At 60.4% G+C, this 111,745-nt stretch carries 120 protein-coding genes, 1 other RNA gene and 1 riboswitch (2 of these 122 cut by a window edge); of the genes, 41 read left to right on the plus strand and 80 right to left on the minus strand.

Annotation, left to right across the window (positions count from 1 at the left end; translation table 11 throughout):
• A protein-coding gene (locus M1D89_RS09720; protein WP_498650930.1) for an LpqB family beta-propeller domain-containing protein crosses the window boundary here: on the plus strand, nt 1–1,626 show its 3' portion. 84 nt of this gene lie to the left of the window's left edge; only the last 1,626 of its 1,710 coding nucleotides appear in the window; the start codon falls outside the window, past its left edge; it ends in the stop codon at nt 1,624–1,626.
• 111 nt (nt 1,627–1,737) lie between these two features.
• On the opposite strand, the gene M1D89_RS09725 is transcribed toward M1D89_RS09720, so the two are convergent.
• Together M1D89_RS09725 and M1D89_RS09730 are read right to left on the minus strand one after the other, a co-directional pair.
• On the minus strand, nt 1,738–2,106 hold the full coding sequence (locus M1D89_RS09725; protein WP_498650120.1) for a hypothetical protein: 369 nt from the start codon (nt 2,104–2,106) through the stop codon (nt 1,738–1,740).
• Nucleotides 2,107–2,244: 138 nt separating this feature from the next.
• On the minus strand, nt 2,245–2,673 hold the full coding sequence (locus tag M1D89_RS09730) for a hypothetical protein (RefSeq protein ID WP_498650122.1): 429 nt from the start codon (nt 2,671–2,673) through the stop codon (nt 2,245–2,247).
• Nucleotides 2,674–2,868: 195 nt separating this feature from the next.
• Between M1D89_RS09730 and hpf the strand changes: the two genes are divergently transcribed.
• From hpf to secA, 3 genes are read left to right on the plus strand one after another with little or no spacing between them, the layout of a single operon-like run.
• Complete coding sequence (hpf, locus tag M1D89_RS09735; protein WP_498650931.1) at nt 2,869–3,597, plus strand: ribosome hibernation-promoting factor, HPF/YfiA family; 729 nt, start codon at nt 2,869–2,871, stop codon at nt 3,595–3,597.
• A gap of 29 nt (nt 3,598–3,626) precedes the next feature.
• Nucleotides 3,627–4,919: a winged helix-turn-helix domain-containing protein gene (locus M1D89_RS09740; protein ID WP_498650124.1), complete on the plus strand. Its 1,293-nt coding sequence runs from the start codon at nt 3,627–3,629 to the stop codon at nt 4,917–4,919.
• A 42-nt stretch (nt 4,920–4,961) separates the two neighbouring features.
• Nucleotides 4,962–7,703, plus strand: a complete 2,742-nt coding sequence (gene secA / locus M1D89_RS09745; RefSeq protein ID WP_498650126.1) for a preprotein translocase subunit SecA — start codon at nt 4,962–4,964, stop codon at nt 7,701–7,703.
• Between the two features lie 97 nt (nt 7,704–7,800).
• Here the strand turns inward: secA and M1D89_RS09750 are convergent, their stop codons facing one another.
• Nucleotides 7,801–8,223 (minus strand): Rv3235 family protein, encoded by a 423-nt coding sequence (locus tag M1D89_RS09750; protein ID WP_498650127.1) that lies wholly within the window; start codon nt 8,221–8,223, stop codon nt 7,801–7,803.
• A 155-nt stretch (nt 8,224–8,378) separates the two neighbouring features.
• On the minus strand, nt 8,379–9,155 hold the full coding sequence (locus M1D89_RS09755; protein ID WP_498650129.1) for a LysM peptidoglycan-binding domain-containing protein: 777 nt from the start codon (nt 9,153–9,155) through the stop codon (nt 8,379–8,381).
• A 150-nt stretch (nt 9,156–9,305) separates the two neighbouring features.
• On the opposite strand from M1D89_RS09755, the gene M1D89_RS09760 reads away from it, so the two are divergent.
• Nucleotides 9,306–9,884 (plus strand): hypothetical protein, encoded by a 579-nt coding sequence (locus M1D89_RS09760; RefSeq protein ID WP_498650130.1) that lies wholly within the window; start codon nt 9,306–9,308, stop codon nt 9,882–9,884.
• Between the two features lie 6 nt (nt 9,885–9,890).
• Here M1D89_RS09760 and M1D89_RS09765 read toward each other — a convergent pair whose 3' ends face one another.
• Entirely contained in the window at nt 9,891–10,112 is a 222-nt protein-coding gene (locus tag M1D89_RS09765) for a helix-turn-helix domain-containing protein (RefSeq protein WP_498650932.1), read from the minus strand.
• Nucleotides 10,113–10,267: 155 nt separating this feature from the next.
• Between M1D89_RS09765 and M1D89_RS09770 the strand changes: the two genes are divergently transcribed.
• The 4 genes from M1D89_RS09770 to M1D89_RS09785 are packed head-to-tail and all read left to right on the plus strand — an operon-like array spanning nt 10,268 to nt 18,634.
• Entirely contained in the window at nt 10,268–10,912 is a 645-nt protein-coding gene (locus M1D89_RS09770; RefSeq protein ID WP_498650132.1) for an SAF domain-containing protein, read from the plus strand.
• A complete protein-coding gene (locus M1D89_RS09775; protein ID WP_498650134.1) occupies nt 10,909–12,219 on the plus strand; it encodes a CpaE/TadZ family protein in 1,311 nt (436 codons plus the stop codon). The genes M1D89_RS09770 and M1D89_RS09775 overlap by 4 nt, the downstream gene beginning before the upstream one ends.
• A 57-nt stretch (nt 12,220–12,276) precedes the next feature.
• Nucleotides 12,277–17,133: an NAD-glutamate dehydrogenase gene (locus M1D89_RS09780; protein ID WP_498650136.1), complete on the plus strand. Its 4,857-nt coding sequence runs from the start codon at nt 12,277–12,279 to the stop codon at nt 17,131–17,133.
• Between the two features lie 31 nt (nt 17,134–17,164).
• Nucleotides 17,165–18,634 (plus strand): sensor histidine kinase, encoded by a 1,470-nt coding sequence (locus tag M1D89_RS09785; RefSeq protein WP_498650138.1) that lies wholly within the window; start codon nt 17,165–17,167, stop codon nt 18,632–18,634.
• A gap of 89 nt (nt 18,635–18,723) precedes the next feature.
• Here M1D89_RS09785 and M1D89_RS09790 read toward each other — a convergent pair whose 3' ends face one another.
• Nucleotides 18,724–18,972, minus strand: a complete 249-nt coding sequence (locus M1D89_RS09790) for a WhiB family transcriptional regulator (protein ID WP_015937605.1) — start codon at nt 18,970–18,972, stop codon at nt 18,724–18,726.
• Nucleotides 18,973–19,210: 238 nt separating this feature from the next.
• Between M1D89_RS09790 and M1D89_RS09795 the strand changes: the two genes are divergently transcribed.
• Entirely contained in the window at nt 19,211–19,711 is a 501-nt protein-coding gene (locus M1D89_RS09795; protein ID WP_498650140.1) for a hypothetical protein, read from the plus strand.
• 51 nt (nt 19,712–19,762) lie between these two features.
• On the opposite strand, the gene M1D89_RS09800 is transcribed toward M1D89_RS09795, so the two are convergent.
• Nucleotides 19,763–23,923, minus strand: coding sequence for a type VII secretion EssC family protein (locus M1D89_RS09800; RefSeq protein WP_498650142.1), 4,161 nt, complete (start codon nt 23,921–23,923; stop codon nt 19,763–19,765).
• A 183-nt stretch (nt 23,924–24,106) separates the two neighbouring features.
• Between M1D89_RS09800 and M1D89_RS09805 the strand changes: the two genes are divergently transcribed.
• From M1D89_RS09805 to M1D89_RS09835, 7 genes are all read left to right on the plus strand, one after another.
• Entirely contained in the window at nt 24,107–24,724 is a 618-nt protein-coding gene (locus tag M1D89_RS09805; protein ID WP_498650144.1) for an acyltransferase, read from the plus strand.
• Nucleotides 24,721–25,812: a DegT/DnrJ/EryC1/StrS family aminotransferase gene (locus M1D89_RS09810; RefSeq protein ID WP_498650146.1), complete on the plus strand. Its 1,092-nt coding sequence runs from the start codon at nt 24,721–24,723 to the stop codon at nt 25,810–25,812. The genes M1D89_RS09805 and M1D89_RS09810 overlap by 4 nt, the downstream gene beginning before the upstream one ends.
• Nucleotides 25,812–26,798 (plus strand): Gfo/Idh/MocA family protein, encoded by a 987-nt coding sequence (locus M1D89_RS09815; RefSeq protein WP_017198519.1) that lies wholly within the window; start codon nt 25,812–25,814, stop codon nt 26,796–26,798. The genes M1D89_RS09810 and M1D89_RS09815 overlap by 1 nt, the downstream gene beginning before the upstream one ends.
• A gap of 187 nt (nt 26,799–26,985) precedes the next feature.
• Nucleotides 26,986–28,170 carry a UDP-galactopyranose mutase gene (glf, locus tag M1D89_RS09820; RefSeq protein ID WP_498650149.1) on the plus strand — a complete coding sequence of 395 codons (1,185 nt, stop codon included), beginning with the start codon at nt 26,986–26,988 and terminating at the stop codon, nt 28,168–28,170.
• The gene (locus M1D89_RS09825) at nt 28,167–30,173 is read left to right on the plus strand and encodes a glycosyltransferase (RefSeq protein ID WP_498650151.1); all 2,007 of its coding nucleotides are present in this window, start codon (nt 28,167–28,169) and stop codon (nt 30,171–30,173) included. The genes glf and M1D89_RS09825 overlap by 4 nt, the downstream gene beginning before the upstream one ends.
• 2 nt (nt 30,174–30,175) lie before the next feature.
• Entirely contained in the window at nt 30,176–31,033 is an 858-nt protein-coding gene (locus M1D89_RS09830) for an ABC transporter permease (RefSeq protein ID WP_201296529.1), read from the plus strand.
• Nucleotides 31,034–31,765 (plus strand): ABC transporter ATP-binding protein, encoded by a 732-nt coding sequence (locus M1D89_RS09835; RefSeq protein ID WP_498650152.1) that lies wholly within the window; start codon nt 31,034–31,036, stop codon nt 31,763–31,765. It abuts the gene before it with no gap.
• Between the two features lie 347 nt (nt 31,766–32,112).
• Here the strand turns inward: M1D89_RS09835 and M1D89_RS09840 are convergent, their stop codons facing one another.
• From M1D89_RS09840 to M1D89_RS09875, 8 genes are all read right to left on the minus strand, one after another.
• A complete protein-coding gene (locus M1D89_RS09840) occupies nt 32,113–34,356 on the minus strand; it encodes a hypothetical protein (protein WP_498650154.1) in 2,244 nt (747 codons plus the stop codon).
• Between the two features lie 97 nt (nt 34,357–34,453).
• Entirely contained in the window at nt 34,454–35,482 is a 1,029-nt protein-coding gene (locus tag M1D89_RS09845) for a lysylphosphatidylglycerol synthase domain-containing protein (protein ID WP_498650156.1), read from the minus strand.
• Nucleotides 35,479–36,234: a glycosyltransferase gene (locus M1D89_RS09850; protein WP_243836811.1), complete on the minus strand. Its 756-nt coding sequence runs from the start codon at nt 36,232–36,234 to the stop codon at nt 35,479–35,481. The genes M1D89_RS09845 and M1D89_RS09850 overlap by 4 nt, the downstream gene beginning before the upstream one ends.
• 213 nt (nt 36,235–36,447) lie before the next feature.
• The gene (locus M1D89_RS09855) at nt 36,448–39,531 is read right to left on the minus strand and encodes a chitobiase/beta-hexosaminidase C-terminal domain-containing protein (protein ID WP_498650158.1); all 3,084 of its coding nucleotides are present in this window, start codon (nt 39,529–39,531) and stop codon (nt 36,448–36,450) included.
• Nucleotides 39,531–40,058, minus strand: a complete 528-nt coding sequence (locus M1D89_RS09860; protein WP_498650933.1) for a hypothetical protein — start codon at nt 40,056–40,058, stop codon at nt 39,531–39,533. The genes M1D89_RS09855 and M1D89_RS09860 overlap by 1 nt, the downstream gene beginning before the upstream one ends.
• An 84-nt stretch (nt 40,059–40,142) precedes the next feature.
• Entirely contained in the window at nt 40,143–40,979 is an 837-nt protein-coding gene (locus tag M1D89_RS09865; RefSeq protein WP_498650160.1) for a hypothetical protein, read from the minus strand.
• 122 nt (nt 40,980–41,101) lie between these two features.
• A complete protein-coding gene (locus M1D89_RS09870; protein WP_498650162.1) occupies nt 41,102–42,448 on the minus strand; it encodes a hypothetical protein in 1,347 nt (448 codons plus the stop codon).
• A gap of 263 nt (nt 42,449–42,711) precedes the next feature.
• On the minus strand, nt 42,712–45,435 hold the full coding sequence (locus M1D89_RS09875; protein ID WP_498650164.1) for a GH25 family lysozyme: 2,724 nt from the start codon (nt 45,433–45,435) through the stop codon (nt 42,712–42,714).
• 284 nt (nt 45,436–45,719) lie between these two features.
• On the opposite strand from M1D89_RS09875, the gene M1D89_RS09880 reads away from it, so the two are divergent.
• From M1D89_RS09880 to M1D89_RS09900, 5 genes are all read left to right on the plus strand, one after another.
• Entirely contained in the window at nt 45,720–46,943 is a 1,224-nt protein-coding gene (locus tag M1D89_RS09880) for a TadA family conjugal transfer-associated ATPase (RefSeq protein ID WP_498650166.1), read from the plus strand.
• Nucleotides 46,943–47,797 (plus strand): type II secretion system F family protein, encoded by an 855-nt coding sequence (locus M1D89_RS09885; RefSeq protein WP_498650168.1) that lies wholly within the window; start codon nt 46,943–46,945, stop codon nt 47,795–47,797. The genes M1D89_RS09880 and M1D89_RS09885 overlap by 1 nt, the downstream gene beginning before the upstream one ends.
• Nucleotides 47,794–48,735, plus strand: coding sequence for a type II secretion system F family protein (locus tag M1D89_RS09890; RefSeq protein WP_498650170.1), 942 nt, complete (start codon nt 47,794–47,796; stop codon nt 48,733–48,735). Before M1D89_RS09885 ends, M1D89_RS09890 begins: the two co-directional genes overlap by 4 nt.
• Nucleotides 48,736–48,823: 88 nt before the next feature.
• Nucleotides 48,824–48,985: a hypothetical protein gene (locus M1D89_RS09895; RefSeq protein ID WP_498650172.1), complete on the plus strand. Its 162-nt coding sequence runs from the start codon at nt 48,824–48,826 to the stop codon at nt 48,983–48,985.
• A 199-nt stretch (nt 48,986–49,184) separates the two neighbouring features.
• A complete protein-coding gene (locus M1D89_RS09900) occupies nt 49,185–49,421 on the plus strand; it encodes a DUF3263 domain-containing protein (RefSeq protein ID WP_498650174.1) in 237 nt (78 codons plus the stop codon).
• Here the strand turns inward: M1D89_RS09900 and M1D89_RS09905 are convergent.
• Nucleotides 49,410–49,781 carry a hypothetical protein gene (locus M1D89_RS09905; RefSeq protein WP_498650176.1) on the minus strand — a complete coding sequence of 124 codons (372 nt, stop codon included), beginning with the start codon at nt 49,779–49,781 and terminating at the stop codon, nt 49,410–49,412. The two genes, M1D89_RS09900 and M1D89_RS09905, sit on opposite strands and share 12 nt — an antisense overlap.
• 117 nt (nt 49,782–49,898) lie before the next feature.
• Between M1D89_RS09905 and M1D89_RS09910 the strand changes: the two genes are divergently transcribed.
• Nucleotides 49,899–50,150: a hypothetical protein gene (locus tag M1D89_RS09910; protein ID WP_498650177.1), complete on the plus strand. Its 252-nt coding sequence runs from the start codon at nt 49,899–49,901 to the stop codon at nt 50,148–50,150.
• A complete protein-coding gene (locus tag M1D89_RS09915) occupies nt 50,147–51,433 on the plus strand; it encodes an O-antigen ligase family protein (protein ID WP_498650178.1) in 1,287 nt (428 codons plus the stop codon). Before M1D89_RS09910 ends, M1D89_RS09915 begins: the two co-directional genes overlap by 4 nt.
• Here M1D89_RS09915 and M1D89_RS09920 read toward each other — a convergent pair.
• From M1D89_RS09920 to M1D89_RS10160, 49 genes are all read right to left on the minus strand, one after another.
• Nucleotides 51,363–52,343 carry a hypothetical protein gene (locus M1D89_RS09920; RefSeq protein ID WP_498650181.1) on the minus strand — a complete coding sequence of 327 codons (981 nt, stop codon included), beginning with the start codon at nt 52,341–52,343 and terminating at the stop codon, nt 51,363–51,365. The genes M1D89_RS09915 and M1D89_RS09920 overlap by 71 nt on opposite strands.
• Before the next feature lie 83 nt (nt 52,344–52,426).
• The gene (locus M1D89_RS09925; protein WP_498650183.1) at nt 52,427–53,851 is read right to left on the minus strand and encodes a hypothetical protein; all 1,425 of its coding nucleotides are present in this window, start codon (nt 53,849–53,851) and stop codon (nt 52,427–52,429) included.
• An 11-nt stretch (nt 53,852–53,862) separates the two neighbouring features.
• Complete coding sequence (locus M1D89_RS09930) at nt 53,863–54,480, minus strand: hypothetical protein (protein WP_498650184.1); 618 nt, start codon at nt 54,478–54,480, stop codon at nt 53,863–53,865.
• Nucleotides 54,481–54,483: 3 nt separating this feature from the next.
• Entirely contained in the window at nt 54,484–54,849 is a 366-nt protein-coding gene (locus M1D89_RS09935; protein ID WP_498650186.1) for a hypothetical protein, read from the minus strand.
• Nucleotides 54,849–55,829, minus strand: a complete 981-nt coding sequence (locus M1D89_RS09940; RefSeq protein WP_498650187.1) for a tail fiber domain-containing protein — start codon at nt 55,827–55,829, stop codon at nt 54,849–54,851. The genes M1D89_RS09935 and M1D89_RS09940 overlap by 1 nt, the downstream gene beginning before the upstream one ends.
• Nucleotides 55,830–56,846, minus strand: coding sequence for a hypothetical protein (locus M1D89_RS09945; RefSeq protein ID WP_498650189.1), 1,017 nt, complete (start codon nt 56,844–56,846; stop codon nt 55,830–55,832).
• A gap of 120 nt (nt 56,847–56,966) precedes the next feature.
• Nucleotides 56,967–57,317: a hypothetical protein gene (locus M1D89_RS09950; protein WP_179017484.1), complete on the minus strand. Its 351-nt coding sequence runs from the start codon at nt 57,315–57,317 to the stop codon at nt 56,967–56,969.
• A 2-nt stretch (nt 57,318–57,319) separates the two neighbouring features.
• Nucleotides 57,320–57,736: a hypothetical protein gene (locus M1D89_RS09955; protein ID WP_498650191.1), complete on the minus strand. Its 417-nt coding sequence runs from the start codon at nt 57,734–57,736 to the stop codon at nt 57,320–57,322.
• A gap of 11 nt (nt 57,737–57,747) precedes the next feature.
• The gene (locus M1D89_RS09960) at nt 57,748–58,314 is read right to left on the minus strand and encodes a hypothetical protein (RefSeq protein WP_498650193.1); all 567 of its coding nucleotides are present in this window, start codon (nt 58,312–58,314) and stop codon (nt 57,748–57,750) included.
• An 8-nt stretch (nt 58,315–58,322) separates the two neighbouring features.
• The gene (locus M1D89_RS09965) at nt 58,323–59,204 is read right to left on the minus strand and encodes a hypothetical protein (RefSeq protein WP_498650194.1); all 882 of its coding nucleotides are present in this window, start codon (nt 59,202–59,204) and stop codon (nt 58,323–58,325) included.
• Nucleotides 59,188–59,535, minus strand: a complete 348-nt coding sequence (locus tag M1D89_RS09970) for a hypothetical protein (RefSeq protein ID WP_498650196.1) — start codon at nt 59,533–59,535, stop codon at nt 59,188–59,190. The genes M1D89_RS09965 and M1D89_RS09970 overlap by 17 nt, the downstream gene beginning before the upstream one ends.
• Before the next feature lie 23 nt (nt 59,536–59,558).
• Nucleotides 59,559–60,581, minus strand: coding sequence for a hypothetical protein (locus M1D89_RS09975; protein WP_498650198.1), 1,023 nt, complete (start codon nt 60,579–60,581; stop codon nt 59,559–59,561).
• Nucleotide 60,582: 1 nt separating this feature from the next.
• On the minus strand, nt 60,583–61,500 hold the full coding sequence (locus M1D89_RS09980; protein ID WP_498650200.1) for a phage distal tail protein: 918 nt from the start codon (nt 61,498–61,500) through the stop codon (nt 60,583–60,585).
• Nucleotides 61,501–61,512: 12 nt separating this feature from the next.
• Complete coding sequence (locus M1D89_RS09985; RefSeq protein WP_498650202.1) at nt 61,513–64,341, minus strand: phage tail protein; 2,829 nt, start codon at nt 64,339–64,341, stop codon at nt 61,513–61,515.
• An 11-nt stretch (nt 64,342–64,352) separates the two neighbouring features.
• On the minus strand, nt 64,353–64,646 hold the full coding sequence (locus M1D89_RS09990) for a hypothetical protein (protein WP_498650203.1): 294 nt from the start codon (nt 64,644–64,646) through the stop codon (nt 64,353–64,355).
• A 29-nt stretch (nt 64,647–64,675) separates the two neighbouring features.
• On the minus strand, nt 64,676–65,038 hold the full coding sequence (locus tag M1D89_RS09995) for a hypothetical protein (protein ID WP_498650205.1): 363 nt from the start codon (nt 65,036–65,038) through the stop codon (nt 64,676–64,678).
• A gap of 100 nt (nt 65,039–65,138) precedes the next feature.
• A complete protein-coding gene (locus M1D89_RS10000) occupies nt 65,139–65,717 on the minus strand; it encodes a phage tail tube protein (protein ID WP_476113677.1) in 579 nt (192 codons plus the stop codon).
• Nucleotides 65,718–65,784: 67 nt separating this feature from the next.
• The gene (locus M1D89_RS10005) at nt 65,785–66,210 is read right to left on the minus strand and encodes a hypothetical protein (RefSeq protein WP_498650206.1); all 426 of its coding nucleotides are present in this window, start codon (nt 66,208–66,210) and stop codon (nt 65,785–65,787) included.
• On the minus strand, nt 66,203–66,484 hold the full coding sequence (locus tag M1D89_RS10010; protein WP_498650207.1) for a hypothetical protein: 282 nt from the start codon (nt 66,482–66,484) through the stop codon (nt 66,203–66,205). The genes M1D89_RS10005 and M1D89_RS10010 overlap by 8 nt, the downstream gene beginning before the upstream one ends.
• Complete coding sequence (locus tag M1D89_RS10015; protein ID WP_498650208.1) at nt 66,484–66,834, minus strand: hypothetical protein; 351 nt, start codon at nt 66,832–66,834, stop codon at nt 66,484–66,486. Before M1D89_RS10015 ends, M1D89_RS10010 begins: the two co-directional genes overlap by 1 nt.
• Nucleotides 66,834–67,265, minus strand: a complete 432-nt coding sequence (locus M1D89_RS10020) for a Gp19/Gp15/Gp42 family protein (protein ID WP_498650209.1) — start codon at nt 67,263–67,265, stop codon at nt 66,834–66,836. The genes M1D89_RS10015 and M1D89_RS10020 overlap by 1 nt, the downstream gene beginning before the upstream one ends.
• 15 nt (nt 67,266–67,280) lie before the next feature.
• Entirely contained in the window at nt 67,281–67,655 is a 375-nt protein-coding gene (locus M1D89_RS10025) for a hypothetical protein (protein ID WP_498650210.1), read from the minus strand.
• 2 nt (nt 67,656–67,657) lie between these two features.
• Nucleotides 67,658–68,566: a phage major capsid protein gene (locus M1D89_RS10030; protein ID WP_498650211.1), complete on the minus strand. Its 909-nt coding sequence runs from the start codon at nt 68,564–68,566 to the stop codon at nt 67,658–67,660.
• 16 nt (nt 68,567–68,582) lie between these two features.
• The gene (locus M1D89_RS10035; protein ID WP_498650212.1) at nt 68,583–68,942 is read right to left on the minus strand and encodes a capsid cement protein; all 360 of its coding nucleotides are present in this window, start codon (nt 68,940–68,942) and stop codon (nt 68,583–68,585) included.
• A gap of 2 nt (nt 68,943–68,944) precedes the next feature.
• A complete protein-coding gene (locus M1D89_RS10040) occupies nt 68,945–70,219 on the minus strand; it encodes a head maturation protease, ClpP-related (RefSeq protein WP_498650213.1) in 1,275 nt (424 codons plus the stop codon).
• A complete protein-coding gene (locus M1D89_RS10045; RefSeq protein WP_498650214.1) occupies nt 70,216–71,535 on the minus strand; it encodes a phage portal protein family protein in 1,320 nt (439 codons plus the stop codon). The genes M1D89_RS10040 and M1D89_RS10045 overlap by 4 nt, the downstream gene beginning before the upstream one ends.
• Nucleotides 71,536–71,550: 15 nt before the next feature.
• Entirely contained in the window at nt 71,551–73,341 is a 1,791-nt protein-coding gene (locus tag M1D89_RS10050) for a terminase large subunit domain-containing protein (protein WP_498650215.1), read from the minus strand.
• Complete coding sequence (locus M1D89_RS10055; RefSeq protein WP_498650217.1) at nt 73,295–73,948, minus strand: terminase small subunit; 654 nt, start codon at nt 73,946–73,948, stop codon at nt 73,295–73,297. Before M1D89_RS10055 ends, M1D89_RS10050 begins: the two co-directional genes overlap by 47 nt.
• Entirely contained in the window at nt 73,945–74,343 is a 399-nt protein-coding gene (locus M1D89_RS10060; protein WP_498650219.1) for a hypothetical protein, read from the minus strand. The genes M1D89_RS10055 and M1D89_RS10060 overlap by 4 nt, the downstream gene beginning before the upstream one ends.
• Nucleotide 74,344: 1 nt before the next feature.
• Nucleotides 74,345–75,031, minus strand: coding sequence for a hypothetical protein (locus M1D89_RS10065; protein WP_498650221.1), 687 nt, complete (start codon nt 75,029–75,031; stop codon nt 74,345–74,347).
• A gap of 165 nt (nt 75,032–75,196) precedes the next feature.
• Nucleotides 75,197–75,412, minus strand: a complete 216-nt coding sequence (locus M1D89_RS10070) for a hypothetical protein (RefSeq protein ID WP_179017460.1) — start codon at nt 75,410–75,412, stop codon at nt 75,197–75,199.
• A gap of 51 nt (nt 75,413–75,463) precedes the next feature.
• Nucleotides 75,464–75,787 (minus strand): hypothetical protein, encoded by a 324-nt coding sequence (locus tag M1D89_RS10075; protein WP_498650223.1) that lies wholly within the window; start codon nt 75,785–75,787, stop codon nt 75,464–75,466.
• Nucleotides 75,788–75,872: 85 nt separating this feature from the next.
• A complete protein-coding gene (locus M1D89_RS10080) occupies nt 75,873–76,625 on the minus strand; it encodes a hypothetical protein (RefSeq protein WP_498650224.1) in 753 nt (250 codons plus the stop codon).
• Nucleotides 76,622–76,954: a VRR-NUC domain-containing protein gene (locus tag M1D89_RS10085; RefSeq protein WP_498650225.1), complete on the minus strand. Its 333-nt coding sequence runs from the start codon at nt 76,952–76,954 to the stop codon at nt 76,622–76,624. Before M1D89_RS10085 ends, M1D89_RS10080 begins: the two co-directional genes overlap by 4 nt.
• Nucleotides 76,955–76,956: 2 nt before the next feature.
• Nucleotides 76,957–78,012 (minus strand): HNH endonuclease, encoded by a 1,056-nt coding sequence (locus tag M1D89_RS10090; protein ID WP_498650227.1) that lies wholly within the window; start codon nt 78,010–78,012, stop codon nt 76,957–76,959.
• Nucleotides 78,013–78,174: 162 nt separating this feature from the next.
• Nucleotides 78,175–78,384 carry a hypothetical protein gene (locus M1D89_RS10095; protein WP_498650228.1) on the minus strand — a complete coding sequence of 70 codons (210 nt, stop codon included), beginning with the start codon at nt 78,382–78,384 and terminating at the stop codon, nt 78,175–78,177.
• 148 nt (nt 78,385–78,532) lie between these two features.
• Nucleotides 78,533–78,976 carry a hypothetical protein gene (locus M1D89_RS10100; protein WP_498650229.1) on the minus strand — a complete coding sequence of 148 codons (444 nt, stop codon included), beginning with the start codon at nt 78,974–78,976 and terminating at the stop codon, nt 78,533–78,535.
• A 409-nt stretch (nt 78,977–79,385) separates the two neighbouring features.
• The gene (locus tag M1D89_RS10105; RefSeq protein ID WP_498650231.1) at nt 79,386–79,832 is read right to left on the minus strand and encodes a hypothetical protein; all 447 of its coding nucleotides are present in this window, start codon (nt 79,830–79,832) and stop codon (nt 79,386–79,388) included.
• A gap of 118 nt (nt 79,833–79,950) precedes the next feature.
• Complete coding sequence (locus tag M1D89_RS10110; RefSeq protein ID WP_498650232.1) at nt 79,951–80,286, minus strand: hypothetical protein; 336 nt, start codon at nt 80,284–80,286, stop codon at nt 79,951–79,953.
• A gap of 8 nt (nt 80,287–80,294) precedes the next feature.
• Nucleotides 80,295–80,720, minus strand: a complete 426-nt coding sequence (locus tag M1D89_RS10115; protein ID WP_498650234.1) for an ASCH domain-containing protein — start codon at nt 80,718–80,720, stop codon at nt 80,295–80,297.
• Nucleotides 80,721–80,839: 119 nt separating this feature from the next.
• Nucleotides 80,840–82,096 (minus strand): DNA polymerase III subunit beta family protein, encoded by a 1,257-nt coding sequence (locus M1D89_RS10120; protein ID WP_498650236.1) that lies wholly within the window; start codon nt 82,094–82,096, stop codon nt 80,840–80,842.
• Nucleotides 82,093–82,392 (minus strand): hypothetical protein, encoded by a 300-nt coding sequence (locus M1D89_RS10125; RefSeq protein ID WP_498650237.1) that lies wholly within the window; start codon nt 82,390–82,392, stop codon nt 82,093–82,095. The genes M1D89_RS10120 and M1D89_RS10125 overlap by 4 nt, the downstream gene beginning before the upstream one ends.
• On the minus strand, nt 82,392–82,787 hold the full coding sequence (locus M1D89_RS10130) for a hypothetical protein (RefSeq protein ID WP_498650238.1): 396 nt from the start codon (nt 82,785–82,787) through the stop codon (nt 82,392–82,394). The genes M1D89_RS10125 and M1D89_RS10130 overlap by 1 nt, the downstream gene beginning before the upstream one ends.
• Nucleotides 82,771–84,162 carry a ParB/RepB/Spo0J family partition protein gene (locus M1D89_RS10135; RefSeq protein WP_498650239.1) on the minus strand — a complete coding sequence of 464 codons (1,392 nt, stop codon included), beginning with the start codon at nt 84,160–84,162 and terminating at the stop codon, nt 82,771–82,773. Before M1D89_RS10135 ends, M1D89_RS10130 begins: the two co-directional genes overlap by 17 nt.
• Nucleotides 84,159–84,482 carry a hypothetical protein gene (locus M1D89_RS10140; RefSeq protein WP_179017446.1) on the minus strand — a complete coding sequence of 108 codons (324 nt, stop codon included), beginning with the start codon at nt 84,480–84,482 and terminating at the stop codon, nt 84,159–84,161. Before M1D89_RS10140 ends, M1D89_RS10135 begins: the two co-directional genes overlap by 4 nt.
• A gap of 22 nt (nt 84,483–84,504) precedes the next feature.
• Nucleotides 84,505–84,702, minus strand: coding sequence for a hypothetical protein (locus M1D89_RS10145; protein ID WP_498650240.1), 198 nt, complete (start codon nt 84,700–84,702; stop codon nt 84,505–84,507).
• Nucleotides 84,702–84,971 carry a hypothetical protein gene (locus M1D89_RS10150; RefSeq protein WP_420179658.1) on the minus strand — a complete coding sequence of 90 codons (270 nt, stop codon included), beginning with the start codon at nt 84,969–84,971 and terminating at the stop codon, nt 84,702–84,704. The genes M1D89_RS10145 and M1D89_RS10150 overlap by 1 nt, the downstream gene beginning before the upstream one ends.
• Nucleotides 84,968–85,555 carry a hypothetical protein gene (locus M1D89_RS10155; RefSeq protein ID WP_498650241.1) on the minus strand — a complete coding sequence of 196 codons (588 nt, stop codon included), beginning with the start codon at nt 85,553–85,555 and terminating at the stop codon, nt 84,968–84,970. Before M1D89_RS10155 ends, M1D89_RS10150 begins: the two co-directional genes overlap by 4 nt.
• Nucleotides 85,555–85,788, minus strand: coding sequence for a hypothetical protein (locus tag M1D89_RS10160; RefSeq protein ID WP_498650242.1), 234 nt, complete (start codon nt 85,786–85,788; stop codon nt 85,555–85,557). Before M1D89_RS10160 ends, M1D89_RS10155 begins: the two co-directional genes overlap by 1 nt.
• Nucleotides 85,789–86,045: 257 nt before the next feature.
• Between M1D89_RS10160 and M1D89_RS10165 the strand changes: the two genes are divergently transcribed.
• On the plus strand, nt 86,046–86,510 hold the full coding sequence (locus M1D89_RS10165) for a hypothetical protein (RefSeq protein ID WP_498650244.1): 465 nt from the start codon (nt 86,046–86,048) through the stop codon (nt 86,508–86,510).
• Between the two features lie 145 nt (nt 86,511–86,655).
• Here the strand turns inward: M1D89_RS10165 and M1D89_RS10170 are convergent, their stop codons facing one another.
• Both M1D89_RS10170 and M1D89_RS10175 read right to left on the minus strand, forming a co-directional pair.
• Nucleotides 86,656–86,970, minus strand: a complete 315-nt coding sequence (locus M1D89_RS10170) for a hypothetical protein (RefSeq protein WP_498650245.1) — start codon at nt 86,968–86,970, stop codon at nt 86,656–86,658.
• Entirely contained in the window at nt 86,967–87,248 is a 282-nt protein-coding gene (locus M1D89_RS10175; protein WP_420179656.1) for a helix-turn-helix transcriptional regulator, read from the minus strand. The genes M1D89_RS10170 and M1D89_RS10175 overlap by 4 nt, the downstream gene beginning before the upstream one ends.
• A gap of 226 nt (nt 87,249–87,474) precedes the next feature.
• On the opposite strand from M1D89_RS10175, the gene M1D89_RS10180 reads away from it, so the two are divergent.
• From M1D89_RS10180 to M1D89_RS10240, 13 genes are all read left to right on the plus strand, one after another.
• Nucleotides 87,475–88,056 (plus strand): helix-turn-helix domain-containing protein, encoded by a 582-nt coding sequence (locus M1D89_RS10180; protein WP_498650247.1) that lies wholly within the window; start codon nt 87,475–87,477, stop codon nt 88,054–88,056.
• The gene (locus tag M1D89_RS10185) at nt 88,031–88,450 is read left to right on the plus strand and encodes an ImmA/IrrE family metallo-endopeptidase (RefSeq protein WP_498650248.1); all 420 of its coding nucleotides are present in this window, start codon (nt 88,031–88,033) and stop codon (nt 88,448–88,450) included. Before M1D89_RS10180 ends, M1D89_RS10185 begins: the two co-directional genes overlap by 26 nt.
• A 31-nt stretch (nt 88,451–88,481) precedes the next feature.
• Entirely contained in the window at nt 88,482–89,924 is a 1,443-nt protein-coding gene (locus M1D89_RS10190) for a recombinase family protein (protein ID WP_498650250.1), read from the plus strand.
• A gap of 122 nt (nt 89,925–90,046) precedes the next feature.
• Nucleotides 90,047–90,469, plus strand: coding sequence for a TadE family protein (locus M1D89_RS10195; RefSeq protein WP_498650252.1), 423 nt, complete (start codon nt 90,047–90,049; stop codon nt 90,467–90,469).
• Nucleotides 90,450–90,986, plus strand: a complete 537-nt coding sequence (locus tag M1D89_RS10200) for a hypothetical protein (protein ID WP_498650253.1) — start codon at nt 90,450–90,452, stop codon at nt 90,984–90,986. Before M1D89_RS10195 ends, M1D89_RS10200 begins: the two co-directional genes overlap by 20 nt.
• Nucleotides 90,983–91,438, plus strand: coding sequence for a pilus assembly protein TadG-related protein (locus tag M1D89_RS10205; protein WP_498650255.1), 456 nt, complete (start codon nt 90,983–90,985; stop codon nt 91,436–91,438). The genes M1D89_RS10200 and M1D89_RS10205 overlap by 4 nt, the downstream gene beginning before the upstream one ends.
• A gap of 69 nt (nt 91,439–91,507) precedes the next feature.
• The gene (gene prfB, locus M1D89_RS10210) at nt 91,508–92,626 is read left to right on the plus strand and encodes a peptide chain release factor 2 (RefSeq protein WP_309073003.1); all 1,119 of its coding nucleotides are present in this window, start codon (nt 91,508–91,510) and stop codon (nt 92,624–92,626) included.
• Between the two features lie 187 nt (nt 92,627–92,813).
• The gene (gene ftsE, locus M1D89_RS10215) at nt 92,814–93,578 is read left to right on the plus strand and encodes a cell division ATP-binding protein FtsE (RefSeq protein ID WP_498650256.1); all 765 of its coding nucleotides are present in this window, start codon (nt 92,814–92,816) and stop codon (nt 93,576–93,578) included.
• Nucleotides 93,575–94,489: a permease-like cell division protein FtsX gene (gene ftsX, locus M1D89_RS10220; RefSeq protein ID WP_017198500.1), complete on the plus strand. Its 915-nt coding sequence runs from the start codon at nt 93,575–93,577 to the stop codon at nt 94,487–94,489. Before ftsE ends, ftsX begins: the two co-directional genes overlap by 4 nt.
• A gap of 55 nt (nt 94,490–94,544) precedes the next feature.
• A complete protein-coding gene (locus M1D89_RS10225) occupies nt 94,545–95,960 on the plus strand; it encodes a peptidoglycan DD-metalloendopeptidase family protein (protein ID WP_498650257.1) in 1,416 nt (471 codons plus the stop codon).
• Nucleotides 95,961–96,036: 76 nt separating this feature from the next.
• Nucleotides 96,037–96,507: an SsrA-binding protein SmpB gene (smpB, locus tag M1D89_RS10230; protein ID WP_017198498.1), complete on the plus strand. Its 471-nt coding sequence runs from the start codon at nt 96,037–96,039 to the stop codon at nt 96,505–96,507.
• Between the two features lie 98 nt (nt 96,508–96,605).
• Nucleotides 96,606–96,974, plus strand: a transfer-messenger RNA (tmRNA) gene (gene ssrA / locus M1D89_RS10235).
• Between the two features lie 173 nt (nt 96,975–97,147).
• Complete coding sequence (locus M1D89_RS10240; RefSeq protein ID WP_498650259.1) at nt 97,148–98,131, plus strand: S1C family serine protease; 984 nt, start codon at nt 97,148–97,150, stop codon at nt 98,129–98,131.
• On the opposite strand, the gene M1D89_RS10245 is transcribed toward M1D89_RS10240, so the two are convergent.
• Nucleotides 98,128–98,496 (minus strand): hypothetical protein, encoded by a 369-nt coding sequence (locus tag M1D89_RS10245; protein ID WP_237715751.1) that lies wholly within the window; start codon nt 98,494–98,496, stop codon nt 98,128–98,130. The genes M1D89_RS10240 and M1D89_RS10245 overlap by 4 nt on opposite strands.
• Nucleotides 98,497–98,527: 31 nt before the next feature.
• Here M1D89_RS10245 and M1D89_RS10250 point away from each other — a divergent pair, with 31 nt between their 5' ends.
• Nucleotides 98,528–99,982, plus strand: coding sequence for an MFS transporter (locus M1D89_RS10250; protein WP_498650261.1), 1,455 nt, complete (start codon nt 98,528–98,530; stop codon nt 99,980–99,982).
• A 48-nt stretch (nt 99,983–100,030) separates the two neighbouring features.
• On the opposite strand, the gene M1D89_RS10255 is transcribed toward M1D89_RS10250, so the two are convergent.
• From M1D89_RS10255 to M1D89_RS10285, 7 genes are all read right to left on the minus strand, one after another.
• Nucleotides 100,031–100,744 carry a metal-dependent transcriptional regulator gene (locus M1D89_RS10255; RefSeq protein WP_498650264.1) on the minus strand — a complete coding sequence of 238 codons (714 nt, stop codon included), beginning with the start codon at nt 100,742–100,744 and terminating at the stop codon, nt 100,031–100,033.
• Between the two features lie 9 nt (nt 100,745–100,753).
• A complete protein-coding gene (locus M1D89_RS10260; RefSeq protein WP_498650934.1) occupies nt 100,754–101,578 on the minus strand; it encodes a class I SAM-dependent methyltransferase in 825 nt (274 codons plus the stop codon).
• Nucleotides 101,579–101,672: 94 nt separating this feature from the next.
• Nucleotides 101,673–103,082, minus strand: a complete 1,410-nt coding sequence (locus tag M1D89_RS10265) for an aminotransferase class V-fold PLP-dependent enzyme (RefSeq protein WP_498650266.1) — start codon at nt 103,080–103,082, stop codon at nt 101,673–101,675.
• 32 nt (nt 103,083–103,114) lie between these two features.
• A riboswitch (SAM riboswitch) is annotated at nt 103,115–103,228 on the minus strand.
• A 180-nt stretch (nt 103,229–103,408) separates the two neighbouring features.
• A complete protein-coding gene (gene hisN / locus M1D89_RS10270; RefSeq protein WP_091468486.1) occupies nt 103,409–104,221 on the minus strand; it encodes a histidinol-phosphatase in 813 nt (270 codons plus the stop codon).
• A 56-nt stretch (nt 104,222–104,277) separates the two neighbouring features.
• Nucleotides 104,278–105,393: a ribosome small subunit-dependent GTPase A gene (rsgA, locus tag M1D89_RS10275; protein ID WP_011775304.1), complete on the minus strand. Its 1,116-nt coding sequence runs from the start codon at nt 105,391–105,393 to the stop codon at nt 104,278–104,280.
• Nucleotides 105,394–105,395: 2 nt separating this feature from the next.
• Nucleotides 105,396–106,778: a 3-phosphoshikimate 1-carboxyvinyltransferase gene (gene aroA / locus M1D89_RS10280; RefSeq protein WP_498650269.1), complete on the minus strand. Its 1,383-nt coding sequence runs from the start codon at nt 106,776–106,778 to the stop codon at nt 105,396–105,398.
• Nucleotides 106,779–106,784: 6 nt separating this feature from the next.
• The gene (locus M1D89_RS10285; protein ID WP_017198488.1) at nt 106,785–107,300 is read right to left on the minus strand and encodes a DoxX family membrane protein; all 516 of its coding nucleotides are present in this window, start codon (nt 107,298–107,300) and stop codon (nt 106,785–106,787) included.
• Nucleotides 107,301–107,481: 181 nt separating this feature from the next.
• Between M1D89_RS10285 and M1D89_RS10290 the strand changes: the two genes are divergently transcribed.
• Nucleotides 107,482–108,276: a sigma-70 family RNA polymerase sigma factor gene (locus M1D89_RS10290; RefSeq protein WP_498650271.1), complete on the plus strand. Its 795-nt coding sequence runs from the start codon at nt 107,482–107,484 to the stop codon at nt 108,274–108,276.
• Nucleotides 108,273–108,533: a mycothiol system anti-sigma-R factor gene (gene rsrA, locus M1D89_RS10295; RefSeq protein ID WP_498650273.1), complete on the plus strand. Its 261-nt coding sequence runs from the start codon at nt 108,273–108,275 to the stop codon at nt 108,531–108,533. The genes M1D89_RS10290 and rsrA overlap by 4 nt, the downstream gene beginning before the upstream one ends.
• Before the next feature lie 101 nt (nt 108,534–108,634).
• On the opposite strand, the gene M1D89_RS10300 is transcribed toward rsrA, so the two are convergent.
• From M1D89_RS10300 to M1D89_RS10320, 5 genes are all read right to left on the minus strand, one after another.
• Nucleotides 108,635–108,709 (minus strand): 50S ribosomal protein bL37, encoded by a 75-nt coding sequence (locus tag M1D89_RS10300; RefSeq protein ID WP_369299106.1) that lies wholly within the window; start codon nt 108,707–108,709, stop codon nt 108,635–108,637.
• A gap of 127 nt (nt 108,710–108,836) precedes the next feature.
• Nucleotides 108,837–109,451 carry a PadR family transcriptional regulator gene (locus M1D89_RS10305; protein WP_498650274.1) on the minus strand — a complete coding sequence of 205 codons (615 nt, stop codon included), beginning with the start codon at nt 109,449–109,451 and terminating at the stop codon, nt 108,837–108,839.
• Nucleotides 109,451–110,299 (minus strand): DUF4097 family beta strand repeat-containing protein, encoded by an 849-nt coding sequence (locus M1D89_RS10310; protein WP_498650275.1) that lies wholly within the window; start codon nt 110,297–110,299, stop codon nt 109,451–109,453. Before M1D89_RS10310 ends, M1D89_RS10305 begins: the two co-directional genes overlap by 1 nt.
• An 81-nt stretch (nt 110,300–110,380) precedes the next feature.
• On the minus strand, nt 110,381–111,676 hold the full coding sequence (locus M1D89_RS10315) for a serine hydrolase domain-containing protein (protein WP_498650276.1): 1,296 nt from the start codon (nt 111,674–111,676) through the stop codon (nt 110,381–110,383).
• A gap of 2 nt (nt 111,677–111,678) precedes the next feature.
• Nucleotides 111,679–111,745, minus strand: partial view of a GDSL-type esterase/lipase family protein gene (locus M1D89_RS10320; RefSeq protein ID WP_026005442.1) — the 3' end only. The gene runs 533 nt beyond the window's last position; only the last 67 of its 600 coding nucleotides appear in the window; its start codon lies beyond the right edge, outside the window — the gene reads right to left on this strand; it ends in the stop codon at nt 111,679–111,681.

Consider the following 111,745-nt stretch of genomic DNA (forward strand, 5'->3'; position numbering starts at 1 on the left):
TCCGGGCCTGTCGGTAAGAGCAAGGATGAAGGCGCCGGCAACCCCAACGCACCGGTGTTTTTCCCTGCTGCACCGCGCGCCGGTTCCAGTCCGGAGACTGTGATCGAGGATTTCTACATGGCTGGCAGCGGCTACGAGGATGACTATCCTGTGGCTCGTCAGTACCTGACGCAAGCTCAGTCTGTGACGTGGAAGCCGGACAAGCGTGCGATCGTTTTTCGCGAGGCACAGGTAGTCAAAGCAGCGGGCGAGAACGAATACCTGTACGAACTCGATCTCGCCTATTCGGTGGATGCCGACGGCGTTGCGACCCAGTTCCCGCCGGGTACCAAGGAAACCATTCCACTAACGCTCGAGCAGGTGGAAGGAGAATGGCGGATCTCCAAGGTGCCCGATGGCACCGCCATCCCGGAGGAGACATTCAAGGTTATCTACGGGGCAAACCCCATCTACTTCTACGACCCGACGTTCACCTACGCAGTACCGGACTACCGTTGGTTCATTAAAAAGAACACAGTCAAGTCCATGACCAGTGCCCTGCTTGCCGGCCCCGCCCCGTATCTGAGAGGGGCAGTGGTCAGTGCTTTCCCCTCGGGAATGAAGCTCGCCCGCGAATCTGTTCCGGTTGTCTCCGGTGCAGCGCAGGTAGACCTCTCGGCCAAGGAGCTTTTCGACGCCTCTGCCGAGGACCGCCAGAGGATGCAAAACCAGTTGGCACTGACCTTCCGTAGCCAGCCCGATGTCATCAACGTTCAACTTCGCGCCGATCAGGACCTGGTACGCGTGGAAGACAACGGTACTGTATTGCCTCCAGTGCTGGACAAGAGCGTTCCTGCCCGCCAGATCGCCGTAAACAACGGCGATCTGGTGCGGTACGAGAACAACAGGATTACTCCTTTGCCGGACATTCAGTCGGTGGCCGGTCTGGGACCGCACTCGCCTGCTGAGTCGCCGGTGTCCCAAACAGCGGCTTTCCTCAATGGCGATAGAACCACTCTCTACTCCATCGAACCGGGACAACCTGCGCGGCAACTCACCACCAGGAGTACCCTCACTGGTCCTTCCTTCAGCCCGAACGACTGGGTGTGGACAGCAGGTCCGGGTGCCAACGGGGCTGCCGAGGTCGTGGCTTACAAGCCCACAGGCACAGCTCCAGGTACCGGAGTTCCCAGCGTCACCATGACACCGGCGTGGCTCACCGGACGAACAGTCAAGGACTTCAGGGTTTCCCGTGAGGGGACCAGGGCGCTGGTCATTTCCGAGGCAAACGGTAAGTCCGCTGTGCAGATCACGGGCATAGTCCGGAATCCCGACGGCGTGCCCAAGGACCTCACGCTTCCCATCACACTGCTGAGCAATACCGCCGCTGACCAAGGTGCCTGGGTCAATGGCTCCACAGTGGCAGTGATGTCCGGGTCGGCCACTTCAACCGTGGTTCCGGAGTTGCTATCGCTGGCATCGGGTGAACCGCAGCAGTTGGCACCGTGGGACGGTTTGACCAGCCTCAGCGTCGGAAACGGGGCTGAGCAAATCTACGGACAGTCGGCTGCCGGCATCTTCCAACGCGTCGGAAACGGCTGGGAGCTTCAGCTAAAGGGGCCTACAGAACCGGCTTTTCCAGGCTGAATTTTGTGCCAAGGGTCCGGTCTTCGATTGTTTATGCACATAGCGTGCTGTGTGCCTTCTGCGGGAAAGACCAGACGGTAAAGCTGAAGAGTGACCTTTATCGTCCGTAGCTCATGGTTCCGTCCACGGCAGACCCTGCAATATGTCGACCCTGACCTTAATCCGTTTGAACCTAACCGGGCTCGACGCCTTGCCCCTAATAAACGAAGAACCGGCCGTGTCGTCGCCGCAGTGCAAGTGGCCTTGGTCGACCTTCTGGCTGTGCTGGTTCCCGTCGAGTGTGTCTGCTGTGAAATGGAAGACGCGGTACTTTGCGGCAGCTGTGCAAGGAAGGTCCGTCAGCTGTGCAACCAGCCGTTCCGGGCCGAGCAGGAGTCGCCGGCTTTGGTAGAAGTAGACGGCACGGCAAAGATCGAAGTCGTAGCAGCGGGGGCATACCGGGATGAGCTGGCACGGTGCCTGCTCTCTTTCAAGCACCATGGTCAGTGGCGGCTTGCGGCTGTTCTGGCTCCTTGCCTTGGCAAAGCCGTGATGACTGCCATCGGTGGACGATCCGGTTATTGCCTTGTCCCCGTTCCCAGCAGCGGGAAGGCATACCGCAGGCGCGGATTCAGCCCTCTACATCTTCTGCTCTTTTTCATACGCATGCGCCAGATGCTGCCCTTTTGTCCAATCCTTGACGTGTTGGAGCGGCGCGGGGAGGCGCCGGTGATCAAGGCGGACCCCCAAGCCGTCCGGGACGTGGCGGCCCGGCTTTTTGAGGAAGTGTCGGGACGTAGCCCTGTGGAACGTGGAGGCGGTGGTCAAAAGGGGCTGGGAAGAGGCGAACGTGCCCGCCGGGTCCGGGGATCCATGAGGATACGCAGAGGAAGGGGCAAAGAACTGATGGGCAGGAGATGCATCCTCGTTGACGATGTCCTCACCACCGGGGCAACCCTTGCTGAGGCAGCGCGGGCGGTCACTCTTGCCGGTGGCGTAGTCTCCGGCGCTGTTGTGCTTGCGGCCACGAGGCCACCAGCCTACGCCGCCGTCGCTGCAGAGGACCACCCCATGCAGTCATTAAGACTCAATCAAAAATTAAGTGGCTAAAGGATGAATAACGGGTGCCGATGAACTAACGTCGGTTGTGGGTACCAAGAACAGATGTACCTGTCGATAGCGGCTCGGAAAGGGGCTCGACTGTCCGTCAGACAAGCCCCCAACAGCGTCGTTGTCGTGTCACCTGAGTTATTGGAGGGCACCATGGAGTTCATGATCAGCGGACGAAATCTGACAGTTTCTGACCGCTTTCGCGAATATGCCGGCGAAAAAATCTCAAAGATTGAATCGCTGGGGGATAAGGTCCAGCGGGTTGACGCCAAGGTTTCCAAGGAAACCAATCCCAGGCAGACGCCTGGCGAACTCACCGTTGAAGTGACCGTCCTGGGCCGAGGCCCCGTTATCCGTGCCGAGGCCACAGCCGCTGACAAGTTTGCTGCCTTCGATCTCGCGTACAACAAGCTGCTTGAGAGGCTTCGTCGTGCGAAGGACCGCAAGAAGGTGCACCACGGCCGCCACACGCCTAAGGCTGTGCGGGAAGCTACGGCAACACTTGAGCCAGCTAGTGCGAGTGAGCCGCTTTATGTAGAGGCAAGCAACCACCAGGAGACCGCGCCACAAGCAGACGAGCGGTCACCCTATGACATTGAGAACGATATCCCGGCCGGTGACTCTCCCGTCCTGATCCGCCGGAAAGTTTTCCCCGCAGCATCGCTGACCCTTGATGACGCTGTGGACAACATGGAGCTCGTCGGACACAACTTCTACCTGTTCCTTGACAAGGAAACCAATGCGCCGTCGGTTGTTTATCGGCGCAGTGGCTGGACCTACGGTGTCATCACCCTCGACTCCACATGCGAGCCCGGCGAGGAAGCCGTGGAAGAAAAGATCCACGCCTACCGCTCTGATGATCAGGCCGCCACGGCCAAGTAAGGCCTCACCTTAATCACGAAGGGACTTCAATGACCGCTTCGCTGAGCCTGACACAGGCACGGCGGATCGCATTGGCAGCTCAAGGATTGGCAAAGGTCCGGCCCGCCGGCCCCGTGACTTCACGGGCGGTGGGCCGGACCTTTGCCCAATTACAGCTTGTCCAGATCGATTCAGTTAACGTGGTGGCACGAAGCCACTACCTTCCGTTCTTTTCCCGATTAGGTAACTACGATCCCCTCATCCTCCAATCGATGGCTAGCCGCAATCCTCGCAAAATGATGGAGTACTGGGCACACGAGGCAAGCTTCATCCGGCCGGAGCACTTTCATGACTTGCTTGTATGGCAAAAGCGGGCCTGGGTGGGAGCCCATGGCCTGGATCCGGCCGTACGTCAGGATATGGAGGATCGAATCCTGGACGCCCTCACCGTAGGACGCCCCATGACAGCATCCGAACTTACTGTGAAGCTTGGACACGATGAAGACCCGGAACGTGAGAATTGGGGCTGGAATTGGAACATCGTCAAGCGCGTGCTGGAGCACCTCTTCGAAGAAGGCCGGATATCCGCTGCTTCGCGAACATCGCAGTTTGAACGCAAATACACCCTGACCTCCCGGGTGATTCCACCACACGTCACTCCGTCCGGGGTCGACGCCGAAGCGTCCCTGGATCGTCTGATGGAAGCAGCCGCCCAAGCCCACGGCATTGGCACGGTGAGGTGCTTCTCCGACTACTTCCGGACACCCCTGAAAGCCGGTGCAGACTCTGTACAACGCTTGGTCCGGGCAGGCCGGCTTGAGCCTGTTGTGGTTCGGGGATGGGACCGGGAAACCTACAAGCACGTTGACGCCAAGCTGCCTCGAAAGGCCGTGGCCCGGGCGCTGCTGAGTCCCTTCGATTCCTTGGTCTTCGAAAGACGGCGACTCGAGGAGCTGTTCGGATTCCACTACCGGATTGAGATCTACACCCCTGCCGCCAAGCGACGGTTTGGCTACTATGTTCTTCCGTTCCTGCTCAGGGACGCCATCGTCGCCAGAGTGGACCTTAAAGCGGACCGCGCATCCGGTCAGCTCCTGGTGCGCTCCGCTTTTGGTGAGTTGAACGCGCCGGTGGACACCGCCGTCGAGCTTGCCCAAGAACTCAGGCTCATGGCCACCTGGCTCGGCCTTCGGGGAGTGGTGGTCTGGCCAGTTGGGGACCTGGCCGGAGCGCTTTCCGAGGCGGTGGCAAAAGGTCTGGTTGCGTCGGAAGAACGCGTCCAACCGGGCAATCCGCTCAGAGGGGAACGCGGCAACGTGGCGCTGGTCTCTCCCGTAGACTGAAACAGCCAGAATTCGGCAGCATGAGACTGGGAGCAATTTCACGTGGCATCACTAATCGAAAAACTTCTCCGCACGGGTGACAAAAAGACACTCAAGACACTGCGGAACTATGCCGATTCCATCAATGCCCTGGAAGACACCTTCAAGTCCTTCTCGGACGCTGAAATCCGCGAGGAAACGGACCGGCTAAGGTCCCGCCACCAAGATGGCGAATCCTTGGAAGCCCTCCTCCCGGAAGCCTTCGCCGCTGTGCGCGAAGCCTCCTCCAGGACCTTGGGGATGCGGCACTTCGACGTGCAGTTGATGGGTGGCGCTGCGCTGCACCTGGGCAACATCGCGGAAATGAAAACGGGTGAAGGCAAGACCCTCGTTGCTACAGCGCCTGCCTACCTTAATGCGCTTTCGGGCAAGGGTGTCCACGTTGTCACGGTGAACGACTACCTTGCCGAGTACCAGTCAGAACTCATGGGCCGCGTCTACAGGTTCCTTGGTCTTTCCAGCGGTTGCATCCTGTCCAACCAGGACCCCACCGTACGCCGGGAACAGTACGCCGCTGACATTACGTACGGTACCAATAACGAATTTGGCTTCGATTACCTGCGCGACAACATGGCTTGGGACGCGAGCGAGCTCGTCCAGCGCGGCCATAATTTCGCGATCGTGGATGAGGTCGACTCCATCCTGATCGACGAAGCGCGTACTCCGCTGATCATTTCCGGTCCCGCGCAAGGTGACACCAACCGGTGGTACAGCGAGTTTGCTAAAGTCGTCCTCCGTTTGCAGCCTGACGTTGACTATGAGGTCGACGAGAAGAAGCGAACCGTGGGTGTGCTGGAAGCCGGTATTGAAAAGGTAGAAGACTACCTTGGAATACAAAACCTCTACGAATCTGCCAACACCCCGCTGATTGGCTTCCTCAACAATGCCATCAAGGCCAAAGAACTGTTCAAGCGGGACAAGGACTACGTCATCCTCGATGGCGAGGTCCTGATCGTTGACGAGCACACCGGCCGCATCCTTGCCGGGCGGCGCTACAACGAAGGCATGCACCAGGCTATTGAAGCCAAGGAAAACGTCGAGATCAAGGCGGAGAACCAGACTCTCGCCACAGTGACGCTGCAGAACTACTTCCGCATGTATTCGAAGCTGGCCGGCATGACGGGTACGGCCGAGACCGAAGCCGCTGAGTTCATGAGCACCTACAAGCTCGGTGTCGTTCCCATCCCCACTAATCGCGACATGCAGCGCATCGACCAACCTGACCTCGTGTACAAGAACGAGGTGGTTAAGTTTGATGCTGTTGTCCAGGACATCGCGGAACGTCACGAGAACGGCCAGCCTGTGCTGGTCGGTACCACTAGTGTCGAAAAGAGTGAGTACCTCTCCAAGCTCTTGGCCAAAGAAGGCATCCGGCATGAAGTACTGAACGCGAAGAACCACGCAAGGGAGGCGTCCATCGTGGCGCAGGCCGGGCGAAAGGGCGCGGTGACAGTAGCAACCAACATGGCTGGCCGCGGTACTGACATCATGCTCGGCGGCAATGCCGAATTTACTGCCATTGCCGAACTTGCCAAGCGCGGCCTTGATCCTGAGGAAAACTCCGAAGAGTACGAGGCCGCATGGCCGGCGGCGCTTGCCGCAGCCAAACAAGCGGTCAAGGACGAGCATGAAGAAGTTCTGGACCTTGGCGGACTCTACGTGCTTGGAACCGAGCGCCACGAATCCCGCCGGATCGACAACCAGCTGCGTGGACGTTCCGGAAGGCAAGGCGACCCCGGCGAATCCCGGTTCTACCTCTCTCTGACAGATGACCTCATGAGGTTGTTCAACTCAGGTGCGGCCGAACGTTTGATGAACAGTTCGGTGCCTGACGATGTTGCCCTTGAGTCGAAGCTGGTTTCCCGCGCGATCGCATCAGCGCAAGGCCAAGTTGAGGGCCGCAACGCCGAGCAGCGTAAGAACGTCCTCAAGTACGATGACGTCCTCAATCGTCAGCGTGAAGCCATTTATGGCGACCGTCGCCGGATCCTTGAGGGCGATGACCTGCACGAAAAAGTCCAGTACTTCCTGGAAGACACCATCAACGCACTCATTGACGCCGCCACTGCCGAGGGATCGGGCGACGACTGGGACTACAACCAGCTGTGGGCGAACCTGAAGACGTTGTACCCGGCAACAGTGACTGCCCAGGAAATTATTGACGAAGCGGGCGGTAAGTCCAGGGTCACAGCGGAATTCCTGAAAGAGGAGATCCTCTCTGATGCCCGCCTCGTTTACCAGGCACGGGAAGAGGCTATCGGCTCTGAGAGCATGCGTGAGCTCGAGCGCCGGGTTGTGCTTTCGGTCCTTGGACGCAAGTGGCAGGAACACCTCTACGAGATGGACTATCTCAAGGAGGGCATAGGGCTTCGTGCCATGGCCCAACGCGATCCCCTGGTGGAATACCAGCGCGAGGGCTTCGTGATGTTCCAAAGCATGATGGAAGCTATCCGTGAGGAGAGCATCGGTTTCCTGTACAACCTCGAAGTTGAGGTAACACCCGCCGAAGACGTGGTGGTGGCGGACGATTCCGCCGCTGGTGCACACACCGAGCATCACGACCCGCAAATCCGTGCGGCCGGCCTTCAGGCGCCGGAAAAACCGGCGCAGCTGCAGTACACAGCGCCAGGTGAAGACGGAGCAACCCAGACGCGCATTGAGGGCCGGACTTCAGGCCGCTCCGGCAATCCTGCGAAAGCGGCTAGCCAAGACCAGCGCAAGCAGGCCAAAAAGAAGCGTCGCTAAACCGGTCTTATGAAGCGTTAATGAAAAGGGTGAATCCTGGCTGATGGTCCAGGGTTCACCCTTTTTGTTTGCCTCGAAGCAGTTTCTTCCGTTGAATTTATCCGATTTCCAGTGCGGTAACCTGCCAGACTCCGTCCAACCTTTCCAGCCTCATGGCTACGGCACGGCAACGTTGCTCTTCGGCTACTACGATGCTTGCCTCGCAAATGGATTCGGATATTGAACAGACCCGAACAGAGCGGACCATGGGGCTCAGGTGCGGCTGCGGGTTACCCCTGGTCCGGGCTGCGTGCTTTCGCGTGAGGGCTGCTCGATGCTGGAGGGACAGGTAGCACTCCGAATCCAAGGAGCGGGAGAGTTGCTGCAGTGGACGGGTGCCGGCCAGAACCTCCAAAGCTGCCTGCGCGATGCTCCGGGCCACAAGCCGGACATCAATATCCGGGCCTCCGGGGCCGTATGTGGGGGTTGTGCGATTGGTGCTCCGACGGCTTGCTGGTCGGCTTGCTGTTGCAACGGTCATGGTCATACCTCAGGCATTCACTACATGAGCTTCAGCGCGGGGACGCTTTGCTCGGTGGCTTCTGCTGGGATGACGCTAGGAATCGGCTTTGATTAGTAGAGGCTGCCCCTGAGCGGGCGGGCCTTTGGAACTGGCGGGCACGAGCCCCTTGACTGCTAGCCCGGTGAGGGCGGCTGCAGAACCTGCCCCGGAAGCAGCACGGCTGGGTCTCGTCCGATGGTTTCGCGGTTGGCGGCGTACCACTTGGGCCAGATCAGGGCGACGTCCACGTCAGTTGCGAAGGGTCCGAGCCTGGAGGCCGCAATTGACCACAACGAGTCACCATCCTTGACTACTACGCTGGCGTCGCCCGCTGGTGTCGATGAACGTGAGGACTGGCGGCTGAGAAGTCCTGGATCAATCACGGGAGGTTGAGGCTGCCAGCGCGGATCATTGGCCCGACTGTCGGACGTGTCGTTGTCATCTACAGATGTCGGGGTGGAGAAGGCGCGTTCCACGGAAGCGGGCTTCCACGCTGGTTGCGCGTGGGCCGTGTTGGCGGGGGAAGCACTATGCCAACCTGGTTCAGGTGGGCTGGTGTCTGCTTGAGCGACCCCTGCGCTAAGAACGTTCAGGCTCACGACCGCCACTGCGATTCGCAACATGAAGCCAGGGCTGAACTTTGAAAGCGAGTCGGCACGCTTCCTGTGCCCTGCCTGGCGCAGTAGTGACACCAGGAAGGCGATGAACAAGGAGAGTGCCCACCAAATCACTATCGCGATCCCGGCAGCGCAGGCAACAAAACCGAGAAGGTGTTCAAACGTGGATCTTTGATTAAGTCGCTCAGCAGCTTCCCACTGTACAAGGAGCAGGTTTCCCACAAGAACCAGGAGCAGGCCCAGACCAAGAACAGACGCTGCGAGGGTAGAGTCACTACGCAAAGTTCGTGCCATTCAAAAGCCCCCAAGCTTCATTTTGATGCGATTTGACGCAGTTTGACCTGCATGTCCTATTTTGAACATACTTGCCCCTTCTTGTCCAATCGCATGTTTCTTATCCCAAGGGGATTAGCCTTACTTCTGCCTGCAGCCTAGTCTGACTACATGAGATGGGACTCTCTTTTCGACGATCTGGAAGCACAATTCTCTGCAGAGCGTGCCTTGGAGAAGGAATCTGAGATAACAGATAGGGCCAGGGTTGAGCTTGCGGGAATCGATCTGAGTGATCGCCTGCGCGGGGCCGCTGCTGCCGAAATCAAAATCGTCCTGGTTGACGGCAACGTTATCCGAGGAGTGCTCAGTCATGCCGGTAGCGAGTGGCTGGTCCTGACGGAGGGAGTGCGACAGTGGCTGGTGCCTTACGCATCGGTGCTCTCATACCAAGGATTGGGGAGAGTGGCACTGAAGCCCTCGTCGCGGATGCAGCACTCATTGGGAATCGCCTCAGCACTGAGGGCGCTGTCAAGGGACCGCTCTGAACTGGTAGTTCATCTGATGGTGCGGACGGGGGATGGGTACAAACTGCATGGAGTCATAGACAGGGTGGGGCGTGACCACTTTGACCTCGCAGTTGTTCCGCACGGTGAAGTACGCCGGCCCGGCAATATAGCCGCTGTCCTGACCATCCCATTTAGTTCATTGACGGCGCTTTGCTCTGGAGGGGGCCAGGACTTCAGAGGGTAGTGGCAACTAAGGTTGGCTAACCTTGTTCTTGGTCTCTTCGATCGTGCGGTTGGCCTCTGTGTAGCGATCCTCGATGTACTGCTCAAGCATCTTTTCCTCGATGCGCCATTGCCCCCGCCCTCCTACCTGTATGGCCTTCAGTTCGCCGCTTCTAACCAGTGCATAGGCCTGAGGCGAATTGATTTGGAGTTGTTCGGCGACATCCGCAAGAGTCAGGAATCGGGGCATGGCTTCATTTTGCCACCGTTGCTGGCTTTTGGTGTAGTTATCCACAGTTTTGGCCTGTATGAGGCTCATGGCTTTGGACCTGTGGAAGGCGCCGGTAACAATAAGGAGGCAGGTGCCATCGGCCATGCTGTAACTCAAAGTGGGGGAGCAGGAAAATGGGACAGAGTGCGGTCATTGCAGCGCCAAGGCTACAGAAGCCATCGTGGAAGGATCCCCGGCTGCTCATAGGCGTATTGCTGGTTCTGGGGTCTGTAGCCGGCGTCATTGCGTTGCTTGGTTCAGCCGACAGGACTACGCAGGTCTACACGGCCAGGGAAGACATAGCCGTAGGTCAGGTGGTCACGGAAGCTGACTTATCCATTGTCAAGGTCCGTCTGGATGACGTCGAGCCCAGCTACGTCACAGTCGCATACGGCTTTGCTGAGGGCCAGGTCGCGCTGCAGCGCGTGGCAAAGAATCAGCTGGTCCCGCAGGCAAGCCTGGGAGTTGCCGATGCCATCGACCGTAAACCGGTGGCCATTGCCATGGAGGAAGAGCTGCCGTCGCAGGCCGTTCCGGGCGCCAGGGTTGATGTCTGGATTGCCGTGCCGGGTTCGAACGATGCTTTTGAGGAACCGCGGCTACTTCTGCCCAGTGCAGAAATTGCCGGAATAACCAGAGGCTCGTCTACGTTGGGCGCTGCGAAAACAACCGTGGTGATGGTGCTGGTAACTGACGAGCAAATGCCAAAATTGCTGGGTGCCCAAGCAAATAAGGCTAAGGTGTCGGTCGTTTGGAATCCTGCGGGCGTGGTTCGGTGAGCATTCCTGTCGTTACCGTTGGTTCCGCACAGGAAGCTGTAGTCGGCGGGTTGGAACGCCTGCACGGCCCCGTAACAGTGGTGCGCCGTTGTTCGGAGCTTGCTGAACTGATTGCTGCTTGCCAAAGCGGCCTCGCAGTGGCGGCTGTAGTAGCGGAAGGTTGCGAGGAACTCACCACCACGCTGGTTGATCGCCTCGGAGCAGTCGGCGTCTCCATCGTTGCCTTGACTGATGATCCCGCTGAGGCCAAACGCCTGCAATCCATTGGCGCCATGCCAGCTTCGACTGGCATTGATGCCGCAGACCTCGCGGCCAAAATATCGGAGGCCGTGGGTCGCGAAGGTCCCCGGAGCCAGCCTTTGGCTGGACGGGACGCAGGATTCGCAGATCCCGGGGCGGGTGTGCTTTTGGAGCCTGCGATGGAATACGTCGACGACATACCAGAGGGGTCAGGTCAGATAACTGCCGTGTGGGGACCGGTTGGCGCACCTGGCAGGACTCTTCTTGCTGTCAACATCGCGGCGGAGCTGGCCGCGGCCGGCGAGTCCGTCATTCTTGTGGATGCTGATAGTTATGGGGCCAGTGTGTCGGCGGTGCTCGGGCTGCTGGATGAGTCCGCGGGCTTGGCCCAGGCCTGCAGGCTGGCGGACCAGGGCTTGCTCGATATTGAGGCACTCAAGTCGACGGCCATTCCTGTTTACACGAAAGCCGGGACTTTTCGGGTACTCACGGGAACTACCAGGGCCGACCGGTGGACGGAGTTGAGGGCGGGAGCCATCTCGGTAGTCCTCGAGAGGGCAAGGCAAGTGGCTGACCATGTGGTGGTGGATACGGGTTTTTGCCTTGAAGCCGATGAAGAGCTCAGTTTTGACACCATGGCTCCGCGGCGGAACGCCGCCACGCTTCGCAGTTTGGAAATGGCTGATGTTGTGTTCGCCATAGGAGCGGCAGATGCCATTGGAGTGCCGCGATTAGTTAGGGGACTGGCGGAGCTTGAGTCCGCGGTACCGGAGGTATCTCCCCGTGTCGTGCTGAACAAGGTGAAGCGTTCGGCAGTGGGCCATTCGCCCAGACAGCAACTGGGCGACGCATGGGACCGCTACGGTCCGGGAGCGGGCGTGGACGCCTATCTTCCGGCAGACTCCGTGGCATGTGATGCCGCTTTGCTGGCAGGTGCAGTCCTCCTGGAAGTAGCGCCTGACTCGCCGCTGCGGATGGCGATAGCCGGGTTGGTCTGTGCACCCGTCCAGCGAAATCGTAATTCGTTTGGTCGAACTATCAGAGCTTTGCGCCCCCTTAAGCGCTAGGCTCGCCATGTGGGCTGCAGAGTCGCAGCAATGAACATGTGATGGAGGCGTTTGTAGATGTCGTCAGGATCCAGCGTGGAGGATCGGTCCGATGCAGCAGTTGTCCGTGAAGGGTTTTTCGGTGACTACTATGAACACCTTGCAGAGGAAGACTCGCGTGCGTATTCACCTGAACTTCTGATTGCGCGGGCAACAAAGCACAGGAACGTTGCGCAGTCCCGGCGGCCCGGAAATGCCGTCGTCCAGATCGCCGTCGAACCTGAGCGAAACGTTGTATATATCGTCACGGACGATATGCCGTTCCTCGTCGACTCTGTCAATGCAGAACTTGTTCGCCAGAACTGCGCGATCCGTTTGGTGATGCATCCGTTGTTCGTGGTCACCCGTGACCGGGTGTCCGGCGAGCTGAGCAGTATCTCGCGGGTCCCGTCCAACGTTGGCATTTCCAGCGGCGACACCGCCGCGCTCCCCAGCGTGGCCCACCTCTTGGGCGATGGCGATAATGCCTCGCATATGGAGTCATGGATCGCTGTTGAAATTGACCGTGTAAGTGACGATGCGCGGGAAGAATTGATCGCAGGGCTGCAGCGCGTCCTTGGCGACGTCAGGGCGGCGGTGGAGGACTGGCCCAAGATGCGCAGCAAAGCTCTCGAGCTGGCCGAGGCCTTGGGCGGCATCACGCACCCTGAACAAGTCGCTGAACTCCGACAGGCACAAGACCTTTTGCGATGGCTGGACAACGGAAACTTCACTTTCCTGGGTTACCGCGAATACGACCTCGTTGACGAGAACGGCGAGGACGTTCTTCAACTTCGTGAAGACAGTGGCCTCGGCCTTCTGCGCGCCGGCGACACCACGCGTCAAGTCCAACACCTCACGGATGCCGGCCGTAAGCGTGCGAGGGAGAAGCGTGCCTTGGTGATTACCAAGGCGAACTCGCGTTCCACTGTCCACCGGCCCGCTTACCTTGATTACATCGGGGTCAAGAGCTTCGACGCCTTGGGCAACGTTAACGGTGAACGGCGGTTCATTGGACTGTTCGCCACTAGTGCTTACACCGGATCGGTACGCAACATCCCGATCGTTCGGGACAAGGTGGATGCTGTCCTGCGCAACGCGGGGTTCCCCATTGACTCCCACTCGGGCAAGGATCTCTTGGGGATCCTTGAAACGTATCCCCGCGACGAACTGTTCCAGATCGAGATACCGGATCTTGCCGCCACGGCCACCGGCATCCAGCGACTCCAGGAGCGACGTCGGACCAAGCTGTTCCTGCGCCCGGACATCTACGGACGATTCATGTCCGCCGTGGTCTACCTGCCCCGTGACCGATACACCACAAGCGTCAGACTCCGGATCGAGCAGGAACTCCGCGAAACGTTCCACGCCGAAAGCATTGACTACGAGGCCCGGATCACTGAATCCGCATTGGCCCGTGTTTTCTTCAGGATCAGGCTGCCCCGCACGGCTGAACTGGCCGAAGTTGACGTGAAAGAACTGGAACAGCGGCTGATGCGTGCGTCCCGGTCTTGGAGCGAAGGTATCGCAGAGGTGCTCCGTGAGCACCGGTCTGCCGAGGACGCTGATGTTCTTTCTGCGCTGTGGGCCGAGGCATTTCCCGCGGGGTACCGCGTGGACTACGAAGTGGAAGACGCTCTTGAGGACATTGAACGCTTCGAGAAATACGGCGCGGAGGCAGAGCGGGCAGGACGGGTTACCAAGCAAATCAAGCCCGGTGTCCACGTATATCTTCCCGAAGGTGCCGGTGAGGCGTTGGAGGAGGATGCCCGAGTCAAGCTCTACTTGATGGAGCCCAAGAGCCTTAGCCAAATCCTTCCCTACTTCCACAACCTCGGCCTTGAGGTTTTGGATGAGCGGCCCTTCGAGATCGAAACCTCGGATCATCGCGATTTCTTCCTTTACGACCTCGGGCTCAAGTACCCCGCGGGCGTCGACCCCCTGGCTACGGGAGACCTGCTGGGTGCCTCCTTCGGTGCAGCCATCACGGGCGCTGTCGAATCAGACAACTTTGACCGGCTGGTTCTCCGTGAAGGCATCCATTGGCGTCAAGTGGTGGTACTCCGTGCCTACGCCAAGTACATGCGGCAAATGGGCAACACCAACTCCTTCGGATTCATTGCTGATACCCTCCTGGGCAACCCCGATGTTGCACGTGGACTCAACGAGCTCTTCTCTGCGCGCTTCGATCCCACCGTTCCGGAAGGACAGCGGCCCGAACGCCAAGGCGCAGCGCGGGCAGCGCTCGCTGAGTCGATCGAGCAGGTGGCCACGTTGGATGCGGATCGCGTTCTGCGTACCTTCGTGAACCTTATTGAGTCGACTCTGCGGACTAATTACTACCAAAACAAGGAATACGTCAGCTTCAAGCTGGATCCCACGTCCATTGAGGGTCTTCCCTTCCCACGCCCAATGTTCGAGATCTGGGTTTACTCTCCGAGAGTTGAAGGCGTGCACTTGCGCTTCGGGAAGGTAGCCCGCGGTGGCCTTCGCTGGTCTGACCGCCGCGAGGACTTCCGGACAGAGATTCTGGGCCTCGTAAAGGCGCAGACCGTCAAGAATGCGGTCATTGTCCCAACGGGTGCCAAGGGAGGTTTCTTTGCCAAGAAGCTCCCCAACCCGGCAGTAGACAGGGCTGCTTGGATGGCCGAAGGAATAGAGAGCTACAAGACTTTCATTCGAGGCCTTCTGGACATCACAGACAACCTCGTTACCTCAGCTGACGGTGAAAGGCTGGTGCCGCCGTCGGACGTTGTCCGGCACGACGATGACGACTCGTACCTTGTAGTGGCAGCGGACAAGGGCACCGCTACGTTCTCCGACACCGCCAACGGGCTTGCGGCCGAATACGGCTTCTGGCTCGGCGACGCGTTTGCCTCGGGCGGGTCGGTCGGTTATGACCACAAAGCCATGGGCATCACTGCCCGCGGGGCCTGGGAGTCAGTCAAGAGGCACTTCAGTGAGCTCGACCTTGACACCCAGACCGAGGAATTCACGGTGGTTGGCGTTGGTGATATGTCCGGTGACGTCTTCGGCAACGGCATGCTGCTTTCCCGGCATATCCGGCTGCTGGCCGCCTTCGACCACCGTCACATCTTCCTTGATCCCTCGCCTGATGCTGCTGCATCGTTTGCCGAGCGGCAGAGGCTCTTCGAACTGCCCCGATCCTCGTGGGACGACTATGACCGGACCCTTATTAGCGAAGGTGGCGGCGTCTATCCACGCCAGGCCAAGACCATCCCGGTCTCGGAGCAAGTACGCAAGGCATTGGGCCTTCCGGATGGAACTACGCAGTTGAGTCCGCCGGAACTTCTTCGCGCGATCTTGCTGGCCCCGGCAGACCTTCTCTACAACGGTGGAATTGGCACGTATGTCAAGGCTAGTACTGAAACCCATGCTGCCGTGGGTGACAAAGCCAACGACGCTATCCGCGTGGACGGCCGGGATCTGCGGGTCAAGGTCGTGGGCGAAGGCGGAAACCTGGGACTGACGCAGAGGGGACGCATCGAGGCCGCTTTGCAAGGCGTCATCCTGAATACAGACGCAATCGATAACTCCGCCGGTGTTGACTGCTCGGACCATGAGGTCAACATCAAGATCTTTGTTGACCGGATGGTAGCGGCCGGCAAGCTTGACTCTGGCGAACGAGCCAGCTTCCTGGCCGACATGACCGATGAAGTGGGTCGGCTAGTCCTGCAGGACAATATCGACCAGAATATTCTGCTCCTCAACGACCGGACACGCGTCGCGGACTGGAGCCCAAGCTACGAGCGCCTCATGGACTGGCTGGAGAAGTCTGCCGACCTCAAGCGCGATCTTGAAGCACTCCCCACCACGGAAACCCTGCGGTCGAGGTTGGAACAGGGCCAAGGACTCACGTCTCCCGAGCTAGCGGTCCTGGCTGCATACGCAAAGATCGAACTGGCTGGGGCGTTGCGGGACAGCAATCTCGCCGACGATCCGTGGTTTGCGGACACAATCCGTGAATACTTCCCGAAGCAGTTGCGGGAGAAGTTCGACGCTGAGTTGGACACCCACCCGCTGCGGCGCGAGATTATCGCCACTGTGGTGGCCAATGACATCATCAATCTTGGGGGCATTACCTTCGCCTTCCGGGCCATTGAAGAAACGTCGGCCAATGAGGTGGCCGTTGCCAAGGCGTTTGTGGCACTGCGTGAAATCTACGATCTCGATCCCATGGTTGCCGAGCTGAATGCGCTTCCGGCATCCTTCCCGACCGAACACTGGAGTGAAGTCCATCTGGACATCCGCCGGTTGCTCGACCGGGCAGTCCGCTGGGTACTGGGGCAGGGGATGGCATCCCAGCCTATTTCCGATGTCGTTGAATCCTTCAAACCCATGTTGGCCCCGCTGAGGGCCAAGCTTCTGGACTACCTCCGGGGTGAGGACAAGATCCGCATTTCCGGCTGGTTGGACAAAGCCCGTAGCTGGGGCCTGCCTGAGCATCTTGCGCACAGGTGGGCTGAGCTGTTCGAGAGCTACGCACTCTTGGACATCGCGCGGATTGCCCAAACCGGAAGCGAGGGCGTCGAGAACGTTGCGCACGTCTACTACACAGTATTTAACCGCTTCCATGTGGATTCGCTGCTGGAACGAATCAGTTCCTTGCCCCGCGATGACCGTTGGCAGGCTTTGGCGCGTGCAGCTCTCCGTGATGACTTGTACTCCACGGTGGCGGATATGACGACGTCGGTCCTTGAGTCCACAGAGTCCGGCGCCTCGGCTGAAGATCGCCTGAAGGCCTGGGAAGGGCAAAATGCCGAACAGCTGGGACGTGCCAAGACGATGTTTGATGAGGTCAACGCGCTCGAAGCCGACGACATGGCTTCACTGTCGGTAGCATTAAGGCTCTTGAGGTCAATCGTTCGACGCTAGGGCCTGTCCCGGCGTCGCAAATGGAGGTGCAGTGGCAATCTTTACAGACCCCATCAGGGAACACGCTGATTTCGGGCCTGGAGATGCCGAATGGCTGCACCTCCTCGTCGGTGACTGGCAGATGGTGGCTGACTTGGCTTTCGCGGACCTCGCTTTGTGGTTCCCGCATCCGGAGTTCGGCTACATTGCCCTCGCCCACGTTCGTCCGTCGACATCGCATACGGTGTTCCACGCGGACTTCGTGGGGGAGGGCATCCGCTCGGATCTGCGGCCGATCGTGGATAAGGCGTGGAACAGCCGCTCGATCGAGCGATCAAGTGAAACAAGCTGGAGCAGTGAGATGGCACTCCGTGTTGAGGCTGTCCCCATGGTTCGCAACGGCAGAACACTCGCTGTTGTGACATCTCATATGGACTTGTCCAGTTCGCGTATGCCATCCAGGCTGGAACTCACGTATCGTCAGTGTGCCTATGATCTCTTGCGGATGGGAACCCTGGGCCTGTGGCCCGACTTCGCATCTCCGACCGGCTCGCGTCGGGGGGCCCCGCGAGTCGGCGACGGGCTCATCAGACTCGATGCGGAGGGCATTGTGCAGTATGCCAGTCCCAATGGCGTGTCTGCCTTCCGTCGACTGGGGGAAGTGGAGTCCCTGGAGGGGCGTTCGCTGGCGGAAGTGACTGCCGGCCTTCTGAAGGACCGGCGGATGGTGGACGAGACATTGCCTTTGGTTGTGACAGGGCGGATGCCCTGGCGCAGCGAAATTGAGTCCAGGGGTGTCAGTCTTTCACTTCGGGCCATTCCACTGCGCGATGAGCAGCAGCGTTTCGGAGCCCTTGTCCTTTGCCGTGACGTTTCGGAACTGCGTCGCAGGGAAATGGAACTTGTTACCAAGGACGCCACCATCCGGGAGATCCACCACCGGGTAAAGAACAATCTTCAAACTGTGGCAGCTCTTCTGCGAATGCAATCGCGGCGAATGGTCAGCGACGAAGCCAAGCAGGGTCTGGAACAGGCAATGCGGCGCGTGGCCACGATCGCCCTCGTCCACGAGACCCTCTCCCAGGGCCTGACACAGAGTGTCGACTTTGACGAACTGATTGGGCGGCAATTCAGGTTGTCAGCTGAAGTGGCCTCACCGTCCCAGCAAGTGCGAACAGAACGCTCAGGTTTGTTCGGAGAGTTGCCCAGCGATTTTGCCACGCCACTGGCATTGGTCATCAACGAACTTGTCACCAACGCGGTTGAGCATGGACTCGAGGGACGCACAGGAACGGTGTGGCTGCTGGCCGATCGGGCAGATGGCGACGGCAACGACGAATTCCTGACGGTGACCATAGCCGACGATGGCGTGGGCTTGCCGGATGGCCAGTACATCGAGGGATTGGGCCTGCAAATTGTTCGTACACTCGTGACCAGCGAGCTCGGCGGGTCCATTCAGTGGAGCCCGCGCGAAGGTGGCGGGACCGCTGTCGAGATCGTCCTCAACCTAGCCCGGGCGTAGCTCCCAAAGCCAGGATTCCTGAAACTCAAGAGCAGCACTTAACGAAGAAGGCCGCGGACCAAGGGTCCGCGGCCTTCACTGTCCTTGGGCTAGGAAGCGCGGCGTGCGCGGGCAGCGCGACGCTTAAGTGCCCGTCGTTCGTCTTCACTCATGCCGCCCCAAACACCGGCGTCTTGTCCGGACTCCAACGCCCACTGAAGGCAGGTGTCTACGACGGGGCAGCGGCGGCAGACGCTTTTGGCTTCCTCGATTTGCAGAAGTGCTGGTCCCGTGTTGCCTACTGGGAAGAAGAGCTCCGGGTCCTTTTCGAGGCAGGCTGCGCGATTACGCCAATCCATGCTGATCAGTCACTCCATTCGTGAGAACTAGAAGGGCCTTTTGTGAAAACATTCACGAGAGGCTCCAAAGGAAAGGGGCCCGCATGGGCCCCCTTGGTCGTCTGAGTCAAGCGTTTCATGTTAACGCCTTGTAAACAAGGGGTGTTAGTGGTCGAAATGCCCGGAATCCGTGAGCGATGCATCACATCAGCCGCCAGTGCCCTCACTGCTAGATGACTATGTCCGGTAGTGTGCCAGTGTGTCAAGACCTCCCGTAAACCCTGCCCACCCCGCCTCCGGCCCGGACGGAAGCGATGATCCTGATGCGTCGGCGAGCCTCGCAGCAAACAAACCTGGTGCTGGTCGCCGTCCCTTGGGAATCGTCATTATCTCAGTGGTTGTAGCGCTTGAAGCCCTCGCCCTCCTCGGCGCAGCTGCTTGGTACGCATTTGAACTGTTAACAGGTGCTCCAGTGCTGACCTTCTGGGGGGCAATCTTCACTCTTGGCCTGCTGCTGGCCTTCTCTGCCTGGCTATTTGCCGTAGGCCACTTCTTGTTCCGCGGCTATAGGTGGACGCGTGCCGCGGCCTTGGTGGCCCAATTGTTTGTTCTCACCATTGGTTTTCCCACCATATCCGGGGGGCTGGTGTTGCAGGGATTGGCGATGCTGATTCCGGCGTTCACTGCGATTGTTTTCCTTTTTCAGAAGGACGTCGTGGCTTTTGCTTCACGTACCGGGGGAGCTACCGGCGCTCTCTAGTCACCCGGCTGCTCTAGGCACACCGCAGCGTGGATAGAGCCTGCCGCCCGTTCAGTACCCTTTGGCATGCGGTGGAAAGCTTGTGGTGAGTACGCCTTGAAAGGGCGTCACTTCCGCCCCACTGATGAGAAAGCCGCGGCCCGCGCGCCCAGCCCGATCGGATTCCAGCCTCACGCCGAGCAGTTCTCCGTCATGGGGTGTTCCGGGGGCCAATACCAAACCCATGCTGAACGCCTGTGCTTCCTTCGCCAGCGGCAGATGATGTAGCAAGGCCGGTCTCGTTGTTGCCGTCAGGATGATGCCACGGACTTTACCCACTAAGCCAGCCAAGGCTTGGCGTCCCTGGGGATCAAGCAAATCGGCGTCGTCCACCAGCAGGATGCTGTTGGAGGCAAGGGTCTTCGCGGCCGCTTGGGATGCCACTAGAGCCCAGAATGGGCTCGCAGACGCTGTATCCGGCGGGTACACCCATGGGACCAAGGGACTCAGGGCGTAAAGCGAGGCCAGGACAGAGCTCTTTCCGGAGCGAGGACTACCCAGGATGACGCTGACTCCATGTTCCCGCAGCGGCATGGCTACAGGGAGGGCTTCGTCTCCTCCGACGCCGATCCACAGCGGACCCAGAGCGCTGCTTTCCGCGGTGCAGGCTCCTTCTCCGTTGCCGGGCGCCAGTTCTAAACCTGACCCCGATGGCAGTCCTTGTCCCAGGGATGCCGCCACGAGGTCGCGGAATTCCTTACCTCCAAGAAGCTCCGGGAGTGGCCGTACCCGGAACGGCGGCTCAGTTGGAGCCAGATCACCGAACGGCCAGTGTCCACTCTCCGGAGACACACGAAACTGAGCCACGGTTGCGTTTTCGCCGACAAGATTTCCCATGACGACGGCGCGCCCAGGGAGGGACTCCAGCTCGGGGAGGCGTGGCCAGTGGAACCGCGACTCTTCAGTAGATCCCGAAGGAAAGTAGGCGCGATTCTGTATCGAGGCAAAAAACCGTGAGCTGACGAGCTCCCGCTCGCCTGAGATCAAAACAGTGATGCCTACGGAACAACCGTCCCTGACGATGTCCTGCAGAATTGCTTCTGCATAACCAAATGGCCCACTCCGGAGCGCGGTGGCCCACGAGCACCACCCGGCCACGATTAAGACCATAGGCGAATTGGCCGTCCCCACTTCGCCGGCACTTCGTCGACACTCCATTTCCGCAGCGAGCCGCTTTAGGACCCGGACTGCAAGGTGCAGTTGGTGCAGGCCGACTCTGGCACCGATTCGACCTCCGTCGATGACATGGCCGAGGATGCCCCTTGCGTCCAGGATATAGAGGTGCGGTTGGGGCTTCTGGGTCGCGAGCATCGCGGATGCAGCTCTGAAGCAGTCCCGTATGCCACTCAAGTCGCTGCCGATCATTGCCAGATGACCGTCTTTGGAAGGTGACCACATCAGCGGTTCCACAACTTGATGCGTCGGCCTGTCGAGCATCGCCAAAGGTCCCACCGCCCAATGCCCGTCCGTCGTGGACACAGGGCCGTCCACCCCAGGAAGCTCATCACGCCAAGGGATCGTTGAGGGCAGTGGTGGGGCTACTGGACGCCTGGGTAGGGGTTTGCGGAGGCGTTGCCATGCCTCGTGGACTGCTGAAACCACCCATTCGGCGCCAGGATCCGAGAGGGAATCCTGTTTGGTGGACGTTACGGCTGCGCCGGAAGGGGGCTGCAATGCCTGCGAAGCTGACTGTACGGCGGGCAAGGAACTGCTACGCCAGTGGCCAGCCACCGTCATTGTCGGGGAAACCGATAGGGACGCTGTCTGGAATTCTTCGGGGCTGCATGAAGCCTTGGCAAGATAGGCCCGCCCCGGAGCTTCCACGCTTATGGAGGCAGCAGCCTTCGAATTGATGATGTCCATGGAGTCCGCCTCAGACTGCACGCGCAGGGCAATGCTTGATGTCACGTTCGCCCGGATGTCGGCGGACAAGGCTCCTTGGGGCCGCTGGGTAGCCATCACCAAATGAATACCCAGGGAGCGCCCGATAGTGGCAACACGCATGAGCTCGCGGAGAGAGCCCGGGGCTTCGTCAACCAGCATGCGAAACTCATCGATCACCAAGACCAGATACGGGATGTTCGGATCGCTTGCCACCGCTAGTCGCCGATATTCGGCGAGATCTGACACGTTGGCCGTAGCGAATAGCTCTTCGCGGCGCCGTATCTCCCCACGGAGGGAAACAAGAGCGCGGTCCAAATGGTGCTTGCTGAGGTCCGTCAGCAGGCCGACGCAGTGAGGTAGGCCCGCTAGTGGCCGCAAGCCCGATCCGCCCTTGAAATCAAAAAACAGGAATGTCGTGCGATCGGGTGACTCACTCAGCGCAAGGGAAGCCACAAGTGTCCGAAGAAGTTCGGACTTGCCGGAACCAGTGGTTCCGGCTACCAATAGATGCGGACCATCGAGCTTGAAGTCGAAGGTCAACTGCCCGCGTTGGCCTTTGCCCAAGACGGCGGTGAGGCCGGCTTGCTTGGATGCATCTGCCCACCGCCTGAGCACTCTGCGCTGCCCGTAAGGAAGCAAATCAGCGAGCGAACATTCCTCCGGAATCGGGTTGCTCATTCCAAATCCTTCACCGAAAGCTGTGCCCCGGGCCCTGCGGCAGAAGTTATCGAAAACTTCGGCTGGCACGAGATCCGGGATGAAGTGCCGGCGCTCGCCGTCTGCCTCAAAATAGCCTGTGGTCCCGGATGGCGATATTTCGATGACGCCCCCGGAAAGTTCGGAGCGTACGGAGCACCTGATGACCCTCCACGCGGCGGTTTGAGCAGTCTTCAAGAGGTCGGACACGAATTCTTGATCGTTGGATGGATCATTGAGCATGATGAGCATCCCATTCAGCTTGCCGTTCGCACGTTGCAGGGCAGCGACGACGGTGGTCAAGGTGCTTGTGAGCGTGACCCGGGGTAGGAACCTGGCACTCAATGGCAACCTTCCTGCCCTGCCGAAAATAATGACGGGCGTTTCCGCCGAGCCCGAAAAGCTGGCTATTTGCATCAAGACGAACCGAAGCAACGCCTCCGTGTGATCCGGATTGCCGCGGAGTGTCACCACGGAATGTTTGGGATCCAAAGTCATTGCCGCACTGCCTATGGACGGGGGCTGGAACTGGGGATCGTCGGGAACGAGGCGCATGTTTGCTGCCGCCTGCGTAGTCCCAAGCCGGAGCCACACATCGTGACTCTGACTGCTGATCCTTGCCGGCCCCTTGTTGATCCCTGCCGGTGACACCGCAGCTGCAGCGACAACGGCGTGGTCCGCGGCGGGCTCCGTGGTCAGCTGTCCCACCTTGGAAGCCTGGTGAACTGCCGCCATGAGCTCTGCAGCTGAAGGTGAGCACTGCCGGCGTCGTTCAATGTCTTGCTGCACCGCGCGCGCAACGGCCAGCCTGCGTTCCCGGCGGCCCTTTTGCCCGGCGATCAGCGGGACGAGAAGGCTGATCGCTGAGATGGCCGTAAATCCCAAGTACATCCAGATTCCTGTGGCAACGGCCAGGCCGATACCGGCTATCAATGGCAGCCCGGCCGCCAAGGCCATTGCCAGACGGTTTCCGGCGCGACTGACATGAGGTACTTCGAGTGGTACGTCAATCGAACGACCTGCATCAACTGAAATCTCCGGAAAGGGACCACTGTCCGTGACGACGGTGAAGGTGGAGTTTCCACATCGCACCAGTGCAGAGGACGTGATGATTTTCTGCTGAACGGGCTGATCATCCACGAAAACCGGGTTCGCGCGCCCGACGGCCCTTAGCTTCAACGCAGTGCTGGAAACCTCCAAGAAAGCCTGTTCCCTGGACATCCCGGGATCCGGCAATGAAATATCGAACGAACCCCTGCCGATGCAGTACCTGCCCCGTTGAATCCGGAAGGCGGAGCCTGCACCGGGTCCTGAATGGGTAAGCAACATTAGGGGCACGGACATGTTCTTCGTCTCTCGATGCGACGGAGCACCATCCACAATGACGGCGCCGGAAACAAGCGGCGGTAGTCCCACCGTGAGAGTGGCCAAGAGCTGTCCAGCCACCGAGAGGGCGCCGGTTCCACGCGTTTCAATGAGAAGCTGCTGTACGTGGGCGCCGGACGTTCCTTCCGGGACGGCGATGCTGAGTTCTTCCGGCCCCACTGCTGCAGCGGCTCCGGGGGCGCAGACCAATGTGCACTCCAAGGCCATGGGTTCTTCCTCTGCATTCGTAGGGTGCTGAACATCGCGTTCACAAGAATCACGCTACGGCCCTCGGAATTGGAGCGCTGCGGCCGTAATGGCCTATGTGGAAAACTCCCGCCAGGGCTCATGCAGACGCCGCCTTGACACCGGGGCATGGTGTCTCAGCTAAGATGAATCTCGTTGTCGCGTGTGCTCAATGAGGAAGGACCTTCACCGGTGATAGTGGTTGCGGAGAGCGCCGATGTTTCAGACAAGGCGATTATTGGTGATGGATCAAAGATTTGGCATCTGGCCCAAGTCCGCGAGCAGGCCGAGTTGGGTGCTAATTGCATCGTAGGACGCGGGGCCTATATTGGCACCGGAGTCAAGATGGGGGACAACTGCAAAGTTCAGAATTATGCTCTTGTCTACGAGCCCGCAGTGCTGGAGGCTGGCGTGTTCATCGGCCCGGCCGTAGTACTCACGAACGATACTTACCCCCGGGCGGTTAGTCCGGATGGCGGTCTAAAGAGCGCCCATGACTGGGAGCCGGTTGGCGTCACCATTCGTGAAGGTGCATCAATCGGTGCCCGCGCCGTCTGCGTAGCCCCGGTGACCATCGGACGATGGGCCACAGTGGCCGCAGGCGCTGTTGTGGCTAAAGACGTCCCTGATTTTGCCCTGATGGTCGGAGTACCGGCCAAACGCCATGGTTGGGTCGGTAAAGCTGGTTTCCCGCTGCAGCGCAGCGGCGACAACTGGGTATGCCCGGAGACCGGCGCCACATATGTTGAACAGAACGAGACCCTTCGAGAGGTAGAGGCATGAGCCCCGAATTCATTCCCCCCGCCAAGCCCATCATCGGTGATGACGAGCGCAAGGCAGTAGAGGCCGTCTTGGCCTCCGGCCAACTCGCACAGGGTTCGGAGGTTGCGTCCTTTGAGCAGGAGTTCTCCCAGGTGCTCCTCGACGGCCGGGCTGCTGTAGCGGTCAACTCCGGTACTTCCGGCCTGCACCTTGGCCTGTTGGCTGCGGGTATTGGCCCTGGTGACGAGGTCATCGTTCCGTCGTTTACGTTCGCGGCCACGGCCAACTCCGTAGCTCTGACGGGTGCGACGCCCATCTTCGCTGACGTGGACCCGGACCACTACACGCTTGATCCCGCCTCCGTCGAATCAAAAATCACGGACCGTACGGCCGCCATCATGCCGGTGCACCTCTATGGCCACCCCTTCGACGTGGACGGCATTGGGGCAGTCGCCTCGAAGCATGGCGTGAAGGTCTTCGAAGACGCAGCCCAAGCACACGGTGCGGCTGTCAACGGTCGGAAGGTGGGTACCTTCGGTGACTTCGCAATGTTTAGCCTCTACCCCACCAAGAACATGACGTCCGGCGAAGGCGGCATGGTCAGCACCGGTTTGGCCGACGTCGAGCGACGGCTCCGGTTGCTTCGTAACCAGGGCATGGAGCGCCAGTACGAAAATGAGCTTGTCGGTTTCAATGCCCGCATGACCAACATCCATGCTGCCATTGGCCGCGTGCAGCTCACCAAAATCAATGCCTGGACCAAGACCCGGCAGGAGAATGCAGCCTTCTTCGACGCAAACATCGAAGGCGTCGTCACTCCCAAGGTCTCTGAAGGCTACGAGCACGTGTACCACCAGTACACCATTCGCATCGCTGAGGACCGTGACGGTTTCGCTAAGGCGCTGCGTGAGGAATACAACGTGGGCTGTGGCGTGTACTACCCCATCCCGAACCACCGTTTGGCTCCTTTCCAGACTTCTGATGACCTCCCCGTCACGGAGGAAGCTGCGGCCAGCGTACTGTCGCTGCCTGTTCACCCGTCGCTGAGCCAGGACGACCTCGATCGCATCGTCGCTGCGGTCAACGCCATCGCGAAGGCAGGAAGCTAGTGGCAAATCTGCGTGCAGGCCTCATCGGACTGGGGATGATGGGCCGACACCACGCCCGCGTTATTCGCGAACTGGAGGGCGTGGACCTCGTTGCCGTTGCTGACTCCTTCGGTGACCCTCACAACGTAGCCAGCGGGCTCGAGGTGTGCAGTTCGGTTGAACAGCTCATCGAGCAGGGCATTGACATGGCCGTAGCCGCCGTGCCAACCGTGCTCCACGAGGAAGTTGCCTTGCGGTTGGCTGAAGCCGGCGTGCACTGCTTGGTGGAAAAGCCCATTGCCAACGATTCCGTTTCGGGCCGCAGGATCGCCGAAGCGTTCGACTCGCGGGGATTGATCGGGGCGGTAGGCCACATCGAGCGCTTCAACCCGTCATTGCAAAGCCTCCGCGAACGGCTCGGCAACGGCGACCTCGGAGAGGTCTACCAGATCTCGACGCGACGCCAGGGGCCATTCCCTTCCCGCATTGCCGACGTTGGCGTGGTCAAGGACCTTGCAACTCACGACATCGACCTCACTGCATGGCTTGCACAGAGCAATTTCGTGAATGTAGTTGCTCACACCACCTCCAGGAGCGGGCGCGAGCACGAGGACATGGTCACCGCAATTGGCCACCTCAAGAGCGGCGTAGTCACCAACCACATCGTCAACTGGCTGTCGCCCATGAAGGAGCGCACCACCGTTGTCCTGGGTGAACGCGGTGCATACATCGCTGACACTATCTCGGCTGATCTGACGTTCATTGAAAATGGCACGTTCCAGACAGACTGGGATTCCATAGCGGCATTCCGTGGCGTGTCCGAAGGGTCATCTACACGCTTTGCCCTGGCAAAGCGCGAACCGCTGAAGATGGAACACGAGGCCTTCCGTGACGCTGTACTCGGAAAGTCCATGAACATTGTCACAATGGCGGAGGGGCTTGAGACTCTTCGCGTTGCCGAAGCGGTGCTCGAGTCCGCGGGGACAGGCTCCGTGATCTCGCTCTAGGCATTGTTCTTTTTGCAGTATTGAACGGGAGGCTGGCAATGGGCCACGCCTCCCGTTCGTTTTTTCCGGAACAAATGCTGCCTCGCTGCCATGCGCCGTCGAATCGGGGAACGATCGCAACGTCGGGTAGCCTTGACCAGTAGACGTGGGCATCTCTGTGCCCGCACGCCAATACACAGGAGAGTTTGTGAACGCTGATCTCGTCGTCGTCGGCTCGGGTTTCTTTGGCCTGACCATTGCAGAACGCGCCGCTACCGAGTTGGGGCTGAAGGTTGCGGTGCTTGATCGCCGCCACCATATTGGTGGAAACGCCTACAGCGAGAATGAGGCGCAGACCGGAATTGAGGTGCACCGCTACGGCGCCCACCTCTTCCACACCTCGAATGAGCGTGTGTGGGAATACGTGAACCGTTTTACCAAATTCACGAGCTACCAGCACAAGGTTTACACCAGCCACAAGGGCGAGGTGTACCCAATGCCCATCAACCTGGGTACCATCAACCAGTTCTTCCGTTCGGCCATGAGCCCGACAGAAGCAAAGGCACTCATTGCCGAGCAGGCTGGCGAACTGGCGGGAACAGACCCCCAGAACCTCAATGACAAGGGCATCCAGCTCATCGGCCGTCCCCTGTACGAGGCTTTCATTAAGCACTACACGGGAAAGCAGTGGCAGACGGACCCGAAGGACCTGCCGGCTGAAATCATCTCGCGGCTTCCCGTGCGCTACAACTATGACAACCGTTACTTCAACGACACCTACGAAGGTCTCCCGGTAGACGGTTACACGGCTTGGATTGAACGCATGGCGGATCACCCGAACATTGAGGTCGTCTTGAACTCGGACTTCTTCGACGACGGTGAGTACGGCCGGTCGTCTGTCCTCGGACAGGTACCCGTCATCTACACGGGTCCGGTTGACCGCTACTTCGATTACGCAGAAGGCGACCTGTCTTGGCGCACGATCGATCTCGAAGAAGAGGTCTTGCCTATTGAGGACTTCCAGGGCTGTTCGGTGATGAACTACCCGGATGCCGATGCTGCTTTCACGCGTATCCATGAGTTCCGTCACTTCCACCCCGAACGGGACTACACCAAAGACGCCACCGTCATCATGCGCGAGTTCTCGCGTTTTGCTGAGAAGGGGGACGAGCCGTATTACCCCGTCAACACTTCTGATGACCGTCAGAAACTGCTGGCCTACCGCGATCTTGCCAAGGACGAGAAATCGGTCCTGTTCGGTGGCCGCCTTGGAACCTACAAGTACCTCGACATGCACATGGCAATTGGTTCCGCCTTGTCCATGTTCGACAACAAGATCAAGCCGCACTTCACCGGTGGCGCCAAGCTTGAAAGTGGGGGAGTAGACGCATGACCGCTACAACAAACGAAAGCCAGGAGATCGCCATGACGGCCACCACTGCCGCTGAAATCCCCGCTTCGACGGAACAGAACCTGCGGATTGTCCAACGCGTGGTCTTCCCTGCCAACCGTGACCTCGACACGCTGCCCCTGTATGTTGATCCTGACACCAACAAGGTCCACAGGAGCGACAGCAGCGCAGATGTTCAGGCCATTGGCATGGCCAGGAAACTCCACCCGGAGGACATCCTGAACCGCGGCTCCGTCCAGGTGCGCCGCGGTGAACGTCTTTCCTTCGGTTCATACTTCAACGCCTTCCCTGCAAGTTACTGGCGCAAGTGGACCATCGCCACCAAGACCGTGCTTCACATTGAAACCGAGGGCGAGGGGACGGTAATCGTTTACCGATCCAACGCTCGTGGCGCATCTCAGCGCGTCGACTCGATTCTGGTCGAGGGCTCTTCCACCAATGATTTCGAACTGACCTTGGCTCCGTTTGGCGACGGCGGCTGGTACTGGTTCGACCTCATTGCGGGCGGCGATGGCATGACGCTGAAGAGTGCTCACTGGGCTGTGCCTGACGAAGGCCGCCCTCAAGGCCGCGTGACCCTGGGCGTGACAACGTTCAATCGTGCCGACTACTGCCTCGAGACCATCAAGTCCATTGATGCTGATGCTGGTCTACGGGAAATCCTGGCGGAACTCATCATCGTGGATCAAGGCAACAAAAAAGTTGCCGACGAAGCTGGCTTCGACGCTGTCGCGGAGTCGATGGGCGACCAACTTCGGATCATCAACCAGGGCAACCTGGGCGGCTCGGGCGGTTTTGCCCGGAACATGTACGAGATGGTCGTTTCTGACAAGAGCGACTACGTCATGCTGCTGGATGACGATATCGAGCTCGAAACAGAGGGTGTCATGCGGGCAGTGGCGTTTGCCGACCTCTGCCGGAAGCCGACCATTGTTGGCGGCCACATGTTCGATATGTACAACAAGTCCGTCCTGCACGCTTACTCTGAGGTAGTCAACTTCTACCGCTTCCTCTGGGGTCCCGTGGAAGGACTCGGTAACCACGACTTCTCCACCGCAGGTTTGCGCTCCACTCCGCAACTCCACCGTCGCTGGGATGCGGATTACAACGGCTGGTGGATGTGTCTCATTCCCAAAACCGTTGTGGAAACCATCGGCCTCTCCCTTCCTGTGTTCATTAAGTGGGACGACGCTGAGTACTCGCTCCGTGGCCGCGCGGCGGGTTTCCCCACCGTGACGCTTCCCGGCGCAGCAGTCTGGCACGTTTCCTGGGCTGACAAGGACGACTCGGTGGACTGGCAAGCCTACTACCACGAGCGCAACCGACTTATCGCGACACTCTTGCACTCCCCGTTCCCCAAGGGCGGACGCATCCTACGGGAGAGCTTGAACGCGGATGTCAAGCACCTGGTGTCAATGCAGTACTACCCGGAGCAGGCCCGCGTTATGGCTCTCCGCGATGTTCTCGCCGGACCAGGCAATCTGCACAAGCAATTGCCGACCATGATGCCGAAACTCCGTGCAATGCGCGAGGAGTTCCCGGACTCGCAGGTCAAGACCGACCCTGCAGCTTTCCCGGAGGTCTTCCTCAAGCGTCCCCCCAAGAAGCCGCAGTCCTACAAGCAGCCAGGTGCCTTGGGCCTGCTTCCCTGGGCAGTTAAGACTGTCCTTAAGCAGACGCTGGCTCCCGTTCGCGATACCGCCAAGGCCAACCCTGAGGCTCATGTGGCCCACCAGGACGGCAAATGGTGGAGCTTGGCGCACCTGGACAGCGCAGTGGTGTCCAATGCCGACGGCACAGGTGCTTCATGGCACCTGCGAGATCCCAAGATGGCCCGTCAATTGGTGGTCGAATCGGCCAAACTCCACGCCCAGCTCTTCTCCAACTGGGAGACCCTCCGGGCCCAATACCGTGAGGCTCTTCCTGAGATCACCTCCATGGAATCGTGGCGGGAAACATTCGAAGCTTCGGAGCCCAGCAAGTAGCAATGACGACTTCCACAGATACTTATGCTGTTCCCGGGGTTGGTGCCGGGCTGCTGGATGTTTACCGGCGCCGATACCTCCTCAAACTGATAGTCCGTAAGGAACTTCGTGTAAGGTACCGGGGTTCCGTCCTCGGCCTCGCCTGGTCCTACGTCAAGCCGTTGGTTCAGTACGTTGTGCTGTTCTTCGCTTTGGGGATTGTCCTGCGTGTCGGGGATCAGATTCCCAACTACGCGTTGTACATGTTCTCCGGCGTCATCGTCATCAACTTTTTCTCCGAAGCGTTTTCGAATGCCACAAGATCCATCGTTTCGAATGCTGCCTTGGTCAAAAAAATCTACCTGCCGCGGGAGCTGTTCCCCGTCGCGTCAGTGTGGGTGGCAGCGGTTCATTTCCTCCCGCAGCTTGTGGTCTTGCTGGCAGCGGCGCTGCTGAACGGGTGGAAACCGGACATTATGCAGCTTATTGGAGCTGCTTTGGGCTTCGTCATTGTGGCAGTCACGGCGACAGGTTTGGGCCTCTTGGCTGGTGCCATAAATGTCTTCTTCCGCGACGCTGAAAACATCGTGGATATGTTAATGATGATCGTTACGTGGACGTCGCCGGTCCTCTATGACTGGACCATGATCCGCCGGCTGGCACCCCCTTGGGTGCTGGTCATCTATCAACTCAACCCGATCACAGTCGCTGTCGAACTATTCCACTGGGCCTTCTGGTACCCCACTGTTGACCGTCCAGTGGAACTGCCTCCGCATCTCATGTGGACGGGATTGATTGGTCTCGGCATGGCAGCCCTGTTCCTTATCATCGGCCAACTCGTCTTCCGACGACTTGAGGGCCACTTTGCGCAGGAGGTCTAGATGGGCGCCGCAATAATCGTCAAGGGCCTTAAGAAGACGTTCAACCTCCGCCATTCGCACTCCCTCAAGGAGACTCTTGTTTGGTTGGCCAAGGGTCGAAAAAGTGATCTCAGCAAGAAGTTCGATGCTCTCCACGATGTGAGCTTCGAGATTCAGCCGGGGGAGACCGTTGCGTTGTTGGGGTTCAACGGCTCAGGAAAGTCCACACTGCTCAAACTCATATCGGGCGTTATCCTGCCCGACAAGGGAACGGTCCGCACAAAGGGTCGCGTAGCCGGACTCATCGAGGTGGGCGCAGGATTCCACCCGGACTTGTCCGGGCGTGAGAACGTCTTCCTCAATGCCGCCATTCTGGGAATGACTGAACAGGAAATCAACGATAAGTTCGACGAGATCGTAGCGTTCTCTGAGATAGAACAGTTCATCGACACCGAAGTGAAGTTCTATTCCTCCGGCATGTTTTTGCGGCTTGCTTTCGCCGTAGCGGTCCACACGCAGCCGGACATTTTCCTGGTGGATGAGATCCTGGCTGTAGGCGACGAACCTTTTCAGAAGAAGTGTTTGGCTAAGATCAAACAACTTTCGGCGGAAGGACGGACCCTGGTGGTTGTCAGCCACGACCTCGACATGATCTCACGCATATGCGATAGGGGCGTGGTGCTTGCCTCCGGCACGGTGCAATTCGAAGGCCCCGCAAAGGAAGCAGTAGCTTGGCTGCGGAATAGCAACTAGCCGATGCTCCCCATGTGATCACGCAATAGGGTGGCTTCAAGGCCACCTCTCCTCTTTTCAAAAGAGGGGAGGTGGCCTTTGCCGTACCCCGGAGCAGCAATAGAAGGCCGGAGCAGCAATAGAAGGCCGGAGCAGCAAGAGAAGGCATCAGCAGCACATTAGGAAGTGCATCGGATACGGATAGGCTCTGACCTGCCTGTAAGCGCGATTCTCCATCAGCACGTATCGGCGCCTTCCGTGGGTGGACTATGCGGGCCTTTGAAGGCACAAAAGAAGAGCGTCCGTCCCCTGAGAGGGACGGACGCTCTTCTGCGTTACAGGTGCCACTGGGGGCAAGGTCCAGCTGCCTAGACGGAAACCTTCTCAGCCGGCGCCGGGACGACATGTTCTTCCGACTTACTCCGGCGATGCCGACGAATGTAATGGAAAACCGTGAACACGAGTATCCCAAACCACGCGACTGCTTGAGCGGCAAGGCCCATGGTGAGGCCCGGCGTCGTGAAGGTAACGTCTACAGAGGTGGCACCGGCCGGAACATCTACCAGTATTACTCCCGCTGGGCCCTGAGTGAGCTTCTGCGGTTCGCCATCCACCGTGACAGTGTACCCGGGCCAAGCGAGGCGGGCGAGGGTCAGCTTTCCAGCGCTGCCGTCTCCGGAAAGCGTGATGTGTTCATCGTTGCCGTTCTTGACAGCATCCTGCACGGAGATACCGTCGGAAGCCCAGGAAACGGTACCAGGATAGGGTAGCGGGTTCTCCCGCTGGAGGATTGTCCGGGTCTCATCCGAGGCGACGATCCTCCAGCCCGGGGCTACGTTCAGTTGGTCCGGGGCGATCAAAGTTTTTTGGACGGCTACGGTCTCCACTTGGAGGACATCTGCCAAAGTCACGTCAATTTCACTTGAGGCCTGCTTGAACAGCTCAGTGTAGGCCAGTGGACAAGTCTCCCCGCGGTAGTTCATGCACAAGGCGTTCACGTACGTGGTGAAGCTGATCCCGCTGTATCGGCCCATGCTGTTGTTGACGTCGGCATTGAGAATCTGATTGCCGTACAGAAGGCGGCCCTCGGTGAATTCCTGTCCCGTGATCTTTATGGTGTTGAAGATCTGAATGGTGTTGCCCTTGTAATTACTGGTTGAGTCACGGAGCGTGTCTGCATCCACGGGGGAACCGATCCCCGCAACAGCGTTATTGGGGACGAACTGCCTGGACTGCATTCCAAGCGTAGCGATTGTTCCGACCACCATTACTGCTGCGAGGCCGCGGTAGCCGAATCGCTTCCAACCAAGGACGGCCAGCCCCACCAGAGCCAACGTTACGGCCAGGGTGAAGACCTGCCATTTGCCGCCGTCAGGCACCATCGACCACGCCCGGTAGGTTCCAAAACCAAGGATGGCCACGGTAATGACCAACCGCTTTTTCCATGACGTGGTCTTCAGGCCCGCTGAGGCCACGACTGCTACAAGGACGATGACTCCGAGGTATACATACTCGATGAGCCGAATGGGCCAGCGGAAGACAAGCACCTGGGAGGGAGCGAAGGTCAGCAGGAAGTAGATTCCCGTAATGATGTAGATACTGAATATTTGACGCGAGCGGTTCCTAAAGCTGCGGAAATCCAGCCACGGAAGCAACGGCAGGACAAACCACGCCAAGTAACTGGACGGGACGTTGTCTATGGGGGCCCAGAAGTTGTTAATCCGGGGCCTCATGGACGACGTGCTCATGGTCAGCAGCGATGACATATCCGGGGAAAGAAAGAGGTCATTCAGGATTTCGCTCTGCTGCCTTACGGTGACGGCCGAGCTGAGGGGCAAGGGGAAGTAGACCAGGACCGCGGTCAAGCCCACCAGTGCACCCACGATGACGATTGGAATAAGGCGACGCCAGTGCCTCATGAGCATCAACTCGACGGCGACTGCAGCGAGAACCAGGATGACGCCGATGGCACCGTAGGGGTTTCCGGCGGTCATCGTGAAGAAGCCCAAGAGGAAGGGCAGGAACGGTGAGGTGTTGCGACGCGCGTAGCGGCGAACAGACCACCAGAAAACGGTAATCCAGGCGAAGGCCATCAGGCCGCCTGGCCAGCGGGCGGCCTCGTAGAAGAGCGTGAATCCGCTGAAGGGAATGGCTACACCGGCAGCCAGGGCGAGCGGCCTGTTGGAACCGTAGTCGCGGGCCAGCATGAACGTCCCGAACGCCAGCAACGCGATGAATTGCACGATGATGAAATAGCTCGCCAGAGACAAGTTTTCGAAGTTCGAGACGATGACTGAGTTGACGATGTTGACCGGGTTGAAAATGCCGTAACCCACCTCGGCTACGATGTTGCCGCCGACCCAGCCACCGGGTTCCATCAAGGGGAATCGACCGGACCGTATCTCCTCGCCCATATGCCGCCATAAGGGGAGGAATGACTGCATCATGTCGTCCCAGTAGTAGAACGTGGGATTGAACAGTCGAGGAATGATGGAGGCAACGGCCGCAATAGCGGCAGTAACAATTCCCCAATGCCAGTCGTGCTGCATGAAGTAGCGCCGCCGGGTGACCGGGGGGCGCTGGGCAGTAGCCCCGGAGGTTCCTGCTGTCATGGTCTTAGCTTGCTCCTTAGCGCGCGGCATAAGTTTGAATATTGGCCTGAAAGACTGCCGTGGTTACGGAAGGCCAGAGGGCGTCCGCCGCCACCCGCTACTTGGCCTCGGAGGTGGAGTCTACAGAGGTCTTGGAAGCGGTCTGTTGCCGCCACCGGAAGTGAACAAAGGCGATACCGACGCATAACAGATCTGCGATCGTGAACATGATTCGTGAAAGGGCAGCGATTGCCGTCGCGGCACCGGCGCTCATCATTCCGGCCAGGGCAAGGATCAAGATGGCTTCGCGGGCACCGACGCCGGCGGGAAGCAGGAATGCCAGCACCCCGAGCGTCATTCCAAGAGCCAATGCACCAGTCAGCACCAGGAACGTTGCGAGGTCCAGAGTGGCCTCATGACCAACCAGGATCCACAGGTGCAGGCCGAAGCACAGGTACATCAGAACGCCAAGAATGAAGGCCTTCACCATGGTGTTGGCTTGAATTCGTTCGGGGAGCGGAGGCCGGCGGAACACTCGCAGGACGATGTTAACCAGGAACGTCACGACGTTCGGGTTCATCGCCAGGATGACCACAGGGAGTATGACGTACAGCCACTGCAAATTGGGCTGCCGCTGGACCAGGATTGGAAGAGCAGAAGCTCCAACCACCAGGGCGGCGCCAATGGTGATTCCGGTGCTCACCAGGGATGCTACAAAAACCTGTGCGCGCGCAATGCCGTTTTTACGGCCAAGCTCCATCTGGAGCACGAAGGCCCACACGGAACCGGGCAGGTACTTGCCAATCTGGCCGACGAGGTAAATCTGGTTCAGCACCAAACCTTGGGGTTCAATGTCTACTGACCTCAGGAGACTCGCCATGACCACCCGCCACATGTACATTCCAAGGAGAACGCCAGGGATGAGCGCCAGCAGGGACAGCAGGACCTGCCACCATTGGAGGGCGAAGACAGTGGCTTGGACTTGTGGCCATTGGACTGCAATGAAATACACCGCAGCGGCGAACACGATCACTACCAAGGCACGCCTGGCGAAGTCGACCAGCTTTGCCTTGGTGCTCTTTGCAGCCGGCTGGTCCGGATTCAGATCGTTGTCATTTGAAGGTGTTTCCGCGATTGAACCCGTCATGAGGCATGCGTTCCCGCGCTTGGCGCCACCGCGAACTCACTCCGACGGCGGCGCATGGCTACCAGCCCTTTGAACATCTTTACGACGTCGGCAGTACGGATGGTGGTTTCGCCTGGTTCGTCGTCGGGAGCCAGCGTGACGGGCACTTCAACAATCCTGAAACCCTGTTTCTCAGCGGCGTAGACAACCTGGGTGCTGAAAAGAAACCCGGGGTCATCAAAGCGGTCAACCATGCTTCGAAGCCAGTCGCCGTCGACGATCAACGTTCCTTGGGAGTCGCCAATCTTTGACCCGAGTATTACCTGTCGCAGCGTCTTGAAACCAAAAGTGGTAATACCGCGAATGACACTGCGCTCGGTGATCGAGTCCTTATGGGCCTTCGAACCGATGACAATGTGCGGTTTGGTTTCCAGCTTCTTGTCTTCGTCGAGATCATCTGTGCCGAACGGCAGATCGTCGGCGGTGAGAAGCACTCTACGGCCGGAGCTGGCTTCGATGCCCCTGCGATATGCATTGCCCATGCCCTTTTGGCTCTGGAGAACCTGGAACGTCACGTTGGGAGTGTCCACCGCATGCTTGAGGGCGACCTCGAGTGTGTTGTCGGAAGAACCGTTCTCCACGATGATGATCTCGGAGGTGCCACTGGTCAAGTAGCCGGAAAGACGGGCCATTGTTGCCGCCAAAATCCGTTCTCCGTTATAGACCGGGATCACAACGGAGAGATCCGGTTGGCCTGCCTGGTCGAAAGTCAAGACTCTCCTCGGTAGTTCGTGCCGACGAATTCTTGAACGCCAGCCGCAGCCCGCAACGCTGTTGTCACGAGTTCCTTGCAAACCCTCAGTCTAGTTCATTGTTGGATACCTTCTGTGGAAGGGAACCGGCTTCACCGTTGGCAGCAGACGAAAGGGGTGCACCGGATATTCTCCGATGCACCCCTCAAAACGGCAAGCTATGTCCGGCCCCTATCAGGGGAGCGACGTGAATCCTTGCCATCCGTTGCCTACCTGGCCCCAAGCCAGCCAGCCCCCGGAACCATTGCCTGGGTAGAGCCACAGGTTGCCGTTGGCGTCACGGGCAAGTACATCAGCTTTGCCATTCCCGTTGAAGTCTCCCGGTCCGAGCAGCGCTGTCATGCCGTTCCATCCGCTTCCGATTTGGGAGCGGCTGCCCCAGCCACTGCTGCCATTGCCAGGGTAGAGCCACAGGGCACCTGCAGTATCCCGGGCCAGCACATCAGTCTTCGCATCGCCGTTGAAATCGCCCGTGCTGAAGATGGCATTCATGACATTCCACCCTGCTCCTACTTGAGTGCGGCCAGCGTTGAACTTACCCAAGCCGTCGCCCTTGTAGAGCCATAGGACTCCTGAGGAGTCCCTCGCCAGGACATCGGATTTGCCGTCCCCGCTGAAATCACCGGGGGCGATCACGGACGTCATACCGCTCCAGCCTGCGCCCGCTGCCTCAGGAGGTTGCCAGCCGCCCATGCCGTTTCCTTTGAAGAGCCACATCTGCCCGGACGCGTCCCTGGCCAGGACATCACTTCGTCCATCTCCGCTGAAGTCCCGCGTTGGGACAATCAGGTTGTAGTTGTTCCACGAAGTCCCCGTGTTGACCTTACCGAGCCATCCGCCTGTGCCGTTGCCCGGGTAGAGCCACAGCGTACCGGCGGCGTCCCTGGCCAAGACGTCATTCTTGGCGTCGGAGTTGTAGTCCTTCCAGGTATTGGCTGGCGCCGCAGGCAAGGTGTATGTCTGCGAGGCTAGTGCGGATTGGTTTCCTGCAGCATCAACGGCGAAGTACTTGACCGTTGTGGTTGCCGTCGGGGTCACCGTAACTGTTGTGGTCCCGGTCGGGCTGGAAATCGTTGGAGTGGAGTTGTCGGTGGTGTAGTAAATCCTGGCCCCGGACTCTGTGGTCAGAGTGACCTTTTGCCCGAGGGTGAGGTTTCCACCTAGTGGGCTAGCAGTCACGGTTGGCGCTACATTGTCCAACACATACACCTGGGTTTGGGGTGCCGAGGCGTTGTTGGATGCATCGACAGCCATGTACCTGATGGTCTTGCTTCCCATTGTGATGGGTCCGGTGTAGAGCGTACTGGCCGTGGTAGGAGCCGTGCCATTCTCTGTGTAGTAGATCTTGGCGTCAGCTTCATTCGCGGTGAGCGTCACCTTTGTTGCAGGACCGTACGTTCCGCCCAGGGGACTGGCTGTCACTGTAGGTGGTGTCGTGTCAGCCACGAAGACGGTGAAGTTGACGCCTGCGACGGAGGTGTTGCCGGCAACATCCCGGGCCTCTACCTCGAACCTGTTTGGTCCGTTGGCGATGTCCGCATAGACCTTCGGTGAGGTGCATGCGGTGAAGGCATCGGTTCCCAAGCGACAGCGGAATCCCGCCACATCCGGAGAGGTGGAGGCGAACTGGAATTGGTACCCGGCTCCCACTGTGGCCCCGCTGGTCGGAGCCGTGATGGCTACCTGGGGGGCCGTCAGATCAGCTGTCACGGTCTGTGCAGCAGCAGGGCTGACATTCCCGGCTGAGTCTGTGCTGCGGATCCTCAAGGTATGGGTGCCCGCAGTGGTGAGCGTGAAACTGTCGCCCGGTACACAGGTCTGGAAAGCGGCATCGGCAGTGGAATCAACAGAACAGGTGAGTGTTGTTCCCGGCTCGAAAGTGGCACCGAGGACAGGTTTGCCGTTCACAACTTGACCACTGTTCGGGGCAGTGAAGACCGGCGCAGCCGGGGCGACCGTGTCCACTGTGAAGGTCCGTGAAACGGGAACCCCGCCGGGGGCCGGCCTGACGGAGAACGTCTGCGGTCCATTGTTCAATGCAGCTGACGTGTAGGTTCCGCCAGTGCAGTCCACCCAAGCGCCGCCCATGGAGCATTCCAAAGCGCTGCCTGCTGGTTCCGCTGCCGCACCGAACGTTGGAGTGGTGTCGTTGGTGAATTCGGGGTTGGGAGCTTGTGCACCACTCGCCAGCGTGGGGCCGGAAGTAATTTTGGCCACAGCGCCGCCAAGGATGCTGATGCTGCCCCTGCCGGTTCCCGGAGGGGAGCTCAACTGTCCGGGATCGTCCAGGACCAGCAATTGGCCACCGCGCATACCCAGGCCGCTGATCTTGCTGAAGCCCAGAGCCCATTGGTTGTCTACTGCACCGGTGGCGAGGTTGAGGCGTGACACCTTGTCTGTACCTGCTGTCGTGCCACTGCTCGTCCCCGTATAGATGACGTGGGCGTCGTAGTCGTAGAAGATCGACGCCGCGACGCCGACGTTGTAGGAAGCCAACGGCACGTAGTCTGTCATCTCTCCGTTGCCTGGGGCAGAGAACGCCCGTAGGCCAGTGGTCTCCAGAACATACACACTGACATATCCGTTGCTGTCATAACCTGCCGCCACAAGGCCCAGTGCCCGGGTGCTGACCGACGCAATGGATTCGATGCTTGGGTGCATGATCGTTGGATCAACGATCTTGATGATTGAGCGGGCGTTGGCGAACGACAGATAGATGTTGCCGTCCGGGCCGTCTGATACTGCGTTGGGGCGGACGTCGCCGTCGAGGACCGTCAGCGTACTGCTGTATTCGAAGAGGTCCAGCGGTGGATTCCATACGGCCCGTACAAGGTGCGAACTGCCAACTGCTGAGTCCGGAATGAAGACGGTTTCGTCGCCGTTGCCGATAGAGCCAGGCGTCGGGTCGAGCACGATGGAGACCCCGGGCACTTTTGGTCCGGGCCCGGCGCCGGGCAGGCTCCCGCCCAAGCACGTGTCTTGTTCAATGGTGCCCGCGTTCCCATTAACTGGTTCGGACATCCGGCAGAATCCGGCAACACTGTCGGAAACCCACATCCTGCCGATGGGGTCCAGAACCGTTCCAGCCGGCTTGGTGAGCCCGATTCCAATGATTTGTTTCTGTTGGTCGGCGTGTGCGGGGGTACTGGAGACCACTGCTGTCATACCTGCAACCGTCAGAAGAACTGCAGCCAATAACGTGGTGACCTTGCGTCCGCGAAGCCGCCAACCGCCGTCGTTCCATGTCTGCCGTTCCATCACGCCACTTCCTTCAGCCACTTGGTCAGGACTGCGGCCTGTGGTGCCATGGGCGCCAGTGTGAGCGCTCCCTTGACGATGGGAACGCCGCCAAGCCCATAGAGTGCCGTACTTATGGTTGGCGGATTGTTTCTGGTGCAGGCTTTGATAATTGCAAGGCAAATATCATTGCGGGTGCCAACGGCGCCCGCTTCCAGAGCGACATTTACCGCGGCATTTTCTTCCGCTTCCAAAACCTGAGGTTGAGGGCCCACATATGTCACCACGACATCTGCGAATTTCTTGTATTGAGTGTTGGCCCAGACTTCTTCAAGGCTCGACAAGATGATGAGCGGATTTCCATTAATTCCGCGGCACTCAAATTGATAGCGCTTTACTGGTTCGGGTCTTTCGACGCGTGGTTTGTCGGCATCGCCGGCATTCGTCACGCCCAGCCTGAATGGCTCAACATTTTCAACGACCTTGACCGAGCAGCCTGTAAGAACGAGACCGGCTAGGCCAAGCTGGACGATAGCGCGTCTTGGCATGTCCACCGAGGGATCCCCACTTCATTCGGATGCTCCCCAGCTCCGCATGCAGTTGGATTTTCGCCCCAGCCGTTGCCGGCTGCATTACTCTATCTTCTCCCAAATTCCGCATTTGTCACTAGTTAGTACGTCTTTTTCTTCGAGGAGTATTCCTGACTGACCCTCAGTTGCGCCGCCGCTGGCCTTCGTGCTGCCGTCAGAGGCCGTCACCGACCAGGTGCAGCCCTCCGGCGGGGTCTTCCGGAGATGGAACTTTCCGGGCAACAGGCCGTCGTTCGCCACCGCATACTCGCCGTCCGCGGCTCTTTCGCCGGACGCCCAAAATCCAATGATTTTTCCTTGCGGCGCCCTGGGACATAGCTCGCTGGCTGCCTGCAGCGTCTGTCGGCTGCTGCGTCCGAAGAGCTCGGATGCAGCTTCGTCGCTAACGCGGCTACAAAGCGACAACGCAGTCAAGTAGGCTTCAAGTCCGTCGGATGCTGGCACGCCTGGCTCAGCTATGGTGATGATCCTGGCCTCATCTTCGGTGGGTTCGAACGGGACGGGCCCCTCATAGTTTGCTGTGCAGGAAGCCAGCCGGACGTATTCCGAGGATGCCCAAACTTCCGCGAGGCTCGTATACGTAACGTCTGGAACAGCCTCATTCAGGCTGGAACATAAGTACGAGAACCGCCCTGAATCATCAGGCGCGCCGGCACCCTGTCCGCTGCCTTCGCCCGGATCCGTCGGTTCGGCGGATGCTACGGCCGAAGATGAGGATGATGCGGTGGGAGGTGCCGATGCAGAAGAACCGGACGTTGCCGCGGTCGAAGGTGTCGTTGGAGGTGTGGTTGTGCTGGAACAACCAGCAAGAAGCAGTAGCAGCGCCGCAGCGGCCGGGGACAGGGTTCGCATGGTGACCTCCACCTCCATGGTTGCCATAACCCGAATGCCGGTCAATGAATTTGGCTGCGAATCGGGTATCGATACCGCTACGAAAATTGGCGGTGCGCGTACGCCGAAGGCCTTGCTCCGGAGACCAAGGCCTTCGACGTTCACGGCGCTTAGGCGAACATTGAGTTCAGTGTGTTGATGACAGTTGCTTCTACGCCCGTTGTTCCGCCACGGAAGTGGCCGATGTGTCCGTACACAGTCATGGAGCCGCCAGCGATCCCGGGATGGTCCGGGTCCCAGCCGCCCTCATAGCTGCCGCCGGATGAGTAGGGTGGCAGGAACTGTGCACTGGGCACGTAATAGCACGATTCGTTTCCGTAGCCCCCGACGATCACGCCGTTTGCACCGCCGAACCTCGCCCGGAAGTATGCGGCATAGCCGCTCACCAGCTCGCCACCGACGATCCCGATCCTCAGTTGAGGGCTGCCTCCGAACTTCCACACCTGGAACGGACAAACGACTGAGGTTTCATAACTGCCGCTATCAATTCGACCCATCATGACCTGGGCGTGGCGTCCATACCAGGCGGGATTGCCATCGAGGTTTGGTAGCCGGGATGCATATGCGGCCCGGACAGCCGCCATGTTGCCTGCTGTGGGCGTGATATCCAGAGGGATCTCCACTTCCCGATAGCTGGTCTGGAGGGGGCTGCCAATAATCCTTCCCGGCGTCTGCATGGCCACATCAACAGCAGCACCGAGCCTAGTGGCGTACTCGTCCCTCAACTCCCAACTGGGTACGCCCATGGGGTTCTGATCTCCGGCCGCTCCCTGCAGGAATAAGGCAAAACACTCAGGGTTGGTGTTTTCGATGTAGTTGCACGCCCCGGCGGGGAAATCGCCGTCGAAAAGTGTGCGCATACCTGCCGCGACCGGATGGCATGCGTAATTGAAGATCACCGCCGCGGCGTTGCCGTTTGGCTTGCGCGCCACGATGACGGGGACTGTGTTCTCAAGGTAGGGAAGGCCCACCCTGTTGTACGCGATGCTGGCCGTTGTGACCTTGTAATCCAAAGTGACGGCGGTCTGCGAGGCGTTGAGCGCTTCACTGGCAGCGTCCACGAGGTCGTTCTCCAAGTGCTGGCTGTAGGTCTCCACCATTGACAAATCTGACAGCCCGTAGCACATGAACGGGTGGAGGGTGTCAACTACGGCCGGCCCGTTATGGGTGTGGGTGGACTGGATCAGGATGTCGCCGTTGGACCAGCTTGCCAACTCCAGGATCCGTTGCCGGGCCCGCTGATGGAGGGATCTGGGCAGGGCAAGAATATCCACGCTCATGATCAGGTTGGGGGAGCCGTTTTCCCAAAGCACGATCGCCCGAACCCACAGTGATTCGTAGGGGGCGCTACTGGTGGCCTCCCGGCCGCCGTCGAGGGTCCCGTACCCCGCCATGTAGGGATTGACGTCAAGCGGCGGCGAAATGCTGACCTTGGCCGTTGAAACGGTAAACGCCATGAAAGATCACTCCTTGATTGTGCGCATTGGTGACCTTCGCTTGCCCCCAAACAAAGCCCGTTTCCCGAATGCGCTGAACAGCCAATACGTGAGACCACCTTCATTAGATCACGCAATCCCGGGATTTAGACCTGTGCGTTGGCCTAAACATTATTTGTTTCCTATGCGTAGTTTTTGCCAAATGTGAAAGGGCCTGCGCACTCCTTTTCGGAGTGTGCAGGCCCTTGCCGAATTTCAGACTCGGAGCGCGCTGCGATCTAACTTCAGGCGGGGGCGAAGATTTTCAGCCCGCCCCAACCAGTGCCGACTTTGGTGGGCGAACCCCAGCTGCGATTCTGTCCTACCGGGTAGTAGCGCAGATCGCCGCTGGTGGTCCGCGCCAGGATTCCGGTTGAACCTGCTCCTGCAAATCCACGGATGGCTCCGTAGCTGTTGACCACGTTCCAACCGGTTCCCACTATGCCGGGCGCTTCGTGGACCAGTGCTCCACTGCCATTTGACCGGTAGAGCAATAGATCGCCGGCGGCATTCTTCGCGAGGAGGTCCATGGTGGAGTCCTTGTCGAAGTCCATCTGGGCGATGTCCAATCCGGACCAACCTGTACCAATCTGAACCCGGGAGCCCAAGGCGGTGCCGGATGGATTGCTGATATGGAACAAGCGACCCGTTGGGTCGTAGCCAACGATGCTCGGGCGAGCATCAGACTTCCTCCACGAACCTACTGTGAGCGTCCAGTCCTTCCAACCAGTTCCGAGACTGATCGGCGCAGCGTAGCCCCGGCCCGTGAATCCCGGGTAGACGCTAAGCCGCCCATCGGTCCACTGCGCAACGATGTCCAAAGCGCCGTCGTTGTTCCAGTCTGCGAGGAAACCGGCCTTAAGGCCGGTCCACTGCGTGCCGATAAGCTCGGCTGGCAACAAGGAAGTAGACCCGGAACCAGGGTAACGGTACAGGTTGCCGTCTTGACGAGCGGCCACGACGTCTTGCGGGTCCACGCCGAGAGTGCTCTCAACGTTGACCGGTGCGCCGCTGATCACGTTCGCGTCATTCCATCCCACTCCGATGAGGAAGCGGTTGCCCCAGGATCCGGAAACTGCCGGGTAGTAGTACAGGTCACCATTGGCAGCCCGGGCTTGCAGCCCTTGCGAACCGGAGCCGTTGAAACCCGCCGCGGAGCTCACCGATGTCATGCCGGACCACCCGTTGCCAATTACCCGGGCCGGCTCGGGGAGGAACGATCCCACACCGTTGGAGCGGTATAGACGCATGATGCCATCGGTCGTCCGGGAGACGATGTCCTGGTTGCCGTCACCGTCGAAGTCCAGTTGGTTGAATTGGTGCCCGCCGAATCCGGTCCCGATCAGCACACCTCCGTTGAGGGCACCTCCTGCCGCATTCGTATATCGGTAAAGGTTTCCTTTGCCATCCTGGCCGATGACACCCGGATAAGCGTCCCTTGAGTTCCACCACCCAACCGTGAGCGACATCTCCTGCCACCCGGTTCCTACCAGCAACGGTGAAAGGAATCCGCCGCCGGAGGCGCCGCGGAAGACTTGGAGGGAGCCGTCCCGCCACTGGGCGAGGATGTCCTGGACTCCGTCCTGGTTCCAGTCAACGACGTGGACGGACTGCACAGTTCCCCAACCGGACCCAATCGCTACCGGTCCCGTGATGCGGCCTTGGCCGTCTGCGGGGAAATTGTCCAGACGTCCGGACGGCATGGCAGCGAGCACGTCAGCCCCGGACCGGATGGAGGGGCTGGATGGGCGGGGGACTCCACGCGCAAATGTCCGAAGCTGGTCATAGGTGCCGTTGAAAATGTTTGAATCACCCTCGAAGGGGCCGGTGCTGCTGTACTGCCACATGGTGTAATTGCCCCAACTGACCGGCAGGTTACCCGGGGAGTTGGTTGGGTTGTTCCAGTAGGAGGCGATCCACAGGGGGTAGCTTCCGAAGGTGGAGTTTCCCACGCAGGTATTCCACCAGTCGGTGGTGCTGTAGATCACCGGGAAGCGGCCGGTCAGGGCCTTGACTGTATTGCCAAAGTCGGCAGCCCACTGTCCGAGCTGCGCTTTGGACATGTCATAGCACGTGTTGCCGAAGTAAAACCCGTTGATGGTCCGTCCGGCATAGGGGTTGTACTCAATGTCCAGGACGGGTGGCAGCGTGTAACCGTCGGCTGTCCACCCACCACCGTTTGCCACGAAATATCGGGCCTGATCGGCGCCTGATGACCAGTTGGGGATAGCGAAGTGGTATGCGCCCCGGACCATTCCTACGTTGCGGGATCCGTTGTACTGCTGCGTGTAGTTCTCATTGAGGTAGTAGTTGCCTTCAGAGACCTTGACGTATGCCCATCGGGAACCTTGATTCCATTGGTTCTGCCAGTTGACGTTGCCCTGGTGGGCACTGACGTCCTGTCCGGCAATGCCGATAGTGGGGCGCCAGTGCCCCGGGTCAGCCGCCATGGGGAATGCTGAATCCACGGCTCCGCCGATTGCCTTCGCTCCGGAAGGCTGCGAAGCCGCCTTCTGCTGCTTGGCCATTACTCTCGGCGAGCGCTGTCCCATTTCTGCGCCACCGGCTGGAATGGCGGCTCGCATGGCCGATTTCATGGCTTCGGCGTCCGGGGCGTTGCCGGGCATTGATTTGTGCGTTGAGGCAGGCGCTTCGGGTTGTCCGGAGGCGGTTGGGCTTGTCACTACGGGTGAGGGTTCGACGGCGGCCGGCCGCTCTTGCTGATCGGGCACCGGCGCACCCGTTGACAACCCGCTGTCCGGAGCGGACCCAGAGCCGTCGCCGGCTGGCCGGGGGCCCTGCGGCGGCGGGCTTTCCTGAGTATTGGAAGGCGGGGCTGGTTGAGGGCCGGAGGGCTGCGCCCATGCGGGAACTCCAAGGCTGCCAGCCGCCAGCAGTGCGACAGTAAGCGCCAGGCCGGCACGTGCCAGAGGGATGCGGTGGACCGGGTCCATCGAACTAGTTTTCATTTTCACATCCGGCCCTGTACCGCGGCTTAGCGGCGCATGGTGTGGCTTGCGGACAAGCTCCAGGGCGGGCGCCTGCGCATGAGACCAAAGGCCAGCTCCTAACGGGCTTTACCCTAACATTCCGAAACTGGAGTGACTAGTGGGATTCAGGATGCTTATGTGACAGAAGGGGGCACTTATCCACACGTGCTTTCTCGGTGACTTGGGCGTCTGCCTGCGCTCGCCTAGCGTGAATGACTCGAGATGAGCCTCTCATTTACGGGTTCATGATCACGGGGAGAGATGTGGATGCTGTAAAAATCGTCGAGGGAGAAGTCCGGGAACTCATACGACGCCGCGGGCTCGATCCGCTGGAACAAACAAAGGATGTTCGGCTTCTCGTAGATGAGGCCGTTAACGACTACGACGAGCGGGCACTCCTAGGGCCCCTGCCTTCACTCGGACACCTCGAGGCCGCCCGACAACACATCTTTGACGCCGTTGCGGGGTTTGGGCCGCTGCAGCCGCTCTTGGATGATGCCGGAATCGAAGAGGTATGGATCAATGCGCCGCACGAGATCTATGTGGCTCGCAATGGGGAATCCGAGCTGACGGCAGTAACGCTCAGCGATCAGCAAGTGCGGGATCTCGTGGAAAGGATGCTCAAGAGCTCGGGGCGCCGTTTGGATCTCTCATCCCCTTTCGTGGATGCGGCACTTCCCGACGGATCCAGGTTGCACGTAGCGATCCCGGACATCACCCGTAAGCACTGGGCTGTCAACATCCGGAAATTTATCGCGCGGGCAAACCGACTTGAACACTTGGTTGAGCTGGGAAGTCTGACGCCGCAAGCCGCCAGGTTCCTTGGCGCGGCAGTAGCCAGCGGGCTCAACATCCTGGTGTCGGGAGCCACCCAGGCGGGGAAGACAACCATGCTGAACTGCCTTGCCGCAAGCATCGGTTCCCGTGAACGTGTCATCACGGTTGAGGAGATCTTTGAATTGCAGCTCCCGCTGCGCGACGTGGTCGGGTTGCAATGCCGCCAGGCAAATCTCGAAGGTGAAGGGGAAATTCCGCTACGGCGGCTGGTTAAGGAAGCGCTTCGGATGCGTCCGGACCGCTTGGTCGTGGGAGAAGTCCGCGAAGCCGAAAGCCTCGATATGCTGATCGCCCTGAATTCCGGCTTGCCGGGGATGTGCACCGTGCATGCCAATTCTGCACACGATGCCGTCACTAAGATCTGCACGCTACCCCTCCTGGCGGGAGCGAATATTTCCAGCGCTTTCGTAGTACCCACAGTGGCATCCTGCATCGACCTCGTGGTGCACTGCGGCCGACATTCAACCGGGCGTAGGCAGGTAACTGAAATTCTTTCCCTGGGGCGCAGGGTGGAAAACGGGATCATCGAATCCACTGGTGTCTTTGGCATGGTTGCAGGTCAGTTGCAGCCCAGGGCAAACTCCATGCCGGCTGCCGAAAAGTTTTCGCGGGCAGGCTTCGACGTGGCTGCCCTCTTGGAGTTGAACTGATGGCGCCGTTGCTTGGGATCTTGTGTGGCTTGGGAGTGTTCCTCGTTTGGTGGTCCGCATGGGTCGAGCCACGGGTTGAATCCAGAAGAAGCAAGCCCCGTCGCTTGGACCTCCTTCTGATGTCAGCAGGGATCGAAAAAGTAACGGGCGGCGGACTCCTGGCCACTTGCACCGGCTTCGGCATGTTCGCACTGCTGGCGTTCTACGTTGTGACAGGGTCGCCGGCGGTTGCCTCATGTTTTGCGATATTCGGTTCCTGGCTTCCGTTTGCGGCTGTACGTTGGCGGGCCCGGAAGCGCAGGACTGCGCTCCGGCAGCTGTGGCCGGATGTGGTGGACCACTTGCGGTCAGCGATTCGTGCGGGCCTTGCACTGCCGGAGGCGTTGATCCAGCTGGGACACAACGGACCGGAAGGGCTCAGGGAATTGTTCCTGGACTTTGGAGCCGACTATAGAGCCGCCGGGAATTTTGAGGCGGCGGTGAACAGACTCAAGGATCGGTTGGCAGACCCTGTAGCCGACCGCATCATAGAGGCCTTGCGAATGACCCGGGAAGTGGGCGGTTCAGACCTTGGGCGCATGCTGGGTACCCTTTCGGTGTTCCTGCGTGACAGTGCCCGGACCCGCAGTGAGCTTGAGGCCCGCCAGTCCTGGACCATCAATGCTGCCCGGCTTGCTGTAGCTGCTCCCTGGATAGTTTTGGTGGTCATGGCAAGCCGGCCCGAAGCCATGATGGCTTTCAACTCCGGCATGGGCGCGGTGGTGTTGCTGGGAGGGCTGCTGATCTCAGTCTTTTGCTACTCCGTGATGCTTCGCGTTGGCGCCTTGCCAGAGGATGAGCGGGTTTTTCGATGAACACCTCGATTGCTTTCGCCGTGTTGTGCGGCCTGGTCCTGGGCGCCGGATGCTGGCTAATGCTGGTGCGGCTCCCGTTCATGCGGCCACCGAGATTCTCTGACCGCATTGAACCGCAGTTGAAGTCGCAGAACCTCGATTCGCGCCTTCTCCGCGCGCCAACACAGAATCTCACGCCGTTCGGCCCGTTGGAACGGATTCTCCGCCCCGTCATTCGCGATGCAATCATCGCCATGTCCCGCTTCAATCCCGGTTTCACAGCCCTGGGCAAGAGGCTTGCCCGCGCAGGATCAACCAAATCAACCTTGGATTTCCGGGCTGAGCAGTTTCTGTGGGCCAGCGCCGCTTTCGTGCTCGCTGTCCTCGTGGTTATCGCAGGCGCGACCTCCGGGCGCTTCAGTCCGGTCGTCTCTTGTATCGCGGTCCTTGGAAGCGCGGTGGGAGGTTACCTGCTTCGCGACTTTGTGTTGGGACTGAAAATCAAACGGAGGGAATCAAGGATGTTGTCCGAGTTTCCCAGCCTCGCGGAGCTCATGGCGCTCGCTGTTGCAGCGGGAGAAAGCGCGATGGGCGCAATGGACAGGGTCAGCCGCAGCTCGAATGGTGAACTTTCCGGGGAATTTGCCACAATCCTGGCCGATACACGGTCGGGGAAACCGCTGACGGAAGCACTTCAGGCCTTTTCATCAAGGGCGGAATTGCCGCCCCTGGTCAGATTCATTGACGGTCTGGTGGTTGCTGTTGAACGCGGGACGCCGTTGGCGGACGTCCTACGGGCGCAAGCGGCAGACGTCCGCGACGCCGCGCAACGGGAACTCATGGAGTCTGCAGGCCGAAAAGAGATTGCCATGATGGTGCCGCTTGTCTTCGGCGTGCTTCCTCTGACCGTAGTCTTCGCTGCCTTCCCGGCCATTGCGGCTCTGGAAATGAGCCTTTAGCGCACAGCCATCAATCTGTCCCGTCCTATCCGTACATTCGACCAGCGACGCTACGTCAGTGCCTCCTGGAAACACATTGGGGAAAACCATGAAACGAGTTACCAACAAATTGTCCGCTGTCTTCCTCCCTCTGCTTCGGTCCTCACGGATGTTCGTGGTGATTGCTCTGAGGGCGATGCCCTACAGGGAAGATCGCGAGCGCGGTGACGTACCTGGTTGGGTGATGATCACCTTCTTGACTGTGGTCTGATCTCACCCAGCGCCGCGGAACTTGCGTGGAAAGGTGGGACTTGGCAGCAGTCACACTAGTGACTGCCGTCTAATCTCACCTACGCAAGCCAGGAGCCCCGGACCCGAGCCTTAGATCCCCGTCGTCAAGAACCCGTCAAGTACCCATCAAGCACGCCTCGAAGCGGCAAACCGTCGCTGCCCTCACATAGGCTTCCGGAATGCTCACCGACACCCAAAAAGCCATGCTCGACCTTGCCAGCGAGAAGTTCAAGCATGCTGGCTCTCTCGACTCGGCCGCCATGGAACGCTTCGGCATGACGCCGACCAGATACTGGCAAGAGGTCAACCAACTCATCCAGACAGAGGCCGCCGTGGCGTACCGTCCGGCCACGGTGGCCCAGCTCAAGACCAGGCGACGTTCTATGGTGCGGACGGCCAGCAGACTACTCCGGTAAGAACCCCGGAAACCTCTTGCCCCACTGAACTATGCGGAGCCAGTCCGGGCACCGATTGTACTCATCGATGTCCCATTCCGAGTTAGTGACCGGCCGAACGTTCTCTTTAGGCAGCCAAGCATTCAGGCTGTCCTTTTCGTCGTCGTACCACTGGACATGGATCTGGGTCCGGTTCCAGTGTGTCGCATGGGCGTATACCCCGACTGTCCCGCCAGCCTTCAGCAGCACCAGCGCGTGCACTTTCGGGTAGTGCCCCCACTCCCATGACTTGACGTCCTCCACGGGCCCCACTCGCTCCGGGCGCTCAAACTCATGGGTGCGCCCGTCAAGCAGGAACGACGTCGGGGGAAGGATCGGCATGCCTCCATCATGACTTAACGACAATAGAGCCCCACCCTCTGGCAGGGTGGGGCTCTATTACGTCTGGGAACATAACCGGTCTTATGTTGCCCGATTCGGGACGGATATAATCAGCGCATGACTACTAGGGGAATGACGCCTGCCGAGCGTTTGAAGGCAGAAGCCGGCGACCGAATGGACGCCTATCTGGCTCACCGGGCAGCTAAGCCCAAGATGAAGAATCCGTGGATGGTGGCACTGGGCATTGCGCTTCTCGTCCCTGGCATCTTCATGCTTGGCTGGGAACTCAACAGTGCTTGGGACTTCCCGCTAATTTTGTCGGGGATTCTTCTGATTTCCTTCTTCGGCCACAAAGAAAACGGCCAGTGACGATCCAAGTTGCCCTGCTCTGCTGTCTTGCACTGCTGAGCCTGGCTTACATCACTGCACGGAAAGGTGAGTCCACTCGCCTTCCTAAGCTGGAGATGGCATGGTTCCACTGCACGGTTACATGGCCCGTCGTCGTGAAAGCTGCCCTTGGATCGTTCATATTCAGTGGTGACGCGGACAGCGGAACAAGCTACCTGCTCGTGACCTACGGTCCGGCGCTTTTCATGTCAGTCGCGCTGCTGGCTTTCAGGGTGCGGGGTGACGCGAAGCTGTTTTCGCCAGGCGTATGGGTATTCGCGAGCGTGGCGCTTTCAGTGCCATTCATAGTCTTCTCCGGGACCAGTGGTGTGGCTGGTGTCCTGCCGACATTGTTGATTCTGCCCGCACTGTTCCAACGGGCATCCCCGATACCACTGGAGGCTTGGTTTAGGTCCGCTCGGACCTCGCTGCTGTTGGTTGTTATGGCCATCGCGGGGACTGCCCTCGTAGCGCCAATCAACATTATTGGGCTCTGCCGGCTGGACAAGTGTTCGGCGTTCGGGGAAGTCCTCACTTCCCCCATCACTAATAACGGGAACTTTGCCGGTGTAGCCATTGCTCTCCTGCTTCCCCTGGCACTTCTGGGATTGCGGAAATTCCCGATGATCCTCACGGCGGCGGCTGGGCTCATCATGATCGAAGCGTCCGGAAGTCGCTCCGCCGCGATCTCAGCTTGGATAGTGTCCGCCGTCGTCCTGCTGGCCTCAAAAAACTGGCAGAGCCGAGCTTGGATTCCTATCTTCGCGTTCGCTGGCGTCCTCGTGGCTTCAGTCGTGACAGCCGTAGGGACCTTTCCTCGCGAGTTCGCTACCTACCGCGGCGGACTCTGGTCTCGCGCCCAAGAGCTTTTCTCGCAACAACCAATCATTGGGAATGGCCCCGGCTTTTGGTCGGCGCAGCCTCCCGAGATGTCATTTCTCGCCAACTACAGTCCTCACAATTTCTGGCTTGAATTTGCGGTTTCCGGCGGCATGGTCGCTGTGATTTGTGTCTTCGCGGCCGGCGTAGCGCTCCTACGCCGCGTTGAGAAGCAGGAGCGCTACGCACTGTTGATGATGTTCATCGCGATTCTGGCGCTGGGCGTCGTTGAGGCTCCCGTCCAGACAGCCAAGTTCGGGCTTGCGCCGTTCGCCCATCTTCTGCCACTCATCATTGGCGCATCATGCGCGGTGGCTACACGTAGCCAGGAGACACGTAGCCAACTCCAGCCAGCCCCACTGGGCAAAAATCTGGTACGGCACTGACCACTTCCGCGAGACCAAGCTTTTCGGCCAAAACCGAGTCCTGGCAGACATAGGACTTAGGCGAGTAGGTCCGTAACCAGGAATTCGATACCTCCCAAACGGTCGAGGCGTCGGCATTCTCAATCAACCGGCTGGTCATGTTGCTGGTGATGAAGTCCACGTCTTGCAGGACAACCTTTCCGACTGCTGGATCAGTAGTGCCGCTGGCCGCGTTTAGGATTGCCCGTCCTGACACGCCTGCCATGAGGGAAGACCTCGCCATCCTGAACTCCTGCACGCCGCCTCCCCAGAACTGGATCACGTCCGGGTGACCGTCGGACTGCCCGCCCGGCTCGTGGTTCCGGTTCGGCCCGAATCGACAATTTTGCACCGTCAGAAGCGGGCTGTTCCGGTTGGCGCGGAGACAGTCATTTATGAAGCCCTCGACCAAGATGCCTTCGAGGTGCGTATGCCCGGTGCCAGCAACGCGGCTGATAGCAGAACGAGAGTATTCACCCAAGTAGACCTTGGCGCCGACAACGTGGGTTGTATTGCTGGAACCTGAGCCGGAGTTGTAGAAGCCAGATCGGCGTGTCAGGCCGGTGAAGCTGGTTGCCGTGGTCCCTGTGTAGTCGATGCCCTCGCCGTCCAATCGCAGGTATCCCGAGGCTGGGTACCCTGCTGTTGATGCGACGTTGATCGTGGTGTCATCGGCTCCTACTGGTGTCATGACGGTGGTTACCGGCCCACCCTCGCCAATGATGTGCCCTCCGATCCAGACAACATCTCCGCCACCGAAGATCTGGATTATCGCGTCCGCTTTGTCCTGATCCGTTCGGAAGGTAATTGGTGTGGGCGCGGTTATGTAGCAGTCCTGCCCTGGGTCGAGAGTGATGTTGCGTGTAGCCGGGTCATCGGTGATCGTGACCATCCGCGGACTGGTCAGGGTTGGCGGAGCCCAAGGCAGAGGCCGAGTGTGGTCTGTCTCCTGCCTGAGAGATTTCCTTTTTAGGCTCATGACTCACGCAGCCAAACAGTAGGAGCGGAGTCACTGACCGTCATCCCCGTCAGGGTCGAAGGCAGCGGGTAGCTCGTGACTTTCGTCAAGCCCTCTGCTTGCGGCATTGCCGTTCCGAACGCAGCGCCAATGAATGAATCCGAGATGAGCGAGGCGGTGCTGTTCGCCGCCACCACTATGTAGTAAGTTCCTGGCTCCAGAATGGTCGTGGCGATGGTCACCGACTTCACTCCTACGGAGTTCAGCTTTCCGGTCACGGCGCCAGAGCTCACCAGCCGGGCGCCTGCGGCCGAGTAGGTCCCGGCATCCACCGGGTCATCTGTTCCTGATGCGGTGGCCACCATGAAGTTCACAGACGTCAGTGTCATTCGCCGGGAAAGTGCCACGCGGCGGGCGTATGCAGTGTTAGCTACCAGCGCGGCGCCGGCTCCCTTGACGATGCCCCTAGGGGCGATGCCTGCCTGGCCGTTATCGCGATCCACCAGAAGCGAGTCCGAGTCAAGCAGGACGTTGTCCGCCGTGCCCTGTGGCGTCGAAAGCCAAGTCCCTTGAGAGACCTGACGGAGTTTCACCCTGCCGCGCAATGGTACTGCTTGCTCCCCGACAATGAGCGGACCCATGGAGGCGGAAGCATTCGCTACCCCCGTGAAGAAGTAGCCAGGGTCGTTGCCGTCAGCCACAGTAGCGAGCTGAGTCGCTGACTTCTGCATGGCGATCTCTCCGAAGTCCACGGTAGAACCGACGAGTCCCGCGCTGTTGTAGACCACGAGCTGCAGCCCGTCACAGCCTGCCGGGATGGTCAGGTTTGTGACGTAGCGTTCGCCCGTCCCTGAGATGTACGCGGCAGTAGTTTCAGAGTGGGTCCCTGTTCCAATCTTCCAGCGGACAGTGAATGTTGCAGATGGCGCGCCCGCTGATGGATTCATCCACATGCGAAGGCTGATCTTGTCTCCCGGCGCGTAGCCGAGAGACGCGAGCGAAAGGACGCGCCCGAATGCTCCGTAAGATCCTGTCGCGGATGAGGTGGAGCGGTAGGCCTGCGCGCCCGACGGCCCAAACGCGCCGACGCTGATGGTAGCGGAGTTGCGAGGACTGAATGTTGAGCCAACCCCGCCTTCTGCGTGGTCTGGGTAGTCGTTGATGGCTGTGGGCTTAATGTAAACGCGGCCACCACCCACCTGCATCACGTCGATCTCAGACCCGTTCGGAATCGTGACCTCAGTGTGGAGGGGAAGCGTTAACGTCACATCTGTCCCGGAGTTCACCTCTAGAACCTTGCCCACGTCAGTCGCCGTGAGTGCGCGGGACGCTGTCACTCCGGAGCCGACTGCCGCGGGGGCATAAGTGGCATTTAGTTCCCCTTCCGAAAGCCGTTCGGGGAGTGCCTTATCAGGCACACGGTGGAAGTCCAGGATTCCCATGGGGCAGCTCCTTAGCTCAGGGTGATGGGTGGTTTGGCGGTGATCTCGCCGAAGGTGTTGCGAGTGACCAGGGCTTGCGTGTAGGTGAGCGTGCCGTGGGTGATTGTGTAGGCGTCGACCGCCCCTGGGAACTCCTCGGAAGGCGTCCCGGTGTAAGCGCCGGCGGTTCCGTCGGGCCAAAGGACAGCAGCGGACAATGGAGCGCCGTCTGCGTCTCTAGTAATCGCACCGATCATGAGCAGCTCAGGCGTAGCGGCGAGCGCGATGTTCTGCGCTCCGATCCACACCGGCTGCGGTAGTGGTGATGGGTCGAGTGTGGATGGGTCCAGCTGCACGAGATCCGGATAGTCCACTTCGGTGACGTCGGGGACTGCCACGTAGGTGGTGCGGGTTGCTGCCCCTGGCACGTACTCATCGATGCGCCAAGCCCAGTCCGGACCATTGGGTTCAAGCTCGACGTCGGCGGTGCCATCAGCGAGCGCGACTTCGAAGGGTGTCGGCAGGACGATAGTGCCCGGGGTGCCGGTGAGGGGCCGGCGCTTTGTCGGGGTGAAGCGGTGTGTGGCCCGGGCGGGCTGTGTGCTGCCGTCGGGTTGTGGGTTGACCAGGGAGATATGGACGGTGGTCACGTGCTACTCCTCGGTGACTGTGATGGCGGGACGGGTGGTGATGTCGCCGGCCTCGTTGCGGGTAACCATGGGCTGAGTAAATTTAAGTACGGGGATGCCCGTTTTGGTGATGGTGTAGGAGTTGACTGCCCCTGGCCATGCCACGGACGCAGTACCGGAGTAGACGCCTGTCGAGCCGTCTGGCCAAACCACATTTGCTGAGGTTGGTGCGCCGTCATCGTTTACTACCACCGAACCGCTGAACAGTGCCTCGGGAGATCGCGCGAGCTGCATCAGAGCAGCTTCCAGATCCTCCTCAAGGTCGTTGAGTCTGGCCGCGTTCAGCGGGGTGTTCCCGATGATGCCGTTGGCCCAAGTTCTGCGTGCCATCAAATATCTCCTCCGAGAGCGCGGACAGCCGCGGTGAGCTTGTCGATCTGGTTTTGTTGCGCTTGGACCACGGGCAGGAGCGCGACGCCCAGCAGGTCATAGCGGACGCCGTCCACTTGTCCGTCGTAGCGGGTGACGATCTCGGGAAGTGAGTGCTCAACTTCCTCTGCAATGAGGCCGAACTCGCCCTTTGCGCCAAGGAATTGCTGTTCAGGGCCTATGAGCCGGTTGCCGTCCGCGTCCTGAGGGAAGCGGTAGGTGGGTTTCCGGTCGTACCTAACCGGACGCAGCTGGAGGACGTCGATAGGATCGACGTCTGCATCGGTGACGTTTTCCTTGTACTTGATGGAGGAGACGTTCCGGCCGAAGTGATAACCGCCATCGTTGCCCACCCAGAGCGCGTAGAAGCTTCCGCCGGCGACATTGTTCGTCCACCCGTACTGCGAACCGTCAGCCTGGGCCGCGTGAGTGGCCTCCGTGGCATTCGCCGCGGTTGTGGCCGTGGTCGCGGTGGTCGCGTTCACGGCGTTGGTCGCATTCGCCACGGCCGAGGTGATGTCAGCTCCGGGGTGGGAGTGTCCTGACGGCGGGAAGGTCGCCGGCTTACCCGATACGCCGTCCCAGGTGGTGACCTGGTTACCGAGGCGCACCCACGTGGAACCAACCAGCACTTCCACGCCGTACTCACCCGGCGCGGTTTCCAGCAACTCACCGAACCGGGTAACAGGAGCCGCTCCGGCGTCATCAAACACCGTAAAGGTGCCTGTCTCGGGGTCTACCTGCACGCCTGTTGTGCCGTCGGTGCGCCGGAACTGCATGAATCCGTTGACCAGCACACCACCAGCTGCAGCGTTGATGCCGGCTGTTGCGAGGATGTTCGCCGCACTGAACTGCTGGACGCGCTGCTCCAGCTCGCGGAATCTGCGGTTGATCGCATCCTCACCCGGGAACTGTGATCCCGGGAGTCCTGGCTGAGCCATTTAGTCGATCCCCCTCACGGCAGTTACATCAATCAGCGGAGTGATCGTTTCGTCTGTCAGCTCCCAGCCAACGCAGCGAGCAGTGCCCACCAGCCCGTCAGGAAACTCCGGGGCCTCAATGTCGAACCCAACGTCATCGCCAATGAACCAATCCAGGCCAAGCTTCGGCGCCTCGTCCCGGTTGGCCGTCAACGTCATCGCCAATGAACCGTCCTTCAATGCGGCGAGCGCCCGTTGAGCATGCTGCGTGAGTGTGGAGGTGTCTTTGATGTCGCTCTCTGGGGTCCACCTGTATTCGAATCGGGGCCGAAGATCCGTGGTGACCTTTTGGTGCGGGGACTGGGGGCGAGCGCCTTCAGTGCCTGTGGAGACGGCCATGACGTCGTTGGCGCCCTCGTCGGCCCCGTACCCTTCCACCAGCTCGGCTTCAGTGACTGAGCCGGGCAGGTAGAACTGCGCGGCTGGGCCGAGGCCTGCTGGTGGTGTCCTGCCGATCCTGTCACCGACGTAGAGGACTAGGCCTAGCTTGGTCTCGTCCACCCATTCCCAGCCGACGGTCCATTCAGAGCCACCGATCAAGCCGGAGAAGTCAGTCAGTGCGGAGTACAGCGTTTTGTCTGCTGCGTCCTTCCACGTGTTTTTGTCTCGGAGCACGCCGTTGCCGCCAACGATCTGGACGCGCAGCGGGAGGCCGCGTTTCGTGACCGTCGTCTTGGCGTACTTCTCCGCCATGGTCTTGACGATGATGTTCTGTGCCGTGGCGGTGAACGCCTCGTCCTCGACGTAGACCCGGTCGAAGTAGCCCTCAGCCGTGACCAAGCTGAGGTCCACCCCGTTGCCGACCTTCCGCGTTCGCCGGATGATCAGGCCGCCCCAAAGCGGGAGGCCGCGGGGCTCATTCTCTTCCGGCTCCGAAAGAGCCACCAAGAACACCGCGCCCGGGCGGGTAGCCTGCCTCCAGCCTTCAGGAGGATCATCACCGATCGGCAGATTCGCTGTCTGAGATTCGTACCGCATCAGCGTCTGCTTAAGAGCGCCGCCAACAGTCAGCGTAGGGAGGTCCCCAATGATCGTGCCGCTATTCGCATTCACGGCAACCCAAGAAATGGCCAAGTGAGGACCCCCTACGTTTGGAAGCTACGCTTCGTGCTTGCCCTGGTTCGAACCGATCGGTGTAGCTGCCTGAATCGCAGGCGCCACACCCGTCGGCTTCCACAGCAGCTTGTAGCTGTTCCCGGCAGTGACGAAGATGACGAGCAAAGCCACGATCACGCCGGCGGTACTGAAAATCCCGCTGAGATAGGCAGTCACCGTGGCGACCACCACGTAGAAGAGGAAGGCCACAATGGCCTGCTTACGCGGTGACCAGCCGGACTGCTGGATGACTGCAATGACCAGGGGGCTGAAGAAGCCCACTGCGAGGAGCCAGAGGGCGACCGGGCCGAGATCAGCGAGCGCTTTGAGGGTTTGAGGGTCGAGCGATTCCATGTTTAGTCCTTGTTGGTCTTGGGGATGATTTCGAATGAGGGCAGCTCAAATTCGGGCATGTTGGCCTTGATGTCAGCTGCTATGCGGTCGTAGTCGATGACGACCGGGACGCCTTGGCTGAGCTGCGCCACGAGCTGCTGGAGCAGGGAGTTCTGCGCTTTCAGCTGTGATTGCTGCATAGCCAGTGCGGCATTGGCTTGTGCGATCGACTGCGCGTTGTAGGCGAGCTGCTGGTAAGCGGAGGTCTGGTATTCGCCCCAGTCGATCTGGGCGTTCCAGAGAGCATCAACGGGAGCCTGCTTGATCTGGAACTGAAGAGAGTTGGTGCCATCCATCGAAGCGCCGCCGACGAGGATGGCATCAATGAGAAAGTCAAGCTTGTCCTGGTTGGACATGCCCTTGGATGGTTGTTCTGCCATGGTGCTTCTCCTTACGGGAGGGTCAGGCCGAGGTTGAGGAGGAACTGCTCATCGAGCGTGTAGCTGGGCGCCGTGACGATCTCGCCCTGCAAGACCAAGCCGGTTCGGGGACGCAGGTATCCGAGGAGGCCCTTCTTGGGGAGCCACTGATCGAGCACCGGCCCGGACGACTGGCCGGGGAACGGGTTGTCCCACCGGCCTTCAGAACTGTTCTGGGATGCACAGCGGAGGTACTCGTAGCCGAGATCCTCAATAACCTGAGCGACGTGGGTCTTCGGGTAGTACCAGAAGGAGTCACCCCAAACGGCCGTGTCTCCCGCCTCGCCCGGTTGGGACGCGGGGATACGCTCGTAGGCGGCCTCGATGGCTGCCGTCTGGGGATAGTCCCGGTACATGGTGCCGGCGTACCCAGCCCATTGGCCCGAACCGCCGGTGGTGTTGATGACGGGCAGGCCGAAGAACCGGGCGAAGTGTGCGTGCAGGTCCCAGCACTGAGCGCCGGCGAAATTGTCTTGATCGATGTAGGCCCCAAGAACAGAGGCCAGCCAGAACTGGAACCGTGAAAGCTCGAATGCCATAACGCCTCCTACGTGGTTGGTGGAGCTGGTGTAGCCTCCGGGGCAGCAGCAGCTGCACACGTGTATGTCGTGGAACCTGGAGGGTCGGGCGTGCAAGTGAGCGTCTGGCCGGTCTTTGGGTCCACGATGACGATCGACGAGGGTGGATCTCCCTTATCGCCCTTGTCACCTTTCTGCCCGTCATTGCCTGCCGGCCCTCGGCAAGCATCAGCGGCGCAGAACTGCTGGACTGCCGCGAGAATCGCTTCAGGAGTGGGCGGCGGTCCATCGACTCCGTCAGCACCTCGGCACGCGCCAGTGGAGCAGTAATCACTGACCGCAGCGAGGACCATTGCAGGTTCCGGCGGAAGGGACTCGCCATCTCTGCCAGGTTGCCCGTCCACTGCATCTTTGCCAGCTGGCCCAACGCACCGGCCGTCAGCACAGAACCGCGCGAAAGCCGCGGCGACGTCGTCAGGTGTAGGCGGCTGGCCGTCCTGGCCTTTGCAGTTACCCCCCGCGCAGTACTCGCGGAAAGCGTTGACCAGGTCTGGCTGGGATGGTCCGCCAACGACTGCGGGAGCCGATGGCTCCACGTTTGGCTCTTGGGCTGCCTCCGCCCACTTCTCGCAGAGGTCCCTGTCGTAGATCTCTCGATCGCCGGAGCCGCAGAGTGCCTGCCGTGCTTCTTGAGCGATCTCCTTCTTTTCAACCTGCTGTCTGGATGCGAACTCCCCGTTTTCAGTTGCGAGGCGAGCATTGTTGTTGCCCAGGACCACCGCAATGGCAGTCACTGCCGCCAGCAGCAGCACGGCGAGCGCGAGCCCCAGCTTCCACCGTTTGTCAGACTTCCTGGACTTAGACGAGAGCTCCGCTGCGGCCAGCAGCTTGGGATCATTCAGTGTCGTCATGGTCGTCCTCCACTGGCCAATCCTTCGGATCAGGTTGGATGTCATTCACGAGGAGCTGCTCGCGCCACTTACCCGCGGAAGCTTTTACTCGCGACGTGTACCGCTTGTCCTTGCGGCGCTGCTTCTCAGCGTCGGCGGCCAGTTGAACGTTGTCCGCCTTTAGGAGGCGGTTCTCGGCCTCGAGGGAGGCGATTCGTTCTTTCAGGAGTTCCTCCACGGCCACCTCCCTCCGCTCACGCTTCTTGTCTGCGCGGTCGATGAGCTTCCAAGCCCCTCCGCCGGCAGCAGTGAAGACGGCGAGAATTGCAGTGATAAGCGCTGTCGGCTCCACACGTCAGCCCCTCCTGTCTGGCATCAGCCGTTCCATCCGGTGCCATCCAACGGCCACAGCATCTTGCCGACGTCCTGCGAGGGCACCGGCACGAAGAAGCTCACGCGGATCTGCCCGCTGGTGGTCACCCACATGTTGCAGACGTAACCGCCGGGAGCCACCTGAAAGAGTGGAGATCTGCTGGAAGGTCGGAAGCCCGCTGGCACGGTACCGATGATGTATTCCGTGTCCTTTAGGAACGTCACAGGCACATTGTTAGCGATCGCACCCTGCCCCGATACGCGACGCCCGTTGCGGGTCACAGCTGCGTCGGCAAGCGTTTGATCGTAGTAGGTGCCGGCGTTTCGATACACCGGAGGGGTTCCGGCTGCGAACGTGATCGGCGCGGGGGTTTCGTCCTGCCACCCTGTGGCGTCACGAACATCGAGCGGCCGCCCTGGCAGGTCCATGCGTCGCACAACAAGACCGTCATACGCCGAAAGCTCACCGCGCTCCGTCAAGCTCGAAACCGGCTGGATACCTCCAGCCGCCACAAACACAGCCGGGTTACGGACCACCGTGGGTGATCCCGCCCCGACTTGCGGGACAGTGATCGTCCCGACCAAGAAGCTTCGTTCCGGAAGGTCCGGAGCTTCAGGCGTGGCAGATGGAGTGCCCGCCAAATATACCGGCGGGGCATTCAACCCCCCTGAACCATCCCCGGAGGATGAATCGTTGACCTGAATGTAAACGATGTCCTTGCGGGGCAACGTCGCATTGGCAGCGATGATCGCACCGGTGAGATTCGCATCGGTAGCCCATCGGTAAGACCCCTGAGCAGTAGCCGCCTTCGGTGAAATCATGATGGCGCACGGCTGCAACGTCCACGTAGTGGAGCTGGCAGTCAGTACGTTCCCTGTCCCAGGGCGGAACCCGGAACGTGCCGCCAGCGGCAGGCCAGAGCCGCCCCCGAACGTAACAGCGTCGGCCTGGCGCTCGTTCGACGCCGAATAAGCCGGAAGATCAAGGCCTTCAGCCGCGTCCATAGGCTGGCAAGTAATAGTCATCTCAGCTCCAAGCCGGTTTGGTGAGTACGGTCAGTTGCGCGGTAGCCGAGTAGTTGGCCGCGCTAAATGCAATTTCGTTGTCCCCTGGATCAAGGGAGAACCAGCCGCGGGAAGTGATGTATCCCTGCCGCGCGGACTGTCCTTGTGCGAGAACCTCGCGCCGGTCCATGTCCACGGTGACGAATTCGCCAGAGGCGAGCGCCAGGGCCGAAGCGAAGGTGAGTGCTCGTTTCTTTCCCACGTGGGTTACTGTCCAGCCGCCGGCGGGAATGGGGCCGTCGATGCGCAGCCAAACCGGGGCTTGGGTGTTGCCCGGGTTATGGATCCGCACTCGGCCACTGTTGGAAACTCCGGTGTAGACCAGCGGATAGGTGGCCGGGTACGTCCGGCCTCCTCTCGCGAAGGGCAGCAGCGTGGATACTGACTCGAGGTCTCCGAACTTGCGGGGGTCTTTGCCGAACACCTGAATGCTGAACGTGGCCGTGAATCCGTCCTTGAGGGTGTCTGTCAGGATCTCGTCCTGACGCTGCACCTGCATGTGGCGGACCCTGCCCGATTCGGAAACCAGCAGGGTGAACGGGTCCACGCTCACGGCCGCGTTGAGCCTGTCTAGAGCGAAGGACAGGGCCTCCGGCGACCGGGCCCGAATCTTGCCCTCCATGGGCAGTACCTTGCCCGTCAGGAAGCCCTCAGTTGTCGTCGTCCCGTTGCCGCGAGCGCGTTGGTTGAACTGGGCAGTGGAGCCCGGGGAGCCGAGCCAGCCGGGGTTCTTCTCCACCGCCCATATGGTGCCGTCTTCATCTACCCAGTTCATGAGCAGGTCACCCAAGGCAATGGGTGACCTGCCCTGATTCTCCGGGAGCGAGGTTCCTGGGAACAACAGCCCGGATGGGTAGGTGATCGGGGATGGGTAAGGCATGTCAGGCCCCTCCTATGGTGCTAGTGCGCCGAGGCGCCTGACGACGGCTGCGGATGTCCCGTTGGGGTCAGTCACTTCGTTGATGGTGACGTCGATGTACTGATCCCCGCCTGAGGTTGCCCCTGCGCCGAAGGCTGAGCCGCCGGCACCCGCGCCCGGGATGTTCGGGATTGTGACCAGTCGCTTTGCTGCGTCGGCCACGGACTTCACCTTGTCGAGGATGCCCAACCGGGCACCCTCACCGACCTGCTGGCCGACCTCGTAACGGAACCGCCGTGACGGCGACTTGATGCCGAGGAATCCCTTGACGCCATCGAGCATCGCGCCGCCGACGTCCTTGATGGCCTGCACGGCACCGTCGATCATTCCCTTGGCGCCGTTGATGAGGCCTTGGACGATGTTCTTACCGACGTCCACAAGCCACGTGCTGGCACCGGAAAGCGCGCTCATGATCTTTCCCGGCAGGTCGTTGAAGAACCCGAGGAATCCGGAGATGAAACCGGAGACGCCGTTGGTGATGTTCCGCCACGTGTCCGCGAAGAACGACCCGATGCCTCCAAGGACGGAGGAGACGACGTTTCCGACGATGCTCATGCCCGCCTGAATGACAGAGCCGACAATCTGGATAGCGCCGCGCACAACTGCAACGATGGTGTTCCAGATACCGCCGAAGATGTTCTGAATCCCAGCCCAAACCTGCGACCAGTTTCCAGAGATGATCCCAGTGACCACCTGGATGATGCCTTGCACAATCTGCATCGCCGCTTTGATCACTTCGGCAATCACGCCGAAGACCGTCACCACAACGGGCATCAGCGCTTGGATCACCGGAATCAGGAGATCCAAGATCTGCGTAATCAGGGGAGCGATCGCCGCAATGACCATGCTGAAGATGCTGATCAGCGGAGGCATGATCGAGGTGACCAGGTTGATGATGATCGGCGCGAGCTGAGAGACCAGCGTGGTTATGAGCGGGAGCACCGCACCGAGAACCATGCTGATCACCGGAGAGAGCATGGTGAACGCGTCACCCAGCATCGAGATCAAGCTGACGATGCTCGGCATGATCGCAATGAACACGCCGCTGAGGACCCCGATCAGGGTTTGGATCAAGGGCTGAACGGTTGTCAGCGCCGAACCCAGCACACCTGCAAGCGCCATGCCCAGCTGTCCTATGGCAGCTGCCAGGACCGGGAGGACCGGTTGCAGCGCTTGGAACAACAGCCCGATGGGGGAGAAGGACTGGAACAGCCCCAGCACCGTCGGTGCAAGCGCTTTGAAGGCGTCGAACACGGGCTTGAGTGCGTTGGCTAGCTGCTCCATGAAGCCGGGGAAGCCCGAGGAGGTTACATCGCCGTCTGCTGCTTTCCAGGCAGCGCCGAAGGCTCGGAATCCTCCGCCCACTTCGTTGGCCGCGTCCCGGATGCTGAACAGGAATCCGACGAAGCCCGAATCTTCTTCGACGTTGAACGCTTCACGCAGGTTCGTGGTGAAGTCGCCATTGGCGAAGACATCAATCAGGCCGGAAGCTGCCTTACCCGTCCACTCGAACGCCTTACCGAGACCTCCCGAGACAAGGTTGATCGCGCCGGTGATGCCGGGCTTCATCTTGTCCAGGGCGCCCATCAGGCCCGAGTTGATCGTGGCCTGAAGGTTGCCGATGGCACCCTCAAAAGTCTTGGTGGACTTCGCAGCCTCCACCGCAACGGGATCGTTGCCGAGCTTCATCAGCGCAGCGTTGAACTCTTCGGACGTGATCTCACCGGCGGCCATCGCGTCTCGGAAGTTGCCGGTGTAAGCGCCGGCCTCCTCCAGCGAGCGCATCAACGGTCCAGCTGCACCAGGGATGGCGTCAGCCATCTGGTTCCAGTTCTCCGTCGTGAGCTTGCCCGCGCCAGCGGTCTGGGTCATGACCATGGCCACAGACTTGAAGGTGTCCGCGTTACCGCCAGCGACGGCGTTGAGGTTACCCGCGGCCTTGGTCAGCCCGGTGTAATCACTGACACCGTTGGACGCCAGCTGCGCGATGGTGTTCTGGATCGTCGGCAGATCAAAGACCGTCTGATCCGCGTAGTCCTTCGCAGCCTTGGACGCCGCATCAATAGCTGAGGTATCCAGCCCCGCGAAGTCCATCGTGGCTTTGAACTTGTCCGTCGCGTCACTGGCCCGCGCAGCCTCTGCAACGAAACCGCCGAAGACACCCGCGCTTGCCAGGGCGATCGCCGGACCAACGAGGGCCTTGAAGCCCCTACCGAACCGCCCGCCAGCATCCTGACCAGCTTTGTCAGCAGCGGCAGCGGCTTTGTTGCCCTCATCGTCCACGGCGCCCTTGGCAGCACCGGAGAGCTTCGATTTCAGACTCTGCCAGCCTCGGGCGAACCGGCCAGCAGCCTGCTCGCCCGAAGATCCGGCAGAGTCCATAGCCTCAGCCAGTTTCGTCTGGGACTGCCGCAGCTGATCAGAGGCGGCTATGGTTTTGCCGCTGGCCTCGGACAGCTTCCGCTTCGCCGTCGCCAGCCGTTCTTCTGCGGCGATAACTCGAGCGCTACCCTGCTCGCCCCTGGCTCGGGCCTCGTTGAGCGCTGCCTCCGCTATACGGACCTTGCCAGTGGCGTCCTGCTCCTGGAGGCGTGCCGCCGAGAGTGCCTTCGCGCCGGACGCGATCTGTGCGTTGAGCTTTTTGACCAGCGCCTGGCCGGGATCTCCGGCGCCGGCGCTGAACGCGGAGCTGAACGTTTTGCCGCCCTCGCGTCCAGCACCAGCAACCTCTGAGTTGACTGAAGACCGGAACCCCCGAAAGGTGGGGAAGATTGCTACCTGACCGGACCCGACTTCAGACACCAGAGGCCCCCTTATTTAGTTCTGATTTGCCCGAAGGCGCTGTACTGCCGCAGTTGCGCCTCAGCTCGGGCGCGTTCCTCGGGGGTGACTTCCTCGACCGGCGCCTCAGTGGGCCATGGCCAGTCGGGGATGAACGGTGGAGTGTCCTTGTCCCGGTTTGCGTTGAACTCCCGAGTGAATGAGGCCGTGGCCATCATTTCCCCGCGGGTCATCGGGAAGGACCAACCGGCGAGAGCAGCAAAGAGGCGAGAACCCATGTCCAGCGCTATTTGCTCGGCAAGTTCAACTGCCTCCCAGACCGGCAATGACTCGCCAATGTCCTCAACCGAGATGCCTAGCTTCCGGAAGTCGTAGGCGACTGCTCCTCGGTGCTCTCTGAGGAGTCCGACGAGCCAACGGATTTTCCCATGCTCACCTGGAACCGCGCCGACAGGGCGTCGGCGTATTCCGTGAGGATCTCTCCAGCCTCGGCAGCCTCCAAGTCGTCCAGCGCCTTGTTGTGGGCGTCGCTGAAGATCTCAGACATGAAGAACTCGAATTCCTCATACTGGGTCTTCTTTTCTCCGCCCATCAGCTTGCGGATGGTGCCGAACTTCACGCCGAGCGGGAGCGAAAGCTCACCGTTCTCCGTCTGGCACTTCAGGTTGTTCTCAACAACGAGGAACTTGGGCTTGGGTGCTGCTTCCTGCTTGGTCATTGCTACTCCTAATGGGTGCGATGGGTTTGATGGGTTAAAAGCTGTGGTCCCGCGCTCACCCATCGAGAGCACGGGACCACAGGACTAGGGAGCCCGAAGGCTAGGGGGTGACAGGCAGCGGGATCAGCCATTCGCCCAGGTGCTGGTTTTCCAGCTCCGGTGCGCGGGAGATCGAGAAGGTCACTTCGTAGCCGAGGACCTTGCCGCGCTCGGACTTGTCTTCCTTCACCGACTTCACGCCTACGTTCGCAGCCACGCGCCGGCGGATCACGCCGTTCTTGAAGATCTCCTCAGTGAAGGCCACGTACCTGGTGGACGTGCCGCCGCCGTCGATGGTCATGTAGCCATTGGCGTCCGCGGTCTTGCCTCGTATGATCTGGCGCACCGTCTCATCGGTCTGGGCGAACTTGACCTTCAGCTCCACGTTCGCGAGGCCGGACGGGATGGAATATCCCTCCTGCCAGAAAGTGATCGCGTCGCCGTCGGCCTCCATGGTCCACTCAAAGCCGCCGTCCTCCGTCAGGAGGCCCGGAATCTTGAAATCGACCGGAAGTTCGTAGTCGAGAGCCTTACCGGCCACGGGGGTCGGGACAGCTGTCCCAAAGGGTGCGAAGCCGATGTGGCCGGTTACCGGTACACCAACAGCTTCGACGTCGTTGCCGAGTTCATCAGCAGCCATTATTTGCCTCCAAATAGAAAAACCATTCACAGGCGTGAATGGCTGGTTGATTGGTTTGGGTAAAGCTCTAAGCCAGCTCGTTGCCGGCGACGGACAGTTCAGCCGTCATGTACCGCCGAGGGTGGCCCGTTTCGTCCGGAACCTTGTACGGTCCGGTGAAACCGAGCACCGCGGCGACTGGGTTGCCCGGTTCCACGCGAGCGCAGTCCTTGATGATGGCCTTGACCAGGTGGGACAGGTCCGTGGCCGTCTTGCCGTCCGTGAGATCTTTGTCGGTCAGGACGGTGATCCCGACCGTTGGTTCATTGGTGACGATCGAGGCGTCGGGGCCGCCGTCGTCACGGACGATCACCGACTTAGGCCGGGCCGGGTTCGGAAACTGATTACTCACGAACACGCCTGAAGCCAGCGGAGATCCAATGGCCTCCAGCTCCTGTCGGATGAACCCGGTAAGGAACTCCTCAAGGTCTGCGTGAATGACACGCTTACCCACTCTTCTTCACCTGGTTCAACGCCCGGGCAAGGTTTCCCGTCTTGGACTCGACCAGCAGAGCAATCGGACTGTCCGCGATTACGAGCGCCGCGTTACGACGGCCGCGGCGAACAACCTCCACGCGGATGCTATTCGCATACGCGTTACTGTCCCTCGGGGCCGATGCGCGGGCGGCGGCAGCAACCCTGTTGGCCTTTTCCACACACAAGCCGGTTACTGCCGGTGAGCGCCCGAGCTGTTCAAAGAATGAGTCGTTGAAGTCCACGTTGGCCATCAGCCCACCACCTTCGTCACCCGGAACTCGACGCCGGGATTCCACCCAGTGAGCGCGTTGTGCCAATCAGCAACTTCACCCTCAACCTGCCACAGGCCGGATCGTGCCCTGATTCGATCCTGAGGCAGCACATCCGTCCCTGGAGCGCAGTAGAGGCTCATTGCCGTACTCACTGTGTTCCGGTTCTCGGTCTGCGTCTCGACGCTGCTGGACGGGGCAATAGCGCAACCCTCAATGTCGATCGTGGCCGGCTCAGACCAGTCCCGCTTAGTGGCTTCGCCGGAGTAGGTGTCATTCACGAGCTGCGCCCGTTCCCGTACCACCGTTTCGCCATTTGCCAGGGGAAACATCAGCACCGCCCTTCCGGCCAGATGAAAAGGCCCTCGTAACGACCCGACGGAGGAGCATGGAAGATCGGGGTTGCTGTGGAGCGACCTTCGAACACTTCCACCATCCAGTCCTCGATGTTCGATGGGTTGGTGCTGCCAGCCAGCAACGTGGCTGAGCGCGACATTGGCCCTACGCCCTCAGAGAAGGACTTGGCACCTCTGACTGGCGGCCGGTCCACCGCACTGAGAACCATCTGCACCACGACGTCGGCAACGTCATCATCAGTGAGATAGTCGCTCTCACTGCTGATGCGTTGATCAACGTCCCTCCAACGCCGTCGGATGGCTCGCGAGGCGGATCTCAGATAGTACTCAGCCCGGGGCTTCTCAATTGAGGTAAGCGGGCGCCATGCCTGTTCGATCGCTTCAATTGTTGCCAGATCAGTGGCCATGACGCCCGCCTCCTTCTACTTTGCTGCTGCTGTCGTCTTGCCCGCAGTGCTGGTCTTGGCTTCAGCGGCTGCTTTCGCATCAGCGTCAGCCTTTGCCTTGGCGGCTGCGGCTGCCTTGGCATCAGCGTCCGCCTTGGCTTTGGCGTCAGCGTCCGCCTTCGCCTCAGCTGTGCGTGCAGCCTCTTCCGCAGCGAGATCCTCGGCAGGTTCCTCCGTGACCTTCTCGATACGCCCCAGCTTCACAAGCTGGTCCAGGATCCCCTGCTCTACGCCGTCGGGGATGATGTCCCCGCGGTCCACGAATCGGGCGACACGGTTGCCGTCCGCGGGCCCGACAGCGACCTTCACTACGGTCGCCGTGACTTTGTACGTTGCCTTGGTTTCAGCCATCGTTAGGCCCCCGTTCCGGTCAGGTGGAAGCCAGCGAGCGGGTTAGCTACGACCGGCACGTGCGGATTGCGCGCCTGGAGCCGCGTCTTGTCCTTCGCCTCACGGAAGGTCGCGATCTCAACGCCGGTGTCGTTGCCCACGGGGCGGTACTCGGGAGACGGGATGTTCTCCCGACCAATGCCCCCGAGGCGACGCCGGTCCACAAACAGCGGATCGGAGAACTCGTCGTCGTCGCTGGCAATCCAAGTGATGCCGCCGATTGTGGGAAAGTTTCCCGTTAGCGCGGTGTTGTCGTTGTCCGGGAGGACATCGAGCAGCTCGGGGATGACCTCGGCATGCTGCTCGCCGTTCAACACAACGGTGTCTATCTCGAAGCCGAGCTTTAGGCGACGGGCAGCTGCCTGGACGCGCAGTGCATCCTTCAGGATTTGCTTGCCGTTCGTCCACGCCGCCCCGGCGGTCAGGGTCTGGGTGATCGCGGACATGATGACGCCAAGTGCCAGCTCGTTCGCGCTGAAGACCAGCTCCGTCTGAAGGAACAGCATGGCCTCGTCGATGGGCCTGCGAAGGCTGCGACCAACTTCCTCATCGGTGACCTCCGTGGCGAGGCCTTCCTTTTGCGAGGTGTAGATCTCGTACTGCTCGGTGTTCAAGGGCGTCAGCTTGTACTCGGCGCCCGGGGCCACTTTCTCCGAACCGCGTTCGGTGCGGATCTTCTCGTTCACAGGAACGGCGATGGCTCCGCCCTTGACGTCGTAGCGACCCTGGAGCAGGAACAACCCGATGAACTGCTGCGCCGTCAGGATTTCTCCGAGTCGGCGGGCCAGCAGCGTCGGACTCTGCAGGAATGCAATCAGCTCGGTCGCAGAAGCCTGCGAGACCTGGCTTTGGGTGAGGGGGTAAGTCCTCATTTAGCTACCGTCCCTTCTAGAGTTCGAGAGCCTCGACGGCAGCACCGTCAACGGCGGAGGTGAGTGCGATGTAGTAAGCCGTGCCGGCAGCCAAGGTTCGAACCTTGCCAGCGCCAGCAGCTTCCAGCCGCTGGCCACGAGTGACCGCGCCGGAAGCCGTCAGGAGATGAACCGTCTTGTTGACCTCGACAGTCACCTTGTCGCCAATGGCAGCATCGTGACCCGCGACGCCCACAACCTTGGTGGATGCTGCGGCCGCGGGAGCGACAGAACGGTCAGACGCTCCGACCTCGACGGGGTGTCCGCCGGTGACGGCCGCGGTGACACCGAATGTCACCGTCTGGCCGGGGCGGAACAGGGGCAGGTACTGACCCATGATCAGGCCTCCTTCGGGAAGATGTGGTCGTAGGCGCGGGCTTCGTCGGTGGATTCCTCCACGCCGCCGGTGTAACCGATGCTGTCAACGGGGATTAGGCCCGGTTCCAAGGCGGCAAGGGTGTCAGCAATGCCCGGATCTGCCTCAAGCGAGTTGAGCCAGTGATCACGACGGGCCGGAGGAATCCGACCGTCCTGCACGGCTGCGTTTACGAGCTCAGAGCGTTCGTCCGCGAGCTGCTGCTGACGGGCCAGACGGCCATCTGCGGCATCGTTGCGGAGTTCCTGGTACTGGGCTGCGTCCAGTACGACGGTTCCCGGAGCGTGGGTGGCTGCCGAGGCTGCGGGGGCAGGTTCTGCTGCCTGCTCCGCGAGCGCCTCGTCCACGGCGTCCAGAAGTTCGTCTTCGTTGAGTTCCGCGTCGGCGGAGATGCCGAGCCGCTTACGGAGCCCCTGGTTCAGTTTTGCCGACATGGTGTCGGTTCCTTTCTCTTGGGGGTTGGTGGTGTCCTTCGGCTCGGCCGGAGGTTTCGGGGTGGCCTTAGCGACCATATGGGTTGCCGCGGTGAGCGCTGAGCCGTTGACCAGACTTAGCTGTGGCCGGCGTTCGTTGCGGGTGTTGACTGCCGGTGCCGGTGCGTTGCGGCGCCCAGCGTGGGCAAAGATTGAGAGGTCGAAGCGGTTGCTTGCCTCCTCTGTTGTCGGTTTTTTGGCAACCTTGGCCACTCGATCAGCGAGGCCTGCTGCCACGGCTTCGTCTGCCGTGTACCAGGTCTCGGCTCTCATGGCCTCACGCCATTCCTCGATAGTCCCGCCTGCCCGCTCGGCGTAGATCCCGGCGATGGTGGAGGAGATACGGTCGAGATCGCCAGCTGCCTTTTGGAGGGCTTCAGCGTTCCCCCAGGCGAAGGTCCACGCGTCGTGGATCATGAGTTCCGCACCTTGGCCCATGATTACTTCGTCGGCCGCCTGGATGATGAATGACGCGGCAGATGCTGCCATGCCGTCCACCGTGGCCACGACTGTGGCTTGGTGCCGGCGGAGTGCGTTCATGATTGCAACGCCGTCGTACACGGAGCCTCCAGGGGAATTGACCCAGAGGTTGATCGTTTCGACGTCGAGGGCAGCGATTTCGCGAACGAACTGTGCGGCATCAACTCCCCACCAGCTGTCGATCATTTCGTAGATGTAGACGTCGGCCGCGTTGCTGTCGGCCGAGGCTTCCATGCGGAACCAAGGCTCTTGCGCTGCGGAGGGCTTGAGCATGTGAATTGTCATTTGTTCTCCGTTGCGGTTCGGGGCATGGGCTCCCTGGCTGTCTCTGGATCAGATCCGGGCAGGCCGTAGACGGTTCGCAGGAAGTCGTCCAACTTCTGATCAGCCTTGATGGCTCCACAGTCGATGAGCATCTTGATTGCTTCCGCTGTCGCTGCGTGGCGCGAGCCGATCTCTTCAAAGACCAGTCGGGGCGCCGGCTCATTCGGCCCCCAGTTGACGTCCACCATGTCTTCGATCACGTGTTGGGTTGTGGTGTCCGCGATCTGCATCGCGAGAGTCTGCAACGACAAGGTGAAGAAGTCAGCGAAGGTCGAACCGAGCGCCCAGGAACCGGTCTCGGTGCCAAGGTTCAAAAAGTGAGCCAACACAGCGCGTGCTATCTGCTCGTCGTAGTAGCGGATGGGCTTGTCAGCATCAGGAAGGGTGCCCGTGACGCCTTTGAGTTCCAGCTCTGCTTTGTGTGGAATGGACCCGCCTGAGTTGTCCCCGGAGCGGATGCCCTTGGCGAGTTTCAGGCCTGCGTCCAGTTCGAGTTTTTCCCGCGCGGTTCGGTCTTCGCCTGTGACAGAGTCGGGCAGCGGCGAGCCCTTGTAGATGGGTACGCCCATGCCGTTTCGGTCGAGCGTCTGCGCTTGTACACGCAGCGCCCGGTCCTTGAGCAGCCAGTCCTTGTAGGCGGGCCGGAGGATGGATTGGCCGAGCCAGTTTCCGCCCTCGCGTTCGTTGACGTAGACCACTAGCCGATCGACGGTCATCGGTTTCTTGACGTTGTGCTGGTGAATTGCCACCAGCCCACCGTCAGGGGCAACGTCCACGCGGGAAATGGTCTTTGGAGGGCGCCACCCCAGCTTCCGTAGGCGCGCCCAGCCTGCCTCATCAATGCGGTACTGCTGTTCGAACACCGAGTGCCCAAACGGGAGCATCAACAGAGATAGGCGAAGATGTTCCGACCAGGCGAAGCGGTCACGCGTGCGGATAACCGGTTCGTTCTCGGCACCAACCAGAGGCAGCCCTAGATCGTCGGCCACCTGCCGGGCAACCTCAGGGCGAGCGCCATTGGGATCGATCCGCCATTTAGTCCGGCGTATCGGCAAAGTCATGGCCCGAAGTACGGAGATGACCTGAGCGTCCTGGCGGCGCATTCGGTCATAAACCTCAATGTTGTGAGGCCACCGAAGTTCTGGCGTTTCCTCTCCGTCGAGATCGGACCACCACTCGGTCGCGCTGGTCGCGTAGCCGACTTCCGTTACCGGCGCCGCAGTTACTGCGCTGGCTAGGTTCTTCCGTGAGCTAGCCGACTTCCACCACTTCACCATGGCTTGCTCCTTTCATCAGAACCCGATTAGGGCGACGTTGTCTTCCACGTGGGTCGTTTCCTCGGCCTTGATGGCCGCGGGCGGGGGTGGCGGGGGTGGCGGGGCAACCTCGCGGCGCCCCATGAGCCACTTGACCGCTGTAAAGGCCATCAACGGGGCAACCTCAGCTGGTGATGCCCGATGGTCCGGGATGGACGCGCCACCGCTGAACACCTTTACAACAGCAGTTGCCGCAGCCGTGTCCAGCACAGGTTGGGGGTTGTGGAAAACGGTTACGTCTCGGACGGAGTCAAAGACATCGGCCCAGCCGTTGGTTAGGTCGCTACCTGACCACTCGATAACGGGAATCGTGAACTCAATGTCAGCGTCCAGGCTCTCCATGAGTGGCGAGATCGGCGCACCCTTGGACTGGCCGGCCACGGCCTTGATTCGTCCGCGTCGTTTCTCGTCCATCAGATAGCCCTTGACCCAGTCGGAGCCATGGCGCGCCGCCACAATCTCGACTTGGGCTTTCCCATCGGCCCTAAACCCTCCGAAAGCTACATAGGTCATGGACCGGTCATGGGACTGGTCAACGCCAGCCCAGACTTCCGAGCCGGGGATTATCCGGTGTTCTTCGGCGACGCCAATTGTGCCGTCTTCCAGAGTTTGGACCGGGTTCTTGCCCTTGTCCCACGCGCCAGGAGGGAACGGCCCAGTAAGAGTGCCTTCTGACCACTGGCAACCGACCTCTGTGCGGAAAACCCACTCAGGATCGGTTTTGCAGGCCGCTGCGATGGTGCGTTCGGTGAATCCGGTGTTCCAGTTCAGTGAGGGGTTGGCCTGTGCCCAGCCTTGACGGTCCCTTTTGTCGGTACCAGGGGCCATCGACCATTCCCAGAGGCCAAGAGTGTCCTCATCCTGCTCAAAATCGGCCAGTTCGTCGTCATCAAGCTCTTCATCGTCTTCCGTGAGGTCTGCGACGTCGAGCGCGGAAGGTCCGGCGGCTCCAATCTCCTCACAGATGCCGTCTGGATCTCCGAGAGCCTCGTGGGCCATCTTGCGGAGGTATCGGAGGACGATCGAGGTCAGGTCGCCGGCGTTGGAAAGCGCCAAAATCAGAGCCTCGGCCTGCGCCATGGTCGTTTTGGTGATCGCTCCCCAGGCTTCCCAGTTCTGGTGCTCGCGCAACTCATCGAGCATGATCAGGTTGCCGGTGAAACCACGTCCAGCGCGACGGTTTGCGGCTTTTACCTTGTACCGGCTGCCGGCCTTTAGCTCCAGGGCCTTCTTGCCGTTGACTTTGACGACGCGTTTAAGGAGCTTGGAGAGTTCCTCGTCCTCTTCCACGAGGTCAACAGCGCCCTGCCATACTTCTTCGGCCGTTTCGAGGTCCTGGGCGGTGCCCATGACCAGCGGCCAGCCCCAGACGATCATGAACCAGAGGGCAAGGACCTGTGACAGGGTGCTCTTGCCGTTCTGGCGGGCGATCAGAACCACTGCGGTCCTGAACCTCAGCGAGCCGTCTGGGAGCAGCTCCAGCATCCGGCAGAGCAGGACCTTCTGCCACGGGTACAGGTCGAGCCCCAAGACATCTCGCGCGAAGTCAATGACGTCATAGCCGAGCGTTGTCTCCGGAGTGAGGGCTCGAAGGGGTGGCGTGCAGATCCGAGGTTCCGCATAGCCGAATATCTTCTTCCGCTTGGCTCCGGACTGGTCCGGCTCTGCTACATGGCAAACCGAGCGGTAGTAGTCGCCCGGATCTACCGCATTGGGACCACTAACCGGAGCGGCGTGCCCTGGCGCGAGCTTGGAAGTCTGAGACATTCGCGCCCCCCGGCTTTCCTTCTTCTGCCGGTTTGGTTTCCTCAGCAGGCGGAACGGCCGTCAGCCCCGCGCCGGATGGAAGGGAAGCTGGCGTAATTTGCAGTTCAGCGCAGGCTTTGAGGTAGTTCGGCACGGTGGTGGTCATGGCCTTCTGGAGCGCTTCCATGCTGTCGCGCTGGGCCTCGTCGATCATCCAGGCAAGCGTCTTCACGGCTGCCACTGGACCAGCGAAGCGGGGGCCTTCAAGGTGTTTCGCGGCCGTGATGGTCAGCGCAGTGGCGTCAGCCATGTAGCCGCGTTTCCTAGCTGGCTTCACGAGCGGGGCGAAGCGGTCACCCCACGCCCGGATCTGCTCTGCGGTCGAACGTTCGACGGCGAGCGCGGGGTGAGGGATGACGCGGCCTCGGGGGTCGGTGACCACCATGCCTTCGTCCTCGATTCGGCCTCGTGCTTCGCGGAGTCGTGCCATGAGGGTGCAGAAGGTTTCCAGTGCGGAGCGGTCCACGTTTCCCACGAGGTCGTTACTGGCCACGATCTCGCGCCACACTTCCGCTACAGGTTCCGGAAGGTGGTCAGGAGGGTCGATGTGGTTCTCAGCTGAGGTCATAGTTTCAACTCCCCGAGTTTCATCGAGCCGCATTGGAGGGGCTTGGTGGTGAGCTTGCCGGTGGCGAGTGATTCGAGCGTGCGGGCTTGGACGGTAGGCCACTCGTTCGCGCTTTTCGGCCGGAGTCGTGCCACGAGGTCTGAGAGCTGCCTGCGGGACTTCCTCCAGTCGATCAGGAGGGCGACGTCCGCGACGCACATCTGTGGATAGTCGGCCAGGACGTCGCGGACGGCCGGCTCAGCCTCTTCAATGGCAGAGGGCCGGTAGTAGCCATCGCGAGCGCCGGGGCGGATTGCCCGGCGGACGGCGTTCCGTGAGGCTCCGTGGTCTCTCGCAATGCTCCTGATGGAGTTGCCCTCGTCCCGCTGTTCCCGGATCGCTGGGCGGTCGTGCACGCTACTTCTTCGTGCCCTGCCATGCCTCAGCGTGGCCAACGGTCAGAAGACGGGGCAGGTCTTTGAGCCCCAGAAGCGCCGTCAGGATGTGGGCTGTGTCGTCCACGCCGTATTCAACACCCTGGCGGGGGCCCTTATTAAGTAAGGTCCGGTAGCTGATGATCCGTGGATCACTCTTGGGCAGCCCGTAAGAGGATTTGAGGTGTTCAGCCGAGTTGTTGTCGGTGACAATAAGGACTCGCTCCACTCCCTCTGGAGCGTCCGTGAGCCACTTCAGCGCGAGGCGGGTCTTGCCCTCTTGGCGGGCTCCGATGATGACGTGCTCTGGCCCGTCAAGGATGGACGGAGCGGCCAGCGCAGCCTGCCGGGTTTTGGCGGCTTTGAGCCTGGCGCTGAAGACGGGCGAAGGGTCGATGGTCAGAGCTGATCCGATCATGCGATCCGGAGAATAAGCCAGGACGTCAGGCTTGGCAGCAGCTGCCATCTCATCAGTTACGGCAGCTGCGAACTTTTGCAGCCGCTGGTTCAGTTCGACGTCGTCAATCCTGACTCTGGCCGTGATGGAGACGTGCCCTACCGTGTGGGTCGTTTCATGAACGACGGGCAGTTCAATTTCTCCAATGTCGAGGGGTTCGCCGTCCCCGATTCGGGCCGAAAGGACGAGCGTGAGATTTCCGAGACTAGCCATGATTTGCTGCCGCCTTTCGGGTAAGATGATGGGTCCGTTTTCCCCGCCAATTCAACGATCCTGGGCTATTTCCCTCGGGGAAACTCCCGGGGGGAGAGGGAGGAGCAGGCGGGGAGTGTCCGGCGAATCGCCTTGCTGGATTTTTTCGGAGCCCAGCCTGTGTCCTTACTGCCGTTCGAAGGTAAGCAGGTACGTTTCGCCCTGCTCGAACTGCTCGCCAACGCTTTCGATGACGGTCATCCCGACGCTCAGTCCGGGCGTGTACTTCGCCCATTCCTTGTTGCGTTCGTCGTTGTAGTCAGCACAGAAGGCCAGCGCCGTCTGTCCGTTGCCTGCATCGGTCTTGCTGTACAGGGTTGCTACTGCGGTCGTCTTACCCATAGCTGTTCTCCTTGGTCTTGGGTGGGGTGGTTGGGTGCCGGGCCTTGACTGTCACCAGTCTTCAGAGGTGACGCCCATGCTGAGATCCTCACCCGTGCCAGCTGCCTTGTTGCAGTCAAGGTGCGCGGGCTTCCAGTTGCTCGGCTCCCATGTCAGCTGCGGGTACAGCTTGCGTGACTTCACATGCTGCACACTGCACGACTGCTTGTGCGGGTAGGACAGTGAGTAGTCGATGCTCTGCTTGCAGATGCAGCAGGCTGTGTTGCGTCGTCGGCCCTCGGCCTTGACCTTGGCCAGCGCTTCACCTGCTCGTCTGCCGGACCACGAGGGGATGCTGAGTCCGTTCACATCAGTCTCACCACCTTGGCTGGACATGACAAAGGCCTCGACGGTTATCCGTCGAGGCCTTCACTCAAATCTGTAGGGACAGCTATCCCCTCGGAATTACTGTACTGCATTTCTAGACAGGTGTTCGACGCCTCGCCCGCATGCGCTCTGACACCTCCAGCACATCTCCCGGGTAGTAGATCCGCGGAGCCTTGGTTGTGGTGGTGACTCGATCCAGGACGTAACGCAGCCTGCCCAGCTTCACCCAGTTCTCGAAGTCGAACTTCGTGACGATCACCTTTGTCTTCCGCTGAAGGTACTCACGTACCGCCCTCGGTGGCATCGGCTCCCCTCTGGCCTTGCGCCTCAGCTTGTCCAGCACATCGCTGACGTTGTGGACGGTGTTGCAGACGGGGCACTTTACAGTTGCATCATCCGGGTGGGCGACCAGCCGACCATCGCACGGTATCGGATCGGCATCTTCATCCTCCCCGTCGAGGGGCTCCTCACACTGGCCGTAGACGCGCTTGTCCTCTGGACCCCATACAAGATCACGTCCCTGCTGAACCCAGATGCGAGCCATGTAGAGGATCTCCCCGGCCTTCGGGTTGTCCATTGCCGTGGCGTGAGCGCGGGTCGGGAGCTGGTGCAGCCATGCCCGAAGTAACCAGGCATCCACGTTCATGGCTGGCTGGGACTTCGCATGACCACCACCGCCACCACTCGCGCCCGGACTCCTGGTCACAGCCGTCTGGTCAATGGCACCGTCGATGAACTGAAGCAGAGGGCCAACGTCGGCAAGAAGTGAGTCGAGTTCCAGGATGCAGTCAGTGCACAGATAGAGCGAGGTTTCCCGGTAGCAGTCTTCAGTCGTGCACGTTGTCATTTGTCACCTCTCAGCTCTCGCTCGATCCGGCCACTGCGGAGATCCTGTGGGCGCCAGACGGCAGCATTAGCGCCGGCTAGGTTGAGGATCTCCATGCATACCCGTTGGGCTGGGCTGACTCGTCCGGTATCGGTTTTCAGTTCACGGAAGAGGAGGCGCTTCCTTGATGAGCTGCCGAGGACCAGATCCGGGAAACCGGCCTGAGAGCGCCGGCTATCGGGGTTGTGGTACCTGAGCTGGTATCCAAGGATCTGAGCGAGTTGCAGGACAGCAGACTGGAACTCATCTTCTGATGGTGAGTTAGGCGATGAAAGCCGTTGGGTAGGCATGTTCAGTTCCGTCCTCGCTTATGGGGGCGTCTTCTCTTCTTGGTTTGGTTCTTGGGTTTGCCTTGGGTTGAGTGCAGGGCTTCCTGCCCCTCACTGCCCTTACCTGCCCAACCCGTCCCTTCCCTACCCGTCCCGACAAATCCAGATCCGGGATACCTATGTCCTGGGTCAGGATTTGGTCTGGTGTTGGATCTGGATCCCGTTGCAGCCGGGTGTGCCGTTGCTGCCGGTGGATGCTTGACCGTGGCTGTGTGGGCCGGTGACTCGTTGGACGGGCCGGAGTGAGCCGTTGCCTCGTCTTGTCCCGGAGCGGCCAGCGTGGGCTGCTCTACGGGGTTCGTGTCGTCCGTTGCCGTGGTGCTGGTGGCCGGTGCTGTACCTGGTCGGGTGTAGGTGGGTTCGATCGGGGTGCCGTGCTTGGCGATGAAAGCAGCCGTTGCTGGGCCAATGATTGGCTCTGCCGGAACTGGAATGGTCTTCCAGGTGCTCTCGGGGTCATCTTGCCGGCGTCCGTTGCATTCGCGGCAGCAGACAACGAGCGTGTCTACAGTGCCGGCCTTGCCGGGGTTGGTGTGGTCATAGGTGGCGCCGCGTCCAGACTTTGTGTCTCCCCAAGCGACTGACTTGCCACAGTATCTGCAAGCGTCGCCGTCGCGGGCTCTTACTCTCCACGTCAGCTCATTGTTCCTGGTGTCCTTCTTTCTTTGGTTGTTCCACTCGCGCTCTGCCTTGAGGATCATGTGGAAGAGGTCATTGTCCTCCACCAGCTTGAAGGCCTTACGCTTCTCGCCCTCGACGTCGATCTCGGTCTCTGTGAGGTAGCCGCAGAACTTCGCCGCCTTGATCAGCTCGTGGTATCTGCCCAAAGAGCCGGCCATGAGCTTGGCCGTGCCGACGCTGATGATGTAATCCTGCTCGTACGCTGCCGCTTGGGTGGCGCAGCGGGCCACGAAACCGAAGCACTCATTCAGAATCCGATCGTCTGCTTCTTCCATCTCCACTGCTGAGAGGACGATCGGGTGATTCGCCGCCGCGTCGCCCTGCTTCAGCCATGGCACTGGGTGGTCCTTCTTTCTCGGGTGCGTGTGTGTAGATGTGTTCCGTGGCTGCTGGCGTGGACACAAGCCGAAGCTCGAACTTGCCAGGGGCCGTTTCCTCGTGCCCTGCGACGTTGAAGGTGCATTGCTCCTCGCAGTACGGGCATTGCAGGTTGATCTGCATCATCGGGATCGACCTCCCGTCTGTAGCTTCTTGATCTGGCCTGAGAAGCCAACTCGCACCAGCACGGGCGTGCGTGGGTCAATGCCGGCCCGTTCCGCTTCCTGGATGAACTGTGACAGCTCGGCCAGAGTGGCTCCGCCCTTGGGGTCTTCTGCGTCTCGCATGATCTGAATGAGTGGTTTGGGACGGCCGCTAAATTGTTCGCTCACTGCGACTCCTCTCGTTGTGTTCCTGGTCCGGTGCATGCGCACCGTCGAATGCCATTCGAATTCTCTGGGTAGGTGTAGCCCTTGCAGGAGGGCCAGCGGTTGCCGTCCTCTCCGTGGTGATGGCCGCAACTGGAGCAAAGGCCCCTCTTCACTCGTCCTCGATGATGGGCCTGTCGCCTTCGGTGGGCTCTTCCTCACCGGATTCTCTCCTGTAGGGGTTCCAGCCGGGCTTGGCGGCCTGGTCGTGGAGCAGTTCTCCCGTGGCGGCATGAATGGGTGTCGGCGCCCCTTTGCCTTCCCGCCAACCGTGATCGAAGGCTTGCACGGCGATGAACGGGGCAGCAGCTTCAAGGGCGGCGCGGGCTTGGCATAAGTACAGTTCGCGTTCAGAGGAGTTCAAGTCGTCCCACTCTTCGAAATCGTAGGGATCATCGCGCACGTTGAAGATCCCGCGGGCCGCCGCTTCTTTTGCTTCGTCAGGAGTGGTAGCAACTCTCGACTTCACCCAACCAGCGGCGAGGATCCTCTCCACGGCTTTGGTAGTAGTCCGACCCAAGATCAGCTGGAACAACTCGTCGTGCTCGGCGCTCATTCGATCCACTCCCATGCCACATACTCGCCTTCCCAGCCGGCGCTTATCGGCCCGCTCCTGGTGATGTCTCTTGGTAAGCCGCCCTGCACCATATAGTCGCCGTCTTCGCCTTCGTAGCTAGCGGAGTCGCAGTCGAACCAGTCCTGCATCCAGCACTTTTCGTGCGCCACGTACGGGTGACCGCAGGGCCAGCTTTCGCACCCGCAGCTATCGGGGTACTGATGGCACTCGGAGGTTGAGTCTCCCTGGCACTCGAACTTCAGCGTCGGGGCTTCCCTGTGCCCATGAATGTCAGGCTCGGCTGCTACCAGGTCGACGTAGTGGACCGCGTCAGTTCTGCAGAGCTTGCAAGCCGGCCTAATGATCCCGTTCGCGGCATGCGACGCATGGAGAGCCTCCAGCACGCTGATCATTTGAGTCCTTTCCCAAGTGCAGCCTGGCCATCAATCGCCGCCGCAACTTGCTTGCGCCCCTCGGTCGTAAGCATTGGCTTGTGCCGGCATCCAACCAAGGCGCACTCGCACCCCTCCAATGACCCCTCGAGAGCCGCCCGAATGACTGCGACTGCCTCTTCGACGCCGGTAGCCCACTGATGTGATTTCGTTGGACCGTTTTCGTCCCAATCACGGGCCTGGTGCACTCGATTAGCAGCTTCGGACATCTCCGCCAATGACGCCTCAGCAGCGGCGAGCGCACCGATCAGCGTCGGGACGTCCGCCGATGACGCTTGAATGGCGAGAATCATTGATGCGTCCCAGATTGGATCTGGGTTCTTCCTGGACTTTTCCCGCTTGGCTTCGGCTTCATCGACTCGGGATTGGAAGGGTTTGAGGAATTCGCTGATCTGGTCTGTCACTGGGTGAGTTCCTTGTCTTTGAAGATGATGGCGAGCTGTTCGGGTGGTAGGTTGCGCAGCTTCCGGTCGAGGACTGGCGTTTGTGACTCGGCCGGTGGGGGCTCGTCGCCAGCCGCTGTCACTGGTCGGCTTCGTCGTAGTGGGGAAGTTCCGCGAACCGGCTGAGTACGTGTTCGATGTCCTCGGCTCGGTCGGGGTCGATCGCGCCATACCCTGGAAGGCCCCAGTCGATGCGGCCACGGGCGTACGTGGCGACCTGCGCCGCATGCCAGAACTCTGCCGCCAGCTCCACGTCTGTCAGGCGCTTACTCTGCGAGAGAGCGGCTTCCTTGATTCGCTCAACCTGCCATTCGACAGAGGCTTTGAAGCTTCCGACTGCCTGAGTGAACGGTGAGCCTCCCCTCGGGACTTCCGGCGGGAAGGCCGGCACGGGCGGGTGGATGGTGAGTTCCATGGGCCGGCTCATGCGTTTGCCGCCAGATTCCACAGGCCGAGCTGTCCGATCTCAGGGAACGGGCATGCTAGGGGCCTCGGGTTGGCGAGTTCCCAGTGGTACTGCCCGGGCCTTGCCCATTCAGAGCAGAGGCCTTCAGAGGTCCGGCATTCGGTCGAGTAGTGGCAGCCCACGACTTCCACGGTGCCGAGGACATAGCCCTGCAAGTGGAGGTTGTTCTTGACCGCTTGTGATGCCTTGGCGCGTGCTTGGCGGAACGTCTCGTTCTCGTACCCGGCTTCGTCGTCCCGCTTCGCGACGTGAATGTAGAGGGTGCCACGGTGGTTGATGGACTGCGAGCGGTTCTCGACGTCCTTGCCTGCGTGGAGGATTGACCAGGCCCATGGGTTCTTGACCGTGATGGCCTTCAGGGCGGGTGCTTCGGCGTCGATCATGAGCAATCACACTCATCGTTGCCGTTGAGGGCCTTCTGGCAGGCCTTGCAGGTGTCGAGCTTCGCCGGGCGGCTGAGCAACTGGGCCATGATGGCTGCTTCTTGTTCGTCGGTCACGGTCTACTCGCCGTCCAGAGTGCGAGGCAGGCGTACCGGCATAAGTAAATGGCGGTATGTGCTGGGCTTGTCGCCCTTGGCCACTACCGGAGATATGCAGGTCGGCTTGACCATGTTGTGGAAGGAGAAGCGCACCACCTCAGCGTTGATCGCTTTCAATGCCTCCAGGAGGAAGTGGGGGTTGTAGGCGGCCGTGTCAGCTGCGTCGATACTGGCCGTGTCGGCCAGCAGGATCGGCGTGGCTGCTTCGCTGCCACCTTCAGCGAACGTCGGCGAGAGGGTTACAGATCCCGGGCCGATCTTCAGCAGCGCAGGTTCGTGGAAATCGTTCAGCTCACGGGCAACGAGTACCTGGTCAATCAGGTCCCGTCGGTTGACCTCCAGAGTCATCCCGAAATCCAGATCGAACAACGATCTGATCTTGGGGTAATCGCCAAGCACGCCGCTAAGCGTGAACGCGCAGTCGCCCGAAGACAGGTGGACGGTCGAACGGCCCCCGTCCTTGCCGTGGAAGTCAGCCGAGACCAGGACGCTGACAGTGATCTTCTCGCCGTTGAGGTGCTTTGCCAGAGCCTTCCACGTGCTGGCACGGAGGAGGAACTTGAAGTCTTGGACTTCGCGTGACAGCTTCAGCGTCTCGGATGAGAGCCGGTAGCGGTCAGTGGCCTGCACGGTTATGGACTTGCCGTGGCTTTGTACCTCGATTGCGGTCAGGATCGGGAGTGTCTCGTCACGGCTGACAGCGATGGCTGCGCGATCCAAGGCCCCCGCCAAGTCGTCGCGACCGACCTCGAACGAGTCCAGCTCGCCATGAGCTGGCAAAACCGGGTACTCCGAAATCGGGACGTCATGCAGACGCGGGATGGTGAAACCGGCGGCGGTAACCGTGATCATGGGCCTGCCCAGCAGCGTCTTGGCAGCTACAGTCACCGGAATGTCCCGCTTACGTGCGGTCAGAACCCGGATAGTTCGGACCAGCCAGGAATGCGGAGCGAGCGCCATGGCATTGTGAAGGGTCCCGATCGCTTCGTGGTCCAGCTTGACCACAGCCGACGTTGAGTAGTCGTAGCCCGTAATTGTCGCCTTGCCTCTGTGGCACTCCAGCACGACAAAGCTGAGGATCGGCACCGGAGGGCGTGACGACACGGCCACACCAACAGCCGCGAGCTTGCGAAGCCATTCAGTGCCCGTGGCAGTGATCGTCAGATCAGCGAGCGCCCGCTCAGTGGTCGTATTGGGTTCAGTAGCGGTGATGGTCATCTTCTGGCCTCTCTTGGTTCGTGAATGGGGTGGTGCCGGCCCTCTTCTATCCGGAGAGCTGCCCATGCGGCTTGTGCCTGGTCTTTCGCGAAGTCCAACTCGTCATCCGTTTGGCGGAGGCGGCGGGACTTGGCGGTGGTGTCGAGCCCGCCCAAATCGTCAGCGCGGATCTCGGTCAGGAGGTTCTGCCGACGGATCATGAGCGCTGCTGTGATCCTGGATGCTTCGTCGTACCTGCTGCGGTAGATCCTGACCTTCCGGTCTTGCCACCGCTGGTCGATGCTTGCCCACGCCATCAGCGGCCCATCCCGTTGAGGCGAGTGCCGGCCTTGCGGTGGGTGCTGATGACGAGCTGCCCGTAGTCGAAAGCTTCCCCGGCTGTGTCATGCCACTGGTGCTCGGACGGGAGCGCGTGCATGACTCCGGGCTCGTCCCAGAGGGTGAGCTTCCACCGGCCGCTGGCTCCTGGCCGAACTCCAGCCCGTGGGTAACGGCAGTCTGGGCCGACGTCGAACGGGGCCGACGGGCGGAAACCTGACATCGCGTCCACGTGATCGAGGACGTCGCGCTTGGCTTTCCACTGGATGCCGACAGGCGCCGGGTCGTCCAGGATCTCGGGGCGGAACCCGCAGCCACAAACAGGTTCGTTCTCGGCGTTCCGCTTGAGGAAGTGGTTAGGCTTCGTCGTCATCGTCCAGATCCCATCCCTCGTCATTTTCAGCCGACGTCGCCGCAGACTCCTTTTCCTTTTCGGCCCAGTAGTCCAGTGCTTCCTGCTCGTAGGCGGTGACTTCGTACCCGAAAATGTCTCTACGGAGAGCCAGGAACTTCTGCAGCGATTCCCGACTCCACGAGCATTCGGCCTTCCACGTGGCTGGTTTGTGGAGGTCGTCCTTCATCAGGTGGAGGAAAGCGTGAAGGTATGCCAATTGCAGGAGTTTGAGCTTCTCGATTGCAGCCTCGATGGCCTGGGTTTCCTCGAGGCTTGTGACCCCGTCCAAAGCAATGGAGATGCCGAGTACGCGTGCAGCTCGGGTATGGGAGGCACCGTATCCGGAGAACATCGACTTTCGGAGGGTAAGGACAGCAGGGGCGTCCTCGGGGCGGTCGAAGTGGCCAGCAGCGTCGCGGATCTTGCGTTCCACGAACTCATTCCAGAGCGCGTCAGCTTGTTCAAGTCCTGCTGCGATGTCCTGGAGTCGCTTCTTGTCCGCGATCTCCTCATCCGTAAGCTTCTTCTTTGCGGATGACTTGACGTCGTACCACTCCAAATCGCCTTGGTAGCCGATGACAGCAACCTGCCCCTCAGCCACCCGAACGGCCGGGATCTTCTCCCGGTTATAGTCCCGGACGTACTTCGTTGAGGAATAGGCCTGCTGGGACGTGATGGTCTTAATGCCAAGGTCCTTGACGAGCTGCTCCGAGGCTGCCTGCTTGAACTTGGTTGTCCGAGCGCTGCGTAGACGATTCACCGTGTAGGTCCAGTCATTGGTGCCGGCGTTCTTCGTCAACTCCGCGGTGGCCGCTTTGTCATCAGCGAACTCATCAAAGACAAGGGACTGCTCCAACGTCATCCGCCCGGCGTCGATCGCGTTCTTCGCGGAGTCGGGCAGTTTCACCAGGGCCGAACGGGAACGGATGAACGTCTCCGAGCGGTGAATACGCTTGGCCACCTTCTTTACCGACATGCCCTCGCAGTCGAGCATCGCCTGAATGGCCTTGGCTTCGTTGATGGGCGTGATGCCTTCGCGGTGAGTGTTCTCCCGCAGCATCGTCTCCAGCTGCTTATCCAGCGAGTCCAGATCCGGGCGGATACGGCAATACAGCTCCTCAACATTGCCGAGGCGGGCCGCTGCCGTTCTTCTGTGGCCAGCGACCAGCAGGAACTTGCCAGCGTCCGGACCATCCTGGATGGGGAAAACGTGCAGGGCCTCGGTGTTGCCGTTGTCCGCGATGTCGTTAGCCAGCTCGGCCAGCTTCTGTGGATCCCCGAGATCGTCTCTCGGGTTCTGTGGGTGGTCTACGAGATCCGCGACCGGGATCATTCTGAATTCGATGGGTGTCATGGCTGTCCTTCGCAAGTGGTGGAAAGTGCTTGCTCCGCCAGGGCAAGGGTCAGCGCGGCTTGTAGCCGGCTGATGGCAGCATCGAGTTCTCCATCCTGCAACGCCGAAAGGGCGCGGGTGGTTGTACGTTCGATGCGGAGAAGGCGCAACGCAGCGTCATCACGGACTACTGGGTTGCCAAGCCACTCTTGTTCGGTGGCTGGTTCCTGCCTCTGGCGGTGGACGTTCTCCTGGTCCTTCTGAGTAAGGACCGGGACAGCGTCCGCTGTCTGGGGTAACGGGGCGGCGCCGGGGCGGGCGCCTGGAGGTCTATCTGTCATCGGCGCCCCCAATCGCCGGTCATCATCTTCTACGCCTGGGCTGAGGCCCGGACTCGAGAACGAAACCACCAGCACCGGCCAGCAAGATCAGCAGACCAGCGAGGTAAGCGCCGTTGATGTTGGGACTGGTCATCAAGACCAGTGCTGCTCCGAGGACAACGAGCGGGCCGTAAAGGAAGGCGCGGCGGCGATACAGGCCGACCCGCGCCGTCGGGCGCATCACAGCTCCAGCCCAAGCTGAATAGCCTTGCGAGCCGACTCACGGTGCTCGTGCTCCGAGAACTTGCCCCGATCAACACCGTTCACAACGATCGTGTTCGTTGAAAGATCGATCTCAATCGCCTGGGGTAGCGGCCACTTGCGACGGGCATAAGCGGTCATCTGCTGCTTGAACTCCGCAGTGCTGCGGTAGTGCAAATCGCAGGTGTCCTGAAAAGGCCGGTGTCCGATGGGATGAACCACCGCGAACGTCTTCTTCCTGGCCTTCATCTTCTGCCGCCGTCCATCCGAACGGAACGGAGGATCCTGCCGCGAAGCTCATCCGATGAAACGAGCTTCGGAGTGTTGATCGCTAGCAGGTGCGGCCCCGGCTTCGGTACGACGTTCGCGGTCGGGTCCTGCCATTCGTAATAGGTCAGGGTCTCGCTGGCATCGTCAGGGCTGGAGGCAGCTGCCGCCGGCACGTCGGGGGATTCGACGGCAGCTGCCGGATCAGAGGGCTGCCTCCCGGCAGCCTCATTGGAGGATTCAGCAACGGCACCCCGGTAGCGGGCCGTTGACACCTCCACGTCAGAAACAAAGTTGTTGGCCTTGGTCACCACATCAGCGAGCGCATCCGTGATCTGTGGGAGTGCGTGTTCGATGTTGCCCAAGCGGTCGAAGTGCTTCGCCGTTTTGAGAGCCCCGATGAGGTTCTCTGCATCCTGGATGGCGAGGGTCAGCAGCTTGTGCCGGCGGCCTTGCTCGGTCGGGATGATCTTGGACGGGTAAGAGTCGGTTTCCATCTGCCGATCGACGGCGTGGAAGTAAGAGTTTCGGGGGAGCAGGTCTGTCGCTTCCTTGCTGGTGGTCATCAGGCCACCTCAGCTACAGCGGGGGAGTGGCGGACGGACTGTCCCATGAGGCGCGCTTCGGCCAGCTTCTCCAGCTGCTCCAGTGACGGGCCTCCCGGCGTGTACGCAGCTTCCGCGATCTCGCGGGGGCTCATGTTGTTCATGCGGGCTGTCGCCTCGGCAAGGACACGGCCAGCTGCGGCGATGTGGGGACGGGCTTCCGGCGGTAGCTGCCGGAGTCTTCTGATGACCATTTGTTAGACTCATTTCTGATTCGAGAGCCAGGCTTCCTTTGCGTGAGGGCCTGGCTCTTGGGTTACCTACGGGCGGTCCAGTGAACTTCTTGGCGGAATGGCACTGGATCGCCCCCTTACTGTGAAAAAACGGGGGCTTTCTTATGGGTGTTGCTGCTTGGGTACGGCGCTTTTCGTACGGCCGACGCGACTTGGACTGGGCTACACGGAATCCGGAGATCGGAATCCGGAGGCCGTGGCCGGTCCACTTTCCTGATGTGGATTCGTTCGAGCGCTTTATCGGTGAACTGACGCTGTTGTCGGTCGATGAACCGGCTTACATCCATTCGGGCAATGCTGGAGAGGCCGGCGCCACTACCGCGGCCGAGTTCATGGAGCGGGCGCCCCGGCCAGTCCTGTCCTTCTCCGTGGGCGTTCCGGGCAAGGGAAGCTACTACTTCAACCACGAAGGTCGTCCCTACGTCACGCTTACCCCGCCCCAGAACATCCACATGGGTGGCGTGGGCGAGCTGGCACGCATCTTGGACAAGCACTCCCAGCCTGTCAACCGATTCCGTCGATGGATGCCCCGACGCGTGCCCGTCATCATCGACAAGTCCGCCACTGAGAGACGCGATCACACTTTCAAAGTGAACTCGGAGATCGTTCGCGTTCTCGTCGGCATCCTGGCTGGCGTCTTCGGGGCCTGGCTGTCGCTTCAACTGGGAATCGTCAAGCACTAGTACCACCCCATACCCTTCGACAGCGCGAAAAAGCCGGCTGCTCCGATTGCCGGGCATCCGACAGCAACGAACAGCTCCCAGGACGCCCGGGCAACCTTCGACGCAAGCGACGAACGCTGCTTGCGAGACGCGTTTTCCACTCGGCTCATTTCGCTTCCTGTTCGGTGGTGACCGGCGCAGCAGCAGCGGGGGAAGATGCTGCTGCGCCGGAGTCTTTGGGTTCAGCGGCGAGCGCCGCTTTCGCCTGTTGGAGCAACTCGATCAAGAGGTCCAGGTCCGCGACCTCGAACTGAATGACTTCATGGTCATATCCGGACTGAACGGCAATGAGTGACGCTGGCTCTTCGTTCCAGGCGATCACTTGCACTCGATGGCGCTGGGTATAACTGCCATGGCCCAGAAGGTGATCAGGCCGGATCACTACGGCTTCCACGGAGTGAACCGTTCTGTAGCCGCTCATGCGTGCATCCTCTTCTTCCGGTCGGCAGAGATTGAATGTGTTGAATCTGCAACTGGAGGCAAAATATCATGCTCCTCAGCCTCGAAGAGCTCCTGCCAGGGGACTCCGAGCCATGCGGCGATGCCGATGGCGACTCCCTCCGTGCATGTCTTCATGCCTCCGGTTTCCAGCAAGTGGATCGTCTGCTGTGAGCGTCGGATGAGCGTTGCCAGTTGCTGCTGTGAGAAGCGCTGCTGCTTTCGCCACCGACGGAGCGCGGCCGGGTCTTTGACCTTCATCCACGTATCCCTTCGATTGAGCGACGGACGCCGCCGAGTTGCTTGCATAGTCATTCTGACCTCCACTTGTGAGTTTTACAAGTTCAATATCTCTAATCTTTGGCTACTTGTCAAACCCACAAGTGAGACAGCCCTTCTAATCTCTGCAAAGATGAACAAGTTACTTGTATTCAGATTGCAGCTCGCCCCTTACTAAACGGCGACACCATCAGGAAGAGTCATCGGTGTGAACCAACCTCAGAGCCTCAGTGAGCTAGTCGAGCTTGCGGCCCAGTATCGCGACGCCTCAGGCCTCGGCCTGTCGCAGCTGGCCGCCAAGAACGGCTACCAATTGACGGCTACTACGATCAACCAGATCCGTCAGGGCCTGTACAAGTCGAAGCCACGCGAAGGCACCCTGCGCGCCCTGGCTTGGCTGGCCGGCGTGTCAGATGAGGTTGCGTTCACAGCTGCGGGACAAACCGTCCCCGGCCCACCGTTTGCCGAGGAACTCCCACCCGGTGTCGACAACCTCTCGCCTAAGGCGCGGAAGGTAGTGCTCGACATGGTGCGAGTCCTTGTGGACTTGGAAAAGAGCGCAGATGCCAGTAACACCGATTCACAGGAACAGCCAACCGACATCCGAAATGCCCGCGAGCGCCGTAACACTCGCGCTGGACAGAAGACAGGCCCGGGCAGTGAATCAGAAACTGTCGTGCCCCTAAGCGATGATGCGATAGACCGTCTGCACAAAGAGCAGTGGGAAACGTTGGCGGCCAAAAAAGCACCAGGGGGCATTACACATGATCAGAATCCCGAGGACACCTGACTCGTACGCAAGAGAGCTAGGCGTCAGGATCCGCTTCGGCTGGGTACCGGATGGAGCATGGGGGAGCTACGACGCAGATCTCCACCTGATCACACTCCGCGTGGGACTCGGTCCTTTGCAGCTGCTATGCACTTTGATGCACGAGCTGGGGCACGCCGCCCACCGCCACCGGGGCCGCGGGCGCCGACAGGAACGTGAAGCCGACACCTGGGCAGCCGTAAGGCTCATCTCCAAGAAAGACTTCATCGACGCCTACCTAGAGCGCCAAGACGCCGTCGGCATCGCCCACCGTCTGGGAGTTCTGCCCGACGTCGTGGAGCACTACATTACGGCACTGTCTAAAGCCGAGCGTGAATCCCTGGCGGAACTCCTCCGCGCACGCCTCGCAGCCTAAACAACCCTCCCTCCTAGAGAGCCTTCCAAACGTGAATACACAACGGGCCCACCTCAGGGCTGTCCAAAACGCGCCCCAACGGGCAGTCGCCTACATCCGAGTATCCAAAGAGCGCGACGGGATGATCAGCCCCGAGCTTCAGCTGGCATCCATCGAACAGCACTGCGAACGCAGCGGTTACGAGATCGTGGAGACGATCACCGACTTGGACATGACCGGCCGGTTTTGGAAGCGCCGGCAGGTTGAGCGAGCCATTGGCATGATCGAGGCCGGAACGGCTGACGTCCTGGTGGTCTGGAAGATCAGCCGCGTATCCCGGAACCGGAAAGACTGGGCAATCGCCGTCGACCGTGTCGAAGGCATCGGCGGCCGCATGGAATCCGCCACCGAGCCGATGGACACCACCACTTCCTCGGGCAGGTTCGCCCGGGGCATGCTGGCGGAACTTGCGGCGTTCGAATCGGAACGGATGGGGGAGCAGTGGAAGGAATCGCACGCCCGGCGAGTGAAAGCCGGCATCCCAGCAAATGGTAAACCGCGCTTCGGCTACCAATACTCCAAAGAGGAGGGCTTCAGCCCTGATCCAGTCACCGGGCCAGTCCTGGCTGACCTGTACCGCCGCTACCTATCCGGCCAGTCGTTCTACTCCCTGGTGAAATGGCTGAACGATGGGCCAACACGCCCGGTCACCGGTTACGGGGTGTCCGCCGATGGCATGTGGTCCGACCGGACTTTGAGGCGCATCCTGGATCAAGGCTTCGGCGCCGGCTACATCACAGCCCACGGAGAGCGGGTGCCAGGGATCCACGAGCCAGTCATCACGCCAGAGGAATGGAACGAATACCTCGCCCGACGCGAAGCCCGACGGGTCTACCGGCGAAGCGAACGATCCAACTACCTCTTCTCAGGAATGATCCGCTGTGCCTGCGGGGCAGCAATGCATGCAGGCCTCTTCGGTGCCGGCCGATCTCCGAAGTACAAATGCGCGGACGTCGCCAGCAAAAGGAAGCACACCGGCGGCTATGTCATGACCAGCACCGTCGAAACGGATTTCCTGTCCTGGCTGGAAAGCATCGCCGCTAACGTCGACGCAGAAGCGGACCTCGCCGCCCGAGCTGAGCAGCAAGCAGCGAGCGCAGCGGACACGGCCGCCCACCTCAAGAAGCAGTTGGCAAAGTTGGGCACCCGCATGGACCAGTTGACCAACAAGATGCTCGACGGCACGATTCCCGACGACACTTACCGCCGGCTACGCGACGAGCTGGAGGCCCAGCGCAGCGACCTAGAGACCTCGATCAGAGATGCTCAGGTGGTCGCTTCGCGCCCGCCCGCTTCGCTGATCCCGGATTTACTCGAAAACTGGGCGATCCTGCCGCTCGACACGAAACGAGATCTCGTTTCACGACTCATCACACATGTTGAGGTGGCACCAGGGCGTCCGCGAGCGCAGGTCACCGTTCATCCGCGGTGGTGAGATCTGAACCTAGTCACATTAATGTCAGCGATCCTCGTGGCTGGACTACTTGCCATCGCGACGCCGGCGTTGGGCGATCTCTTCAATCAAGCAATGAGCAAGGTGGGCAAGTAGGACACGGGATGGACCATAAAAGCCTTGTAGATGACAGTTTCAATCCAGCGCGCGTTGGACCTGTGAATGAGCGCGGATCAGCGGTTGTTGACTTCGTGTTGGTTGGCGCATTGCTGACCTTGTTTTTCATGTCGATTGTTCAGCTGATGCTGGTGCTGCACGTTCGGAACACGCTTGTTGATGCTGCCTCTTCCGGAGCGAGATACGGGGCGTTGTCGGATCGAACGTCCTTGGACGCCCGTGCCCGGACTGCCGAGTTGATTGGTGCTGCGTTGAGCGGTGATTTTGCCCGCGATGTCACGTCGACAGAGATCACCGTAGATGGCATCCGAACATTGGAAGTGACAGTAAGGGCACCTCTGCCGGTGGTTGGCCTGATCGGCCCCGCCCAAACCTTGGAGATCAAGGGTCATGCAGACCTCCCGGGGTGACACGCGAAGGTCACTACTCGTCGCTTTCCGGCTGAGGCTGAGGGCGGCCTTGTGCTTACGGGCGGAGTCGGCTGGGACAGCAACAATTTACGCTCCCGGTCAGGAAGCCCAGAAAGGCAACGCCACGGTGGAATTCACGTTCCTGGCGTTGCTGCTCATGGTCCCCGTGGTCTATTTCATGGTGACTGTAAGTCAGATTCAGGGCGGATCGTTTGCTGTAGTTGGTGCTGCTGACCAGGCAGCTAAAGTCTTCGTGACGCAACGGGACCCCGTGAGCGCAAGGATTGCAGCGGAGCGCAGTGTACTTGTGGCCCTCAAGGACCACGGTCATGAATTTGAGAAGGCCAGCATCACCTTCGAGTGCGATCGTGAGAGTTGTTTGGCGGCTGGCGCAACCGTAACCGTGACTGTGCGCCTGGACGTGTCCCTACCCTTGATGCCATTCGGGGACGTGTTGCAATTGCACGCGAGCCGGCTCAGTGCTTCAGCATCACAGGTTGTAGGGCGTTACCAATGACAGTGGTGACATCGAATGGGCGCCCACAGGAGGATGGCCAGATAACGGTGCTCATTCTGGGGTTCGTGCTGTTGTCGCTCCTCCTGGCCTCAGTGGTCATGGGAGCTTCAGCGGTCTATCTGGAGCGCAAGAAGCTCCTGTCCCTGGCCGACGGAGCAGCTCTCGCGGCCGCAGATTCCTACACGGTGGGGGATATTGGGGAAAGCGGTACTCCTTCCACATCGCTGGTTGATGCAAGAGTGCTGGCCGCAACCGGCTCCTACCTCGACGCCAGCAACGCTTTTTCCCGACATGACCACCTGACTATCGCGCCGGGGACGGGAAGCGAGCCGGGGGGTACCGCGGTGGTAGCCCTCACCGCCATAGCGCATCCACCGGTGATCAGCTTTCTGCTCCCCGAAGGGATCCTTATTGAAGCGAGGTCAACGGCCCGGTCCCGCCTGACCCAGTGAGTGCATCTTCCACGGGCGGGCCGAGGACGCCATGAGGGAGGCCAACGGATAGCGTACGCTGGGAAGATCATGGCTGAAATTGATTTTCCCGCGGAAATCCGCGCACTTCGAGCAACGTACAGCTCAATCGAGAATGTCACCGATATCGATGCCCTAAAGGCTGAGATCGCTGAGCTGAGCGAGCAGGCAGGGGCTCCGGACCTTTGGGACGATCCCGCTTCTGCCCAGGTGATCACTTCCCGGTTGTCGCACCGGCAGTCCGAAGTTGAGCGCCTGTCCAAGCTCGCTTCCCGGATTGACGACCTCGAAGTACTGGTGGAACTAGGCCAGGACGAGGGCGATGAGGATTCGATGGCGGAAGCGGCCAAAGAACTTTCCTCTATCCGCAAGGCGCTGGCGGAACTCGAGATAACAACGCTTTTGTCGGGCGAGTATGACGAACGCGAAGCTGTAGTGACCATCAGGGCAGGAGCCGGCGGCGTCGATGCTGCCGACTTCGCAGAGATGCTGATGAGGATGTACCTGCGTTGGGCCGAACGCCATGGCTACCCGACCACTGTGATGGACACGTCCTATGCCGAAGAAGCCGGCCTGAAATCCGCAACCTTCGAAGTCAAGGCACCTTACGCCTTTGGCACCTTAAGTGTTGAAGCCGGAACCCACCGGCTGGTCCGCATCAGTCCTTTTGATAATCAAGGGCGGCGTCAGACATCCTTCGCAGCGGTAGAAGTCATCCCGTTGATCGAGCAAACAGACTCCATCGAGATCCCGGACAACGAAATCCGCGTGGATGTCTTCCGGTCCTCGGGCCCGGGCGGTCAGTCGGTCAATACAACCGACTCCGCAGTGAGGCTGACTCACATCCCCACGGGCATTGTGGTGTCGATGCAGAATGAGAAATCGCAGCTTCAGAACCGGGCGGCCGCCATGCGGGTGCTCCAGTCCCGATTGCTGCTGGTTAAGAAGGAACAGCAGGACGCGGAAAAGAAGGCATTGGCCGGCGACGTCAAAGCCTCCTGGGGCGACCAGATGCGTTCCTACGTCCTCAATCCCTACCAGATGGTCAAGGACCTGCGAACGGAACATGAGGTGGGCAACACCTCGGCGGTGCTTGATGGGGATATAGATGATTTCATCGACGCCGGCATTCGCTGGCGTACCGGCAACCGAAACGCAGCGGCTAACTAGCAAGCGGTAATGTGGCCGCGGCCACATGAGGGTGAGGATTCCGCGACACGCCCCTGAAAGCCGCGGAATAGCGACTGACCCGTGCGTATAGTCGAGTGGCCGGTGCTCTCACTTCCCCCATCGAAAGCCCGCGCTCCGGCTGTTGGACTGGGCGACTATGTCATGTCCGGCGGGGTTCTAAAGGGCCATGATCAGATTTGAGAATGTCACCAAGGTCTACGAGCAGAATGCCCGACCGGCGCTCGATTCTGTGAGCCTTGAGATCAACCGCGGCGAATTCACCTTCTTGGTGGGCGCTTCTGGATCAGGAAAGTCCACGTTCCTGCGGTTGATCCTGAAAGAGGACAAAGCCTCGTCCGGATCCGTTTATGTCGCTGGCCAGAATGTTGCCAACATTTCGAGTTGGCGCGTCCCGAAGCTCCGGCGCGGAATCGGCGTTGTCTTCCAGGACTTCCGATTGCTCCCTCAGAAGAACGTTTTCGCGAACGTAGCATTCGCGATGCAGGTGATCGGCAAAAGCCGCTCGATTATCAGGGAGACAGTACCTGAGGTCCTGAAGACGGTTGGCCTTGAGGGCAAGGAACGTCGCATGCCTCATGAACTTTCCGGTGGTGAGCAGCAGCGCGTGGCGATTGCCCGCGCCGTCGTAAACCGCCCTGGCATTTTGCTGGCGGACGAACCGACCGGAAACCTTGACCCCATCACTTCAATGGGAATCATGGGAGTCCTGGACAAGATCAATCAGAACGGCACCACGGTAGTGATGGCAACCCACGACGACGACATCGTCAATGAAATGCGCCGCCGCGTGGTGGAACTCAAGAACGGCAAGGTCATTCGCGACGAAGCCAAAGCTCTGTACACCTCGATGATTCCCGTGATCGGGGAATCGCGTCGGCTGCGGGACGCCAGCGGGGAAGAGCTCAACCGTGCGCAGGGGGCACAGCTGTGAGGCTTTTGTTTATCCTGGGGGAAATCGGTGGTGGCCTGCGACGGAACCTCTCCATGGTGATTTCCGTGGTCTTGGTGACTTTTGTTTCCCTGACGTTCGTTGGTGCGGCGGGAATGCTGCAGATGCAGATCAACCAGATGAAGGGCTACTGGTACGACAAAGTCCAGGTAGCAGTCTTCCTCTGCAATGACGGTTCGACGGCGGTCGGTTGCGCTTCGGGTTCCGCCACCAAAGAACAGCAGGACAACCTCCAGGCGATGCTCGAATCCCCGGCAATCAAGCCGTACATCAACGATTTCCAGTTCGAATCCCAAGCCGAGGCGTACACGCACTTCAAGGAGCAGTTCTCCAACTCTCCGATTGTGGATTCCGTATCTGAGGACCAGTTGCCGGCGTCGTTCCGAATCAACATGAAGAACCCCGAAAAATACGAAATCATCAGTGAGACGTTCTCTTCGCAACCGGGTGTTGAAACGGTCAGTGACCAACGGCAGGTGCTCGAGCGCATCTTTTCCTGGATGAACGGAGCGTCGGTTGCGGCCATTGGCGTGGCTGCGGTGATGATTTTCTGTGCGGTCCTCCTGATCACCACCACCATCCGGCTGTCGGCATTCAGTCGACGCCGGGAGACAGGAATCATGCGGCTGGTGGGTGCGTCAAAGACGGTGATTCAACTGCCGTTCATCCTGGAAGGTGTCATCGCTGCCGTTGTGGGTGCGCTTCTGGCCTCCGTCACGCTCTGGCTCATGGCCCACTTCTGGCTCAACGGCGACCTGTCCAGGCAGTTCCTCAACACCCCGTTCATCTCCTCGACGCAGGTCCTGGTGATCGCGCCGGTGCTGATTGCCCTTGGCGCCGGTCTCGCCGGCATCTCTTCCCTCTTGACTCTCCGGCGTTACCTGAAGGTCTAACCGTGAACGCCCTGACTGAAACAACGGCCATGCTGACAAGCGAAAAGGAATCCTGATGACCACGTTGGACCCGAACCCCCTGCGCCGGCGCCTCGCGTCGGGCCATGCTCGGTTTCTGGGGGCGGTTCTTGCTGTTGGCCTGGCTGTCAGTCTCCTTTCGGGCGCTCCAACAGCCCAGGCAGACAGCCTTGAGGACCAGCAAGCTGCGCTGGAAGCAGAAGCGGCGCGGGTGCAGGCTTCGCTCGAATTTGTTGACTCAAACATCGCAAAAGCTGCCGGTGACCTGGTGATCTACCAGGGCCGGCTTCCCGGCGCTCAGCAGGCTCTGCTTGAGGCGCAGGGCCGTGTGGCGAGTGCGGTCAAGGAAGTCGAGGCACTTGCTGCCAGGGTTGAGCTTGCCCAGCAGAACAAGGCCAAAATCACGGAGCAGCTGGAGAGCGATAAGCAGAAGATCACGGACACCAAAAAGCTCATCGGACAGATCGCCTCCCAGGCCTACAAATCCGGTGGAGTTCCCACCAATATCGCCCTTTTGTTCGGCTCCAGTGAATCCGGCAGCCTTACGGAGTCCATGGATTTGGCTGACCAGGCGATGCGCAGCCAAAACGCGGCGATGACCAAACTCAGCCAGCAGAACGCCACCAACGTGAACTCCCAAGCGAGGCTTGTTGCTGTCGAGGAAGAAATCCAGGACCTGAAGGCCAAAGCGGACGCCGCGCTTGAACGGGAAAAGTCGGCAAGGGACGAGGCTGCGAGCAAGAAGGCCGAAGTCGACAAGCTGATTGAAGACACTACCCGCCTCAATGGACAACTGCAGGCCGCCAAGCCGGGCATCGAAGCCAACCTTGCCCGGGTGAAGGCCGAACAGAATACGGTCGCCGCCGAAATCGTGGAGCGTGACCGGAAGCTGAGGGAAGCCTGGGAAGCGGAACAGCGCCGGATTGCCGAGGAAGCTGCTGCTGCTGCAGCTGCTGCAGCAGCAGCCCAAGGAAGGCCCGCACCTCCGGAACCGCCGTATTCTCCGCCGCCGGCTGGTTCGCCTTCAGCGTTCGGTCTTCGTCACCCCTTCGCAAGTGCCGTCCCCATCACGTCCGGATTTGGCTGGCGGGCAACACCACCTGGCACCATTGATTTCTACGGCACCGGTGGTTACATGCACACCGGCATCGACTTCGGCGCGGCATGTGGCACGCCCGTCTACGCAGCGGCGGCTGGCGAGGTCTTCAACTCGGGCTGGAACTCGGCCGACGGCGGCGGATGGCGGGTAAAACTGTCCCATGGTGTGGTGCAAGGTAACTCGCTGACCACCATTTACTACCACAACAGCAGCATTGTGGTAGCAAACGGCCAGCAGGTATCGGCGGGGCAACTCATCGCATACTCGGGCAGCACGGGTAACTCGACAGGTTGCCACGCGCACTTCGAAACCTGGCTCAACAGTGCCGCAGTGGACCCCATGACTCTCCTCTAGCGCGCGGATAGCGCGCAGAGGCTGTGCCGCGCTGGCGTACACTAGTTGAAATCCGCATCTAACAAGGAGTTCTACCGTGCCCAAGGAAAGTGGCCGTAAGGTAGTGGCCACCAATCGGAAGGCCCGGCATAACTACCATGTCCTGGACACCTATGAGGCAGGCATTGCCCTCATGGGAACAGAGGTGAAGTCCCTCCGTGAAGGCCATGCCTCCATGGTTGATGGCTTCTGCACCTTCTACAACGACGAACTGTGGATGGAGGGCATCCACATCCCTGAGTATCACCAAGGGAGCTGGACCAACCATGCTGCACGCCGGCGTCGTAAGCTCCTGCTGCACCGCGATGAATTGGACAAGATCTCGCAGAAAATTCGCGAGTCCGGCTTTACCGTTGTGCCGCTCCAGCTCTACTTCCTGGACGGCCGGGCCAAGGTGGAAATAGCCATCGCCCGCGGCAAGAAGGACTATGACAAACGCCAGACGCTCCGTGAGCAGCAGGACAAGCGTGAGTCCTTGCGTGAGTTGCGGGAACGCAACCGACGCTAGGCAGCGTGTCTCCGGGGAATGAACCGCTGGATGGATGCGTTATGATAGGTAGTCCGACGGGAGTTCAAAGACTCTCGCCGGGTTTGGTAACAAAATACGGGGATGATCGGTTTCGACGATGTTAGTCGCGACAGGTGAAGCGGGCCGAGGATGCAGAATTATCTCGTAAACGCTGTCTGCAAACCAATAAGTGCCGAATCTAAGCGCACTGACTTCGCTCTCGCTGCCTAAGCAGTAAGACAGTCCGTCAGCCCGGGGTTGCTATCGCCCCGGTTCCTGGCGTCATTTAGATAGCCACTGCTGTTTGCCTTCGTCATTGAGGTAAACGGGACTCTTAGATGACTGGGCCCGGATCAGCCACCTGTTCGCAGGATGGCTGGGGCCGAGAAAATCCGACGCGAACTGCGCCCGGAGAAGCCCTGACAAAACGACATCGGACGGGGGTTCAATTCCCCCCATCTCCACCCCGGAAAGCCCTCGGATCCTCGTGATCCGGGGGTTTTCTTTTGCCCTCCGCAAAAACTTTCACCCACGGCGTAGAGACTTCCGGACTACCCGCAGCTGCACGGCAGTTGTACAGGGTAGATGCGGCGCCGAGGGTGAGCGGTGAAGCGCGGCGAATCTTGGCAGGAGGCACGAGATGACGACGAACCAGGCATTCGAAGAACAGGCGTCAGACGATGACGGAGCCTTGGACGCCTACTCGCAGATCGTCATACGGGTTGCTGAGTCGGTGACGCCCCATGTTGCTGCAATCGAAATGACGAGTACAGACCGCCGCGGTCGGGTCCGCGGTGGAAGTGGTTCAGCTGTGGTTTTCAATGGCGACGGATACATGCTGACCAACGCCCACGTGGTGGCAGGCATTCAGTCCGGGCGGGCCGTTTTCGCGGACGGCAAGCAGACTGATGTGGAGCTGGTGGGTGCAGATCCCCTCTCGGACCTTGCCGTGGTCCGTGGCCTGAAGTCAACCCCGCCGCCGGCTTTGCTGGGTAACGCGGACACCTTGCGGGTAGGCCAACTGGTGATTGCCGTGGGGAATCCGCTCGGTTTGGCCGGTTCGGTAACTGCTGGCGTGGTGAGCGGGTTGGGGCGTTCCATCCCCGTAAGGGCGGGCGAGCATAGACGGGTGATCGAAGACGTCATTCAAACCGATGCTGCGCTCAATCCGGGGAACTCCGGCGGTGCACTGGCCGACACGAGGGGACGCATCGTGGGTATCAACACGGCCGTTGCGGGTCTTGGGCTGGGACTGGCGGTACCTATCAACACCACAACCCAACGCATCATCGCCGCACTGCTGAGGGACGGCCGCGTGCGCCGCGCCTACCTGGGCCTGGTCAGCACGCCGATTCCACTGGATGCGAGTGCGGTGGTTCGGACCGGCCAGAAAGAAGGCCTGCGGGTGGTGGAAGTTATTCCGGGCTCGCCGGCGGAGTTGTCCGGGCTCGAAGCGGGGGATGTGGTGCTACGTGCACAAAATCGTGCGGTGTCCAGTGCCGAAAGTTTGCAGAAATTGCTGTTTGCCGAGGCTATCGGCGAGCCGTTCCCGCTGACGGTGCTGCGGGAAGGCAAGGTACTGAAGCTCACTGCCGTGCCATCCGAAATGAGCCAGCTGGCCTAGTCCTCGCGAACGTCCACAACGCCGATGAATCGGCTTCCCACTCCTTCGTATTCGCTGCGGACATCACCGAGGAACAGTTCGGGAAGTTCGCTGTTCCGGTGGGTGCCACAGAAGACAAAGGAAAAGTCCGGCCACCATTTCTTGGGGCGAACAGCCTCGGTGTATCCGCAGACAGCACATGTCAGGTGGACCCAGACGGGTCGCTTGCCGGTGCGGTTGGCCCGGGACTGTACCAACCAGGCCGGAGGGTTGTCCTGGATGTCCCTGAGCTCGGCCTCGGAGAGGCGGGACGGAATGCCGTGGCGTTGGGCCATTTCCATCGAAATATCAAGGGCCAATGCGGCATCACGTCTGCTAATCACCATTCAACGATACGGGACTTCCCGGGCGTAGGCTGTGCACATGACTGACGCTGCGGTCCTGACGCCGAGTACACCTCTCCAGAAACGTGTGCTGGTGGTAGCAATTGTGGCCTCGTTCATAGCCATCCTCGATGGTTTTGTGGTGAATCTCGCACTGCCGGCCATTGGAAGGGAACTTGGTGGCGGCCTGGTTATTCAACAGTGGGTGGTGGACGCGTACCTGCTCACACTGGGGGCATTGATCCTGGTTGCCGGTTCACTATCTGACCATTTCGGCAGGGCAAGGATCCTTGAATGGGGGCTGGCCGGTTTTGCGGTGACCTCGGTGATGTGCGGGCTCGCGTGGACCGGTGAAGTGTTGGTGGTCTCCCGGGCACTGCAAGGGATCGCCGGTGCCCTCCTGGTTCCGAGCTCGCTCGCCATGATCATCTCGTCGTTCTCCGGCCCGGCGCAGTCAAAAGCCATCGGGCAGTGGTCGGGCTGGACGAGCGCTGCGGCCATTGTGGGCCCGCTGATCGGCGGCATCGCAGTGGACCTGCTCTCATGGCGGGTGATCTTCTTCATCAATGTCATCCCCGCTGTGGCCATCTGGCCAATGCTTGCACGCCTTCGGGCCTCGGACGCGGCGAGGGACAGGAGCAAACGCATCGACTACCTGGGAGCTGTTCTGGCCATGGTCGGCTTGGGCGGCCCTGTGTATGCCTTCATCGAACAGGGGAGGATGGGGTGGGGGAGCGCACAGGTGTGGGTCCCACTGGTGGTAGGCATGGTTGCGATGGTGCTGTTCCTCATTCACGAGGCCAGGACAGCTGAGCCCATGTTGCCGTTGAGGCTCTTCAGTATCCGCAATTTTGCCTGGGGTAATCTCGCCACTCTGGCCATCTATGCTGCCATCTCCTTGGGCTTCTTCGTGGTGGGCATTTACCTGCAGCAGGTAGGCGGCATGGGCGCTACGGTTGCGGGCATGGCGCTGCTTCCCGGCACAGTTATCCTCATGCTGGGTGCGTCCTACTTTGGTGGACTCGCCGGAAAGTACGGCCCCAGGTGGTTCATGACGGTGGGCCCATTACTGTGCGGTGCGGGCTTCCTGATGTCGTTGACTGTCCAGGAGCCGCTCAACTACTGGACCCAGGTGTTGCCGGGGCAGATAGTCTTTGGCCTTGGTCTGGCCACGTTGGTGGCGCCCCTCACGGCCGCCATTCTAGGCGCTGTTCCCTCGGAGGAGGCAGGGATTGGTTCGGCGGTGAACAACGCTGTCGCCCGTATTGCGGGTCTGATTTCCATCGCTTTCGCAGGGGTGATCGTTGGGCCGGCCTTCACCCGGGACGGGCTGTACAACGCTTTGCTGGTAACGGCGGGGCTGTTCCTGTTCGGGGCGCTGGCCTCCGCCGTCGGAATCCGGAATCCTGTGCGGGAAGCTGCGGCGGCCGCCGTCAGTGAACCTGACACGGCGTCCGACGACGGCGGTGCGGACGGGCAACCAAGCTGACCTGAAGCGCGCCCGGACTAATGGGGCCCGGGCTTGTCGGGATCGGGCTTATCGGGCTGGAAGGATGCAGCCTTCGTGTGTCTCCGCGCTCTGGACCCAGAGAGCCGAAGTGACCTCGTCCCCAAGGTCGAACTCGCGGCCTTGTGGACCGCTGCCGATGCGCACAACCAAGGCCCCTCCAAAGGGTTTGCGGCCCACCACTTCAACAGGCGCGTCCAAGGAAATCTCTTCAGAGGCAAGGTATCGCAGGAGGTCCGGATTCTCATCGCTGATTCGGGTGATCCGGCCGGAATGGCCCTGATCCAGCTCAATCATCCTGTAGGCGTGTGGCAACTCGACGGAACCATCGGCCGAAGGAATCGGGTCTCCGTGTGGGTCCCGGACAGGATGTCCAAGCTTGGCGGACATCCGGTCAATGAACGTATCGGACACGGCGTGTTCCAACATTTCGGCTTCGTCGTGCACCTCGTCCCAGCTGTAGCCGAGTTCATCCACCAAGTACGTCTCAATAAGCCGGTGACGGCGCACCATGGACAGCGCGAGCCGCATGCCCTCAGGGGTTAGCCTGATGGCGCTGTATGGTTGGTGATCCACCAAGCCTTGGTCCTTGAGCTTGCGGACCATCTCAGACACGGATGAGTTAGCCACCCCCAGGCGCTGGGCGAGTTGGGAGGACGTAATTGGTTTGTCCTGCCACTCCGTGTAGGAGTAGATGACCTTGACGTAGTCCTCGATCGAGGAGGAGGGCGTACTGGTCTTCACCCCCTAAGCCTACCGTGGCGTTGAACCCTGAACCTTGACTGCCCGCCAGGTTTGCGTCATGTAGGGCAACCCGATGGTTTCACCAGGGGCATGGCTGAGGTGGTCGTAGAGGTACCACTCCAGGTTGCCCATGACTTTCGCGCGGGTGGCATCGTTGGCGCGGAGATAGTAGCTGCGGGACTTGGTCAGTTCCATGATGTCCTCCGGCGTCAGGGCATCCTCCCATCGGGTCAGATGGCTTTCCAAGCCTTCAAATTCCGGACCGATGACTGGCCGGAATCCGGGCTTGTGGACATCGCCTGCATGCATGATGCGCGAGAGGCGGTGAACCCAAGGATGTGAAGTGTCCAACTGATTCCAGATCAGCCCCAAGGTCCCGTGAGGCCGCAGTATCCGGGCGATCTCCGTGCTCGCCGCGAGGGGTTCGCACCAATGCCAAGCTTGGGCAACGCTGACGACGTCGAATGCTGAGTCCGCCAGTCCAGTTGCCTCGGCCGTTCCCTCCAGCGCACTGACGTGGGGGTAGGCTTTTCGCAATTGCTCCAACATGTCCGTGGAAGGATCGACGGCGGTGACCGCCAGGCCACGTTCTACGAGGAGTGCCGTGAACTTTCCTGTGCCGGCTCCGAGGTCGGCCGCGGACCTCGCCCTTGGAGGAAGCAGCCAGTCGACGGAATCGGCGGGGTAGCCGGGTCGGACGCGGTCATAGTGTTCTCCGCCGTCCTGGAAGCTCTGACCGAGTTCATGCCGGCGGGAAGCATGCAGCCTTGGACCACGCGGCCCGGCTGGTCCGGGAGTGCGTGGCTGTCCGCTGGAGGCAGCCGGTGAACGCAGGGCCACGAAAAAGCTCCTTCACAGGGTCACTAAAAGTACCCTACGAATTTACCGCAGTGTTTCTACTCCTCAGTGTTTCTAGTCCGCGGTGTTTCTAGTCCACAGTGCAGGGGGCTGCGCCCGCAGTGCCGGGAGTGTTCGGGGCCCATCCGGGGTAGCTGCGATGATCATTTGCAGGAACCCAACGGCCTTCGTCCACCACATAGTCCCAGCCCAGTCCGTCGCGCTTGAGTCCTTCGATGCCTGCGAGCAGCCTCGTGGCGTCCTCCAGCCGGGAGCCGACGCCGAAGCTGGCGCGCAGGGATCCGGAGGGGAGTCCCAGGCGTTTGAGGAGGGGGTGGGCGCAGAACCGGCCATCACGGAGGCCAACGCCGTGCTCGGCCGCCAGGTAGGCCGCGACCAGTCCTGCGTCGAAACCTTCTACGGAGAAGTTGACCACGCCGATGGTGTCCAGGGAGTCAGCGAAGATCTTGTGGACTGTCACGCCATCGATGGCTTCCAGGCCCTTCACCAGGTACGAGCGGATGGCGGACTCGTGGGCGTGCCACGCGTCCTGGTCCAGCCCTGCGAGGACTTGGGTGGCGCGAGCAAGTGTCGCCGCGCCCAGCACGTTGGGGGAGCCGCCCTCGTGGCGCGCCGGGCCCGTGGCCCAGCTGACTGAGTCCAGGCGCGCTTCACGTACCGCGCCGCCTCCGGCAAGGTGCGGTATGCCGGCGTCGAGCCAGTCCGGGCGACCCACCACGACGCCCGCGCCGAAGGGGGCATAGAGCTTGTGTCCCGAGAAGACGATGTAGTCGACGTCCGTCTCGGTGATGTTGATCCGGCGGTGCGGTGCGAGCTGCGCAGCGTCCACCACGATCCGTGCGCCGTATTCGTGGGCAAGCGAAGCAAGACGGGCGATGGGCAGAATCTCCCCCGTCACGTTCGAGGCGCCGGTAACAGCCAGCAGGCTAACCCCGCCTTGGGCAAGTTCGGCCTCGAGCTTTTCCACCGTTTCGGCCAGGGTTGGTGCGGCGACGACGCTGCGGTGGGGGACTCCTTGCCACGGAAGCAAGTTGGCGTGGTGCTCGATGTCCAAGTACAGGACCTGGCCGGCGAATTCGCCGTCCACCTGCGGGAGGCATCCGGCCAGGAGGTTCAAGGAGTCCGTGGTGTTCCGTGTGAAGATCACTGAGTCATCAGCCCGCCCGCCGACGAAATCACGGACGATGTTCCGCGAGTTCTCGTACACCGACGTGCTGATTTGGGAGGCATACCCGGCACCACGGTGAACGCTGGCGTAGTAGGGCAGGACCTCGTTGAGGTAGGCCGAAACTATGGTCAAGGCGGGAGCCGAGGCGCCGTAGTCCAAGTTTGCGTAGCGCACGTGGCCACCCTGAATCAGCGGAGCCTGCAGCTCAGCGCCAGTGACCGCGGCAAGCGGACGCGCAGCGGTGGTCGTCTCTGCTGCGGATTCTTCAACAAAGGACGGAATGGTGTTGGGGTTGAACGTGACAGTGCTCATGGAACCTCACTCAAGAGGGACCCCCATAGGGAGATCCGCGCTTGCCGCATCCGTTCCGGACCGGCCGGGTCGTCACCCGGGGCACCCCACCGCGAATGGAGGGTTGCCGGCCAGCAAACCGGGGTTTAGCGCTGGCACTCGTGACCTGTAAAAAAGGCTAAGGCACGTCCGGGGACGCTTCCAAAGCCGCTGCCTTTTGTTAAGCCCTTTGTTACGTCGAATGCGAAATCCCTTCTTCGCCGAATAAAAAACGGCGGAGACCACCAAAAGGGGTCATCCGCCGTTGAATATTCCGCCCTCCGCTTGGCTGGCGAGGCATGGACATCTCAGAGAAGGTCGTCCAGTCCGGGATTTAGCCGCTTGAGGACCTCGGAGTGCAGGATCGAGTTGGTGGCCAGGGCGTTACCGCCAAACGGACCATCTTCTCCTTCCAAGGAAGTAAAACGGCCGCCTGCCTCGGTGACGATCGGGACGAGTGCTGCCATATCGTACAGGTTCAGTTCAGGCTCGCAGGCGATATCCACTGCACCCTCGGCTACGAGGCAATACGACCAGAAATCACCATAGGCGCGGGTCCGCCAGATGTCTTCCGTCAGCCCCAGAAATTCATCCAGGTTGCCGCGTTCCTTCCACCCCGAAAGGCTGGAATATGACATGGAGGCGTCGGCCAGGCGGGAAACGTTGGACACCTTGAGCCGCGTTGCCGAGGCCAGGGAGCGGCCCATGTAGGCGCCCATGTCCTTGGCTGCCCACCATCGCTTGCCCAGCGCAGGCGCACTCACTACGCCCACCACAGGTTCCCCTTCATCCACGAGGGCGATCAACGTTGCCCATACCGGGACGCCGCGGACAAAGTTCTTGGTTCCGTCGATGGGGTCGATGATCCAGCGACGTGAACCGTGACCGCTGCTGCCGAACTCCTCGCCGAGGACCGCGTCCCGCGGACGTGAGCGGGAAAGTTGACCGCGGATTGCTTCCTCAGCGGCCTTGTCAGCGTCAGTGACAGGTGTGAGGTCGGGCTTGGTTTCGATCTGCAGGTCCAGTGCCTTGAAGCGATCCATGGTCTGGGCATCGACTGAATCGGCGAGGACGTGGGCCAGGCGCAGGTCATCATTGTAGGTGGAAACGGGATGGGTCATGCCACCAAACTATCCTGAATCATTCGCTGTATTGGGGACGTGAAGCAGACAACGAATCAGTTGACGGTGCCCAGTTCCTTGGTCTCTTTCGCTTCAAGCCTTGGGTCTGCACCCAGCAAGCGGCGCAAGGACGCCAGCCGGGCCACTCCTGATGGCCCTGCGTGGCCATCGTTCACCCATGCATCCAGCCCGCAATTGGTAGCTGTGGCTCCGTGCTTGCAACCACGGTCGCAGGTCTCCGTGCCAGGCTCGAGGTCCGGGAACGAATGGAGAATCCGGTCCGGATCCACATGCGCCAAGCCGAAGGAGCGTATGCCGGGAGTATCGATGATCCAACTGCCGGACGGTGCATCGTCGAGCTTCAACGCCAAAGCCGAGGATGATGTGTGCCTGCCCCGGCCCGTCACCGCGTTGACGCCCCCAGTGGCGCGCTCTGCGCCTGTGAGCGCGTTGACCATGGTGGATTTACCCACTCCGGAGTGACCGAGCATGACGGTGACTTTTCCACCCAGGTGCGAGCGGAGTTGGGATACGGCGTCCTTGTCCAGCCGGGCTGATAGTCCGTCATCGGAACGGGCATCGATGCCTCCGGCCTCGGAGTCAGCGGTGCGGCTGATGATCACGGGAAAGTCCAGGCTGAGGTAATTGGCCAGGAGTTCCGCCGGGTCCTTTACATCCGCCTTGGTGATGAGCAGCAACGGCTCGATGCCGGCGTCGTACGCTGCCACCAAGGCGCGATCAATGAAGCCGGTGCGTGGCTCCGGGTTGGCCGCGGCAACAACCACCACGAGCTGATCGGCGTTGGCTACGACCACCCGTTCAATGGGGTCCGTATCGTCGGCACTGCGGCGAAGGAGGGTCTTGCGCTCTTCCACCCGGACCAGGCGTGCCAAGGTATCGGGAGACCCTGAGACGTCACCCACCAATGCGACGAAGTCGCCGGGGACAACGGGGTTGCGCCGCAGTTCGCGGGCGCGGGCTGCGATCACGATGCGTTCGTGGGCGGAATCTTCGCCGACAATAGCCCTGTACCGTCCGCGGTCAACAGTGATGATCCTGCCTATGACGGCGTCATCGTGGCTGGGGCGATCCTTCGTGCGGGGCCTGGATCCTTTTTTGCTGGGGCGGATTCGGACGTCGGATTCGTCCCAGGAGCGTGCGTCACGGCCCATGGTTAGTTGCTGGCCTCATCAAGATCGGCGCTGGCATCAGTTGGCTGCAGCATTGCTTCCCACATCTCTGGAAAATCCGGCATGGTCTTCGACGTCGTGGCGATGTCCTCAACCTGTACGCCTTCGACGGCGAGCCCCAGGATGGCGCCGGCGGTGGCCATGCGGTGGTCTGCGTAGCTGTGGACCACGCCGCTGTGAAGGGCTGCCGGGCGGATCACCAAGCCATCGGCGGTCTCTTCCGCGTCGCCCCCGAGGCCGTTGATTTCGGCAACCAGCGCGGCGAGCCGGTCAGTTTCGTGGCCGCGGAGGTGGGCAATACCGGTTAGCCGGGAGGGGCCGCTGGCCAATGCGCATAGCGCGGCAACAGTGGGTGCCAATTCGCTTGTTTCGTCGAAGTCAGCCCCCTTGATTTCTGCCCCACCGGTCACCGTCAGTGTTCCGTCCTGGAAGGTTACTTCTGCTCCCATGGTGGTCAGGATGGTTCGCCACTGGTCGCCCACTTGGGTGGTGCCGGCCGGCCAATTGGGGATGCGGACGGTGCCACGTGTGGCCAGCGCAGCGGCGAGGAAAGGCCCCGCATTTGAGAGGTCCTGTTCGATCCGCTGGTCAAAAGCGCGGATGGGTCCCGGAGAGACCCGCCAGTGGTTGGGCACGGAATCGTCCACGACGACGCCGACGCTGCGGAGGACCTCCACGGTCATGGCGATGTGGTCCAAGCTGGGCACGGGCTTGCCCACATGTTCCAGATGCAAGCCCTCGACGAAGCGGGCACCCACCAGCAGCAACGCGGAAACGAACTGCGATGAAGCGCTGGCGTCGATCATCAGGTGGCCGCCCCGGACCTGGCCGGTACTCTCTACAGCGAAGGGAAGGGACGACGGCGTCCTGCCGCCGTCTGCTGCCACTGGAACGCCGAGGGCGATCAACGCTTCGATGATGGTTCCCATGGGCCTGTTGCGGGCGTGGGGATCGCCGTCGAAGACGGTGACGCCCCTTCGCAATGCAGCCAACGGGGGGACGAACCGCATGACAGTTCCGGCCAGCCCGCAGTCAATTGCTGTTTCAGCCGGTGATGCCACGGGATCCATGGGCGTAATTTCCAGGTCCGGTCCGAAGGAACCGTCGCCAGGTACCTCGGTGACGTTTGCCCCCAATTGTCGGAGGGCCTGGATCATGAGCGCAGAGTCGCGGGAATGAAGGGGAGCCCGCAGCCGTGAGGGACCATCCGCCAAAGCCGCCAGTACCAGGAACCGGTTGGTCAGTGACTTTGAACCAGGGACCGTCACCGTCGCGTCCACGGGCCCCTTGGCATAAGGGGCAGGCCAGAGTGGCAGCATGGTGGCGGCTTTGGTTGATTCGGTGTTTGCGGCGGTGGTACCGGTCATGCTTCCTTATGCTCCAACTGCGTTGTCAACGGCCTTGCGAACTGCTTTGTCTGCGCGCTTGATCTGCTTGCCCGTCACCTTTTTTGCATCGGCAGCCAGGTGTTCGGCCCGCCAGGCAATGCTGGGCCGGCCCGCAGTATCAACAGAGGCAAGGAGCACACCTCCCGTAAGGGAAATGTTCTTCAGCAACTGGGCCTTGCGGGCACTTCGGCCTTCCTTTGTGCTGATATCGGCGGACCGCCACTCCACGTAGGAGTTCAAGGCCGAGGTCACAGCCAAAACTGTGGCGGCAAAACGGGAGAGCTTGCCGAGTCCGAGCAAGGCTCCGGCGCCCAGCTGCGCCCCGCCGATGACGCGCGCCAGGGTCTTTTCATCGGCTTTGAAGGGCAGGGATTCCGAAGCCCGGCGAAGGACCGGCGAGAGTTGCTTCGCAGTGTCGTCCGCGTTCCTGAGCTTATCCAGCCCTGCGACGACGAAGCTGGACGCGAGCATGGGACGTGCGAGAAAACGGATAACAGACATGTCTTGCCTCCTGGATGGCTTGCCACATTAGTTCGATAAGTGTTGTGTTCAAGGGGTGCAGTCTGCTCTAGTCTTGCACTTTTGCGGAATATTTACCCAGCAGCAGCCGTTGTGAACTTCAGGTGCGGTGAAGACCGGACTGCGGCATTGTGTTTGCCGCCTGTTGAACGGAGTTGGTTTTTTGACTTTGGTTAGGGACCGGGTTGTTCTGCCGGAGCCTGTGTATGGGATGCAGCCGGAATCCCGGCAGCTGACAGTAGACTTGGCAACGATGAGCACCACTGAACCGGCCGCAGCGGCCATGTACCAGGCAACCGGCGCGGATGACGCGGCGGCTGTAACCGACGTCGATCCTGCTACGGAAACTCCAGAACAGCGGCGGGCGCGCTTTGAGCGCGACGCCATGCAGTATGTAGACCAGCTGTACTCGGCAGCCATGCGGATGGCACGCAACCCATCCGATGCTGAAGATCTGGTTCAAGAGGCTTACACCAAGGCGTTTTCTGCTTTTCACCAGTACAAGCCGGGGACCAACCTCAAAGCCTGGTTGTATCGCATCCTGACCAACACGTACATCAACCTTTATCGGAAGCGGCAGCGTGAGCCGCTGCAGTCCAACTCGGACACGATCGAGGATTGGCAGTTGGCCAAGGCAGAGTCGCATACTTCGGCTGGTTTAAGGTCCGCGGAGACTGAGGCTCTTGACCACCTCCCTGATTCCGACGTGAAGAACGCATTGCAGTCGATCCCTGAGGAGTTCCGGCTGGCCGTCTACTTCGCGGATGTTGAGGGGTATGCGTACAAACAAATTTCAGAAATCATGAACACCCCGATCGGCACGGTCATGTCACGGTTGCACCGCGGCAGGAAGATGCTGCGGGACATGCTGGCGGATTACGCCGCCGAACGGGGCTTCAGGGCCCAGACCGATGATCAGGCCGCGGCCGGAAGTAACAATCAGGAGAAAGAGAAATGAGCGACTGCCAGGGATTGGGCGATTGCGACGATACGCGAATGCAGCGGATCTACGAGTACCTCGACGGTGCGTTGACCCGCGAGGACTTGACTGAGATCAAGCAGCACTTGGACTCCTGCGAGGAATGTGCCGAGCAGTATGACCTTGAGTGCCTCATTCGCACCATGGTCAAGCGGTCATGCACTGAGTCCGCCCCGGAGAACCTGAAAACCTCCATCCTTGACAGGATTCACTCCATCAAGCCTGTGGACGCCTGATTCGGCCCCCATTCCACTTCTGCGGGTTTAACATCGAAGGCCCCGGAAACCGCATGGTTTCCGGGGCCTTCGTTTTAAGCCTGTGACGCTAAGCCGATGGCTTAGGTGTTGGGACGCTTGCCGTGGTTCGCGCCGCCGCGCTTACGGTCACGACGCTTACGTGCACGCTTGCTCATAGCTGGCCTCCTTCAAGGATTGATACTCAATAAAGCTGCCCTCCAGTTTCGCACATCAGGGTGCTGCGCGGCGAACCGGGCGGGTGTCCGGGGTGTTTCGGTGCTGGCGGAAAGGTTACCCAAGTACCTAGTCCTGCAGCGAATTCCTGATCGAGATACGGGCTTGGTCCAAAACTGTACGAACGGTTTCCAGTGCCAGGGGAGTCAGTGGCTGTGTGGCGCCGTGCTGCCGTAACTCGACACGGATGTCGTCCCTGAAGGACTGAACCAATAGTTCGGCTTCCTTGAGGACGCGCTGGCCTTCGGGAGTGTGTCCAGCCGTCCTGCTCCGAAAACCAGCCGAGGAGGCGTTGGTGCGCGCGGCCTCCGCTGTGGCCGCGAGATCTGCCCGCAGGCAACGCATATTCGCCCGGATGTCCTCCCGAAGGTTGTCTGCGAGCCGCCTGACGGACGCCGATATGGTGTCCTCGACGTCGGCCAGCTCCTGCCGACGGCGGTCCAACTCAGCGCGCCCGGCATCCGTAATGAGGTATTTGGTGCGGCGCCCTTCGGTCTCAGTGGCAACAAGGCCTTCCTCCTCCAGCTTGCCCAAGCGCGGGTAGATGGTGCCGGCACTGGGGGAGTAAGTGCCGCCGAACCGGTCGCCCAACGCTTTGATCAGCTCGTATCCGTGCTTCGGACCTGTCTCGAGCAACGCAAGCAGGTACAGCCGCAGGGCGCCGTGTGCGAAGACAGGAGGCATCAGAGGCCCGCTTCTCCAGGGACCGGATGGCCGTTTTCGGGAGCGGGCGCCGATTCGTGCATAATGTAAGTCTTGCCGGATACCGTGTTGGTCCGCACCAGCATCAGCCTTTCGTCCGGGCCGACAATCGTGTGGACATTGCTGCCAGGCTGAGCGTACATTAGGTCGTCGATCACCACGGTTCCGCTGGCCGATTTCGCTACGATGTCCAGGCCGACGTCGTGCGGCAGCCGGATGGTCAGGTCGCCGGAGACGGAGTTGGCGCCGAGGTCGTTGGTGTAGTCCTGGAGGTCGAAGCTGAGGTCGCCGCTCACGGTACTTGCACGGACATTCTTGAACTTGCCCGAGGCGGTAACCTCGCCTGAGACGCTTTTGGCGGTCAGGACGCCGTCGTGGTTTCTGGCGATGACCTCGCCACTGACTGTGTTCACGTGCAGTTCGCCGCTGGTGTTGTCCGCCAGGACCGAACCGGACACGGTGTTAAGCCGGGTGCGGCCGCTGATGCCGGAGACCATGCCGTCACCACTCACGGTCCCTGCTTCGACGTCGACGCCGGTTGGCAGCGCGACGCCGACGATCACCGAGTTGGTACTGGTGTTGTTGACGGTCCCCATCAGGTTGCGGAACCAGCCTTGAGGTCCTTGGAGTTGGTGGCGGACTTCCAGCCTGCCGTCCACAAGCGTGACCGTCAGGGGGTCGCCCGTGATCTCGCTGATTTCGATACGGACGAAGGGCTCGTCGTGTGCCACGACGTCAAAGCGGCCTTTTACAATACCCAGTTTGAGAGAGCGGACCTCCTCTACATCTATGGTTTGCGGGCCCGTCACGGTCCATAGTTCGTCAGACATGATCCCTCCAAGTTGCGATATATCGCGTTGTTAGACAACACGATATATCGCGTTTGCCCGAGAGACAATGCCGATCGGAGATCAGGCCGCAGGCCGGTAGATTTGGTCGATAAGCGAACGCGCGATGATCACCGCGGGGTCCCGCCCGTCGGCAGCAGGTGCCAGATTGGTCCATACCACCAGCGTGACGGAGTTCACCGGGTCACTGCCCATGAAGGTATTGAAGCCCGGCAGTTCTCCCGTATGGCCGTAAAGGTTCCCGAACTTCGCAATGCCCAAGCCATACAACGCACCGTCCGGCTTATCCGGGTTGGTGGGCAGGACGCTCTCAAGCCGCCTTTGCTGGAGTTCCGACTTCAGGAGTTTTCCGTTGACGAGGCCTTCACCAAGAGTCTTCAGGTCAGCGGCTGTGGAGATCCCGGAACCGGCTGCCCAGGCCCACGACGGGTTGACATTGGTGACGTCGTTGGGGGCCAGAGTGCCAGCAGCCGCTTCTTTCTGCATGTCCTCCGGAAGTGCGGGATTGGTCATGGTCAGGACGTTGTCTCCGAAGAAGTAACCCTGGGGATGTGGTTCCGGGACACTGTTGGACGAAATGTCGGGGAAGACTGTGCCCTTAAGACCGAGCGGCTCGAAGATTCGTTCCTTGAAGAGTTGTCCGAGTGGCTTCCCGTCGACTTTTTCTGCAATGAGTCCGAGCAGGACTGTGTTGGTGTTGGAGTAATGGAAGCCCTGGCCCGGAGCGAAGTATGGTGGGTGGGCAAACGCCAGGGCGACTAGTTCTTCCGGCTTCCACGCCCTTTGCGGGTCTTTGTCCATGGCCGAATTGAGCTCAAGCGTTTCGGTGTAGTTGAACAGTCCACTCCGCATGGTCAGCATTTGCTCAACTGTGATGGCGTCCCCATTGGGAACGTCTGCGTAGTGTTTGGACACCGGATCATCCAACGACAGCTTGCCCTCCTGAACCAACTGCAGAATGACAGTGGTGGTCCAAGTCTTGGTGACCGACCCTACGCGGATATGGTCCTCCGCTGATATCACGTGTTGGGCGTCGCGGACGCCAGTGCCGTACGCAGCAGTGAGGGTTCCTTCAGGGGTAACCAACAGCATCATGGCCCCGGGGACGAGGACTTCCTTTGCCGTCCGCTCGAAGTCTGCACGCAGGGTTCCGGCGTCGAAGGGCTGCAATGCGGCCGAGGCCGTCGATGGCGAGGTCGGTGATGGCGAAGTGGGTGATGCTGGCGACGCAGGCGTAGCCGTCGACGATGTCGCTGAAGGAGCCGGTGGACCGGAACTGCAGGAAACTGTGGCTACCACCGCGGCAACAATGGCCGCTGTGAATGCTGTTTTGACAGAAACCTGCATGTTCCGCGTCATGGCTACTCCGGTTGAGCGATATTAAGCCACTGGAACCAGCCGCGGTGCAGGACAAGCCACGCAATCAAT

Source organism: Arthrobacter sp. D3-18 (genome assembly GCF_054408525.1).

What these genes read in the sequence shown, in the direction of transcription:
- M1D89_RS09725 (WP_498650120.1), bottom strand. Translation starts at nt 2,106, where the DNA reads ATGGTGCTTGAAAGAGAGCAGGCACCGTGCCAGCTCATCCCGGTATGC.
- hpf (WP_498650931.1), top strand. Translation starts at nt 2,869, where the DNA reads ATGGAGTTCATGATCAGCGGACGAAATCTGACAGTTTCTGACCGCTTT.
- M1D89_RS09740 (WP_498650124.1), top strand. Translation starts at nt 3,627, where the DNA reads ATGACCGCTTCGCTGAGCCTGACACAGGCACGGCGGATCGCATTGGCA.
- M1D89_RS09750 (WP_498650127.1), bottom strand. Translation starts at nt 8,223, where the DNA reads ATGACCGTTGCAACAGCAAGCCGACCAGCAAGCCGTCGGAGCACCAAT.
- M1D89_RS09755 (WP_498650129.1), bottom strand. Translation starts at nt 9,155, where the DNA reads ATGGCACGAACTTTGCGTAGTGACTCTACCCTCGCAGCGTCTGTTCTT.
- M1D89_RS09760 (WP_498650130.1), top strand. Translation starts at nt 9,306, where the DNA reads ATGAGATGGGACTCTCTTTTCGACGATCTGGAAGCACAATTCTCTGCA.
- M1D89_RS09765 (WP_498650932.1), bottom strand. Translation starts at nt 10,112, where the DNA reads ATGCCCCGATTCCTGACTCTTGCGGATGTCGCCGAACAACTCCAAATC.
- M1D89_RS09770 (WP_498650132.1), top strand. Translation starts at nt 10,268, where the DNA reads ATGGGACAGAGTGCGGTCATTGCAGCGCCAAGGCTACAGAAGCCATCG.
- M1D89_RS09780 (WP_498650136.1), top strand. Translation starts at nt 12,277, where the DNA reads ATGTCGTCAGGATCCAGCGTGGAGGATCGGTCCGATGCAGCAGTTGTC.
- M1D89_RS09790 (WP_015937605.1), bottom strand. Translation starts at nt 18,972, where the DNA reads ATGGATTGGCGTAATCGCGCAGCCTGCCTCGAAAAGGACCCGGAGCTC.
- M1D89_RS09800 (WP_498650142.1), bottom strand. Translation starts at nt 23,923, where the DNA reads ATGGCCTTGGAGTGCACATTGGTCTGCGCCCCCGGAGCCGCTGCAGCA.
- M1D89_RS09810 (WP_498650146.1), top strand. Translation starts at nt 24,721, where the DNA reads ATGAGCCCCGAATTCATTCCCCCCGCCAAGCCCATCATCGGTGATGAC.
- M1D89_RS09825 (WP_498650151.1), top strand. Translation starts at nt 28,167, where the DNA reads ATGACCGCTACAACAAACGAAAGCCAGGAGATCGCCATGACGGCCACC.
- M1D89_RS09830 (WP_201296529.1), top strand. Translation starts at nt 30,176, where the DNA reads ATGACGACTTCCACAGATACTTATGCTGTTCCCGGGGTTGGTGCCGGG.
- M1D89_RS09835 (WP_498650152.1), top strand. Translation starts at nt 31,034, where the DNA reads ATGGGCGCCGCAATAATCGTCAAGGGCCTTAAGAAGACGTTCAACCTC.
- M1D89_RS09840 (WP_498650154.1), bottom strand. Translation starts at nt 34,356, where the DNA reads ATGACAGCAGGAACCTCCGGGGCTACTGCCCAGCGCCCCCCGGTCACC.
- M1D89_RS09845 (WP_498650156.1), bottom strand. Translation starts at nt 35,482, where the DNA reads ATGACGGGTTCAATCGCGGAAACACCTTCAAATGACAACGATCTGAAT.
- M1D89_RS09855 (WP_498650158.1), bottom strand. Translation starts at nt 39,531, where the DNA reads ATGGAACGGCAGACATGGAACGACGGCGGTTGGCGGCTTCGCGGACGC.
- M1D89_RS09860 (WP_498650933.1), bottom strand. Translation starts at nt 40,058, where the DNA reads ATGCCAAGACGCGCTATCGTCCAGCTTGGCCTAGCCGGTCTCGTTCTT.
- M1D89_RS09865 (WP_498650160.1), bottom strand. Translation starts at nt 40,979, where the DNA reads ATGGCAACCATGGAGGTGGAGGTCACCATGCGAACCCTGTCCCCGGCC.
- M1D89_RS09870 (WP_498650162.1), bottom strand. Translation starts at nt 42,448, where the DNA reads ATGGCGTTTACCGTTTCAACGGCCAAGGTCAGCATTTCGCCGCCGCTT.
- M1D89_RS09875 (WP_498650164.1), bottom strand. Translation starts at nt 45,435, where the DNA reads ATGAAAACTAGTTCGATGGACCCGGTCCACCGCATCCCTCTGGCACGT.
- M1D89_RS09885 (WP_498650168.1), top strand. Translation starts at nt 46,943, where the DNA reads ATGGCGCCGTTGCTTGGGATCTTGTGTGGCTTGGGAGTGTTCCTCGTT.
- M1D89_RS09890 (WP_498650170.1), top strand. Translation starts at nt 47,794, where the DNA reads ATGAACACCTCGATTGCTTTCGCCGTGTTGTGCGGCCTGGTCCTGGGC.
- M1D89_RS09895 (WP_498650172.1), top strand. Translation starts at nt 48,824, where the DNA reads ATGAAACGAGTTACCAACAAATTGTCCGCTGTCTTCCTCCCTCTGCTT.
- M1D89_RS09900 (WP_498650174.1), top strand. Translation starts at nt 49,185, where the DNA reads ATGCTCACCGACACCCAAAAAGCCATGCTCGACCTTGCCAGCGAGAAG.
- M1D89_RS09905 (WP_498650176.1), bottom strand. Translation starts at nt 49,781, where the DNA reads ATGCCGATCCTTCCCCCGACGTCGTTCCTGCTTGACGGGCGCACCCAT.
- M1D89_RS09910 (WP_498650177.1), top strand. Translation starts at nt 49,899, where the DNA reads ATGACTACTAGGGGAATGACGCCTGCCGAGCGTTTGAAGGCAGAAGCC.
- M1D89_RS09920 (WP_498650181.1), bottom strand. Translation starts at nt 52,343, where the DNA reads ATGGTCACGATCACCGATGACCCGGCTACACGCAACATCACTCTCGAC.
- M1D89_RS09925 (WP_498650183.1), bottom strand. Translation starts at nt 53,851, where the DNA reads ATGGGAATCCTGGACTTCCACCGTGTGCCTGATAAGGCACTCCCCGAA.
- M1D89_RS09935 (WP_498650186.1), bottom strand. Translation starts at nt 54,849, where the DNA reads ATGGCACGCAGAACTTGGGCCAACGGCATCATCGGGAACACCCCGCTG.
- M1D89_RS09940 (WP_498650187.1), bottom strand. Translation starts at nt 55,829, where the DNA reads ATGGCTCAGCCAGGACTCCCGGGATCACAGTTCCCGGGTGAGGATGCG.
- M1D89_RS09945 (WP_498650189.1), bottom strand. Translation starts at nt 56,846, where the DNA reads ATGCGGTACGAATCTCAGACAGCGAATCTGCCGATCGGTGATGATCCT.
- M1D89_RS09950 (WP_179017484.1), bottom strand. Translation starts at nt 57,317, where the DNA reads ATGGAATCGCTCGACCCTCAAACCCTCAAAGCGCTCGCTGATCTCGGC.
- M1D89_RS09955 (WP_498650191.1), bottom strand. Translation starts at nt 57,736, where the DNA reads ATGGCAGAACAACCATCCAAGGGCATGTCCAACCAGGACAAGCTTGAC.
- M1D89_RS09960 (WP_498650193.1), bottom strand. Translation starts at nt 58,314, where the DNA reads ATGGCATTCGAGCTTTCACGGTTCCAGTTCTGGCTGGCCTCTGTTCTT.
- M1D89_RS09965 (WP_498650194.1), bottom strand. Translation starts at nt 59,204, where the DNA reads ATGACGACACTGAATGATCCCAAGCTGCTGGCCGCAGCGGAGCTCTCG.
- M1D89_RS09975 (WP_498650198.1), bottom strand. Translation starts at nt 60,581, where the DNA reads ATGACTATTACTTGCCAGCCTATGGACGCGGCTGAAGGCCTTGATCTT.
- M1D89_RS09980 (WP_498650200.1), bottom strand. Translation starts at nt 61,500, where the DNA reads ATGCCTTACCCATCCCCGATCACCTACCCATCCGGGCTGTTGTTCCCA.
- M1D89_RS09995 (WP_498650205.1), bottom strand. Translation starts at nt 65,038, where the DNA reads ATGACCAAGCAGGAAGCAGCACCCAAGCCCAAGTTCCTCGTTGTTGAG.
- M1D89_RS10000 (WP_476113677.1), bottom strand. Translation starts at nt 65,717, where the DNA reads ATGGCTGCTGATGAACTCGGCAACGACGTCGAAGCTGTTGGTGTACCG.
- M1D89_RS10010 (WP_498650207.1), bottom strand. Translation starts at nt 66,484, where the DNA reads ATGGCCAACGTGGACTTCAACGACTCATTCTTTGAACAGCTCGGGCGC.
- M1D89_RS10015 (WP_498650208.1), bottom strand. Translation starts at nt 66,834, where the DNA reads ATGTTTCCCCTGGCAAATGGCGAAACGGTGGTACGGGAACGGGCGCAG.
- M1D89_RS10020 (WP_498650209.1), bottom strand. Translation starts at nt 67,265, where the DNA reads ATGGCCACTGATCTGGCAACAATTGAAGCGATCGAACAGGCATGGCGC.
- M1D89_RS10025 (WP_498650210.1), bottom strand. Translation starts at nt 67,655, where the DNA reads ATGGCTGAAACCAAGGCAACGTACAAAGTCACGGCGACCGTAGTGAAG.
- M1D89_RS10030 (WP_498650211.1), bottom strand. Translation starts at nt 68,566, where the DNA reads ATGAGGACTTACCCCCTCACCCAAAGCCAGGTCTCGCAGGCTTCTGCG.
- M1D89_RS10035 (WP_498650212.1), bottom strand. Translation starts at nt 68,942, where the DNA reads ATGGGTCAGTACCTGCCCCTGTTCCGCCCCGGCCAGACGGTGACATTC.
- M1D89_RS10040 (WP_498650213.1), bottom strand. Translation starts at nt 70,219, where the DNA reads ATGACAATTCACATGCTCAAGCCCTCCGCAGCGCAAGAGCCTTGGTTC.
- M1D89_RS10045 (WP_498650214.1), bottom strand. Translation starts at nt 71,535, where the DNA reads ATGGTGAAGTGGTGGAAGTCGGCTAGCTCACGGAAGAACCTAGCCAGC.
- M1D89_RS10050 (WP_498650215.1), bottom strand. Translation starts at nt 73,341, where the DNA reads ATGTCTCAGACTTCCAAGCTCGCGCCAGGGCACGCCGCTCCGGTTAGT.
- M1D89_RS10055 (WP_498650217.1), bottom strand. Translation starts at nt 73,948, where the DNA reads ATGACCTCAGCTGAGAACCACATCGACCCTCCTGACCACCTTCCGGAA.
- M1D89_RS10065 (WP_498650221.1), bottom strand. Translation starts at nt 75,031, where the DNA reads ATGGCTAGTCTCGGAAATCTCACGCTCGTCCTTTCGGCCCGAATCGGG.
- M1D89_RS10070 (WP_179017460.1), bottom strand. Translation starts at nt 75,412, where the DNA reads ATGGGTAAGACGACCGCAGTAGCAACCCTGTACAGCAAGACCGATGCA.
- M1D89_RS10075 (WP_498650223.1), bottom strand. Translation starts at nt 75,787, where the DNA reads ATGTCCAGCCAAGGTGGTGAGACTGATGTGAACGGACTCAGCATCCCC.
- M1D89_RS10080 (WP_498650224.1), bottom strand. Translation starts at nt 76,625, where the DNA reads ATGACAACGTGCACGACTGAAGACTGCTACCGGGAAACCTCGCTCTAT.
- M1D89_RS10085 (WP_498650225.1), bottom strand. Translation starts at nt 76,954, where the DNA reads ATGCCTACCCAACGGCTTTCATCGCCTAACTCACCATCAGAAGATGAG.
- M1D89_RS10100 (WP_498650229.1), bottom strand. Translation starts at nt 78,976, where the DNA reads ATGAGCGCCGAGCACGACGAGTTGTTCCAGCTGATCTTGGGTCGGACT.
- M1D89_RS10110 (WP_498650232.1), bottom strand. Translation starts at nt 80,286, where the DNA reads ATGGAACTCACCATCCACCCGCCCGTGCCGGCCTTCCCGCCGGAAGTC.
- M1D89_RS10115 (WP_498650234.1), bottom strand. Translation starts at nt 80,720, where the DNA reads ATGATCGACGCCGAAGCACCCGCCCTGAAGGCCATCACGGTCAAGAAC.
- M1D89_RS10120 (WP_498650236.1), bottom strand. Translation starts at nt 82,096, where the DNA reads ATGACCATCACCGCTACTGAACCCAATACGACCACTGAGCGGGCGCTC.
- M1D89_RS10125 (WP_498650237.1), bottom strand. Translation starts at nt 82,392, where the DNA reads ATGGCGTGGGCAAGCATCGACCAGCGGTGGCAAGACCGGAAGGTCAGG.
- M1D89_RS10130 (WP_498650238.1), bottom strand. Translation starts at nt 82,787, where the DNA reads ATGACGACGAAGCCTAACCACTTCCTCAAGCGGAACGCCGAGAACGAA.
- M1D89_RS10135 (WP_498650239.1), bottom strand. Translation starts at nt 84,162, where the DNA reads ATGACACCCATCGAATTCAGAATGATCCCGGTCGCGGATCTCGTAGAC.
- M1D89_RS10140 (WP_179017446.1), bottom strand. Translation starts at nt 84,482, where the DNA reads ATGACAGATAGACCTCCAGGCGCCCGCCCCGGCGCCGCCCCGTTACCC.
- M1D89_RS10145 (WP_498650240.1), bottom strand. Translation starts at nt 84,702, where the DNA reads ATGCGCCCGACGGCGCGGGTCGGCCTGTATCGCCGCCGCGCCTTCCTT.
- M1D89_RS10150 (WP_420179658.1), bottom strand. Translation starts at nt 84,971, where the DNA reads ATGAAGGCCAGGAAGAAGACGTTCGCGGTGGTTCATCCCATCGGACAC.
- M1D89_RS10155 (WP_498650241.1), bottom strand. Translation starts at nt 85,555, where the DNA reads ATGACCACCAGCAAGGAAGCGACAGACCTGCTCCCCCGAAACTCTTAC.
- M1D89_RS10160 (WP_498650242.1), bottom strand. Translation starts at nt 85,788, where the DNA reads ATGGTCATCAGAAGACTCCGGCAGCTACCGCCGGAAGCCCGTCCCCAC.
- M1D89_RS10170 (WP_498650245.1), bottom strand. Translation starts at nt 86,970, where the DNA reads ATGAGCGGCTACAGAACGGTTCACTCCGTGGAAGCCGTAGTGATCCGG.
- M1D89_RS10175 (WP_420179656.1), bottom strand. Translation starts at nt 87,248, where the DNA reads ATGAAGGTCAAAGACCCGGCCGCGCTCCGTCGGTGGCGAAAGCAGCAG.
- M1D89_RS10185 (WP_498650248.1), top strand. Translation starts at nt 88,031, where the DNA reads ATGATCAGAATCCCGAGGACACCTGACTCGTACGCAAGAGAGCTAGGC.
- M1D89_RS10195 (WP_498650252.1), top strand. Translation starts at nt 90,047, where the DNA reads ATGGACCATAAAAGCCTTGTAGATGACAGTTTCAATCCAGCGCGCGTT.
- M1D89_RS10200 (WP_498650253.1), top strand. Translation starts at nt 90,450, where the DNA reads ATGCAGACCTCCCGGGGTGACACGCGAAGGTCACTACTCGTCGCTTTC.
- M1D89_RS10205 (WP_498650255.1), top strand. Translation starts at nt 90,983, where the DNA reads ATGACAGTGGTGACATCGAATGGGCGCCCACAGGAGGATGGCCAGATA.
- prfB (WP_309073003.1), top strand. Translation starts at nt 91,508, where the DNA reads ATGGCTGAAATTGATTTTCCCGCGGAAATCCGCGCACTTCGAGCAACG.
- ftsE (WP_498650256.1), top strand. Translation starts at nt 92,814, where the DNA reads ATGATCAGATTTGAGAATGTCACCAAGGTCTACGAGCAGAATGCCCGA.
- M1D89_RS10225 (WP_498650257.1), top strand. Translation starts at nt 94,545, where the DNA reads ATGACCACGTTGGACCCGAACCCCCTGCGCCGGCGCCTCGCGTCGGGC.
- M1D89_RS10240 (WP_498650259.1), top strand. Translation starts at nt 97,148, where the DNA reads ATGACGACGAACCAGGCATTCGAAGAACAGGCGTCAGACGATGACGGA.
- M1D89_RS10245 (WP_237715751.1), bottom strand. Translation starts at nt 98,496, where the DNA reads ATGGTGATTAGCAGACGTGATGCCGCATTGGCCCTTGATATTTCGATG.
- M1D89_RS10265 (WP_498650266.1), bottom strand. Translation starts at nt 103,082, where the DNA reads ATGAGCACTGTCACGTTCAACCCCAACACCATTCCGTCCTTTGTTGAA.
- hisN (WP_091468486.1), bottom strand. Translation starts at nt 104,221, where the DNA reads ATGACCCATCCCGTTTCCACCTACAATGATGACCTGCGCCTGGCCCAC.
- rsgA (WP_011775304.1), bottom strand. Translation starts at nt 105,393, where the DNA reads ATGGGCCGTGACGCACGCTCCTGGGACGAATCCGACGTCCGAATCCGC.
- aroA (WP_498650269.1), bottom strand. Translation starts at nt 106,778, where the DNA reads ATGACCGGTACCACCGCCGCAAACACCGAATCAACCAAAGCCGCCACC.
- M1D89_RS10285 (WP_017198488.1), bottom strand. Translation starts at nt 107,300, where the DNA reads ATGTCTGTTATCCGTTTTCTCGCACGTCCCATGCTCGCGTCCAGCTTC.
- rsrA (WP_498650273.1), top strand. Translation starts at nt 108,273, where the DNA reads ATGAGCGACTGCCAGGGATTGGGCGATTGCGACGATACGCGAATGCAG.
- M1D89_RS10305 (WP_498650274.1), bottom strand. Translation starts at nt 109,451, where the DNA reads ATGCCTCCTGTCTTCGCACACGGCGCCCTGCGGCTGTACCTGCTTGCG.
- M1D89_RS10310 (WP_498650275.1), bottom strand. Translation starts at nt 110,299, where the DNA reads ATGTCTGACGAACTATGGACCGTGACGGGCCCGCAAACCATAGATGTA.
- M1D89_RS10315 (WP_498650276.1), bottom strand. Translation starts at nt 111,676, where the DNA reads ATGACGCGGAACATGCAGGTTTCTGTCAAAACAGCATTCACAGCGGCC.